This window comes from Agarivorans aestuarii (assembly GCF_019670125.1).
Taxonomy (GTDB): domain Bacteria; phylum Pseudomonadota; class Gammaproteobacteria; order Enterobacterales; family Celerinatantimonadaceae; genus Agarivorans; species Agarivorans aestuarii.
On the sequence record NZ_AP023033.1, the window covers coordinates 2,415,957 to 2,531,299 of the forward strand.

General features: G+C 43.0%; 103 protein-coding genes, 1 tRNA gene, 1 pseudogene and 1 riboswitch (2 of these 106 cut by a window edge). Of the genes and pseudogenes, 28 read left to right on the plus strand and 77 right to left on the minus strand.

What is annotated here, in order from left to right:
• The 3 genes in view from K5609_RS11305 to K5609_RS11315 are tightly spaced (at most 2 nt apart) and all read right to left on the minus strand, a layout consistent with a single transcriptional unit that may run on beyond the window.
• Window positions 1-264, minus strand: the start of a protein-coding gene (locus K5609_RS11305) for an efflux RND transporter permease subunit (RefSeq protein WP_221073745.1). 2,796 nt of this gene lie to the left of the window's left edge; 264 of the gene's 3,060 nt are visible here — the first part of the coding sequence; the start codon lies at window positions 262-264; its stop codon lies beyond the left edge, outside the window.
• A gap of 2 nt (window positions 265-266) precedes the next feature.
• On the minus strand, window positions 267-1,331 hold the full coding sequence (locus K5609_RS11310; RefSeq protein WP_221073746.1) for an efflux RND transporter periplasmic adaptor subunit: 1,065 nt from the start codon (window positions 1,329-1,331) through the stop codon (window positions 267-269).
• A 1-nt stretch (window position 1,332) separates the two neighbouring features.
• A complete protein-coding gene (locus tag K5609_RS11315; RefSeq protein ID WP_221073747.1) occupies window positions 1,333-2,412 on the minus strand; it encodes an efflux RND transporter periplasmic adaptor subunit in 1,080 nt (359 codons plus the stop codon).
• A 165-nt stretch (window positions 2,413-2,577) separates the two neighbouring features.
• Here K5609_RS11315 and K5609_RS11320 point away from each other — a divergent pair, with 165 nt between their 5' ends.
• The gene (locus K5609_RS11320) at window positions 2,578-3,312 is read left to right on the plus strand and encodes a TetR/AcrR family transcriptional regulator (protein WP_221073748.1); all 735 of its coding nucleotides are present in this window, start codon (window positions 2,578-2,580) and stop codon (window positions 3,310-3,312) included.
• Between the two features lie 11 nt (window positions 3,313-3,323).
• Here K5609_RS11320 and K5609_RS11325 read toward each other — a convergent pair whose 3' ends face one another.
• The 4 genes from K5609_RS11325 to K5609_RS11340 all read right to left on the minus strand — a co-directional run bounded on the left by K5609_RS11325 (window position 3,324) and on the right by K5609_RS11340 (window position 7,982).
• The gene (locus K5609_RS11325) at window positions 3,324-3,680 is read right to left on the minus strand and encodes a hypothetical protein (protein WP_221073749.1); all 357 of its coding nucleotides are present in this window, start codon (window positions 3,678-3,680) and stop codon (window positions 3,324-3,326) included.
• Window positions 3,681-5,039 carry a voltage-gated chloride channel family protein gene (locus K5609_RS11330; RefSeq protein WP_221073750.1) on the minus strand — a complete coding sequence of 453 codons (1,359 nt, stop codon included), beginning with the start codon at window positions 5,037-5,039 and terminating at the stop codon, window positions 3,681-3,683.
• 189 nt (window positions 5,040-5,228) lie between these two features.
• Window positions 5,229-6,509, minus strand: a complete 1,281-nt coding sequence (gabT, locus tag K5609_RS11335) for a 4-aminobutyrate--2-oxoglutarate transaminase (RefSeq protein ID WP_221073751.1) — start codon at window positions 6,507-6,509, stop codon at window positions 5,229-5,231.
• Between the two features lie 15 nt (window positions 6,510-6,524).
• Complete coding sequence (locus K5609_RS11340) at window positions 6,525-7,982, minus strand: NAD-dependent succinate-semialdehyde dehydrogenase (RefSeq protein WP_221073752.1); 1,458 nt, start codon at window positions 7,980-7,982, stop codon at window positions 6,525-6,527.
• Window positions 7,983-8,085: 103 nt separating this feature from the next.
• Here K5609_RS11340 and K5609_RS11345 point away from each other — a divergent pair, with 103 nt between their 5' ends.
• Window positions 8,086-9,015, plus strand: a complete 930-nt coding sequence (locus tag K5609_RS11345; protein ID WP_221073753.1) for a LysR family transcriptional regulator — start codon at window positions 8,086-8,088, stop codon at window positions 9,013-9,015.
• On the opposite strand, the gene K5609_RS11350 is transcribed toward K5609_RS11345, so the two are convergent.
• From K5609_RS11350 to cobO, 3 genes are all read right to left on the minus strand, one after another.
• Complete coding sequence (locus K5609_RS11350) at window positions 9,005-9,385, minus strand: hypothetical protein (protein WP_221073754.1); 381 nt, start codon at window positions 9,383-9,385, stop codon at window positions 9,005-9,007. The genes K5609_RS11345 and K5609_RS11350 overlap by 11 nt on opposite strands.
• A gap of 72 nt (window positions 9,386-9,457) precedes the next feature.
• Window positions 9,458-10,741, minus strand: a complete 1,284-nt coding sequence (locus K5609_RS11355; RefSeq protein WP_221073755.1) for an L-cysteine desulfidase family protein — start codon at window positions 10,739-10,741, stop codon at window positions 9,458-9,460.
• A gap of 180 nt (window positions 10,742-10,921) precedes the next feature.
• Window positions 10,922-11,518 (minus strand): cob(I)yrinic acid a,c-diamide adenosyltransferase, encoded by a 597-nt coding sequence (cobO, locus tag K5609_RS11360; RefSeq protein ID WP_221073756.1) that lies wholly within the window; start codon window positions 11,516-11,518, stop codon window positions 10,922-10,924.
• A 131-nt stretch (window positions 11,519-11,649) separates the two neighbouring features.
• Between cobO and K5609_RS11365 the strand changes: the two genes are divergently transcribed.
• Window positions 11,650-13,575, plus strand: a complete 1,926-nt coding sequence (locus K5609_RS11365; RefSeq protein WP_221073757.1) for an exoribonuclease II — start codon at window positions 11,650-11,652, stop codon at window positions 13,573-13,575.
• A 67-nt stretch (window positions 13,576-13,642) separates the two neighbouring features.
• On the opposite strand, the gene prc is transcribed toward K5609_RS11365, so the two are convergent.
• The 4 genes from prc to K5609_RS11385 form a co-directional block, all read right to left on the minus strand.
• Window positions 13,643-15,655, minus strand: coding sequence for a carboxy terminal-processing peptidase (gene prc, locus K5609_RS11370; protein WP_221073758.1), 2,013 nt, complete (start codon window positions 15,653-15,655; stop codon window positions 13,643-13,645).
• A 26-nt stretch (window positions 15,656-15,681) separates the two neighbouring features.
• Window positions 15,682-16,311 (minus strand): RNA chaperone ProQ, encoded by a 630-nt coding sequence (gene proQ / locus K5609_RS11375; protein ID WP_221073759.1) that lies wholly within the window; start codon window positions 16,309-16,311, stop codon window positions 15,682-15,684.
• Window positions 16,312-16,392: 81 nt separating this feature from the next.
• Window positions 16,393-16,872 carry a GAF domain-containing protein gene (locus K5609_RS11380; RefSeq protein ID WP_221073760.1) on the minus strand — a complete coding sequence of 160 codons (480 nt, stop codon included), beginning with the start codon at window positions 16,870-16,872 and terminating at the stop codon, window positions 16,393-16,395.
• A gap of 1 nt (window position 16,873) precedes the next feature.
• Entirely contained in the window at window positions 16,874-17,137 is a 264-nt protein-coding gene (locus tag K5609_RS11385; RefSeq protein ID WP_221073761.1) for a YebG family protein, read from the minus strand.
• 113 nt (window positions 17,138-17,250) lie between these two features.
• Here K5609_RS11385 and K5609_RS11390 point away from each other — a divergent pair, with 113 nt between their 5' ends.
• Genes K5609_RS11390 through rsmF form a run of 4 tightly spaced genes read left to right on the plus strand, consistent with a single transcriptional unit; the run spans window position 17,251 to window position 22,493 of the window.
• Window positions 17,251-17,871: a paraquat-inducible protein A gene (locus K5609_RS11390; RefSeq protein WP_221073762.1), complete on the plus strand. Its 621-nt coding sequence runs from the start codon at window positions 17,251-17,253 to the stop codon at window positions 17,869-17,871.
• Complete coding sequence (locus K5609_RS11395; RefSeq protein WP_221073763.1) at window positions 17,855-18,463, plus strand: paraquat-inducible protein A; 609 nt, start codon at window positions 17,855-17,857, stop codon at window positions 18,461-18,463. The genes K5609_RS11390 and K5609_RS11395 overlap by 17 nt, the downstream gene beginning before the upstream one ends.
• A complete protein-coding gene (locus K5609_RS11400; protein ID WP_221073764.1) occupies window positions 18,450-21,053 on the plus strand; it encodes an MlaD family protein in 2,604 nt (867 codons plus the stop codon). The genes K5609_RS11395 and K5609_RS11400 overlap by 14 nt, the downstream gene beginning before the upstream one ends.
• A gap of 12 nt (window positions 21,054-21,065) precedes the next feature.
• Window positions 21,066-22,493 carry a 16S rRNA (cytosine(1407)-C(5))-methyltransferase RsmF gene (rsmF, locus tag K5609_RS11405; protein WP_221073765.1) on the plus strand — a complete coding sequence of 476 codons (1,428 nt, stop codon included), beginning with the start codon at window positions 21,066-21,068 and terminating at the stop codon, window positions 22,491-22,493.
• 108 nt (window positions 22,494-22,601) lie between these two features.
• Here rsmF and K5609_RS11410 read toward each other — a convergent pair whose 3' ends face one another.
• The 13 genes from K5609_RS11410 to yceD form a co-directional block, all read right to left on the minus strand.
• Window positions 22,602-23,381, minus strand: coding sequence for a TatD family hydrolase (locus K5609_RS11410; RefSeq protein ID WP_221073766.1), 780 nt, complete (start codon window positions 23,379-23,381; stop codon window positions 22,602-22,604).
• Between the two features lie 5 nt (window positions 23,382-23,386).
• Window positions 23,387-24,310 (minus strand): hypothetical protein, encoded by a 924-nt coding sequence (locus K5609_RS11415; protein WP_221073767.1) that lies wholly within the window; start codon window positions 24,308-24,310, stop codon window positions 23,387-23,389.
• Between the two features lie 12 nt (window positions 24,311-24,322).
• Window positions 24,323-24,952, minus strand: coding sequence for a dTMP kinase (gene tmk, locus K5609_RS11420; protein WP_221073768.1), 630 nt, complete (start codon window positions 24,950-24,952; stop codon window positions 24,323-24,325).
• A 5-nt stretch (window positions 24,953-24,957) separates the two neighbouring features.
• Window positions 24,958-25,953, minus strand: coding sequence for an endolytic transglycosylase MltG (gene mltG / locus K5609_RS11425; protein WP_221073769.1), 996 nt, complete (start codon window positions 25,951-25,953; stop codon window positions 24,958-24,960).
• Window positions 25,943-26,734: an aminodeoxychorismate lyase gene (gene pabC, locus K5609_RS11430; protein ID WP_221073770.1), complete on the minus strand. Its 792-nt coding sequence runs from the start codon at window positions 26,732-26,734 to the stop codon at window positions 25,943-25,945. The genes mltG and pabC overlap by 11 nt, the downstream gene beginning before the upstream one ends.
• A 73-nt stretch (window positions 26,735-26,807) precedes the next feature.
• Window positions 26,808-28,052 (minus strand): beta-ketoacyl-ACP synthase II, encoded by a 1,245-nt coding sequence (gene fabF / locus K5609_RS11435; protein WP_221073771.1) that lies wholly within the window; start codon window positions 28,050-28,052, stop codon window positions 26,808-26,810.
• 75 nt (window positions 28,053-28,127) lie between these two features.
• Window positions 28,128-28,364 carry an acyl carrier protein gene (gene acpP / locus K5609_RS11440; RefSeq protein ID WP_016403339.1) on the minus strand — a complete coding sequence of 79 codons (237 nt, stop codon included), beginning with the start codon at window positions 28,362-28,364 and terminating at the stop codon, window positions 28,128-28,130.
• 165 nt (window positions 28,365-28,529) lie between these two features.
• Window positions 28,530-29,264 carry a 3-oxoacyl-ACP reductase FabG gene (fabG, locus tag K5609_RS11445; RefSeq protein ID WP_163134356.1) on the minus strand — a complete coding sequence of 245 codons (735 nt, stop codon included), beginning with the start codon at window positions 29,262-29,264 and terminating at the stop codon, window positions 28,530-28,532.
• A 13-nt stretch (window positions 29,265-29,277) separates the two neighbouring features.
• On the minus strand, window positions 29,278-30,210 hold the full coding sequence (gene fabD / locus K5609_RS11450) for an ACP S-malonyltransferase (RefSeq protein ID WP_221077249.1): 933 nt from the start codon (window positions 30,208-30,210) through the stop codon (window positions 29,278-29,280).
• Window positions 30,211-30,225: 15 nt separating this feature from the next.
• Complete coding sequence (locus K5609_RS11455; protein ID WP_221073772.1) at window positions 30,226-31,185, minus strand: beta-ketoacyl-ACP synthase III; 960 nt, start codon at window positions 31,183-31,185, stop codon at window positions 30,226-30,228.
• 7 nt (window positions 31,186-31,192) lie between these two features.
• Window positions 31,193-32,218, minus strand: a complete 1,026-nt coding sequence (plsX, locus tag K5609_RS11460) for a phosphate acyltransferase PlsX (RefSeq protein WP_221073773.1) — start codon at window positions 32,216-32,218, stop codon at window positions 31,193-31,195.
• An 11-nt stretch (window positions 32,219-32,229) separates the two neighbouring features.
• Window positions 32,230-32,403 (minus strand): 50S ribosomal protein L32, encoded by a 174-nt coding sequence (rpmF, locus tag K5609_RS11465; RefSeq protein WP_016403344.1) that lies wholly within the window; start codon window positions 32,401-32,403, stop codon window positions 32,230-32,232.
• Window positions 32,404-32,415: 12 nt separating this feature from the next.
• The gene (gene yceD / locus K5609_RS11470) at window positions 32,416-32,946 is read right to left on the minus strand and encodes a 23S rRNA accumulation protein YceD (protein ID WP_163134352.1); all 531 of its coding nucleotides are present in this window, start codon (window positions 32,944-32,946) and stop codon (window positions 32,416-32,418) included.
• Window positions 32,947-33,076: 130 nt separating this feature from the next.
• Between yceD and K5609_RS11475 the strand changes: the two genes are divergently transcribed.
• Complete coding sequence (locus tag K5609_RS11475) at window positions 33,077-33,661, plus strand: Maf family protein (protein ID WP_221073774.1); 585 nt, start codon at window positions 33,077-33,079, stop codon at window positions 33,659-33,661.
• A 42-nt stretch (window positions 33,662-33,703) separates the two neighbouring features.
• On the opposite strand, the gene rluC is transcribed toward K5609_RS11475, so the two are convergent.
• A complete protein-coding gene (gene rluC / locus K5609_RS11480) occupies window positions 33,704-34,654 on the minus strand; it encodes a 23S rRNA pseudouridine(955/2504/2580) synthase RluC (protein ID WP_221073775.1) in 951 nt (316 codons plus the stop codon).
• Window positions 34,655-35,067: 413 nt separating this feature from the next.
• Here rluC and rne point away from each other — a divergent pair, with 413 nt between their 5' ends.
• Window positions 35,068-38,037: a ribonuclease E gene (gene rne / locus K5609_RS11485; protein ID WP_221073776.1), complete on the plus strand. Its 2,970-nt coding sequence runs from the start codon at window positions 35,068-35,070 to the stop codon at window positions 38,035-38,037.
• Between the two features lie 76 nt (window positions 38,038-38,113).
• On the opposite strand, the gene K5609_RS11490 is transcribed toward rne, so the two are convergent.
• The 3 genes from K5609_RS11490 to udk all read right to left on the minus strand — a co-directional run bounded on the left by K5609_RS11490 (window position 38,114) and on the right by udk (window position 41,259).
• Window positions 38,114-38,587: a low molecular weight protein-tyrosine-phosphatase gene (locus K5609_RS11490; RefSeq protein ID WP_246611839.1), complete on the minus strand. Its 474-nt coding sequence runs from the start codon at window positions 38,585-38,587 to the stop codon at window positions 38,114-38,116.
• 43 nt (window positions 38,588-38,630) lie between these two features.
• Window positions 38,631-40,499, minus strand: a complete 1,869-nt coding sequence (locus K5609_RS11495; RefSeq protein WP_221073777.1) for an AsmA family protein — start codon at window positions 40,497-40,499, stop codon at window positions 38,631-38,633.
• 112 nt (window positions 40,500-40,611) lie between these two features.
• Window positions 40,612-41,259: a uridine kinase gene (udk, locus tag K5609_RS11500; protein ID WP_163133682.1), complete on the minus strand. Its 648-nt coding sequence runs from the start codon at window positions 41,257-41,259 to the stop codon at window positions 40,612-40,614.
• A gap of 203 nt (window positions 41,260-41,462) precedes the next feature.
• On the opposite strand from udk, the gene metG reads away from it, so the two are divergent.
• Window positions 41,463-43,514 carry a methionine--tRNA ligase gene (gene metG, locus K5609_RS11505; protein ID WP_221073778.1) on the plus strand — a complete coding sequence of 684 codons (2,052 nt, stop codon included), beginning with the start codon at window positions 41,463-41,465 and terminating at the stop codon, window positions 43,512-43,514.
• 35 nt (window positions 43,515-43,549) lie between these two features.
• Here metG and K5609_RS11510 read toward each other — a convergent pair whose 3' ends face one another.
• The gene (locus K5609_RS11510; RefSeq protein ID WP_221073779.1) at window positions 43,550-43,825 is read right to left on the minus strand and encodes an acylphosphatase; all 276 of its coding nucleotides are present in this window, start codon (window positions 43,823-43,825) and stop codon (window positions 43,550-43,552) included.
• Window positions 43,826-43,831: 6 nt separating this feature from the next.
• Window positions 43,832-44,431 carry a GNAT family N-acetyltransferase gene (locus K5609_RS11515; protein WP_221073780.1) on the minus strand — a complete coding sequence of 200 codons (600 nt, stop codon included), beginning with the start codon at window positions 44,429-44,431 and terminating at the stop codon, window positions 43,832-43,834.
• Window positions 44,432-44,765: 334 nt separating this feature from the next.
• Here K5609_RS11515 and moeA point away from each other — a divergent pair, with 334 nt between their 5' ends.
• On the plus strand, window positions 44,766-46,007 hold the full coding sequence (moeA, locus tag K5609_RS11520) for a molybdopterin molybdotransferase MoeA (RefSeq protein WP_221073781.1): 1,242 nt from the start codon (window positions 44,766-44,768) through the stop codon (window positions 46,005-46,007).
• Here moeA and K5609_RS11525 read toward each other — a convergent pair whose 3' ends face one another.
• From K5609_RS11525 to moaA, 15 genes are all read right to left on the minus strand, one after another.
• The gene (locus K5609_RS11525; protein ID WP_221073782.1) at window positions 46,008-47,045 is read right to left on the minus strand and encodes an ATP-binding cassette domain-containing protein; all 1,038 of its coding nucleotides are present in this window, start codon (window positions 47,043-47,045) and stop codon (window positions 46,008-46,010) included.
• Window positions 47,032-47,724: a molybdate ABC transporter permease subunit gene (gene modB / locus K5609_RS11530; protein WP_221073783.1), complete on the minus strand. Its 693-nt coding sequence runs from the start codon at window positions 47,722-47,724 to the stop codon at window positions 47,032-47,034. Before modB ends, K5609_RS11525 begins: the two co-directional genes overlap by 14 nt.
• Complete coding sequence (gene modA / locus K5609_RS11535; protein WP_221073784.1) at window positions 47,721-48,446, minus strand: molybdate ABC transporter substrate-binding protein; 726 nt, start codon at window positions 48,444-48,446, stop codon at window positions 47,721-47,723. Before modA ends, modB begins: the two co-directional genes overlap by 4 nt.
• Window positions 48,440-48,880, minus strand: a complete 441-nt coding sequence (gene moaE / locus K5609_RS11540; protein WP_221073785.1) for a molybdopterin synthase catalytic subunit MoaE — start codon at window positions 48,878-48,880, stop codon at window positions 48,440-48,442. Before moaE ends, modA begins: the two co-directional genes overlap by 7 nt.
• The gene (gene moaD / locus K5609_RS11545; protein ID WP_246611840.1) at window positions 48,881-49,129 is read right to left on the minus strand and encodes a molybdopterin converting factor subunit 1; all 249 of its coding nucleotides are present in this window, start codon (window positions 49,127-49,129) and stop codon (window positions 48,881-48,883) included.
• Between the two features lie 13 nt (window positions 49,130-49,142).
• Window positions 49,143-49,622, minus strand: a complete 480-nt coding sequence (gene moaC, locus K5609_RS11550) for a cyclic pyranopterin monophosphate synthase MoaC (protein WP_221073786.1) — start codon at window positions 49,620-49,622, stop codon at window positions 49,143-49,145.
• Window positions 49,619-50,137, minus strand: coding sequence for a molybdenum cofactor biosynthesis protein B (gene moaB, locus K5609_RS11555; protein ID WP_221073787.1), 519 nt, complete (start codon window positions 50,135-50,137; stop codon window positions 49,619-49,621). The genes moaC and moaB overlap by 4 nt, the downstream gene beginning before the upstream one ends.
• On the minus strand, window positions 50,137-50,721 hold the full coding sequence (gene mobA, locus K5609_RS11560; RefSeq protein WP_221073788.1) for a molybdenum cofactor guanylyltransferase: 585 nt from the start codon (window positions 50,719-50,721) through the stop codon (window positions 50,137-50,139). The genes moaB and mobA overlap by 1 nt, the downstream gene beginning before the upstream one ends.
• Window positions 50,722-50,798: 77 nt before the next feature.
• Complete coding sequence (locus K5609_RS11565; protein WP_016401813.1) at window positions 50,799-50,930, minus strand: TIGR02808 family protein; 132 nt, start codon at window positions 50,928-50,930, stop codon at window positions 50,799-50,801.
• A gap of 17 nt (window positions 50,931-50,947) precedes the next feature.
• Complete coding sequence (locus K5609_RS11570; RefSeq protein ID WP_016401814.1) at window positions 50,948-51,520, minus strand: NapC/NirT family cytochrome c; 573 nt, start codon at window positions 51,518-51,520, stop codon at window positions 50,948-50,950.
• Window positions 51,521-51,546: 26 nt separating this feature from the next.
• Complete coding sequence (locus tag K5609_RS11575; RefSeq protein WP_221077252.1) at window positions 51,547-51,996, minus strand: nitrate reductase cytochrome c-type subunit; 450 nt, start codon at window positions 51,994-51,996, stop codon at window positions 51,547-51,549.
• An 84-nt stretch (window positions 51,997-52,080) separates the two neighbouring features.
• On the minus strand, window positions 52,081-54,570 hold the full coding sequence (gene napA, locus K5609_RS11580) for a periplasmic nitrate reductase subunit alpha (protein WP_221073789.1): 2,490 nt from the start codon (window positions 54,568-54,570) through the stop codon (window positions 52,081-52,083).
• Window positions 54,567-54,827 (minus strand): chaperone NapD, encoded by a 261-nt coding sequence (locus K5609_RS11585; RefSeq protein ID WP_163133666.1) that lies wholly within the window; start codon window positions 54,825-54,827, stop codon window positions 54,567-54,569. The genes napA and K5609_RS11585 overlap by 4 nt, the downstream gene beginning before the upstream one ends.
• Entirely contained in the window at window positions 54,824-55,312 is a 489-nt protein-coding gene (gene napF / locus K5609_RS11590) for a ferredoxin-type protein NapF (protein ID WP_221073790.1), read from the minus strand. The genes K5609_RS11585 and napF overlap by 4 nt, the downstream gene beginning before the upstream one ends.
• Window positions 55,313-55,482: 170 nt before the next feature.
• Entirely contained in the window at window positions 55,483-56,457 is a 975-nt protein-coding gene (moaA, locus tag K5609_RS11595; RefSeq protein ID WP_221073791.1) for a GTP 3',8-cyclase MoaA, read from the minus strand.
• Window positions 56,447-56,585, minus strand: a riboswitch (molybdenum cofactor riboswitch). (Overlaps the previous gene by 11 nt.)
• Before the next feature lie 98 nt (window positions 56,586-56,683).
• Here moaA and K5609_RS11600 point away from each other — a divergent pair.
• Window positions 56,684-58,372 carry a type IV pili methyl-accepting chemotaxis transducer N-terminal domain-containing protein gene (locus K5609_RS11600; protein ID WP_221073792.1) on the plus strand — a complete coding sequence of 563 codons (1,689 nt, stop codon included), beginning with the start codon at window positions 56,684-56,686 and terminating at the stop codon, window positions 58,370-58,372.
• 14 nt (window positions 58,373-58,386) lie between these two features.
• Window positions 58,387-59,022, plus strand: coding sequence for a two-component system response regulator NarL (narL, locus tag K5609_RS11605; protein WP_221073793.1), 636 nt, complete (start codon window positions 58,387-58,389; stop codon window positions 59,020-59,022).
• A gap of 263 nt (window positions 59,023-59,285) precedes the next feature.
• On the opposite strand, the gene K5609_RS11610 is transcribed toward narL, so the two are convergent.
• The gene (locus K5609_RS11610) at window positions 59,286-61,424 is read right to left on the minus strand and encodes a YgiQ family radical SAM protein (protein WP_221073794.1); all 2,139 of its coding nucleotides are present in this window, start codon (window positions 61,422-61,424) and stop codon (window positions 59,286-59,288) included.
• A 165-nt stretch (window positions 61,425-61,589) separates the two neighbouring features.
• Between K5609_RS11610 and K5609_RS11615 the strand changes: the two genes are divergently transcribed.
• A complete protein-coding gene (locus tag K5609_RS11615) occupies window positions 61,590-63,149 on the plus strand; it encodes a phospholipase D family protein (RefSeq protein WP_221073795.1) in 1,560 nt (519 codons plus the stop codon).
• A 5-nt stretch (window positions 63,150-63,154) separates the two neighbouring features.
• Here the strand turns inward: K5609_RS11615 and K5609_RS11620 are convergent, their stop codons facing one another.
• Window positions 63,155-63,637: an FKBP-type peptidyl-prolyl cis-trans isomerase gene (locus K5609_RS11620; protein WP_221073796.1), complete on the minus strand. Its 483-nt coding sequence runs from the start codon at window positions 63,635-63,637 to the stop codon at window positions 63,155-63,157.
• 338 nt (window positions 63,638-63,975) lie between these two features.
• On the minus strand, window positions 63,976-65,250 hold the full coding sequence (locus K5609_RS11625) for an L-lactate MFS transporter (protein ID WP_221073797.1): 1,275 nt from the start codon (window positions 65,248-65,250) through the stop codon (window positions 63,976-63,978).
• A gap of 532 nt (window positions 65,251-65,782) precedes the next feature.
• Here K5609_RS11625 and K5609_RS11630 point away from each other — a divergent pair.
• The gene (locus tag K5609_RS11630; protein WP_221073798.1) at window positions 65,783-66,403 is read left to right on the plus strand and encodes a LysE family translocator; all 621 of its coding nucleotides are present in this window, start codon (window positions 65,783-65,785) and stop codon (window positions 66,401-66,403) included.
• 3 nt (window positions 66,404-66,406) lie between these two features.
• On the opposite strand, the gene K5609_RS11635 is transcribed toward K5609_RS11630, so the two are convergent.
• Window positions 66,407-67,597 carry a BamA/TamA family outer membrane protein gene (locus K5609_RS11635; RefSeq protein ID WP_221073799.1) on the minus strand — a complete coding sequence of 397 codons (1,191 nt, stop codon included), beginning with the start codon at window positions 67,595-67,597 and terminating at the stop codon, window positions 66,407-66,409.
• Between the two features lie 324 nt (window positions 67,598-67,921).
• On the opposite strand from K5609_RS11635, the gene K5609_RS11640 reads away from it, so the two are divergent.
• The gene (locus tag K5609_RS11640) at window positions 67,922-68,395 is read left to right on the plus strand and encodes an SRPBCC family protein (protein WP_221073800.1); all 474 of its coding nucleotides are present in this window, start codon (window positions 67,922-67,924) and stop codon (window positions 68,393-68,395) included.
• Window position 68,396: 1 nt separating this feature from the next.
• Here K5609_RS11640 and K5609_RS11645 read toward each other — a convergent pair whose 3' ends face one another.
• From K5609_RS11645 to K5609_RS11670, 6 genes are all read right to left on the minus strand, one after another.
• Entirely contained in the window at window positions 68,397-69,782 is a 1,386-nt protein-coding gene (locus tag K5609_RS11645; RefSeq protein WP_221073801.1) for a phospholipase D-like domain-containing protein, read from the minus strand.
• A 146-nt stretch (window positions 69,783-69,928) separates the two neighbouring features.
• Entirely contained in the window at window positions 69,929-71,557 is a 1,629-nt protein-coding gene (locus K5609_RS11650) for a hypothetical protein (RefSeq protein ID WP_221073802.1), read from the minus strand.
• A gap of 485 nt (window positions 71,558-72,042) precedes the next feature.
• Window positions 72,043-73,050: an FUSC family protein gene (locus K5609_RS11655; protein ID WP_221073803.1), complete on the minus strand. Its 1,008-nt coding sequence runs from the start codon at window positions 73,048-73,050 to the stop codon at window positions 72,043-72,045.
• Window positions 73,037-73,918, minus strand: coding sequence for an HlyD family secretion protein (locus K5609_RS11660; protein ID WP_221073804.1), 882 nt, complete (start codon window positions 73,916-73,918; stop codon window positions 73,037-73,039). The genes K5609_RS11655 and K5609_RS11660 overlap by 14 nt, the downstream gene beginning before the upstream one ends.
• A gap of 17 nt (window positions 73,919-73,935) precedes the next feature.
• Complete coding sequence (locus tag K5609_RS11665; RefSeq protein WP_221073805.1) at window positions 73,936-74,154, minus strand: DUF1656 domain-containing protein; 219 nt, start codon at window positions 74,152-74,154, stop codon at window positions 73,936-73,938.
• An 89-nt stretch (window positions 74,155-74,243) separates the two neighbouring features.
• On the minus strand, window positions 74,244-75,572 hold the full coding sequence (locus K5609_RS11670) for a serine hydrolase domain-containing protein (RefSeq protein WP_221073806.1): 1,329 nt from the start codon (window positions 75,570-75,572) through the stop codon (window positions 74,244-74,246).
• A 96-nt stretch (window positions 75,573-75,668) separates the two neighbouring features.
• Between K5609_RS11670 and K5609_RS11675 the strand changes: the two genes are divergently transcribed.
• Complete coding sequence (locus K5609_RS11675; RefSeq protein ID WP_221073807.1) at window positions 75,669-76,568, plus strand: LysR family transcriptional regulator; 900 nt, start codon at window positions 75,669-75,671, stop codon at window positions 76,566-76,568.
• 79 nt (window positions 76,569-76,647) lie between these two features.
• Here K5609_RS11675 and K5609_RS11680 read toward each other — a convergent pair whose 3' ends face one another.
• The 6 genes from K5609_RS11680 to K5609_RS11705 all read right to left on the minus strand — a co-directional run bounded on the left by K5609_RS11680 (window position 76,648) and on the right by K5609_RS11705 (window position 84,106).
• Window positions 76,648-77,820, minus strand: a complete 1,173-nt coding sequence (locus K5609_RS11680; RefSeq protein WP_246611841.1) for a patatin-like phospholipase family protein — start codon at window positions 77,818-77,820, stop codon at window positions 76,648-76,650.
• Between the two features lie 10 nt (window positions 77,821-77,830).
• Window positions 77,831-78,688, minus strand: coding sequence for a pyridoxal kinase PdxY (pdxY, locus tag K5609_RS11685; RefSeq protein ID WP_221073808.1), 858 nt, complete (start codon window positions 78,686-78,688; stop codon window positions 77,831-77,833).
• 62 nt (window positions 78,689-78,750) lie between these two features.
• A complete protein-coding gene (locus tag K5609_RS11690; protein WP_221073809.1) occupies window positions 78,751-80,337 on the minus strand; it encodes a bifunctional aspartate transaminase/aspartate 4-decarboxylase in 1,587 nt (528 codons plus the stop codon).
• A gap of 494 nt (window positions 80,338-80,831) precedes the next feature.
• Window positions 80,832-82,538: an aspartate-alanine antiporter gene (gene aspT / locus K5609_RS11695; protein ID WP_221073810.1), complete on the minus strand. Its 1,707-nt coding sequence runs from the start codon at window positions 82,536-82,538 to the stop codon at window positions 80,832-80,834.
• 341 nt (window positions 82,539-82,879) lie between these two features.
• Window positions 82,880-82,967: transfer RNA gene (locus tag K5609_RS11700), tRNA-Ser, on the minus strand.
• 173 nt (window positions 82,968-83,140) lie between these two features.
• The gene (locus tag K5609_RS11705; RefSeq protein WP_221073811.1) at window positions 83,141-84,106 is read right to left on the minus strand and encodes a glucokinase; all 966 of its coding nucleotides are present in this window, start codon (window positions 84,104-84,106) and stop codon (window positions 83,141-83,143) included.
• A gap of 328 nt (window positions 84,107-84,434) precedes the next feature.
• Between K5609_RS11705 and K5609_RS11710 the strand changes: the two genes are divergently transcribed.
• On the plus strand, window positions 84,435-85,283 hold the full coding sequence (locus tag K5609_RS11710; protein WP_221073812.1) for a MurR/RpiR family transcriptional regulator: 849 nt from the start codon (window positions 84,435-84,437) through the stop codon (window positions 85,281-85,283).
• A 196-nt stretch (window positions 85,284-85,479) separates the two neighbouring features.
• On the opposite strand, the gene K5609_RS11715 is transcribed toward K5609_RS11710, so the two are convergent.
• From K5609_RS11715 to K5609_RS11725, 3 genes are all read right to left on the minus strand, one after another.
• Entirely contained in the window at window positions 85,480-87,804 is a 2,325-nt protein-coding gene (locus K5609_RS11715; RefSeq protein ID WP_221073813.1) for an acyl-CoA dehydrogenase, read from the minus strand.
• Window positions 87,805-87,844: 40 nt separating this feature from the next.
• Window positions 87,845-88,471 carry a TetR family transcriptional repressor PsrA gene (psrA, locus tag K5609_RS11720; RefSeq protein WP_205472823.1) on the minus strand — a complete coding sequence of 209 codons (627 nt, stop codon included), beginning with the start codon at window positions 88,469-88,471 and terminating at the stop codon, window positions 87,845-87,847.
• 247 nt (window positions 88,472-88,718) lie between these two features.
• The gene (locus K5609_RS11725) at window positions 88,719-89,321 is read right to left on the minus strand and encodes a hypothetical protein (RefSeq protein WP_221073814.1); all 603 of its coding nucleotides are present in this window, start codon (window positions 89,319-89,321) and stop codon (window positions 88,719-88,721) included.
• Window positions 89,322-89,819: 498 nt separating this feature from the next.
• Between K5609_RS11725 and K5609_RS11730 the strand changes: the two genes are divergently transcribed.
• From K5609_RS11730 to K5609_RS11745, 4 genes are all read left to right on the plus strand, one after another.
• On the plus strand, window positions 89,820-90,074 hold the full coding sequence (locus tag K5609_RS11730) for a BufA1 family periplasmic bufferin-type metallophore (protein WP_221073815.1): 255 nt from the start codon (window positions 89,820-89,822) through the stop codon (window positions 90,072-90,074).
• 70 nt (window positions 90,075-90,144) lie between these two features.
• On the plus strand, window positions 90,145-90,987 hold the full coding sequence (bufB, locus tag K5609_RS11735; RefSeq protein ID WP_221073816.1) for an MNIO family bufferin maturase: 843 nt from the start codon (window positions 90,145-90,147) through the stop codon (window positions 90,985-90,987).
• Complete coding sequence (locus K5609_RS11740) at window positions 90,980-91,759, plus strand: HvfC/BufC N-terminal domain-containing protein (protein WP_221073817.1); 780 nt, start codon at window positions 90,980-90,982, stop codon at window positions 91,757-91,759. The genes bufB and K5609_RS11740 overlap by 8 nt, the downstream gene beginning before the upstream one ends.
• The gene (locus K5609_RS11745; RefSeq protein ID WP_152780827.1) at window positions 91,743-92,198 is read left to right on the plus strand and encodes a DoxX family protein; all 456 of its coding nucleotides are present in this window, start codon (window positions 91,743-91,745) and stop codon (window positions 92,196-92,198) included. The genes K5609_RS11740 and K5609_RS11745 overlap by 17 nt, the downstream gene beginning before the upstream one ends.
• A gap of 82 nt (window positions 92,199-92,280) precedes the next feature.
• Here the strand turns inward: K5609_RS11745 and K5609_RS11750 are convergent, their stop codons facing one another.
• Window positions 92,281-93,807, minus strand: a complete 1,527-nt coding sequence (locus K5609_RS11750) for a fumarate hydratase (protein ID WP_221073818.1) — start codon at window positions 93,805-93,807, stop codon at window positions 92,281-92,283.
• 206 nt (window positions 93,808-94,013) lie between these two features.
• Between K5609_RS11750 and pabB the strand changes: the two genes are divergently transcribed.
• The 5 genes from pabB to K5609_RS11775 all read left to right on the plus strand — a co-directional run bounded on the left by pabB (window position 94,014) and on the right by K5609_RS11775 (window position 100,901).
• Entirely contained in the window at window positions 94,014-95,384 is a 1,371-nt protein-coding gene (gene pabB, locus K5609_RS11755; protein WP_221073819.1) for an aminodeoxychorismate synthase component I, read from the plus strand.
• A gap of 20 nt (window positions 95,385-95,404) precedes the next feature.
• Window positions 95,405-95,977, plus strand: a complete 573-nt coding sequence (locus K5609_RS11760) for a CoA pyrophosphatase (RefSeq protein ID WP_221073820.1) — start codon at window positions 95,405-95,407, stop codon at window positions 95,975-95,977.
• Window positions 95,978-96,042: 65 nt separating this feature from the next.
• The gene (locus tag K5609_RS11765; protein ID WP_221073821.1) at window positions 96,043-97,401 is read left to right on the plus strand and encodes an L-serine ammonia-lyase; all 1,359 of its coding nucleotides are present in this window, start codon (window positions 96,043-96,045) and stop codon (window positions 97,399-97,401) included.
• Between the two features lie 154 nt (window positions 97,402-97,555).
• Entirely contained in the window at window positions 97,556-99,667 is a 2,112-nt protein-coding gene (locus K5609_RS11770; protein WP_246611842.1) for a di-heme-cytochrome C peroxidase, read from the plus strand.
• 1 nt (window position 99,668) lies between these two features.
• Complete coding sequence (locus K5609_RS11775) at window positions 99,669-100,901, plus strand: catalase (protein ID WP_221073822.1); 1,233 nt, start codon at window positions 99,669-99,671, stop codon at window positions 100,899-100,901.
• 51 nt (window positions 100,902-100,952) lie between these two features.
• On the opposite strand, the gene K5609_RS11780 is transcribed toward K5609_RS11775, so the two are convergent.
• The 5 genes from K5609_RS11780 to K5609_RS11800 form a co-directional block, all read right to left on the minus strand.
• A complete protein-coding gene (locus tag K5609_RS11780; protein ID WP_221073823.1) occupies window positions 100,953-102,065 on the minus strand; it encodes a DUF1835 domain-containing protein in 1,113 nt (370 codons plus the stop codon).
• 61 nt (window positions 102,066-102,126) lie between these two features.
• Window positions 102,127-104,967 (minus strand): ABC transporter substrate-binding protein, encoded by a 2,841-nt coding sequence (locus K5609_RS11785; RefSeq protein ID WP_221073824.1) that lies wholly within the window; start codon window positions 104,965-104,967, stop codon window positions 102,127-102,129.
• A gap of 20 nt (window positions 104,968-104,987) precedes the next feature.
• Window positions 104,988-106,025: an ABC transporter substrate-binding protein gene (locus K5609_RS11790; protein WP_221073825.1), complete on the minus strand. Its 1,038-nt coding sequence runs from the start codon at window positions 106,023-106,025 to the stop codon at window positions 104,988-104,990.
• Window positions 106,025-107,872 (minus strand): SLC13 family permease, encoded by a 1,848-nt coding sequence (locus tag K5609_RS11795; RefSeq protein WP_246611999.1) that lies wholly within the window; start codon window positions 107,870-107,872, stop codon window positions 106,025-106,027. The genes K5609_RS11790 and K5609_RS11795 overlap by 1 nt, the downstream gene beginning before the upstream one ends.
• Complete coding sequence (locus tag K5609_RS11800; RefSeq protein WP_221073827.1) at window positions 107,869-108,615, minus strand: hypothetical protein; 747 nt, start codon at window positions 108,613-108,615, stop codon at window positions 107,869-107,871. Before K5609_RS11800 ends, K5609_RS11795 begins: the two co-directional genes overlap by 4 nt.
• A gap of 343 nt (window positions 108,616-108,958) precedes the next feature.
• Between K5609_RS11800 and K5609_RS11805 the strand changes: the two genes are divergently transcribed.
• Entirely contained in the window at window positions 108,959-109,363 is a 405-nt protein-coding gene (locus tag K5609_RS11805; protein ID WP_221073828.1) for a GFA family protein, read from the plus strand.
• On the opposite strand, the pseudogene K5609_RS11810 reads toward K5609_RS11805, so the two are convergent.
• The 4 genes and pseudogenes from K5609_RS11810 to K5609_RS11825 form a co-directional block, all read right to left on the minus strand.
• Window positions 109,360-111,191 (minus strand): annotated as a pseudogene (locus K5609_RS11810) (sensor domain-containing diguanylate cyclase). The gene K5609_RS11805 and the pseudogene K5609_RS11810 sit on opposite strands and share 4 nt — an antisense overlap.
• Before the next feature lie 328 nt (window positions 111,192-111,519).
• Window positions 111,520-112,506 carry an HTH-type transcriptional regulator CysB gene (gene cysB / locus K5609_RS11815; RefSeq protein WP_221073829.1) on the minus strand — a complete coding sequence of 329 codons (987 nt, stop codon included), beginning with the start codon at window positions 112,504-112,506 and terminating at the stop codon, window positions 111,520-111,522.
• 138 nt (window positions 112,507-112,644) lie between these two features.
• Window positions 112,645-115,143 (minus strand): ABC transporter permease, encoded by a 2,499-nt coding sequence (locus tag K5609_RS11820; protein ID WP_221073830.1) that lies wholly within the window; start codon window positions 115,141-115,143, stop codon window positions 112,645-112,647.
• Between the two features lie 10 nt (window positions 115,144-115,153).
• Window positions 115,154-115,343, minus strand: partial view of an ABC transporter ATP-binding protein gene (locus tag K5609_RS11825; RefSeq protein ID WP_246611845.1) — the 3' portion only. Its footprint extends 509 nt past the window's final position; the window shows 190 of its 699 coding nt (coding positions 510-699); the start codon falls outside the window, past its right edge — the gene reads right to left on this strand; the stop codon is at window positions 115,154-115,156.

A 115,343-nucleotide genomic window follows, 5' to 3' on the forward strand; every position in this document is an offset into this window, starting at 1 on the left:
CAAACCAGCTGATGAGGTAGAAGTTACCTTATCTAAATAAGGTAACTGACGAATCGCCTTTTCTAGAGGATAGGTCAGCTCTTCTTCTACTTCTGTAGATGTAGCGCCAGGGTAAGAGGTAATAACCATGGCGTCTTTAACCGTAAAGGCAGGATCTTCCAAACGCCCAAGGTCTGCAAAAGACACTACGCCACCAACCGCCAGAATGACTAAAAACATCCAGCTTATAACTTTATTTTTTATAGAATATTCAGCAATAGTCACGCTTATTGCTCCTGAGATTTAGTGGTTACAGAAAGTCCATTTCTAAGCTTGGCTAAGCTTGAAATAATGATTTGGTCGCCTTGGCTTAAGCCTTCACTTACTAACACGCCTTTGGTATGTATTTGTGCTACTTGAACTTCAACCTTTTGGGCACGCCCTTCGGTCACTTTCCATACATAAAACTGTTGATCGTTATTGCCAGGATCTAATGCAGTCATAGGTAACAAGTATCCACTGCGCCCGACCAGGCCAGCCGCATCTAAATCAACATACATAGTGACAGAGGTTCCAGGCAAAATAGCTGGCTCGACTTGCGGCATGCTCATCCATACTTCAAAAGCCTGTGTTTCCGGATTAGGCTCTGAGGTATGTTCTAAAAATGTGATGGGATAAAGGGTATCGTTACCTGCGTATTTTGCTTTAGGTTGGTAATTATAGTTACGTTCCGTTGGGTCTATTTGAGCCAACAAATTATCAGGCAACTGTAAACGCACATACACCAAGTGATCTTGATAGATTGAAACCGCAGTTTCTCCCGGAGTTACATTTTCAAAAGATTGTTTTGGAACCTCTGCAATCAAGCCTTCAAAGGGAGCTCGCAGTTGGCTGTATTTAAGCTGAGCCTTAGCCAGTTGATAATCTACCCCCGCAAGCTGGTAATTAGCTTTAAGTACGTCGTACTCTTCTTGGGATAACAAACTTTTATCTACTAAGCCTTCAGCACGGTTTAACTGGCGTTCAGCAAGGCTAAAAGTTGCTTGTGCATCATCTACCTGCTGTTTCAACTTTCGATTATCCAGCTCTGCCAACAACTGGCCTTTTTGAACATGTTGACCTGGCTTGATTGACATATTGGTTAACTCACCGGCAATCCGAAAAGAAAGCGGCGTTAATTCAGCTGGCTCTACTCGTGCATTAAATTCTCGCTCTGGCTGAGCAGCTGATTCATTTATGTTAATGGTAAGCACAGACAAGGGTTTTTCGCTTACGGTCTCTGCTGGTTCACTACACGCGCTAAGCAAACTAGTAAGTGTTAAAGCTAGCAAGGTATGAGTTTTAAATAACATCTTAAATCCCTCCTTCACGTTGCCATGGTCGAATAATTTGACCGGCGCTTAAGGATTTAGCGCCTGCAACTACTATGCTATCTCCAGCTACTAATCCGCTGATAACCAGCCCTTGTTGATTAAGTTGAACATCCACAGCTTCTACTCGCATGGTTTCTGGAACAACTCGCCACACTTGGGCTTGCTGCTCATCAATTTGGATGAAAGCACCTTTAGGTAAGGCTAAACCATTATCGGTTTCAGACTCATTACGTACATAAACCGCGCCAGACATTCCAGGTAAGATGTTTAGGTGCTCTGGCCTTATGATGGTTAAGGTAACGGTATAACTATTGGTATCTGGATCAGGTTGAGTGGAGATTTCTTTAAAACGTGCAGGCAACTCTACACCCTTAAAGTTACCAAGGGTGACCCACAGTTTGGCTTCACGTAACTCAGCTAAGTTCAAACGTTCGGTTATGGTTACTGGTAAATTGAAGACCAAATCTAGCTGCTCATCCCCCAACAAACTTAATACTGGCTGCTTGGCACCAGCAAACTGGTATTGCTTAGCGTAAGTCAGTGATACAACCCCGGAGAATGGCGCATGAAGTTTGGTGTAGGCTAAATCAGTGGCCGCTTGGTCTAAATTAGCTTGTGCTTCTGTGTAGGCAGTAAGAACTTGATCGTAGTTATCCTCGGAAATCAGCTTCTTAGCAAATAACTGCTCCGATCTTGTACGACGAGCTTTTTCCAAATCAAATTGAGCTTTACGCGCATCAACAGCCAATTGAAAATCATGAGGATCAAGAGCGGCAAGTAAATCCCCTTTATTTACAAACTGCCCCATTCTTACGTTCAATTGCTGTATTTCACCTGATACTTGAAAGGCCAATTGAGCTCGGCTTGTTGCTTGAACCTGCGCTACGAAGTTGTAGTCAACAGCGTTGAACGTTTCTGGCACTTCCAATAACTTCACGGGTTTTACAATTTCAGTAACTGGCTCTGAATGAGCGGGTCCGCAAGCTTGCAATACCAGCATCATCAGGCCCACAAAACTAAGTCGCTGCCAAACGGCCTTGTTTGTTAAATTTGTTCTCATTAGTTGCTCCAGTTGAACAAACAGCCATATATACTTTCCTGGCGGAAAGTATATTGATCACTTGCTTGCCGATCAAGCTTTACTTTCCACATGGAAAGTAAAATTCATGATAGACTACGCTTAGTTTAAAAAGCACTGTAAATTCGAGTTAAGTAATTATAGAAGATGACTGAAAAACGCACCGGACGACAAAGCGCCAAAGTAGCAGAAGAAACCCGCACTAAGATTTTAATCGCAGCCGCAGATCTTTTTGCCAGTAAAGGCTATGCCGTTGTATCACTGCGCGCGATTAGTGAACAAGCTGGTGTGTCTCATACCCTCATCCGCCATCATTTCGGCTCTAAGCTACAGATTTGGCAGCATATATGTGACTGCATGCACCAGCAATTTTTAGCCTACGTAAACTTATTGGTTGCTGAGCAAGAACATGGCCTTTCTTGTCGTCATCAGTTGTTTGATTTGCTAATTAAGATCTTAGCTGCACTGCAAGTCGACCCTCAGCCGGTTAGGCTGCTTAACGATGCAGTAAATAACGAACAAGAATTGTTTGAGTATTTCTTAGAAGAAGATGATCAAGTAAGAAAGATTCTTGAAGACCTTGTGATTGAATGCCACAAGCAAGGATATGTAAAACACTTCAACATTGGCGAACTAAAATGGTTACTAACCATTTTTGCCACCTCCTCTTCAACCTTAGCGCCATTACTAGCTAAACCCTATCCGGGCGAAACCGAAGAGTTTTGCCAATTAAAAAGCTGGCAAATGTTTAGCCGCTTACTGGCTAGCCAACTCGATATTGATGAAAAAGATATACCAAAACCGGAGAGACTAAGTGATTTAGTCATTGATGGTTCACCCTGCCCATTTAAAGCTCAGCGACAAGCCATGGAAATGGCTTAAGATTACCAAGGCTAATCTGGAAAGATGACCTTATTCCACTCAGGAATGGGTGTGTTATAAGGGTTTAATCGCCAAGGCCTGGCTTTGGTTTTCTGCTCGATAATCTTGCAATACAAGCTAAGGTGATGAGTTTTATAGCCTTTGGCAAATTTAAAACTCTCTTGTTTATCTTGAATCTCCATCCACACAATATCTGGACCGGCTGAAAGCTGACAACGGATTGGCCGATCAGTGTTTGAGGTGACGGTTGCTTTTAACTCTTCACCTTCAAAATGGGTGGTCAAATTGCCAGGGTAAGCAAACGCTATACTTGGCCATAACAATATGGCCAATATTAATAAAGATGAGTGACGCGTTTTAGCTTGCATTTATTTGCTTCGTTTTTTCAACCAAGACACCAAACGGTTGTTGGCCGCCCTAATTTCACCCAAGGTTTTTTCGTGCGCCGCAAAATTTGTAGACTTTGGTACTGCTACCCGTTGTGCAGAATAAATACCAGTGTGACCACTAAAGTAATAGGCAACAAAGCAAGCTACAGCAAAATACAGTAAATGATCGGAGCCAAATAACTCAACACCCATAATGGTACAGGCTAAAGGCGTGTTGGTAGCTGCGGCAAACACTGCAATAAAACCGATTGCTGCAAACAAATCTACTGGTGCGCCCATTATCCACGCCAAAGTGTTACCTAAGGTAGCCCCGATGAAAAACAATGGAGTTACTTCACCGCCTTTGAACCCAGCAGCAAGAGTGATTGCCGTTAGTAATAACTTAAGCATCCAGCTGTACCACTCTGCACCTCCTTCGTTAAAGGCACTTATTATACTTACCCCGCCTTCTCTATAACTGTTAACTCCCAGACCGATGTAGTCTTGATTGCCAATTAAGCTCACAATGCCAATGACTATCAGTCCACCAATTACTGCTATCAAATAAGGATTCTTAAATACGTGTTTAAAGATATCTTTAAGTACAAACACCGTTTCGCCAAACAGGTAACCAGTTATACCAAACGCTACAGCGGCGATAAGCACCTTACCTAACATGATCAAATCAACATGAACCACATGCTCAAACAGCATCACGTGTTCCAGAAAATCGATTTTGTATTGGGTATGAGGCGTGCCCCAAGCAGAACACACTAAGTCAGCCAATATCGCTGCAAATAAAGCAGGGATAACTGAATCAAAACGAATTCGGCCAACGGCCAATACCTCAATAGCAAAAATAGTGGCCGCTAAGGGCGTGCTAAACAGTGCCGAGAAGCCGGCAGCTACACCGGCACTAAGCAGTATTTGATAGTCTCGACCACTTAGTTTAAATAACTTCCCATAAGCTGCACTGCACGCTCCACCTATTTGTACTGCGGTCCCCTCGCGACCGGCAGAACCACCAAACAAATGAGTTACCACGGTAGAGAAAAGTACTAACGGTGCCATGCGAGCAGGAATACCTGCACCAGGTTGATGGATCTCATCAATGATGAGATTGTTGCCTGATTCGGAGTTTTTTCCAAAACGGCGATAAATAAACACCACCACTACCCCAGCGAGTGGCAAAAAGTATAAGAGGTAGGGATTATCGACTCGTGTATGGCTAGCATAATCGAGCAAATACAAAAACAAAGCGTTTAACGAACCTACCACAAAGGCCAAGGGGATTAGCAATAACAGCCACCTTAGTAAAACAAGTAAAGTGCTCGGGCTATTTGGCAAAGGGTGCGGCATTTTATTTCCTATAAAACGTTAATTAATTAAGCAATTTGGAAAGCGAGGCTATCACAAAACATTGCTTTTAATCATGACCTTAGATAACAACATAGCTAAGCAGCAAGCGCTTGTATAGCTTTAAAACAACAAAAAAAGCAGCGCTTAGTGAGCACTGCTTAAAGTTAACTTGTTTGAATTTGCTTTGAATTAACCGGCTAAAGATTTAAATAAGCGACAAAACTGCTGCATGCCTTCATCAACTATCTCATCCTCAATAGTTAGTGCTGGTAGAAAGCGAATCACATTCCCATAAAAACCACAGGCTAATAGTACAAGGCCATAATTTGCGGCATTGACAATAAGCGCTTGAGTTAATGCAGTATTGGCGCGAGTTACATCGCCATCTTCGATGAGTTCCATGGCAATCATCGCCCCTGAGATCCGAATGTCGCCAATCAGGTCGGGAAATTGCTGCTGCAAGGAATGCAAGTATTCGCCAAACTGTTGGCCAATTTGATTAGCACGCACCACCAAATCTTGCTCTTCAATCACCTCTAATACTGCTAAAGCTGCACTACATGCCACCGGTGAACCACCGTAGGTTCCACCCAATCCACCGGGTAGTGGCGCGTCCATAATAGAAGCTTTGCCCACCACCGCAGATAAGGGGAATCCGCCAGCTATACCTTTAGCCATGGTTATTAAATCAGGCTCAACATCGGCGTATTCACAATTAAACATCTTACCGGTTCTGCCAAATCCAGTTTGAATCTCATCCATAATTAACACAATACCGTGCTGATCACAGAGCGCCCTGAGCGCCTGTAAAAACGCTTTTGACGCTGGATAAAAGCCACCTTCGCCTTGAATGGGCTCAACAATGATCGCTGCAACATCTTCAACAGAGATATCAACTTTAAAAATATTGTTCAGTGTTTGTAGGCTTTGTTCTGTGCTGATGCCATGCGCTTTCATGGGAAACGGAGCATGATAAATATCCCCAGCAAAAGGTCCAAACTGATGTTTATAAGGCGTTATCTTTCCAGTTAACGCCATAGTAAGATTTGTTCTACCATGGAAACCACCATTAAAGGCGATAACGCCGCGACGGCCTGTTGATGCGCGAGCGATCTTCACGGCATTTTCTACCGCTTCTGCACCGGTTGTAACAAACATGGCCTTTTTGTCACTGTCTCCAGGCGCCAACGCTACTAGCTTTTCGGCCAGCTCCACAGCGCTTTCATAGGGGTTAATCATTACACAGGTATGGCTAAACTTATCCAGTTGCTGTTTTGCTGCAGCCACAACTTTTGGGTGGCTATGGCCGGTATTACATACAGCAATACCAGTGGCAAAATCGATATAGCGCTTACCTTCTACGTCCCACAGCTCTGCGTTTAATGCTCGTTCAGCATAAACTGGATAAACATTGCCTTGGCCGCGTGCAATAACGCTTTGTTTTCTTTCTTGTAGTTGTTGGTTATTCATCCCTGTCTCCTATTGTTAGTTGTTTACGCCGCCCATACACAAATATTTAATCTCTGTGTAGTCATCTAAACCATAATGCGAGCCTTCTCGCCCATTACCTGATTGTTTAATCCCGCCAAATGGCGCTGCGGCATTGGAAATAATCCCTTCGTTTATCCCGACCATACCGTACTCTAGGGCTTCGCCTACTCGCCATACTCGACCAATATCTCGGGTATAACAATAAGCCGCTAGGCCATATTCTGTATCATTGGCTAGCTCTATCGCCTGCTGCTCATCTTCAAACATGATGAGTGGTGCAACGGGGCCAAATATTTCATTTTTTGCTATCGGCATATAATTGCTAACTTCTGTCATAATGGTGGGCTGATAAAACTGGTTCCCAGCCTCATGAGCTTGTCCACCGCACAATACTTTGGCTCCAGCATCTAAAGATTCTGTAACCAACTTGTGCACTGATTCTTTTGCCTGTTCGCTGATCATCGGCCCTATGTCTATGTCCGCCTGCATGCCGTCGCCAACTTTTAACTTGCTTAACGCTTCGGCAAGCTTCTCAGAAAATTGTTGATAGACGCCCTTTTGAACTAGAAATCTATTTGCGCATACACAGGTTTGCCCAGCGTTGCGGTATTTTGAAGCGATAGCGCCCTGCACTGCCGCATCAATGTCAGCATCATCAAATACTATGAAAGGCGCGTTTCCACCCAATTCCATTGATACTTTTTTAACCGTAGAGGCACATTGAGCAATCAGCTGTTTACCTACTGCGGTTGAACCAGTGAAAGTAAATTTAGCTACATCAGGGCTTTGTGTAAGTACTTTGCCCATGCCTTTAGCATCTTCGCCAACCACTACATTAAACACACCTGGCGGAATACCAGCTTCGTCTGCTAATTGTGCTAAGGCCAGTGCAGATACAGGTGTAAGTTGAGCAGGTCTCACCACAAAGCAACAGCCAGCAGCTAAAGCTGCAGCAGCTTTACGTGCAATCATTGCGTTAGGAAAGTTCCAAGGTGTAACCGCTGCGACTACGCCCACTGGCTGTTTTACTACAATTATTCGTTTATCGCCTGCTGGGGCTGGTATTACATCGCCGTAACAGCGCTTGCCTTCTTCAGCAAACCAATCTAAAAAAGCAGCGCCGTAGCCGATTTCGCCTTTTGCTTCTGCAAAGGGCTTACCCTGCTCTTGAGTAAGAATACTTGCGAGATCATCTTGGTGCTGCATAACGAGTTGATACCAAGCGCGCAGCAAACTGCCTCGCTCGTTAGCAGACTTAGTAGCCCAAGTTTTTTGCGCGGCTTTAGCGGCTTGGATAGCAAGCTCCACACCTTCTATTCCACAGTCTTCTATCTCTAACAAACCTTTTTGAGTAGCCGGATTGATTACCGAAAAGCGCTGACTAGAAGAGTGCCATTTACCATTTATGTAGGACTGGCTTTTGACTAAATTTGAGTATTGAATCGCTTCCATAGTTGATCTATTCCTTTAGCCGCATAATTATGTTCATTGAATACCAATCTAAAACGATGTTAAATATCAAACAATAAAACTTTAGTTTGGTGTTATTAAAACAATGTTAGACCCATTATCAGGAAAACAACTCAGCGAATATGACTTAAGGCTACTAAGGGTATTTAAGGCGGTTGTTGAGCATGGCGGCTTTGCTGCAGCAGAGCACAGTTTGGGGATCACTCGCTCAACCATTAGCGTGCATATGTCTAGCCTAGAAAGCAGAATGAACATTAAACTGTGTGTTAGAGGGAGAAGCGGATTTGCTCTTACTGAACGTGGCCAAACAGTATACCAAGCTTGTTTACAGCTATTTTCATCAATTCAAGAGTTCGCCTCGCTGGTTGATAATTTAGGCAAACCACTTACCGGTGAACTTGTAATTCTTTATTCCGATCTGCTTGATCACAAGAGCATAGCCAACATCGGTAAGGCTGTTGCCAGTATAAAGCAGCAAGCACCAAAGCTATGCATCTCTCTAAACATGGAGTCTGTCGCCAATATTGAGTCTGCCTTGATCAACAACCAAGCCCACGTAGGGTTTTACCCAGCCTACCGAAACATCGACGGTCTTGTTAGTGAAGTGGTATTTAGTGAGTCTATTTATTTGTGTGCTGGCAAGTCATCACCCCTGTATGACATTGACGACCTGCAAATAGACACCGAGCTATTGGCAAAACATGCAGCAGTTCATCCGGGAATCGAGCTCAACCCCAAAGGCCGAACGCAGCTTCAGCAATTGAATTTTGGGGCTAAGGGTTACCAGTTTGACAGCCGTATAGCGCTAATACTCTCAGGCGCTTACATAGGTTACCTGCCCATAAGCGAAGCAAAACCCTATATCGAGCAGAAGCTAGTGCGATTACTTAAGCCCGAGCAATATAGCTACCCCTTCGAGCTGAGTTTGGTGCACAAAATCAATCCCAATGAAAAGCAAAAGGTTTTACTAGCCATGGAGGCTTTTCAAGCTGAGTTTGCCCCCACTAAGAGTTAGCCAGAGCTACAAACCAAACTGCCCAGCTTAGGCTAAGCACTATGCTAGCCATGCTTGCTACAAACCAAAACAATGTGACACTTACGTTTGTTTGACGCAACGCCGTGAACATATTAAACAGTGGAAATAAGGGCGAAACTAACAGCATTAAGGGAGGCAGTAACTTTCCCATATTTGGGCCAAAGCTCACTATCATCAAGCCGCAAACAAAACCAGATAACAACAGAAACAGTAGCATTGGTTTACGAACTCTTTGATAACGAGTTGCAGCATAAATTAAGTATGCATAGCTAGGAATGAGCAGATACGGCAAATAAAGTATTTGCTCAAAGGCTAAGATCTTTGGTGGGAACAAGTGCCATAAATTCATAGTTACAGACTAGCAAAAAGAGCTTTCCTAAACTAAGAAAAAAAGCTCATTTATAAAAGGACATTCAGATACTTAGCTTGCCTGTTTATTCTGCATAGTTGCAATGATTGCTTCATCGGTAGACAGCATAGCGGTTTTAGACATTACCCCAAGTTGTAGGATGCTATCATCGGCAGACTCAAACACAATTCCCTGTTGTGCTGAAACACAATTACCGGCTACAGCTAATATAGCCGACTTAACGGCACTGCTAGCGCCTGTCGATACCTTCATCGCACATCCGGCTTTAGCACCATCGCAAAAAACGCCGGAAACATCTCCTACCATAGAGTTTATCGCGCGGTGAATCGCTGCTAGTTCGCCACTCATCAACCAAGTTAAGGCAGCACTCGCGCCCATCGCTGCTGTAGTTGCTGCGCATAATGCCGATAACTTATTTTGCTTAGACTTTACATAAATGGCTATCAAATGACTTAGCATTAACGCTCTCACAAAGGTGTCATTGTCTAAGTTTTTTATTTCTGCATAAGCTACCACTGGCATGGTCGCGGCTATTCCTTGGTTACCGCTGCCTGAGTTACTCATTGCAGCTTGCTGCGCCCCACCCATTCGAGCGTCTGATGCTGCAGCACCTAATCGCATCGAACGGTTGATAAGATCATCGGACAGCAGCCCTTGTTTAACCTGTGCTTGTAAGCTTGCCCCAAGTGCTAAGCCATAATCTCCACTTAAACCCGTCTCTGCTAGGGCTCTGTTTAAACTAGCAGCTCTTTTGATAAACTCGATTTGACTAATCGGGACCTGCTCAACAAAGTCTACAATTCCGTCTATCGATAATTCTAGGTGATTAGTTTCAGACGCTGGAGCACATTGCACAGCATCGGCTTGCTCTACCACTTCTCCATTCTTAACAATGTATTCAAAGCGAGTGTGAGATTTCGCGATACATACTTCAACTTTATCTTGATTACGGCTAGCATTAACCACGGTGTGCAGAACGTCTTCATTACTCACCATTGATACACTAACCTTACGTTGACTAAGCATCTGCTTCGCAATGTTTAAAGCATCATCAGAGATTGTCGCAAGTACTTCTAAACCTTTGCTTGCATCGCCAGCACTTGCGCCAACAGCTGCTGCAATAGGCAAACCGGCTTTACCGGTACCGGGAACAAATACCCCCATGCCATTTTTATACAGATTAGGGGTAACTTTTACTTGAATTGAATCAGGTAAACCGCCCAATAGTTCAGCAGCTTTTGCGCTCGCTAAGGCAACGGTCACCGGTTCGGTGCAACCTAACGCTGGTACAACTTCTGACTGAACTAAATCTATATATTGTTGCCACTGTTCCATGGTCTATCTCTGCTGTTTGCGATAGATTTAGTGTACAAATAAGCGATTGGAAAAATTTGGCGTATTTTTTTTAGACTGGTTGTAAATGGAATACATTTTCTAACATTTGGGGGTTAGTAGAAAATAATTCCTAAAAATGGATGTGGAGGAATAAAGTGGCTCTAAAGCCACCTTTCGGGTTTACCAATCTATGCCTTGACGAGCCTTAATTCCTGACTCAAATGCGTGCTTAACATTTTTCACCTCAGATATAGTGTCTGCAATGTCTAAAACCTTACGGTGACAAGCACGACCAGTGACTACCACACTCTGCTCAGCTGGGCGCTGTTGTATGGCTGCTACCACTTCTTCTACATCAAGATAGTCATAACTCAGCATGTAAGTAATTTCATCTAACAGCACCAGGTAAATTGAAGGATCGGCTAACCACTGTTTACAACGTTGCCATACTTCTTGTGCTGCTTGGGAATCAAGTTCTCGGTTTTGTGTTTCCCAAGTGAAACCGGTAGCCATAGTGGCAAACTCTACCCCATTACTTTGCAACAAATTGCGCTCACCACACTCCCAGCCACCCTTAATAAATTGAGCTACGGTTGCTTTATAACCATGTCCGGTAGCGCGAGCGACATTGCCAAAACCGGCAGTAGATTTACCTTTTCCGTTGCCAGTAATCACCAACAGCAACCCTTTCTCTAATTGCGCATCTTCTACTTTTGCATCAACACTAGCTTTCAACTTTTCCTGACGTTGTTGATGCTTTTCTTGATCTTTACTCATCCCTGCTCTTCATTGTTAGATATTTGTTTGCAAGTTTAGCTCGAGCTAAACCCAATAAACCAGTACTGTTTCGCTAGAATAGCGATAAACCTTTGGGTATAGTGCTTTCACTATAAAAAATGGAAGCCTTTATGCTTAAAGATAACCCTCTATTGGCTCAGCTGAAGCAGCAAATTAGAGAGACTATTCCTACCGTTGAAGGGGTAGTTAAAGCTACCGATAAAAACTTCGGTTTCCTTCAAACTGACAACAAAAAAAGCTACTTCATTGCTCCTCCAATGATGAAGAAGCTTATCCATGGTGACCGCATTAGCGCTGCTATTCGCGAAAACAACGGCAAAGAAGCCGCTGAACCAGAAGCCTTGGTAGAACCAGCCTTAGATACTTTTGTGGCTCGGATTAAATTTGTTGATAAACGCACTAAGCTGCAGGTTGATCACCCGCTAATTAACCAGCTTTTGAGTGCCAAAGTCATTAAAGATAGTGGCTTCACCATTAAACAAGGTGATTGGGTATTGGCTCGCTTGGTTAAGCATGCGCTTAACGAGCAGCACTTTCAGGCTGAAATCATCGAGTTTATTGCTGAGAGCGACGATAACTTCGCTCGTTGGAAAGCTACCACTAAAAAACATCAGCTAGCTTGGGACCAACCCGAGCTTACTGAAGACTTAGCTATTATCGATCAGCAAGTTGCTCGCCGCGATCTAAGTGATGAGCTTTTCTTCACCATTGATGGTGAAAACACCAAAGATATGGATGATGCCGTTTTTATTTCTCGAAAAGCTGATCATTGGAAACTAAAAGTTGCTATCGCCGACCCTAGCGCTTACATAAATAGTGGCAGTGAACTAGAAAAAGCGGCAAAACAACGTGCATTTACCTTGTACTTGCCCGCTCGCACTGTACCGATGATGCCTAGCAAACTCGCAAATGAACACTGTTCGCTAGTAGCAAACCAAATTCGCCCTGCTTTAGTTTGTGAAATGAAGGTAGGGTTTAATGGCGAGCTACAAGAGAATGCTGAGTTTTTCATAGCAACAGTCCAATCAAAACATCGACTTAGCTACAATCAGGTTTCTGACTTTATTGAACAAGCGTCTGAAGAACTCAACGCTGATGAAGAACTCTCTAAGGCTTTGCAAGAACTTCATTTGTTTAGTGAACAGCGTAATCACTGGCGAGCTGAAAATACCTCAGTATTTGGCGACCAAGCTGATTACGAGTTTGTATTAGATAATAAAGGTCAAGTGATCGACATTCTGCGTCAAACTCGTCGCAGCGCAAACCGGATGATTGAAGAAGCCATGGTAGCAGCCAATATTTGTGGTGGTAGCTTCCTGGACGAGAAACTTAGCTTTGGTGTATTTGCTTGCCACTCCGGTTTTAAAGAAGAAAAACTTGATGGCCTTGTAGAGCTGCTGGCTAAATTTGAATTGCAAGTTGAGCGAGATAAACTCAGCGATCTCGATTACTTTTGCCAACTAAGAAGAGACATCGCCGCTACCGGCAACAAATGTTTAGACCAACTTGTAAAACGCCACTTCAACTTTGGAATTTACAGTGACAAGTGTCTACCGCACTTTGGCTTAGGTGAAGCCAAGTACGCTACTTGGACCTCGCCCATTCGCAAATACAGTGATTTATTAAATCACCGTCTTATTAAGTCGGTAATAAATGGGGAGACACCCGAATCCCCATTATCCGAGGAATTGTCTGAACACCTTAGTGACAATCGCAAAAAGCAAAAGTTTGCCGAACGAGAAATGGCCAATTATCTGTATTGCGAATACTTTGCAGAACAAGATCCAAATACTTGTTTAAGTGCAGAGATAAGCAATGTAAACCGTGGCGGTTTAAACATACGTTTGCTAGACAGCGGCGCGTCTGCTTTTGTGCCTAAAACGAAACTTGCAGGCAAAGATGAAGAGCTCACCATCGATAGTGAGTTAGGTAGCTTGGCGACCACAGATAAACGCTACAGTGTAGGCGATACTATCTCGGTTAAGATAATCGAAGTGAAAAAATTACAGCAATCAATAGTTGCTGCACCTTGCTAAGCAATCTGCAATCAGAATAAAAAAGCCAGCGTTTAGCTGGCTTTTTCTTATCTATAGCAAGGCTAGCTTAGCTAGGATTACGAAGCTCTAGGTAATCTATGGCTATTTCTGCAGCCTCAGTTAAGAAGGCATCGTCTAAATCGATATCTTTAGGTGCGTCTTCTATGTCTTTAACCGGTTCTTCACCTAAGCGAGTTAAGCGTTCATTCAAGCGAGCAAGCTGCTTTTGCTCTTTTTCATCGCGCTGTGAGATCCTAGCTTTCTCGTTAAGACTTACGGACTTCATATCTTTGTCTTTGCGGTAATCGGCAATATCACTAATGATATATTGGAACTCTGGATCATTTGCGATTCGAGCTTGGTGCTTTTTATCAAGGGCTTCGATATAAGGGCTAACATCGCCAAGTAACTTGTAGTTAGCGGCTTTAATCTTATCCCAAGGTAAAGCGTTGTCTTCGACACTCTCTCCAGTTTCTTCAGGTAATAAGGCTGAAGGATAAGAGATGTCTGGAATCACACCGCGGTGCTGGGTACTACCACCGTTAATACGGTAAAACTTTGCGATGGTGTACTGCACATGGCCTAGCTCGTTTTCGTATAAATCGTAAATTCGACCTAAACCTCGGTGCTGTTGCACGGTACCTTTACCGTAACTCTGTTCACCTATAACAATCGCTCTGCCATAGTCTTGTAAGGCAGCCGCGAAGATCTCTGACGCAGAGGCGCTATAGCGATCAATTAAGATAACCATTGGGCCACTATAAGTTACCGAGTTACTGGTATCGTTATTTACTGTTATTCGCCCTAGCTGATCACGAACTTGAACAACTGGACCTTGTGGAATAAATAACCCCGTTAATGCAGTTGCTTCAGTAAGTGCGCCGCCGCCATTGCCGCGTAAATCTACGATCAGAGAACTAATGTTTTCTTCATCTAGTTTACGAAGTTCTTTGCTGGCATCTTCACTTAAATTCACATAGAAACTAGGAACATTAAGCACCCCTACTTTCTTGCCTCCAATTTCTAATACTTCACTTTTAGCTGCACGGTCTTCTAAGCGAACCTTATCGCGAATAATATCTACGATCTTGGTCTTACCATCCACTTTTCCGCCAGACGCTAGTATCTCTAATCTTACTGTAGTGCCTTTAGGCCCTTTAATCAGGTCAACAACATCATCTAAACGCCAGCCAATGATATCTACAATTTCATCTTCGCCTTGAGCAACACCGACAATTTTATCTTCTGGACCTAATTGATTACTTAAAGCAGCCGGTCCACCTGGGACCAAGCTACGAATTACCGTGTATTCGTCTTCACCTTGAAGCACAGCACCAATTCCTTCTAAGGAAAGGTTCATTTCCATTTTGAAACGTTCTGCTGTGCGAGGCGAAAGGTAACTAGTATGCGGTTCAATAGCGCGCGAATAGGCATTCATTGCAGTTTGGAAAACATCTTCACTGCCAGTTTGCACTAAACGTTTAATCGCACTGTTATATCGCTTGGCTAAAACTTCTACTATTTTGTCGTGTTCACGACCCGCTAGTTTTAAACTAAGCGCATCATATTTAACTTTTAAGCGCCAAAGCTCTTTAATCTCAGCCTGAGTTTTTGGCCAATCGGCTTCACTACGGTTGAATTGAAACTCTTCGTCTTTAGTAAAGTCCATTGGCTCGTCGAGTACTTGCAAAGAGTAAACTAATTGCTGATAGCGACGTTTAAGCGACAGGTCGAACATTGAATAAAGTGGTTCTAATCGTCCGGCTGGAATGTCTTGATCCAAACTGTAACGATAACGTTCAAACCTTAGGAAATCTTCTTCCAGGAACAAACTACGGTTGTAGTCTAGCTGTTGAATGAATTTATCGAAGATTTCACTAGATAGTTCATCGTCAAAGGGAACACTGCGGTAATGAGAGCGGGTATATAATGCGCTAATACGTTTTGCAGCGGTAGCATGTTGGCTTTGCTGGCTTAAAGTGGGTAGCGCATCTTGTCCTAATGTAGGCGTTTGAGCCAACAACAGAGTTGAGTAACTAAGCGTTAAAAAAAATAGCCACAGACGGCTCAAATATTTCATAGGCACCTATCTCACTACTAAATCAATTATGCAACGATATGTTCTGCTTTAACTTTAACTAACATACCGCTTTTAAGTGTAACAGCAATGCCATCTTTTGTTACTTCTGAGATCTGACCCGGCATTGGTGTTTTTCCAACCAATACACGAACTTCCTTCCCTGCAACCAAATCTTTACTGTCGATTTTTTCAATCGGCTTCTTGTCTACTGCTGGTTTGCTATCACTAGTTTTAGGTTTACTAGTACGTTTAAAATCAGCTTTCGGTTTACGCGCAGCAGCTTTGTTTTTGTCAGCTTTTTCGGCTTGAGCCTTTTTGTTAGCAAAGGCTTTATCTTTGCTTTCCTTTAAGGTCTTTTGTGCATGTTCTACATGCTCTTGTTCAATTTCTGCACCTTCAACACCGTCTAAGTCAACGCGTTTAGAGCCAACTTTTACGCCATGCAGGTAACGCCAGCTTGAGGTATATTGACGCAGAGCAGAACGTAATACAGTATTACTTACTTTTTCGTCTTCTTTTAGACGTTCAGCTAAGTCCTGAAAAATACCAATTTTAAGTGGTTTGGCTTCACCTTCTGTAGAAAAACAGTTTGGGAATTCTGTAGCCAAATATTGAATGACTTCTTTGCTATTTTTCAGTTTGTTAGTTTGTTCCATGATGACCTTTCTTATACATCTTTACTGGTACAGCGACAGGGCTGATTTCGGCTATTATAGTGAGCGTATATTGAAAAGCCATTAAAAATGCACATCACTTAGTTTATTTTCCAAGACCTTTACCAAATACTCGATGCCAATCTGATCGCTTGAATCAAAACGATTAAGACGTGGACTATCAATATCAATCACACCAAACAGCTCATTTTTAAGGTACAAGGGAACCACAATCTCTGATTCGCTAGCACTGTCACAAGCAATATGCCCGGGGAACTCGTGTACATTTTCAACCCGTAAAGTTTGTTGCTGCTCATAGGCTAAACCACACACACCTTTACCTACTAGGATGGTTGTACAAGCCGGTTTTCCTTGAAACGGGCCAAGAAATAACTGAGTTTTAGTTTGGTTGGCTAAATAGCAGCCCACCCAGTTAATCTCTTCCAGCTCAAGCCACAACAACGCGGAAAAGTTGGCTAGATTAGAAATATACGGTAATTCTTTGTCTAACAAAGCATCTAGTTGTTTACCTAATGTTAGATAACGAGAAGATACATCTGTCACTCTATTGTTCCTCTTCTTGGATCATCGTTGCATCAAACTCTTGGCCTTTAAGCACTTGCTGTAATGCATTGCGTTGTGACGAGAGATAGAAACCTAGGTTTTCAGCTTGTTGCTCGTTCATCTTAGGTTCTGCATGTTTAATCATTAATGTAAGCTGATCAGCTACGTCTAACATTTTGTCGTAATTGTCGGCTTCTTTTTTTGAACTAAAAGTCATTTTCTCTACACCGTTACGTTCGACGACATATTTGATAATTACAGCCACCGCTGCCTCCATTTACTGTTTTTATATACAGGTTAGTATGCACCATTCAGTTTTAAACTACTAGTGACAAATTTTTACAGCATAGTTGGTTTGACTTAGCTAATATGTACTTTATGAAATCTTGTGAGTTATCAAAGCTATCCATCTGCCCAAGTTGTGATTTGCTGGTCGACACTCAGGCTCATTGTAGAGCCGGAAATGTATTAATTTGCCCACGCTGCAAACACACTCTGGCGCGTGGTCGTAGAGCACGTTTCTCTAGTCAGTTTGCCTTAGCCTTAACCTGCCTGATAATGGTGACTCTAGCGAACACCTATCCACTGTTAAGCTTTACTTTTCTAGGGCTGCCAAGCTCCGCTAATATCTTGCGCGGTACAGTTTTATTATTAGAACACGGCTATTACCTTGTAGGCTTTAGTGTGGTGTTAGCCAGTTTTATCGCGCCTATCCTGCTGTTTAGTTTGATTTGCTATACCTCTTTATCTTTAAGCAAGGGGTGGAAAGCGCCCTTTCTCGCGACAGCTTTGCACTTTCAAGATGACCTGATTCACTGGAGTATGATTGAAGTCTACATCGTTAGCTTTTTAGTCGCCTTGGTTAAACTAGTTGAGTACGCTGATATTGATTTAGGCTATGGGCTGTGGTGTATCTGTATTACTTTGCTGCTTTCTACTCGCTTGATTCAACGGATTGAACCCGCTGAATATTGGGAGCGTTATGTACACATCCGCTAAACAGTTAGGCTTAAAGCAATGCAAGCATTGCAAGTTGTCTATGCCCAAAGAGCAAAGCCACTGTACGCGCTGCCATATGCGGGTGCATTCAAGAACACCGCAAAGCGTGCAAAAGTGCTGGGCTTTTATCATTGCCGCTACAGTTGGCCTTTTTCCTGCCAACCTTATGCCAATTACGGTATTAAGTACCCGCGGTGCTCCTCAATATGAAACCATCATGTCTGGGGTGATTAGCCTAATCAAAGACGACATGGTAGGAATTGCCATCGTGGTATTTGTCGCCAGTATCGTAGTTCCCGTAATGAAGCTAGTAGGTTTGGTGGTGATATTGTTAAGCCTGCAATTTAATTTGAACCTTAACAATCGACAACGAATTGTTATATATAGAATAATTGACATTATTGGTAAGTGGTCAATGCTCGACCTGTTTGTGCTTTCGATCATGATTGCAGTATTTGAGCGCAACAATTTGGTGGGTGTAGAAGCAGGCCCTGGCGCCACTGCCTTTGGGGCAGTTGTTTTATTAACGCTTTTTGCAGCAAAATCTTTCGATACAAGACTAATTTGGGATAAACAACTTGAACAACGCTAGTAAACCGGAACTTAAAAAAGAGAAGGTAATCTCCCCTATTTGGCTGTTGCCCATATTAGCTGTGCTACTCGGGGCGTGGCTATTGTTTAAAGCTTGGTCAGAAGCCGGCGTGAAAATAGACATTGTATTTGATAGTGCCAAAGGCATTACCGCTGGGCAAACCCAGCTGTTTTACCAAGGCTTAGATATTGGTGTTGTTAAAACTGTTGAACTGACACCCAAATTAGATGGTGTGATTGTTGTCGCTGAAGTAAAACGAGAAGCAGAGCAACTGTTAAAAGAAGATAGTCAATTTTGGCTCGTTACACCCAAAGCCTCTATTACCGAAATTAGCGGCTTAGACGCACTTGTATCTGGTAACTACATCGAATTAAACCCAGGTAAGGGTAAATCGGCTGACAAATTTATAGCACTTAATGAACCACCTAACATCATTAGAGGTAACGGCCTTAATATTCGCCTTACCTCAAGTGACTTAGGCTCTCTAAATATTGGTTCGCCAGTTTACTTTAAGAAAATAAAGGTGGGTGAAGTTCAACGCTATCAGCTAAATGATCAGCACCAAGTTGAATTCGACATTCAAATTAAACCGCAGTTTTCCCACTTAGTGAAATTAGATACACGATTTTGGAATGTTAGTGGCTTTGAAGCAGATATTTCTCTTGATGGTATGCAAATATCCAGCGAAAGTTTAGCTAGCGTGATTTCCGGAGGAGTAAGTTTTGACAGCCCGCTTCAATCGGCCAAAGCAGACAAAGGGCAAAGCTTTACCCTGTATAGCAATTTAAAGGATTCTCAGCGAGGCAAAGCAATACAAATTACTATGCAGCAACAGCATGGTTTGGTCGCTGACCGCAGTAAACTTATCTACCGTGGTGCAGTAATAGGATTTATCAATGATATTCAAAATACCGGTAGCCACGACCACTTTTTAGCCAAAGCATTAGTCGAACCTAAATACGAGGATCTGTTTAACGATACCACCCAATTGGTCCTCATAAAGCCCGAAATAGGACTAAGCGGGGTTAAAAATCTTGGTGCATTAATCGGTGCTAAACAAATAGAAGTGATCGCAGAACAAGGCGAGCTTCAAACAGAGTTTGCTCTCAACATATCGGCCAAACCTCCTTTTGGAAGTAAAGCCTTAAGCCTTACCAGCGATAACGTAAAAGGCTTAAGCCCTAACAGTCCCATCGTATACAACGGACTAAACATCGGCAGATTAACCGAGATAAACTTAGTTGATAGAAGCTTCGAGTTAACAGCCTATATTCAAGCCGAATATACAAAGCTGCTCACCCAAGGTAGCCGCTTTTACAATCAAAGCCCTTTAGCCCTAGAGGCTGACCTTAATGGCATTAGTATAGAGAGCAGCGGGCTTAGTGGTTTTATTAGTTCACCTATCATTTTGATGCCCGGTCATAGCAATAAGCAAAGTACACAAAGTCAGTTTGCTCTACATCAAAATAAACAAGCCGCTTTGTTATCTAAATCCAAGATAGAAAAGCCACTAAAACTTCGTTTAAACACCCAGTATTTGGGCTCTTTAGCAGAAGGGGCGCCAGTTTTGTTTAGACGAGTACCTGTAGGTGTAGTTGAACACTACACATTACTAAAAGATGGCAGTATTGACCTTAGGCTAAACATTCATGGCAACTATCGACACCTTGTTACCGACAATAGTCGATTCTGGCACGCCTCCGGTCTTGAGATAAAAGCCAGCTTCGATGGCTTATCGGTAAACAGTGAGTCACTTAAGTCTTTGGTTATGGGCGGCATTAGTTTTGATCACTTTGACGACTTAGCAAAAGAAAGTGTTCGCACCATTCATAAATCCAAAGAAGATGCGACGAAGCGTCATCTTGCTATACAACTGTCTACTAATGATAGTCATGGCCTGTACAAAAACATGCCGATTAAATATCAGGGTCAACAAATTGGTAAGGTTACAGGTTTACGTTTTAATGATGACCTTTCAAGGCTGCAAGCCGATGCCGAATTGGACTTCCCTTACTATCGTAATTTCGCGCGTAGTGGCAGCTTATATTGGCAAGAAACGGCTTCAATTAGCTTATCTGAAGTTAAAAACTTAGATACCTTGGTAAAAGGTGACTTTATCAACGCCCTACCTGGCAAAGGCAAGCCCTCTCAGCAATTTTCTTTACATAAACAGGCTCCTAATACCGACTCTGAAGCCTTGCATATTTGGTTGAGTAGTAGTCATTTTGGCTCTCTGAAGGTTGGCAGCCCAGTACTGTATAAACAATACCCAGTGGGTTACGTTGATGATGCCAAACTGGCCATGGATGGTTCTAAAATCATGGCACGCTTGAATATTGATTCAGCTTATCGCCACCTAGTGCGCGAAAACAGTGTATTTTGGAATGCCTCTGGTGTCGACGTAAAGCTCGGCTTAGGCGGCGCGAATATCCGTCTTGACTCAATGGAAACCTTATTAACCGGAGGTATTGCATTTGCGACTCCCGAGGAAGAGCCGCTTGCCAAACCCGCTAATGATCAAGATAAGTTCGATCTGCAGCCCATTTACGATGAAAAGTGGTTACAATGGAGTCCTTCCATTGACCCATAGAACTTCTGCATTGTGACTAAACCAATTAATTTCCCAGCCAAGTTTATTGAACGCATCGAGAAGGATCTCCCCGATGATTTGAGCTTGGCTAGCTTCAAAGAGATTTGCCTCCAAGAGATGCGTAAAAGCATCAGAGTGAACACTCTAAAAATAAGCGTTGAAGAGTTTTTGCAGTTAGCCAATACCAATCAATGGCAACTGGAACCTATACCATGGTGCTCTACCGGGTATTGGATCACCCGAGAGGATGAATCACTCTCTCTAGGCAACACCGCCGAGCACCAAGCCGGCTTGTTTTACATTCAAGAAGCCAGTTCTATGTTGCCAGTGAGCGCGCTATTTCATTGTTTTCAAGCAGATGAAAACAGCTTATTGCTTGATGCTGCCGCGGCACCAGGTTCAAAAACCACGCAAATTGCTGCTGAGCTTCAAGGTAAAGGCGCAATAGTTGCTAATGAATATTCTGCAAGTCGTGTGAAGATACTTAGCGCCAATTTATTGCGCTGCGGGGTAAGCAATGCAGCTGTTACCCACTTTAGCGCTGAAGTATTTGGTACATGGATGAGTGAGCAATTCGATGCTATTTTGCTCGACGCCCCCTGCTCTGGCGAAGGAACGTTACGAAAAGATCCTCAAGCTTTAGACAACTGGAGTGAGCAACATGTTGACGAAATTTCGCAACTTCAAACCGACTTACTAGAAAGTGCACTGCAAGCTTTAAAGCCCGAAGGCTTGCTTATCTATTCGACCTGTACCTTAAATCAACAAGAAAACCAGCAAGTCATCAACAATATTGCCCACAAATACCCAGATAGCTTTTCTACGCTCAGCCTGGAAGGGCTTTTTGAACATAGTAACAAAGCACTTACTGCAGAAGGCTATTTACATGTTTGGCCACAATACTATGACAGTGAAGGTTTTTTTGTGGCCGCACTTCGCAAAAATGCTGTAAGTATAGAAACTCCAACTATTAACAAGCGTATTAAGCCTTTTGCCTACCAACCAGCAAATAAAAAGCAGCAAGCCTCAATAGCACAGCACTTTAGCTCCCTGTTTGGGATTACTTTTCCTGAAAACTATAGTGTATTTATAAAGGCTAATGATTACTGGTTACTTCCCGATAGTTTTTTACGAGTGAAGGATGAGATGCGATTTGAGCGAGTTGGGCTTAAGCTGGCTGAAGAGTTTAAACTCGGCTTCAGAACAAGCCACTATGCCATCACTGCGCTTGGAGATTTAGTCTCAAAGAACAGAGTGGAACTAAATACAGAACAAGCTCATCACTTTTATCAAGGTAAAGACATTGCTTATCCAAATACCAACAAGGGCGAAGTAGCCTTAAGTTATCAAGGCTATGTTATTGGCTTGGGTAAATGGGTAAGAAACAAAGTTAAAAACTCTTACCCAAGAGAGCTGGTGAAAGACAAAGGCCTAGCGTGAACTTGCAAAGCCGACAGCTAGGTCTACACTTAGTAGACTATTAGCGCAAGGCTCTACACAGAGCCATTCCCCTACGCTCCGCTCAAGGACTAGAGTGGAGCTGTTTTTTTAAGGCTTAGCCAAGCTAAACAAATCAAAAAAGTTTTGGGTGGTTTGCTCCGCCACTTCTTCTAAACTAATCCCTTTTATTTTGGCTAAACACTCAGCCACCTGACGCGTATAGGCAGGTTGATTTTCTTCACCTCTAAAAGGGATTGGCGCTAAATACGGGCTGTCGGTTTCTACTAAAATCCTATCTAGAGGAATTTGTTTAAAGGTTTGTTGTAACTCTTTTGCAGAGTTAAAACTAATAATCCCAGAAGCTGATATATAAAAACCCATCTCAATGGCTGCTTCAGCCATTTCTAAACTCTCAGTAAAACAGTGAAGAACGCCCTTACATTGCTCTGCTTTGTGTTCCTTAAGCAATCGTAAGGTATCTTCTCTGGCGTCGCGGGTATGAATAATTAAGGGTTTATTGTGTTTAACCGCTAGCTTGATTTGCTCAATAAAAACTCGCTGCTGTAACTCTTTATGTTCTTTAGCATAAAAGTAATCTAAGCCAGTTTCACCAACAGCAACCACTTTTGGATGGGATAAATAGGCTTCCATTTTATCGAGTTCAAAGTCTTGGTCCTGAACGTAAAGTGGGTGCATACCGCAAGAAGCAAAGACTTGCTCGAAGTCTTGCACTTTTTCCATCATGCTTGGGAATTTTTCTGGTGAGATAGCCACAGCAAGGCAGTAATCCACGCCAGCATCTTTTGCTTTAGCTAAAGCATCCGCTACGTTTACATGCTTACCTTGATAATCAAGTCTGTCTAAATGGCAATGTGAATCTACTAACACGTCCTTTAATCCTTAAATCGAGCGAACAGCGGGTATAGCTGTTGGCCAACATTTAGGCCTGGGTACTCTTCTGTCTGTTTAACTAAGTTAAGCCAATCTTGATAAGCTAAGTCAATGGTTTTATCTGTTGTATTAGTCACCGCAAACTGAGGAAAGTCTCCTTCAGCGGCTAAGCCCTTAGTCAGGCTAAAAGACAGAGTTAGGCAGTGACCTAACCATTGTAAGCAACTAGCTTGTTTGTGGATCAAATCGGCAAGTTTATTGGGTTTTGCATCAACCATTAGTTGGTACTGATGAATAAACTGCTCTAATTGAGAAAACTGCTGCTCACGATAAAATTCTTTAACTTGAATCGGTGAACCATTACAAAAACGATAAATGAGCGCGAAGTTTTCATCTACCCTCACCTTTTGTTTTACTAACCATTGTTTAACCCAGTTCTGCTCTGGAGTACTAAGACTTAACACCTGACAGCGGCTCAAGATGGTTGGCATCGCTTTAAACGGTAAATGATTAATTAAAATGAAATGGGTTGATGCTACCGGTTCTTCTAAGGTTTTTAACAAGGCATTATTTGAAGCGCTGTTTAGCAAACTAATGTCACTGATAATGGCAACCTTTGAAGAGCCAAAACTGCTGGTTTGGTTAGCCCATAGGCTCAATGCACGAATATCATCTACTTTAGGCTTTTCCTGCTCTAGCAAAAATAAGCTGCCGTGGGCACCTGATCTCACCAACTGACAACTATGACATTGATTACAAGCTTGATGCTTTTGCTCACTGCACAAAATTGTTTTAGCGACAAACTTTGCTAACTGTAATTTTCCTAAGCCTTTTTCCCCACGAAGTAAAAGGCTTTGTGGAAAGCTATCTTCATTCAACTGATGTGATAGCTGTTTCCATGCCTGACTTAACCAAGGTGAACTCATGTTATCAACCGTTTACAGTGCGACTAGATAGTTATTAAGAGCATTATGAATGTCTGCTGCTACTTTCTCTATACTTTGGCTAGCATCAATCTTAAGGATGTTGTCTTTTGATTCCGCCTGCCTAAGATAAACTGCACGGCTGCGTTCAAAAAAGCTCAAGGCTTGCTGCTCAATTCTATCTAACTCACCACGGCTTCTGGCCCGGCTTAGTCCCAAACTAGGTTCAATATCGAGATATAAAGTTAAGTCTGGCTCAAAGTCACCAATAGCAATCTGCTTAATGGCGTTAAGCTTGGCAACACCTAGCTCTCTACCACCGCCTTGATAAGCTTGTGAGCTCAAATCATGGCGATCGCCAACTACCCACTTTCCAGCCTCTAAGGCGGGTTTAATGCGGGTTTCTACCAATTGAGCACGAGCAGCATACATTAGTAACAGCTCAGTACTGTCGCACACCTGCTCACCGTCAACGCCCTGCTTAACAATTGTGCGTAAAGATTCAGCAATAGGAGTACCGCCGGGCTCACGGGTATTAATAAACTCTATACCCTGTTGTGTTAACAAAGCTTGAATCGCTGCTACAGCGGTGCTTTTACCTGCACCTTCTAAGCCTTCAATTACTACAAATTGTCCACGCGTCATAATAGTTATTTCTTTAGTATGTATTTTCTAACTGCGCGATTGTGCTCAGCTAAGTTTTTAGAAAAATAATGTTCGCCACCACCCTTAGCGACAAAATAATAATAATTAGATTGCTCAGGGTTTAGCGCAGCGATAATGGCATCTTCACTAGCCATAGCGATGGGTGTTGGCGGAAGAGCTCGAATAACATAAGTATTGTAAGGCGTTGCTTCGCGTAAATCTTTACGGCGAATATTTCCATCATACCGCTCTCCCATACCGTAAATTACAGTAGGGTCAGTTTGCAGACGCATCCCCTTATTAAGGCGATTTACAAATACCGAAGCGATCCGAGGTCGTTCAAACTTAGCACCGGTTTCTTTTTCGATTATTGATGCGAGAATTAGCGCTTCATATGGTGTTTTGAGTGGAACAGCTTGATTACGTTTATTCCATTGTTCGGCAACTACTTTATCTAATGCTAGCTTGGCGCGCTTGATGATGCTTTCTGCAGCCGTATTGTGAACAAAAAAGTAAGTTTCTGGTAACAACAGTCCTTCTAACTTACTTTGCTCAATTTCAAGCCATTCAATTAACTCTTGTTCATTCTTAGTGCTAGGTTTAATCCCTTCAGTTTGGTTAAGCTTTTGCCAAAACTGGGCAAAGGTCTCACCTTCAATTAGGCTAACTTTAAACTGAACGACTTTTCCGCTCGCCAATATTTGGCTTAGCTGGGCATAACTAAGCTGCTCATCTAACTGATATAAGCCCTTTTTAATTTGACTGTGGTGAGGATGAAGTTTGAACCAAACTCGCAACCACCATGCATCTTGGTCTGCGTTAGCAAATACCTGGTTGGCAACACGATAAATGTTAGTTCCCGAGCCTACCGACACTTGTTGAACTTCGGTTGCACGTGGCAATTGCCATTGTTCAACTAAGTAATTATCAAACCACTTATATGAAAGGAAACCAGCAATTAAACAAAAACCAATAAGACCGAGTATTACTTTACGAAGCATTTTTCACCAAATTTTGGAACCAACGACAAACAGGAAAGCGCTCGTAATTGCGCTCATTAAAAGTATTAACGGGTGCAAACTGCAATACCGAGTTACTTACAAATATTTCATCAGCAGCGACTACATCTTCAATTTTAAACTTACCTAATTGGATCTGATAAGGAGAATGCTTCACGTTGTCTAGCAAAAACTGGCGTTGCACACCGGCAACCCCAGCACCATCTAGATCACTTGTATAAATCACTTTATCCTTTACCCAGAACAAGTTAGACGCAACCCCCTCAACCACTCGATCAAAAATATCACAACAAACCAAATCGGAAAGCTCTGCTAGATCGGCTTCTCTTTTTAATTGCACTTGTTCTAAACGATTAAGCGTTTTTATGGTAGAAAATGCGCTACCGCTAGCTAAACGCTGCTTGGCAATACCGAGAGTAATCCCTTTGTCTCTAAGGCTCAAATAACTTTCTGGAAAGTCGGACAAGGTCATCAAAATATTCGGTTGTACGAGTTCAGGTAGTCCGTAGCCCCTTCCGCCTTCACCTCGAGTTACCACTATTTTTAATACAGCATGATTTTTGTCACTGGCAAGCCTATCAGCTTGTTGTTTAATCTGAACAAAATCGAGGTGAGGAAAAGCAAGCTGCTGCTGGGCACCTTGTAAACGTTGTTGGTGATAGTCCCACAGTTTTACTTCACCAGACTGTACCAGCATAGTAGTGAAAAAACCGTCACCATAGTTCAAGCCACGGTCAAACTTTGACAAAGAAGCGTCTGACAAACTCAACAATCCTAGATATAAAAAAGCCCGATGATAACATCAGGCTTTCATTTGCTATAGCGCTGTAAGTTGATTAGGCATCAATTTTCTTGAATACCAATGAACCATTAGTGCCACCAAAACCAAAAGAATTAGACAGAGCGTATTCGATTTTGGTTTCGCGTGCTTTACCTACGACATAATCCAAGTCACAACCTTCACTTGGGTTTTCCAAGTTAATGGTTGGAGGAGCAATTTGGTCGCGAATAGCCAAGATAGACACAATGGCTTCAACCGCGCCAGCAGCCCCCAATAAGTGACCAGTCATCGATTTAGTAGAGCTTACCAATACTTCTTTAGCATGCTCGCCAAATACTGACTTAACAGCTTGAGTCTCGGCTACATCACCGGCTGGTGTTGAAGTACCGTGAGCATTGATATAATCAATTTCTGAAGCCTCGATGCCTGCATCTTTAATTGCAGCAGCCATAGAGCGAGCAGCGCCATCACCGTCTGCTGGAGGCGATGTCATGTGGTAAGCATCACCACTCATACCAAACCCAACTAGTTCGGCGTAAATTTTTGCACCACGTGCTTTAGCCGCTTCGTATTCTTCTAGAACAACAACACCTGCGCCATCGCCTAATACAAAACCATCACGGTCTTGATCCCAAGGTCGGCTAGCTTTTGTTGGGTCATCGTTACGAGTAGACAAGGCTTTTGCTGCGCCAAAGCCACCCATACCAAGATGAGTAGAAGCTTTTTCTGCACCGCCAGCTAGCATTACACTAGCATCGCCATAGGCAATCATACGCGCAGCAAGACCAATCGCGTGAGCACCGGTAGTACAAGCGGTTGTCACTGCGATATTAGGGCCTTTTAGACCTTTCATAATTGAAAGGTGACCTGCAACCATATTGATAATGGTTGAAGGAACAAAAAACGGACTGATCTTACGAGGTCCATTTTTTAAGTAATTTTCATGATTTTGCTCAATTAAACCAAGGCCACCAATGCCAGATCCAATTGATACCCCAATGCTGTCTGCATTTTCCTCGGTAACTTCAATACCTGCATCATCGAACGCCATTAGGCCTGCTGCAACTCCGTATTGAATAAACGCATCCATTTTGCGCGCGTCTTTTTTACTCATGAACTCTTCAACGTTGAAGTCTTTAACTAAACCAGCAAAGCGAGTTGGGAAAGATTCTGTATCAAAATGTTCGATAGGGCCAATGCCACTTTGGCCAGCTTTAAGGGCTTGCCAAGTTAATTCAGCGGTATTACCTACTGGTGATAGTGCACCAATACCAGTAACAACGACTCTACGCTTAGTCACTGAAATGCCTCCAAGGGGGGATTTACTTATCTTAGGGGGATGCAAAATGGGCGACTGATGCCGCCCACTTTTTTATTAATCTTGATTATTTAGAACGTAATCAATTGCAGCTTGAACAGTTGTGATCTTTTCAGCTTCTTCATCAGGAATTTCAGTATCGAATTCTTCTTCTAAAGCCATAACCAATTCAACAGTATCCAAAGAGTCAGCGCCTAAATCGTCAACGAATGAAGCTTCGTTTTTAACTTCGTCTTCGCTTACACCTAGTTGCTCGATGATGATTTTTTTAACACGTTCTTCAATTGCACTCATGACAATATTTTTCCTTAGTAAATACGCTTCTGCGTTGTTGCGATAGTGTATTCAAACCGAATTACTTTGCAAGTCTAACCGTAGTGGTCTAACCACGTTTTTCGTAGTTATTTTTATAAAAAACTTGCGATCTATCAATTTTTTGCACATTTTTTAAGCCACTGCTTAAACCATGTACATCCCGCCATTAACGTGAATAGTTTCACCAGTAATATAGGCAGCATCGTCGCTTGCTAAAAAAGCAACCGTTTTGGCGATTTCTTCAGCATCACCTAAACGCGCCATAGGCACCTGCGACAAGATAGCACCACGTTGATTCTCGTCAAGTGCTCTGGTCATATCTGTTTCAATAAAACCTGGAGCAATTGCATTTACTGTGATCCCACGAGAAGCCACTTCGCGCGCTAACGAGCGAGTGAAACCCAATACACCGGCTTTAGCTGCTGAATAGTTAGCTTGGCCAGCGTTACCCATGGTGCCAACAACTGAACCAATGCTAATGATACGGCCATTGCGTTTTTTCATCATTGCACGTAACACCGCCTTACTTAGACGGAAAATAGAAGTTAAGTTGGTAGAAATAATATCTTCCCACTCATCATCTTTCATACGCATTAATAAGTTGTCGCGGGTAATACCAGCATTGTTCACTAGAATATCGATATCGCCATATTTTGCTTTGATATCAGCAAATAGTTGGGCAATAGAGTCGCTTGATGTTACGTCTAAGGCTAAACCAGTGCCATTCTCGCCTAGGTAGGCAGCAATTGCTTCGGCACCTTTCTCTGAAGTAGCAGTTCCTATAACTGTTGCGCCACGAGCAACCAGCGTTTCAGCGGTTGCTCGACCAATACCACGGCTTGCGCCAGTTACTAAGGCAACTTTACCTTGTAGAGACATTGAATATTCCTCGTTACTTATTATCTAAAGCAGTTTTTATAGAAGTTACATCATTAATTGCTGCAGCAACTAATGGCTTGTGGATCCGTTTAACCAAACCACTAAGGACTTTTCCTGGGCCACACTCGTAAACAGTTTCAATTCCACGCGCAGCCATTGCTTCTACAGTTTCGGTCCAGCGAACTGGGCTGTATAGTTGTTTGATCAGCGCTAGCTTTATTGCTTTTGCGTCTCGCTCTATCGCCACATCTACGTTATTAATCACGTCAAATTTTGGCTCAGAGAATGAAATCCCTTCAATATATCCAGCTAACTCATCTGCAGCGGGTTGCATTAGTGCACAATGCGATGGCACGCTTACAGGTAGCGGTAATGCTCGCTTAGCGCCAGCTTCCTTACATAATACATTGGCACGATCTACCGCTTCTTTATGCCCAGCAATAACCACTTGGCCAGGAGAATTGAAGTTAACCGCAGTGACCACTTGGTCCTCAGCGGCTTTCTCACAGGCGTCAATAATCTCTTGATTGCCTAAACCAATGATGGCAGACATGGCACCAACGCCAGCAGGTACAGCTTTTTGCATCAACTGGCCTCGATATTCAACTAGTTTAAGGGCGTCAGTAAAGTCTAGTACACCGGCACAAGCTAGCGCAGAATACTCACCTAAGCTATGGCCAGCTAAAACCGCCGGTTTAGTGCCACCTAGCTCGTTCCATAAACGCCATAAGGCGACAGAAGCGGTTAGCAAAGCTGGTTGAGTACGACTGGTGTCGTTTAAATCTTCTGCAGGGCCATTGGCGATTAATCCTGCTAAATCATAACCAAGCACGTCTGATGCTTGTTTAAAGGTATCAGCAACTACCGGATACTCACTAATAAGCTCGGCTAACATGCCAACGCTTTGTGAGCCTTGTCCTGGAAATACAAATGCTAATTTACTCATCATCTATCCTAATAATTAAAATCTAACTAGGGCACTGCCCCACGCAAAACCACCACCAAAGGCTTCTAGTAATACTAGCTGGCCTCGTTGAATACGCCCGTCGGTTACTGCTTCATCTAAAGCAATGGGTACGGAGGCCGCTGATGTATTGCCATGTCTATCTAAAGTAAGCACCACTTTATCTAATGGCATAGCAAGTTTTTTGGCGGTAGCTTTAATAATTCTGAAATTGGCCTGATGTGGCACCAACCAATCTAATTCGGCTTTTTCTATGCCGTTGGCAGCAAGCGTTTCTGTCACAATCTCGCTTAAGCGAGTTACCGCGACTTTGAAGACTTCGTTGCCACTCATTGTCATGTACGACTCCATTTCGGTGCCGGACATACCACGTTGCGGATGTGGAAGTTTTAGCAAATCGCCGTAACGGCCATCTGCATGAATATGCGTAGACAATAGCCCTGGCTCTTCACTTGCGCCAAGTAACACTGCTCCGGCACCATCTCCAAATAAAATAATGGTAGAACGGTCGTCGGGATTACACATGTGCGACAACTTGTCGGCACCAATAACTAGTGCTTTTTTCACCAAACCACTTTTTATGTACTGGTCGGCAACACTTAAGGCATAAGTAAATCCTGCACATGCAGCAGCAATATCAAAAGCGGGTACACCTGGTAGCTCTAGCTTTGCTTGAACTTCACAAGCTGCTGCGGGAAATGCGTTCTCGCTTGAGGTAGTGGCAAGAATAATAAGTCCGATGTCTTTCTTATCTATATCGGCTCTTTCAATGGCTAATTCTGCTGCGAATGCGCCCATATCGGCAACTGACTCATTATTACCAGCAATTCGGCGTTCTTTAATACCGGTGCGGTCAGTAATCCATTGATCACTGGTTTCTACCATTTGCTCAAGATCTGAGTTAGTTCTTACATTCGTTGGCAGATAACTACCTGTAGATAATATTTTTGAGTACATAAAAGACTTAATGCTTATCAATTAATAAAGATTCAAGTTTGTCGGTTATACGGCTTGGAACTTGCTGTTGTATTTCGGCGACGGCTTGGTGAATAGCTTGCAAAAATGCCTTTTCATCGGCATGCCCATGACTCTTAATTACAATGCCGCGCAATCCTAACAGACTCGCTCCATTATACTGGTCGGGGTTCAGCTGTTTTAATTGAGATTTTAAGCTCGGTAAAAACAACTTGAGTATAAACCTCGCAAACCAGTTTACATCAAATTGTTTCTTTAATTTAGCCAGTATTAGTTGGGAAACACCTTCAGCTGTTTTAAGCGCAATATTGCCCACAAAACCATCACAAACGATTACGTCTGCTTTACCACTAAATATTTGATTCCCCTCAACAAAGCCAATGTAATTAATCGCGCTTGAGTTTTCAAGAAGTTGCGCGGTTTGTTTTACAACGTCATTGCCCTTAATTTGCTCTTCACCAATATTTAACAAAGCGACTCGTGGTTTAGGGAGGCCCCAAACACTTTCCGCTAATGATGCTCCCATTACGGCAAATTGCATTAATACTTCTGAATCACAACTTGAGTTAGCGCCTAAATCTAATAACAGGCTGCCTTGGCCGTTCTCTTCTGGTAGATGAGTCACTAAGGCTGGTCGCTCTATACCAGGTAACAATTTAAGGACTACTTTGGCCATTGCCATTAACGCACCTGTATTACCAGCGCTAACGCAGGCATCAGCTTGCTGTTGATGAACTAAATCAAGGGCTAAGCGCATTGAAGATTGGCGTCTAGAACGCAATGCAGTAATAGGTTTATCGTTAGCGGAAACAACTTGGCTGGAATGAACAAACTCTAAGCGAGGGTGCTGAGATATTTGCTGCTCTATTAACAGGGAGTTAATAAAGTGCTTGTCGCCTATTAAGGTAACATGCAAATGAGGGTAATAGTTAAGTGCCTGCGCAACGGCAGGCACTGTAACATGGGGGCCAACATCGCCCCCCATTGCATCAACTGCAATAGTAAGTTTTTGCAAAATGCAAAAATTTACTTGTTGATTACCTTGTTACCGCGGTAGTAACCGTCAGCAGTAACATGGTGACGACGGTGAAGCTCACCTGAAGTAGCGTCAGTTGTTAATGCAACATTGTTTTCGATCGCATCGTGTGAACGACGCATGCCACGTCTTGAACGTGTAACTTTACTTTTCTGAACAGCCATTGACCCAGTCTCCTAGTCTTTCTTTTTTAAACTTTGTAACACTGCAAACGGATTTGGTTTAGATTCTTCCTCTACAACGTCAATTTCACCAAATACTTGTTCGTTTTGCTGTACCTTGCAATCCTCTATCGGATGTTTAGGAATGATTGGCAACGCTAATAACAACTCGTCTTCAATCAATTCAGCCACTAAAAAGTAGTTGTCTTCATTTAATTGTAGTGGTTCGTAATCTTCTGGTAACTCTTCCACTTGCGATTCATCGCAGACTGGCGAGTAAGTAAACTCAACGTCAATAGCGTAACTAAAAGTTTCACTACAACGTTGGCACTCTAACTCAACCTCAGCTAACGCTTTGCCTTGAACGACAACCAAACCTTGCGGATCAGTTCCAAAGCGCAACCAGACGTCTACATCACTATTCACTTTCAAGGTTGCATCGCTAAAACGAGGCAATCGTTTGATTTCGAGGAAGCCCTCATAATCTAACTTTCGCTTAGCCGTCTTAAACGGGTCAATCTCTACTGGTAATTTCACTTTTTGCATAAGGCGCGCATAATATAGTTACACTCAGTGATAGTCAAAACAATTTGTGCTTTTTTCCTGCCTTTAAAGCATCGCTATCGCTAAAGATTGCGTTTAAAATCAGCAGACTGTTAATTTTGGTTAAAAAACGATGGATAATCGATTAATTCTTGCCTCAAGCTCTGCTTACAGAAAACAACTCTTACAAAAAGTTTGCCCTACATTTGATTGCTTCAATCCTGATATCGATGAATCGCCGAAGCATGGCGAAACACCTGAGCAATTAGTTTTACGTTTAGCTGAGCAAAAAGCACTTGCTGGGCAAACACTCTTTCCCAAGCATCTGATTATAGGCTCTGATCAAGTTTGCTGCATTAATGGTGAAATAGTAGGTAAACCTGGCAACCATCAAAAGGCGGTCGAACAATTAAAAGCAGCCAGTGGCCAAGTTATCACTTTTTATACTGGCTTAGCACTCTATAATAGCGATGCTCAGCAAATGCAAAGCCTAGCGGATACCTTTGAAGTAGGCTTTAGAGAACTCTCCGACAGCCTCATAGAGCATTACTTAAACGTAGAGCAACCCTATAACTGTGCCGGAAGCTTTAAAAGTGAAGGAGCTGGAATCGTGTTATTCAAGCATTTAAGAGGAGACGACCCGAATACGTTAATTGGCCTTCCTTTAATCAAGCTTTGTAGTTTATTAGAAAGCCAAGGTTTTAGATTACTAGCTTAGTGAAAGGATAAAGGAGATAAGCTCCTTTATCCTTAAATCCCACTACAAAGGATCAAGCTGATCACAAAAGCGCTTTAGGCTTGGCTCTAAGGCCGCGGTTAAATGCATTTCTTTTTGGGTAGCTGGGTGCTCAAAGCGAATTTGCCAGGCGTGCAAAAACAAACGATTTAGCCCTTTAGCCTCTGTCGCGGCGAGCAAAGCCTTATCAGTATACTTATCGTCTCCGGCAATGCTATGCCCTTCATATAAGCTGTGCACTCGTATTTGATGCGTTCTGCCAGTCACCGGGCTTGCTTTCATGAGAGTCATATCGGTAAACCTGCGTTCAATACGATAGCGAGTAAGCGAAGGCTTTCCTTCCGCTTGATCAACAATAACAATTCGCTCACCCGATGCCACTGCGTTTTTACGTAATGGAGCATCTACTGTTCTTACTGACTTTGGCCACTGACCATGCACTAAGGTGAGATAGTCTTTTTGAACAACCTTCTCTCTTAACTGGCGGTGCATCTCGCGAAGGGCGCTACGTTTTTTGGCAATGACTAGTAAACCAGAAGTATCACGGTCTATTCGATGAACCAGCTCTAAATAGCGACAATCTTGGCGCAATGAGCGTAAAGCTTCGATAACCCCGAAGCTTAAACCACTGCCACCATGTACAGCCATTCCAGAAGGCTTATTAAGTACCAGTAAACTGTCATCTTCATAAACAATTTGTTGTTCAAGCTGAACAACCTGATTGAGCTTGTTAGATGGTAGGCCTGTTTCCTCAGAAACACGGATAGGCGGAATTCTGACAATATCTTCTGCCACTATCTTATATTCGGGTTTAACGCGTTTTTTGTTAACCCGAACCTCCCCTTTGCGCAAAATGCGATAAATACGACTTTTAGGTACCCCTTTTAGCCGTTTTAATAGGAAGTTATCTATTCTTTGTCCAGCCTCGTCGTCACTAACCGTGACCATCTGAACTGCTTTATTTTCGGTATTCATAGCAAAAATTGTAACATGCTCATAAATAATTTGATGGAAAAATATAGCTTTGCTATATTTGTAAGGCTTAAAGTGCCCGTTTTTAAAGGTTTTCCTTATTTGGCACCGTATTCGAAGCGCATTATTTTGTAAATAATGACGCTGTCGAAACTAAGAATTTTCATAGCAACCTGATAGGCAATCACAATTATTTGCCTTAAATCAAAGCTATATAGAATAGATTGTAAAGTTCGGCAAGCTAAGCTTGCGGGACTCATATTTATAAAAGCGCCAAAATGCGCCCTAAGGACTAGAGAAGCTAACCGGGAGGTTACCTATACGCTCTTACATTAAACACAGGGTCTGGCCATTTAAGGCAGGTTAATTGCTGTCCATGAGGTTGTTTTAATCAAACAAACCCCAAGGCAACATAAATGAAAAGAATGTTAATTAATGCAATGCAGCTAGAAGAGATGCGCGTTGCATTGGTCGATGGCCAACGGCTATACGATCTAGACATAGAAAGTCCTGGTCACGAACAGAAAAAAGCGAATATTTACAAAGGCAAAATTACCCGCGTAGAGCCAAGTTTAGAAGCTGCATTTGTTGACTACGGCGCAGAGCGCCATGGTTTCCTTCCAATGAAGGAAATTGCTCGCGAATACTTCCCAGAAGGCTACGTCTATCAAGGACGCCCAAGCATCAAGGAAGTAGTTAAAGAAGGCCAAGAAGTCATCGTTCAAATCGATAAAGAAGAACGTGGCAACAAAGGCGCAGCTTTAACTACTTTTATCAGCTTAGCTGGAAGCTACTTGGTATTAATGCCAAATAACCCTCGTGCAGGTGGTATTTCTCGCCGTATCGAAGGTGACGAACGCACTCAGCTTAAAGAAGCAATGAATGGTCTTGAATTACCAAATGGCATGGGACTTATCGTTCGTACTGCTGGCGTTGGTAAGTCTGCTGAAGAGCTTCAATGGGATCTAAAAGTACTGCTTAATCACTGGGGCGCTATTACAGATGCTTCAGAGTCTAAGTCAGCTCCTTTCCTTATTCACCAAGAAAGCAATGTAATTGTTCGCGCAATCCGTGATTACTTACGTCGTGATGTTGGCGAAATTCTCATCGATAATAAAACCATCTTTGAGCAAGCTAAAAAGCACATCGAATTGGTTCGCCCAGATTTCGTAAGCCGTGTAAAACGTTACGAAGGCGAAGTACCAATGTTCAATCATTACCAGATTGAATCGCAAATCGAATCAGCTTTCCAACGCGAAGTGCGCCTTCCATCAGGCGGCTCGATTGTCATTGATCCAACTGAAGCCTTAACCTCAATTGATATTAACTCTGCTCGTGCAACTAAGGGCGGAGATATTGAAGAAACAGCACTGCAAACCAACTTGGAAGCATCAGACGAAATTGCTCGCCAACTGCGCTTGCGTGACTTAGGCGGTCTAGTCGTTATCGACTTCATCGATATGACGCCGGTTAAAAACCAACGTGAAGTAGAAAATCGCTTCCGTGAAGCAGTACGCCAAGACCGAGCTCGTGTTCAAGTTGGTCGTATTTCACGCTTCGGTTTATTAGAAATGTCACGCCAACGTCTACGTCCATCACTAGGTGAATCAAGCACCCACATTTGTCCTCGCTGTAACGGCCAAGGAACAATTCGAGACAACGAGTCTTTAGCATTATCTATTCTTCGTTTGTTCGAAGAAGAAGCGCTGAAAGAGAATACTTCAGAAGTACATGCTCAAGTACCAGTGCCTGTAGCGGCTTACTTGCTTAACGAAAAACGCGTTGCCATTAACAAGCTTGAAAAACGCCATAACGTTCGATTAGTGATTATTCCTAATCAACATATGGAAACGCCTCACTACGACGTAACGCGAGTTCGTTCTGGTGAAGAAACTCAAGAGACTAGTTATCAGCTTACCGCTGAAAACCCATCTCCTGTTTATCAACCAAACCAAGTAGCTAAAGAGAAAATTGAGGCCGAACAGCCAGTGCTGCAAGGTTTTAGTTCACCAGCGGCACCAAGTGCTCCTGCCAAAACTAGCAAACCAGCTAATAAAGCTGCAGAGCCTTCGTTGTTAACCCGCATCATCGCATTCTTTAGTGCCATGTTTGCAAGCGAAGAGAAGCCTGCTCCAAAGAAACAAACTCGTAGCAAAAATACCCAACGAGATACACGCAATAATCGTCGCAACAATCAACGTGGTGATAAGCGTAATAACAAAAATCAAGAACGTCCTGAGCGCAAAGAGCGTAGCGAGCGAAACGAAGGTTCAAACAGTAACCGCCGTCGTAAAGATCAACGCAATAAACCTGCTAGAGACAAGGCCGAAAGCGAAACTCCGCAAGAAGCTAAACCTACTAAGCAACAAGCGCCAAAAGAGCAGAAAGAGCAAAAAGAAAGACAGGTTAAAGAACGCCGTGAGCGTCGTAACTTGCGTAAAAAAGTTCGCGTAAAGGCAGAAAAGCCAAACAATGAAGCTAGTGAGCAAAAAGCTGATCAAGCAATTGTGGAAAAGCCAGTGGCTAAGAAAGCAGAGCAAACTTCACCTAAAGCTGAAGCTCCTGCAGCGCAAACTAACGACAATGCTGAAGTGCCGAAGCCTAAGCGCCGTCGTCGCTCTTCAAGCAGTGCTGGTCGTAAACGTTTTAATGACTTACCAAAAGCAGAGACTAGTGCACAAGAATCAGCTGTTGATACACGTTACCCAGAAAACGAAGCCAGTAGTGCGCCAGTTGTAGAAGCTAAAGCCGAAGCACCTGCTGTTGACGCGAAAGCCGAAGCTCCTGTAGTCGAAGCAAAAGCTGAAGCGCCTGTGGTTGAAGCAAAAGCTGAAGCACCTGTAGTTGAAGCAAAAGCTGAAGCACCTGTAGTTGAAGCAAAAGCTGAAGCACCTGTAGTTGAAGCAAAAGCTGAAGCACCTGTAGTTGAAGCAAAAGCTGAAGCACCTGTAGTTGAAGCAAAAGCTGAAGCACCTGCGGTTGAAGCAAAAGCTGAAGCACCTGCGGTTGAAGCAAAAGCTGAAGCGCCTGCAGTTGAAGCAAAAGCTGAAGCACCTGCAGTTGAAGCAAAAGCCGAAGCGCCTGCAGTTGAAGCAAAAGCCGAAGCGCCTGCAGTTGAAGCAAAAGCGGATGCAATTAAAGCTGAAGTTAAGCCAAAACGTAGCAATCGAGGCAAATTAAAGCCTAGCAAAGTAGAAGGTAAAGGTAACGCTTCTGCAGTAATGGCAAAACCTGCAGCTGTAGTGCCAGCAGCTAAGCCAGAACAGACTGAAGAAGTAGTTAAGAAGCCTTATGTACGTAAACCAATTACTGTTGGTTCTCGCCGCGTTCAGTCAAGTAGCTCAAGTACTTCAGCGCAAAGTCCTATGAGTAAACCAAACGAATAGACCTTTGACAGATAAGTAACTAAAAAGGCCAGCAACATGCTGGCCTTTTTTAATGCTCTTTTTAATCAAAAATTAACTAGGTCTTTATCCGCTCAACAATGCCATCACTGGCTTGCTCTATCATTGCTAATACCTGTTTAAAACCTTGCACGCTACCGTAGTAAGGATCGGGCACTTCCTCTAACTCCACTCCACCAAAAGGCAGAATCAAGGCTATTTTGTGAAGATATTGTTCAGGGCAGTGTTTTTGTAAGTAACTTAGGTTTTTCTTATCGGATGCTAAGATCAAGTCAAACTTCGCAAAGTCTTTTTCCACCACTTTTCGTGAGCGAATGCCCTTAAAGCTATAGCCTTTCTCCTCGGCAATTCTTACTGCACGAGGATCTGGTTTGTCCCCTCGGTGATAATCCGTAGTTCCTGCTGAGTCGACTTTCACTTTGAGTTTGTGTTGTTTTAGCTTGGTTCGTAGCACGGCCTCTGCTGTGGTAGAGCGACAAATATTCCCCATGCATATCACCAACACCGATTTAACACCGATAAGTTTATTCACATATATCCCTTATAAAAAAGGCACCTAAAGTGCCTTTTACCATCTAGTTAAAGAAGCCGCCTAGGCTGTCGAGTATCTTTTTGCTGTCTTCGTTATCACCTAAGGCTTTCTTGAGCTCTTTGTTAACTGCTTCCTTAGCCTGGCCTTCAAACAGTTTTTTCATATCTAAATTAACTTTAGGTTCAGCCCAACTGCCTTTCACGTTAATTGGGATATCTAAGCCAGCCAAGTCGTTTTTAGAGCCTTGCCCCTCTAAACTTGCCACCACCTTTGTGATGAACTCAAAATTTAGACTTTCTTTAATTAAATGGGTTTGCCCTTTGCCATCAATGCGTAACAATGGCGAAGACATTTGCATTTTATTCACCTTAGCTAAAGAGTTACCCAAGCTTGAATTAATCACTAATTCACTGAAGTCAGTTTTTTGTTCCTGCTGTGCTTGAGACTTGTCACCGCCTTTAATAGCCGCTTTGGCTGAGCGAATCATTTGTGGAATATTAACTCCATAAATAGCTCCATCAGTAAACGTGGCATTTATAGGGCCTGATATTTTCTTCTTAATAGCAGTAGGTGTTAATCCATTGCCTTTTAGCTTGAGATCTACGTTTAAACCGCCAGCAACAAAATCAAAATCAGCAGCATCACTTAGCAATGGTCGAGCTTGAACACCAAGCAGCTTAGCGCTAGTCGAATAACTTGCTACCGGCTTTTGCCCATTAATCACTGCATTGCTTTCTAGACGTCCACCATAAAGATTTGCACTCAGTTCTTTTAAACGCAAAATGCCATCTTTAATTTGCACTTGCTGCTTAATATCTTCGATGTGAAGTTTTTGGTGTTGTAATTTGTCGATGCTTAGCGTGCCATCTAGGTTTAAGGTTTTTAGCACCGTTAAATCAGGCTCTTGTTCTTCAATAGGTGCAGTTGTTGATGTATTTCCCTCATCATTAGACTCAGCACTCGCTGTTGATTCACCAACAAAATTAGCGGTATCTAATAACGGAATATTAAAGTCAAACTTAATGCTTGGTATGTCGCTAAGCACAACACTACTACTACCTACAATTTGCGTTTTACCGTCGATGTCTATCGCTAGTTTAGAAAGCTCAGCGGTTTTACTATGCATCGTGTAAGACAAAGCTAACTCAGCTTGAACATCCATTGCGCCATTAGGTATTGCACTACCTTGCAAGTTCAAGCCATTGCTAACATCCGTTAAGGCAATCTTGCTAAAGTCTTCAGCGATGAATATCAAACCGCTTGCTTGTTGTTCCACTAAGATTTCACCATCATCAAATTTTAGCGAGAGACTAAAACCGTTATCTTTACCAAGCTCTAGGCCATCTAATCTAAAGTTAACAGGGCCTAACTTTTGGGTTTTATTTAAGGCTAAATCAATCAGTTCAACATTGGCGTCAACGATTTCTATGCCTGCCAAACTAACATTCCAGCCAGCTGGCGCAGAACTAGAAGACTCTTCGTCACTTGCAGGCTCACTTGGCGCAGATTGGCTTTCATTAGTTTGAGTTAAATCATCAAGGCTAGTACTTCCATCAGCTTTGGTTTGATGGCGTAAGGTTAAACCCCGAACAGAGATATCCCCTACTTCGATACTTTTGCTAAACAAAGGCATTAAGGCTACTGACATTTCGGCACCGGCAATACTAATGGTATCACCGTCACCAAATTCAGGGTTGTCGCGAAGCCTTAAGCTCCCTAACTCAAAACCAATACTAGGAAAAAAACGCCAGCCTAGATCGCCTTCAATAACTAATTCTCTGCCGGTTGTCTCCTTGGTTTTTTCGACCAAAAGCTTTTTAATATCATCGGTGTTCACCGTTGATACAGCGACAACAACACCAATAACCAGTAGTACAACCAGGGCCGCTACAACATAGAGCAACTTTTTCATAATCTTCCCTATTTACAAAGCTGTTGAATAAGTATGTGCTTAAATTCTAAAAAGTAATTCAGTATTTACATTATTATCGGTTTATCTAGTTCGTTAGATTTTTATCAAAAACTTAGTTTGAAGCCAATAAGTCGCGAATCTTGGCATTAATAATATCGATAGCAATGCGGTTTTTCCCACCGCGTGGAATGATCACATCGGCATATTGCTTAGAAGGCTCAACAAACTGAAGGAACATAGGGCGAACGGTATTGTGATATTGAGACAATACCGAATCTAAAGTTCTGCCACGCTCTTTTACATCACGCTGAATTCTTCGCGCTAAACAAATATCTAAGGGTGTATCCACAAAAATACTGATGTCCAACTGTTCTCGAATAGCTGGATCGGTAAAAAGTAAAATGCCCTCTAGTACAATGATTTTTGTTGGTTTCACTGTTCTTGTTTCAGCCATACGGTTATTTACTTTGTAACTGTATTGAGGCTGCTCGATGGGCTCTCCACCCTTTAGTTGTTTTAAGTGCTCAACTAACAAATCATGATCCATAGCCTTGGGATGGTCATAGTTAGTTTGTTTGCGTTGCTCTGGCGTAATGTGGCTTTGGTCTTTGTAATAGCTGTCTTCATTAATTACTACGATGCAGCTATCACCTAGCTCGGTGCGAATATCGTTAACGATGGTTTGAGAGAACAAACTTTTACCTGAAGCAGACGCTCCAGAGATCCCAATTACTACGATATTATGATCTTGATTTTGCATAGAAATAACCTAGTTCTTTTGGCGCAATTATAGGTGCAATATAACTATTAGTCATTACGCGAATGGGGTGCAGATAAATATTTCAACTTAAATAACTATAAGTTATCCCGGTAGGCATTAGGATACTAGGCATCACCTGCCGCATAAGGTAATATTGGCAGCCTTGAATTACCCGTTAATTGACTGAGCTTACAGTAGATCACATGACAAACGAACAACGTAAAATTCTGGTTACCAGCGCCTTACCTTATGCCAATGGCCCTATTCACTTAGGCCACTTACTCGAATACATACAAACAGACATTTGGGTTCGTTTCCAAAAACTACGCGGCAATACTTGTACTTACGTATGTGCCGATGATGCGCACGGTACACCTATTATGCTAAAAGCTCAGCAAATGGGAATTACACCTGAGGAAATGATTAACCAGGTACACGTTGAACACAGTGCAGACTTTAATGAATTCCACATCGAGTTTGATAACTACCACTCTACGCATAGCCCAGAAAACCAAGCTTTATCTGAAGAGATATACAATAAGCTTAATCAAGCTGGTCACATTAAAACACGTACCATCTCTCAGCTATTCGACCCTGAGAAAAACATGTTTTTGCCAGACCGATTTGTAAAAGGTACTTGCCCTAAATGTCATAGTGAAGATCAAAACGGTGATAACTGTGATAACTGTGGCGCTACCTACAGCCCAACAGATTTGCTATCACCTAAATCAGTGATTTCTGGGGCCGAGCCAATACTTAAAGACTCAGAGCACTACTTCTTCGATTTGCCGGCCTTTCAAAAGATGCTGAAAGACTGGACAATTTCAGGTTCGCTGCAAGAAGAAATGTCTAACAAGCTAAACGAGTGGTTTGAACAAGGTTTACAACAATGGGACATTAGCCGCGACGCGCCCTACTTCGGGTTTAAGATCCCAGGAACCGAAGACAAATATTTTTATGTTTGGCTAGATGCCCCAATTGGTTACATGGGCAGCTTTAAGAACCTATGTGACAAACGCGGCGACTTAAACTTTGACGAATACTGGAATAAAGACTCAGACGCTGAGGTTTATCACTTTATCGGTAAAGACATTATTTACTTCCACAGTTTGTTTTGGCCAGCCATGTTAGAAGGTGCAGGTTTCCGCAAGCCTACTAGCGTTTATGCTCATGGCTATGTAACGGTAAACGGCGCCAAAATGTCTAAGTCTCGCGGCACATTTATTAAGGCGCGAACCTATCTTGATCACTTAGACCCTGAGTACTTGCGTTACTATTACGCCGCTAAGCTAAATAATAGAATTGATGACCTAGATTTAAACTTAGAAGATTTTGCACAACGGGTTAACTCAGACTTAGTAGGTAAAGTGATTAACATTGCTAGCCGTACAGCTGGGTTTATTAGTAAACGCTTTAATGCAACCTTATCTCCTGTAGTAAGCAACCAAGCCTTGCTAGATGAGTTTGTCGCTGCCGAAGCTAGCATTGCTGCTCTGTACGAAGGTCGTGAGTTTGGCAAAGCCATGCGCGAGATTATGGCCTTAGCCGATAAAGCTAACCAGTACATTGCTGAAGAAGCCCCTTGGCAGTTGGCTAAAAGTGAAGATACATTAGAACGTGCTCACCAAGTGTGCTCTATGGGTATTCACTTGTTCCGTGTACTTATTACTTACTTAAAGCCTGTATTACCAAAACTCGCTGAAAAAGTTGAGCAATTCTTAAATATTGAACTTAAGTGGGCCGACATAAATAACACCCTAGTTAGTCATGAAATCCAAAGCTTCAAAGCATTAATGCAACGCATTGATATGAAGCATGTTGAAGCAATGGTTGATGCATCTAAAGATAACTTGGTGGCGACTACTGCTGCTAAAAAAGGTGATAAAAAGCCTGCAGAAAAAACCAAAAGTGACATTGAGCCCATAGCCGACACAATCAGTTTTGATGAATTCGCTAAAATCGACTTACGCATTGCTAAAATCGTAAAAGCCTCGCATGTAGAAAAGGCAGAGAAACTGCTACGCCTCGAATTAGATATTGGTACTGAAACTCGCCAAGTATTTGCGGGTATTAAGTCAGCTTATGCGCCTGAAGACTTAGAAGGCAAACTTACCGTTATGGTGGCGAATCTAGCACCGCGTAAGATGCGCTTTGGTGAATCTCAAGGAATGGTGCTTGCTGCTGGACCAGGTGGAAAAGATCTTTGGATTTTGAGCCCAGGAGATGGTGCGCAGCCTGGAATGCGAGTAATGTAAAACAGAAAGGCGCCAATAGGCGCCTTTTTTAATTGTTAGTAAGCGTTAAAACCTGAAAAACTGTATTGCTCTATGGCTAACATTTCGAGTGTTTCAACTTCTTTTACTACTGCATAAGGTGATGCATGATGAAGGAATGAAAGCAGTTCAAGTAATTGTGCTTCTTCACCTTCTGCTAGTACTTCTACATCACCAGAGCTCAAGTTCTTCGCATAACCCACAAGATCTAAGCGTAGTGCTTTAACTTGGGTATGGTATCGATAACCAACACTCTGCACTTTACCTTTGGCTAAGGCTTTTAAACGAAACACGATGGTTCATCCCATCACCGGTTTAACTTCATTAAGGCCGGTAAATTCGAAACCAAGATTTTCTACAGGTACGTTTTCAAGAGGCACACTGCAACGGTCAAGATCCAAGCAAAAATAACGTTGCAGTTGATATTGGGCATTAAGTTGTTCAACTTCGTTGAAACCAAACTGACTAAGCGTCCAACGTAAACGCTCATCTCTACAATTACAAATTAGGCTAAGCAAGGTAAAGCCTTGATTAAGGGCGTAACACCTTGCCCAATCTACCATTAACTTGGCTAAACCTTTGCCTGCAAAGTCTCTATTAACCGTGAGTTTGTGCATGAATAAGCTTTCACGTCTTACTTCAGGTTCGACTTCTATCGCCCCACTGCGATTATTTAGAATCATAGCTGCTACGGGTTTACCCGCGATATATCCCATGTACATTTCATCTAAGCGATGATTTGCAAGTAAGGAATGTGGGGTAATTTGATGAAATTTCCAAAGCGGTTCGCCTCTTGATTCGAACCAACTTGCCGCTTCCATTAGTAATTCACAGAACTGATAAAGCTCAATACTAGATATAGAACGAACCACCAAATTAGGTGTCGCTTCGCTTGACATATCAACTCCCTTGATAAGTACTAAAACTGTGACCGATAACCAGTTGTGAATAACATGTTACACACAATAACTATAAGTTAAAAGCATTGTTCACAGAAACAAGCGCCTTATTTTCACCCCACAAGGTATTGCTTACAGCATAAAAAACACTAACGCACCAAACAAACAAAGTTAATCACTAGGTTGGCCTTAACTTGCTGACAAATCCATACAATACTTAAGCTTTATTAAGGAACTTTCGCTACCAGCAAAAATTGCGGGTAATCACTGATAATCAAACACATAAATGCGATAATCAAAGGTAATATTAAACTCAATACACTATAGGGAAACCATGGACTGCTGTAGTCAACCTGGCTTAATGCCTATCGAGCAAGCTAAATCTTTATTACGCGATAGCACAGAGCTAAAAACCAAAATACAGACTGTGAGTTTAAATGAAGCTCTTAATAGAGTGTTAGCCGAAGATGTTGTATCGCCCATTAATATCCCTCCTTTTGATAATAGTGCGATGGACGGCTACGCCATTTGTGCAGAGCAAATGCCAAATAACAATACCCTTCCGCTTAGCCATAAAGTATTTGCCGGGGATACCCAGCAAATAGCTTTAGAAGCCGGTCACTGTGTGAGAATTATGACTGGCGCTCCCTTGCCTCCAGGTTGTGATGCGGTAGAAATGCAAGAAAATACAGAGGCTAGTGAAGATAAAGAACAACAAATTACTTTTAAGAAGCCAATTAATAAAGGCAAGAACGTTCGCTTAAAAGGTGAAGATGTTAAACAAGGTCAAGTTGTTATCCCTGCCAACACCAGACTTAACTCTAGCCACATTGGTTTACTCGCCACACTTGGTATTAACACGATAGCAGTGCAAAGTTTATTGAAGGTGGCGCTGTTTTCCAGCGGCGACGAATTAATCCAACCAGGCAAACCTTTAAAGCACGGGCAAATCTACGACAGCAACCGTTTTGCCATACGCGCCCTTCTAGCTAAGTTACCCGTGGAGATTATTGACTTAGGCGTTATAGCAGACGACAAGCAACTGGTTACCGACGCTTTCGTTAAGGCAGATAAAATGGCCGACATAGTGATATGCAGTGGTGGAGTATCAGTGGGTGAAGCGGATTACACTAAACTTGTCTTAGACGAAATTGGTAATATCAACTTTTGGAAGTTAGCCATTAAGCCAGGAAAGCCTTTTGCTTTTGGTCAGCTACCTAACTCCTACTTTATTGGCTTGCCCGGTAATCCCGTTTCTGCTTATGTCACATTCTACAAATTGGCAATGCTAGTCATCAGCAAAGCCTGTGGATGGGCTTATGACGAGCCACTACAGGTGCAAGCCATATCACTACAGGACTTCAAGAAATCGCCAGGTAGAACAGATTACCAACGCGGCCTAGCTAGCATAAACCAAAGTGGTCAACTTCAAGTAAGCTCAACGGGCGCGCAAGGTAGTGCGATATTTACAAGCCTAACTCAGGCAAACTGTTTTGTAGTGCTTGAACAAGACAGAGGTCGGGTAAGCGCAGGTGAAATGGTCACAATTGAAATGTTTGCAGATCCCATTCTATAGTTAAAATTGGTTATGTAATTTCACGGCTTTGTGCATTAAAAATACGCTTTCGCCGGTTTTTAATGCCAAAGCTTGCTGAGCTTGTGGTGAGATTGGCACCTTAACAACTTCTCCTTCTAAGCTCACCGCAACATAACATGTTCCCGCTAAATGATTTACCGATAACACCTCAGCCTTCCACTGGTTTTGAGCGCTGCAGTGCTCTACAAAATGTTTAGACAAAACAATGTTACTGGGAGAAATACTCACTAGATGTACGCCCTCATCTAAGGCTTCTGGGCTTTCTGCCAACAAATATTGCTCACCAAATTCAAACCAGCGCCAGCCCTTGTCGGCTTGACGGTCACTTAGTTCAACGCTCAACACCATCGCTTGTTTAGACTTGCCGTTGTACTGGTTGATTAGCTCGAGGCTATTACCTAGCTCAGCCTGCTGACTGTCTTCTATAAGTAGCACTTTGTCGCTAAAAAATACTAAATCTTCTGGGTTATGTGAAATCAGCAAAGTGTAAATTGCGTGTTCGTTCAGCCATTTTTTAAGCACTTTTAGCAAGTGAGTCGCCGCTTGGCGGTCTAAGGCCGAAAAGGCCTCATCAAGTAACAATACCTTTGGCTCGGTAGCCAAGGCTCTAACTAAAGCCACTCGCTGAGCTTGACCACCTGAAAGATCTTGAGCGTTTTTGTTTAGTAGCTCCTTAATGCCAAAACTTTCTATTAATGATGCTAGTTCTTGATCATCTAAGCGTTGTGACAACTTAATGTTTTGCGCCACGCTAAGATGAGGAAACAGGTGACTGCCTTGAATGACAAAGGCTAAAGGCCGCTGAAAAGAAGCTAAGTGCGTTTTATCATCAAACCAAACTTGTTGCTGAAATTGAATGCTTCCAGATAAGGGCGTTTCTAACCCGGCTAGTAGCCGAAGCAAGCTAGTTTTACCTATCCCAGAAGGTCCGAATACGCCGGTTAGCAAGGGTAAAGTGAGTGGCTTTACGTTTAATATAAAGTCTTCTCTTTGGTAATGTAGATTAAAACTTAACACCCACACCCCCTACTCGCCTTTTAGCTCCAGAAACGCCATAAGTAAGCAATAAAGCAACAAAAGAGAAACCCAACAAAACCAGAGCTAAACGGTGTGCTGCGGCAAAGTTTAGGCTTTCGACATGATCAAACAACGCTATTGCAATCACTTGGGTTTCACCCGGAATATTACCGCCGATCATTAACACCACACCAAACTCTCCTAAGGTGTGGGCGAAACCAAGCACCATAGCAACGATAAAGCCACTTTTTGCTAATGGCAGTTCAATAAACAGAAGTTGTTTCCATCTTGGCATTCTTAGCACTTTCGCAGCATCCAAAATGCCAGGCTCAATTTGTTTAAAAGCACTTTGGATAGGTTGAATGACAAAAGGTAAAGAATACAAACAAGAAGCAAACACCAAACCCGAAAAACTAAAAGCCAGTTGGCTGCCAGTAATGGCTAGCCACCACTGACCTAAAAAGCTGTTAGGTGCAAAACCAATCAATAAATAAAAGCCTAAAACGGTGGGTGGAAGCACTATAGGTAATGCAACAACCGCTTCTACAATATGTTTAATTTTTGAGTGGCTGCGGGCTAACCACCACGCTAATGGCGTACCCAGCGCCAACAAAATTAAGCAACTTAAACTTGCCAATTTTATAGAAAGTAATATTGCTTGGTATTCAGCATCAGTCATGTTTGAGGTAACAAATATCCATTTTCAGTGATAATAGTTTGCGCACTAATACTTAACAAGTACTTATAGAATTCAATAGCTTGGACTTGGTCACTCAATAAAGCAACGTGTTGAACCACGCCATCGTGCAGACCTTGCGGCACTAACCAATAAGAGCCTTCAAAATTGGTTTGAATGGAGCGAGCCACAAAACCAGCAGCTATGTTGCCAGTGCTAACAAACTGAAAGACTTGCGAGACATTATTAGCCACCACTACTTTAGCAACACTATCTTTTTGTTCTGCTAATTGCTGAGCTGCGAAACCATAGGGAGCAAGTTTGGGGTTTGCATAGGCATACATTATGTCCCAGTTTTCCCATAGCGCACGATCTGTAACTTTTTGGCCTTTCGTGTCTACATAATTGGGAGCCCAAAATACCAACTGCCCTACTGCATAAGCCATTTCTTGCTTAGCTACCCCTGCATCCAAAAGCTGCTTGGGTCTAATGTCATCAGCGGAAAAAAACAAATCAAAAGGCGCTCCATGAGTGATCTGGTTATATAAGATCCCGGTAGAAGCACTGGCAATTCGGTAGTTAAATTGAGAGTTTAGGCGTTTATAATCTTCAGCCAATAGCTCGAGTGTGCTCTTAAAGTTGGCGGCAACGGCTATGGTTACAGGCTTGGAAAAGGTTAAACAGCTAGCAAATACAGCAAGTAAGCAAACTAAGCGAGCTACCATTTATTCTTCGCTTTAAGATCGGATTCACGTGCGTCAAGCCATACGTCACCTTCTAAGGTACGTTCTTTTTTCCAAAAAGTAGCTTTGGTTTTTAGGTAATCCATTATGAAATGGCAGGCTTCAAAGGAAGCTTCTCTGTGAGCGCTATTTACCCCAACAAACACTATCTGATCGCTAACATCAAGGTCACCAACTCTATGCACAATGCTCGCATCTTGTATCGGCCAGCGACTTTTTGCTTTTTCGATAATTTCTTTAAGCTGCGTTTCGGTCATTCCAGGATAGTGTTCAAGCGACAGACCTTTAACCTGTTGGTTTAAATTCATGTCTCTCACTAAACCCACAAAAAAGACAATAGCGCCAGCGCTTGCACGATTGCGCAACTGTTGGTACTCCTCTCCAACATCAAAGTCTTCTTGTTGTACTCTAATCATCTAACCACCTGTAACTGGTGGGAAAAAAGCAACTTCGTCGCCATCACTCAACATTGCAGTTTGGCTAAGGTGTTGTTGATTAAGTGCCATTAAAATTGCTTCATCATTTAGTACTTTCCATTGCTCACCTTTGGCAAGCAACAGCTGCTTAAGCACATTAGTATCACTGTCTGCAGGCAGCTCTACACTCATAGTATTTTCGCCTAACTGCTCTTTTAAACGAGCGAAAAATAGTACTTTAATTATCATCTAAACATCCTGATTATTCGGCACTAAACGAACCCGATTTTCCGCCATGCTTTTCTAGTAACTTTACATCTTTAATAATGATGTCTTTTTGAATCGCTTTACACATATCATAAATGGTTAGCGCAGCTACGCTAGCCGCCGTTAGCGCTTCCATCTCTACGCCCGTTTGGCCTTTAAGCTTGGCGGTGCTAATTACCGTAATAAGGCCTGAAGTTTCATCTAAGCTAAGCTCAATAGTTACCTTACTTAACATTAAAGGGTGGCATAAAGGGATCAACTCAGAGGTTTTCTTAGCTGCTTGAATCCCAGCTATGCGCGCACAAGCAAATACATCGCCTTTATGTTGTTCACCATTTACCAAACTTTCTACGGTTTGCTGATTAACTTGCACCAAAGCCTGCGCCTTAGCGACACGACTAGTCTCGGTCTTTTCTGAGACGTCCACCATAATTGCTTCACCAGAAGCATTAATATGCGTAAAGTCACTCATCATTTTTGACCTATATGAGGCACAAAATTACAGGGTTTGTGGGTGCTATTTAGTTGCTCCAGCAAAATTTTCTGCCATGCAGTTTTACAGGCGTTGGTTGAGCCAGGAACACAAAAGATCACTGTTTTATTGGCAAACCCGCCTAATGCCCGACTTTGCACCGTAGACGTTCCAATCTCGGTATAAGAAATATGGCGGAACAATTCTCCAAAACCTTCAATGTCTTTATCAAACAATACACTTACTGCTTCTGGAGTATTATCTCGTGCGGTAAAACCGGTGCCTCCGGTAGAAATAACACAGTCTATTGACGGGTCAGCAATCCAGTTACTTAATATGGCTCTAATTTGATAAACATCGTCAATAACAATTTGTTTATCAGCAAGTTTGTGACCGGCTTCTGTTAGTGCTTCAGCCAAATAACGCCCTGAAGTATCAGTATCTTCATCGCGTGTATCGGAAACGGTTAATACCGCGATGTTTAAGAAGGTTTGCGTATCGTTGGCCAGATGGCTCATTATGATTCTCCAACTTTATCTTGTATATGTTGCCACTGCTCGGGAGTATTGGTATTTACCATTGCAGATGCTAATTGTTTTGGTATTTCAATTTCAGTGGCTTGAATAAGGTTTAAAAAAGCTTTTATTGACCTTTGCTTTGCCACTGGCAAAGACAAAACATCATCTAAACAGGACAAATTCTTGGCATTAGCTTCAACAATTATAGGGAAAACACTATTTGAGAAATAGTAATTACCAGGTTCAGTTTGGTGTTGATTTATAATCACATCAAGAACTTGCATATTGAGTAAGGGCATATCAACAGGGATAAACAGGCAAAACTGTTGGTTAAGGGTTTGAAGGCATGAAAGTATGCCGGACAGTGGTCCTTTCGATTCACTAGAATCTTTGATATGACGAAACTCAGGATAGTTGCCGCTCACATAACATTCGTTATTTAATGTCTCTTCAAGCAAACTAAGCCTAGATTTAAGTAAACTACTCCCCTGCCACTGTAGCGCTGCTTTATCGCTTCCCATTCTCTGAGATTTGCCGCCAGCGAGAACAACTCCTGTTAACTTTACTAGGGAATTTGAATGCATTTGATTACAAGCTTGAACGACTTAGTAGGCTAATAATGCCTACTAAGCGTTTAGATGAAAAGATTTATCGTGCTAACTTATTGGTCTTTATCCCATTTGGACAAAACCGCTAAAGAAACCACTGCTACACCAATGAATCCCATTACAAAAATGGTTGGCATGGCTGCATAGCCCAAAACATGCCAAAAAACTGATTCCAAAGTACTCATGTGTTTTCCTTATTTTACTACCAGCCTTCAACACCACTCATATCCGGTAACCGGTGAGCAATGCCTTTGTGACAATCAACACAGGTCTTTTCCCCGCTAGCTAACGCATCTGAGTGTTGCGCAACACTGCGAGGACGCTGCTCTGAGAAATCCATAAATTCAAACTCGTGACAATTTCTACACTCTTGAGAATCATTTTGGCTCATACGATGCCATTCGCGCTCTGCTAAATACTTCCGGCGCTCTTCAAATTTCTCTTGAGTGTTAATCGTACCCATAGCAAAGGCTACCAGCTCTTTACTTGCCTGAACCTTACGTACAATTTTGTCAGTCCAGTTATGTGGAACGTGGCAATCCGAACAAATAGCACGCACACCTGAACGGTTTGAATAGTGAATAGTTTCTTGTATCTCAGCTACGATTGGCGCGTGACAACCAGAACAGAACGCTTCGGTATTAGTTGCTTCCATACCAGTGTTAAACGCACCCCAGAATAGAATACCGCCTGTAAAACCAAGCGCTAGCACAACACCCACAGCAGCTTTGCTGGGAGTACTGAGTTTGCGCCAAAATGCCTTCAATAACTTCATAATTTAGCCTCTGGTTAAACTAATGCTTAGCGTAAAGACTCTACGCGTTCGTATTCGTTTTCAATCAACGGGGCCGCTTCATTTTGAGGCACGTGGCATTGCAAACAGAAGTAACGGCGAGGAGACACATCCGCCAATACTTGCCCGTCGCGCGCTTCATAGTGAGTTACACTAATTTTAGTTGCCCCACTTTCTCGGGCATTTTTCCAGCTATGACAAGATAAACACTTATTAGCGTTAAGGCTCATCTCGTAATGACGAATCTGGTGTGGGATCAACGGTGGTTGAAACACATAATCGGCATCATAGGGTTTGTCTTGTTCAACCACTGACTTTAAGCCAGCTGCTGAGCTTTGGGTATTTAGCTCGGTGTCGCCCCTCAGTGAAGCTACACCACCATTACTTACGTAGTCATTTGCGACTACTACTCCGCAAAGCAGTAAACTGCTTAATAGACCAGATAATAAAACTCGCATTTTCATAATACTCTCTCCGCCACCTTGGCAAATATTTCTTAGCGAAGCATTGAAAGCGAGGGGCTTTCAATGCTTTTAATAGCGTTAAACCTTAGCTAACTTAACAGCACACTTCTTAAAGTCGGTTTCTTTAGAAAGCGGATCTGTTGCATCTAGGGTCAATTTGTTGGTGAGCTGCTTGGCATCAAACCAAGGCATGTACACTAAACCCTTAGGTGGACGGTTACGGCCACGAGTTTCAATTCGTGATTTAACTTCACCGCGGCGTGATTGAATCATCACTTCATCACCACGTTTAAAACCACGTTGTTTTGCATCTTCTGGGTGGATAAACAATACCGCATCAGGGAACGCTCGATATAGCTCTGGAACTCGGCGCGTCATAGAACCTGAGTGCCAATGTTCTAATACGCGACCAGTGCTTAACCACAGATCGTATTCTTCATCTGGAGACTCAGCCGCAGGTTCGTAAGGCGTAGCAATAATTAGTGCCTTGCCATCGGGTTTACCGTAAAAGTTAACCTCTTCACCAGCTTTTACATAAGGGTCAGAGCCTTCACGGAAACGCCAACGTGTTTCTTCGCCATTAACCACAGGCCAGCGTAAACCACGTACTTCATGGTAAGTATCAAATGGTGCTAGATCGTGGCCGTGATCGCGACCAAACTCAGCGTATTCTTCAAATAAACCTTTTTGAACGTAGAAACCAAAATCTTTTGCTTCGTCATTGAGCTCGGCGTTTACTTGTTCAACAGGGAATTGATCAACTACGCCGTTACGGAACAAAATGTCGTATAAGGTTTTCCCTTTATATTCAGGTTTTTTAGCTATTAACTCTGCAGGCCACACTTCTTCAACCTTAAAGCGCTTAGAAAATTCAACCAATTGCCATAAGTCTGATTTAGCTTCACCCGGTGCAGATACTTGCTGGTGCCAGAATTGGGTACGACGCTCAGCGTTACCGTAAGCGCCCTCTTTTTCTACCCACATTGCTGTTGGTAAAATAAGGTCGGCTGCTTGGGCAGTAACTGTTGGGTAAGGGTCGGATACCACGATAAAGTTTTCAGGATTGCGGTAACCAGGCAAACCCTCTTCATTTATATTTGGCGCGGCTTGCATGTTGTTATTACACATAACCCAGTAAGCGTTCAGCTTGCCGTCTTTAAGCATACGGTTCTGCAATACAGCGTGGTAACCAGGTTTAGGCGGAATGGTTCCTTCTGGTAGCTTCCAAATGTCTTCTGCAATTTTGCGGTGTTTTGGATTAGCCACTACCATATCAGCTGGCAAGCGATGCGAGAAAGTACCCACTTCACGGGCGGTACCACATGCAGATGGCTGGCCAGTTAGTGAGAATGGGCTGTTGCCAGGCTCTGAGATTTTACCGGTTAACAAGTGAATGTTGTACACCGAGTTGTTTGCCCATACCCCACGAGTATGTTGGTTAAAGCCCATGGTCCAGTACGAAGTGACTTTAACATTTGGATCGGCATAATCTTTCGCTAGCGCTTCCAATTTCTCGGCAGGTACGCCAGAAAGCTTCGCCACCGCTTCGACATTATAATCTTGCAAAAATTCGCGATATTCGTCGAAACTCATATCGGTCATTTTTCCTGAATCAGGGTTAGCCGCAGCTTTTTGTAATGGATGCTCTGGACGTAGTCCGTAGCCAATATCTGTTTCACCGCGTTTGAAGTGAGTATGTTTGTTTACAAAGTCCCAATTAACTTTGTCATTCTCGATGATGTAGTGCGCGATGTAGTTAAGAATTGCCAAATCGGTTTGTGGCGTAAACACCATGCCGTTATCAGCTAATTCAAAGCTGCGATGTTCAAAGGTAGACAGTACGTGAACTTTAACGTGTGGCGCAGACAAGCGGCGATCGGTTAAGCGAGACCACAAAATTGGATGCATTTCAGCCATGTTTGAGCCCCAAAGCACAAACGAATCTGCAGCTTCAAGGTCATCGTAACAGCCCATAGGCTCATCAATACCGAAGGTGCGCATAAAACCACCAACAGCCGAAGCCATACAGTGACGCGCATTAGGGTCGATGTTGTTAGTTAAAAAACCGGCTTTATGAAGTTTAGCAGCAGCGTAACCTTCCCAAACGGTCCATTGGCCAGAGCCAAACATACCTACTGAAGTTGGCCCCTTATCGGCAAGTGCTTTTTTCCACTTCTCAGCCATAATATCGAAGGCTTGATCCCAAGATACTGGAGCAAATTCGCCATTTTTATCAAACTTGCCGTCTTTCATCCGTAACAAGGGCGTTGTTAAGCGGTCTTTGCCGTACATGATCTTAGAAAGGAAGTAACCCTTAATACAGTTAAGGCCTTTGTTCACTGGAGATTCTGGGTCACCTTGGGTGGCAACCACTTTGCCGTTTTGAGACCCCACTAATACGCTACAGCCAGTACCACAAAAACGACAAGGAGCTTTATCCCATTTCACTTTTGTTTCTTCTGACGAAGTAATTAAGTTGGTGGCACTTGCTGGCAAACTAATACCGGCAACGGTGGCTGCGGCACTTACCGCATTCGCTTTAACAAACTGTCGGCGAGTCCATTTCATGATACTTCCTCATTAGCTGGTTCAAATTGGTGAAATACTAGGTTGCTGCTTAGTACTGCTTCCAATTTTCCGATGTCTTCTAGGGTGGTGACGATGTTATTGCGTGTCTGACTTTCGATAGAAACAACGATTTTCCCCTCGGGGTTAAAACCGTGTACTTCTAGTCCTTCCAGATCGCTAATTTGGTCGATGACTTCTTTAATACGGTCTGGTTGGCACAACACCACCGCACTACTAATATGGTACTCTTCGTTCATCCAACTTCCTTTATTTCAATGGCTTGGCTTGGACATACTGAAATACAAGCACCGCAACTGTTGCAGTGCTCAGAATTAATTTTTACCTCTGCTTTTCCCGCTAGTAATGGCTTAATGCTAATGGCCCTTTGCTCACAGGAATCACTACACGTTCGGCAATAAACACCGTTTTGTGCCAGACACTTAGAGGCATTAACGTCAACAGAATTAGACCAAGCAGGTTGCTGCTTCGGGTGAAACAAAGACTCGGGGCAAGACGTTGCACAGTCGTAACAAAATGTGCACTCACCTTTGGTGAAATCAACTGCTGGAAAACCGCCATTACCCTTAACAATAATCTGTTCAGGGCATGCTTTGACGCATTCTCCACATTGCGTACAACCAGACTCTATTGTCTTCTGTAACCAAGGTAGAGAGTGATGTTGTTTACTGCGAAGCGCTTTGTTAGTACTAAACATACGACGTTTAGACAGGTCTACAGACATCAGTTTTCCTTACGAAATCAGGCTTTAACATTACTGGTAAAACCACCCTAAATTTCTTGGGGTTAAGCGTAAATTTTATTAACAATCAAAAACATACCCCTTAAGGGGTGTTTGCTCAAATGATTGATTTAGATCAAGTATAGTGCGTGATTTCTATCACGCACTAAAACTTATCCGCCTATTGATGCGAGATGTGGAGTAGCGCCGGTATTACCGTCGTGAAGGAAATGACTAACTTTTTTAGTTTGTAATGCATCTTCAATACGCTTACTTAATACGTCTATTTGAGATGGGTTTTGCAGTAAGTCGCGGAGCTCTACTCCCTCTTCCCCAAATAAACACAAATGCAGTTTACCTTGAGAAGAAATGCGTAGGCGATTACAGGTAGCACAAAAATCCTTGGAATAAGGCATGATAAGGCCAATTTTGCCGGCGTAATCAGGGTGCTGAAAGACTTGAGCAGGCCCAGCGTTATGCGCTCGAATTTGCTGCTCCCAACCTTCGTTGAGTAGCAGTTGTTTAAATCCAGAGCCAGCAACATGATGTTTGTGGAAATAATCGGGCTGATCACCCATTTGCATTAACTCAATGAAACGGACTTCAACCGGGCGGTCTTTAATCCACTCCAAATACTTTCGAAAGTTTTGCTGGGCCATCTGCTTTATGAGCACAGCATTGAGTTTTACCGCAGTAAAGTCTTGCTCTAGTGCTGCATCAATTCCGGCCATCACTTTAGTGAAAGTTTTGGTACCGGTGATTAACTCAAACTGACGTGGATCTAAACTATCAACACTTACATTTACATGAGTAAGCCCCGCATTACGCCAGCGCTTAGCGTTATTCGCCAGTTTAAAGCCGTTGGTAGTCATCGCAAGTTGCTGAATGCCGGTAGTATTTGCGCATACTTCCATGATCTCGACTAAATCTTTTCTTAGGCTTGGTTCTCCGCCGGTAAGACGAATTTTGTTTGTGCCTAATTTAGCGAAGCATTCAGCAAGCTGAGCTATCTCAGATAAATTGAGATTACTATGGGGCGTTTCGCAATGATAACCATCAGGTAAGCAATAGTTACATTTGAAGTTACATTCGTCGGTAAGCGACAAACGCAAATAGAAAAATTTTCGGGAAAATGAATCCGATAACATAAATCAACCTTTCCAAATGCGGGAGGCAAAGCCATTTCTGAACTCTACCCTGCTTAGTCGATGCTAAGGGCCTAAACGCCATATCATTGTGACTTAGGTCGATTTAGACTTCGGTGATACTTTAATGCTATGCAATAAATCTTAATTTGTTAAGTGCTTTCTTAAACGGTTACACTTGCTTTGTGATATTAGTTGGATAAGCTTGTTGAATTAAAAGGACTTATTTTTGAAACGTTTTTTTGGTAAACGCTCGATTGGCACAGCGGTAATCCGCTTGTTAAGTGTGATGATGTTTCTATTTGCCCTAGTGGCGATTGGCTCCTTAACCACATTAGTAAACAGTCTAAATGATGCAGAAGCGATAAATATTGCTGGGTCTTTGCGTATGCAGAGTTATCGAATGGCACACGCCTTAAACGTTTACGACAAACAAGTAGAACGAAAAATGCAGCAGTTTGAGACCTCACTAAACAGTGATGCATTAACTAAGGCTGCAAAACACAACGATGTGATCGCGCAGCGTTACCTCGAAGTAAAACAACGTTGGGTACAGCTTAAACCTTTTGTTATCGAAAAGAACATTGATGAATTTGACCACGAGATCGTGGGATTTGTCGACCTAATCGACCAATTTGTAGCAGAAACTCAGTATAACTCCGAATCCAAAGTCTTCTCTCTTACCCTGCTTCAATTAATCGCTTTTGCCATCATTACATTTATCGCTGTTTATACCCTTTGTTACATTCAACGAAATATTTCAAAACCCATTTACCGATTGGTAGAAGCGGCCAAACAAGTGCAACAGGGTGATTTTAAAATATCAGTCCCAACTACCTATGCCAGTATTGAAATGGAAACCTTGGCCAAGGGCATAATGTCTATGTCGCAAGACTTAGATCACTCTTACCAAACCCTTGAAAACCAGGTTAAAGCTAAAACCAAAGAACTACGCCGTGCCAACCGCGATTTAAACTTCTTATATAACCTAGAGCAAACTCTGTTTAACAGTACCCTAAATGAAGAGCATTTAGAGCAGTCGCTAAAGTTACTTTGCGAAACTCTAGGAATAGAGGGTGCCAAACTATACATCGACAAGTTAGACATAGAGGTAGAGTTACAGCACCAAAATGTGCAATTTGAAGAACCAATATCTTTACAACTTAACCAAGAGCAATACGGCTCTTTACAGTTGCCAACGGTCCCTCAAGACAGAGCGGCGATTGTTACCAGTTACTGCCGCACCGTGACAAAAGTTCTGCGTTTTGAACAAAGCTTGTTACAAAAACAAAAATTGTTGCTAATGGAAGAACGCGCCACTATTGCTCGAGAGTTACACGACTCCTTGGCTCAAACCTTATCTTACTTAAAAATTCAAACTAGCTTATTACAACGCCAACTTAAGCAAACTCCCTGCGATTGCCAACAAAGCATGGAGATTAGTGAAGAAATACAATCGGTACTAAGTGCGGCATACATCCAACTGAGAGAGTTACTTTCTACCTTCCGCTTAACCATTAAAAGTGCCCTGTTAGTTGAATCACTACAAGTATTAGTAGAAGAGTTAAACACCCAGAACTCTCAAGTCATTGAACTTGAGACAAATATATCAAACGATATGGTTGAAGCTGATAAGCAAATTCACATAATACAAATTGTTCGAGAAGCGATCATAAACGCTTTAAAACATGCTGACTGTGATAAAATTTGGGTTAAATGTGTTGGCGACTCTGAGCTTATTTCTGTTGAAGTAGCAGATAACGGCTTACAGGGCGGCAAACTAAAACAAGTTAACGACCATTACGGACTGCAAATTATGCAAGAACGTGCTCAGCGTTTAGATGGAGATATTCGTTTTGAGCAATCGTTGTCCGGTGGTGTTTCGGTAAAACTCACCTTTCCTAGAAAGAGTAATTAAGGATCTTGCAAGCTATGAGCGACCCAATCAACATTCTTGTTGTAGATGACCACCCGTTAATGCGTAAAGGCATTGTGCAGTTTTTGAGCATCGAACCTGAGTTTAACGTTGTTGCTGAAGCAGGCAGCGGTGCTCTGGCCGTAGAACTTTGCAGCGAGCTAGAACCCGACGTGGTGCTATTAGACTTGAACATGAAGGGCTTATCAGGCTTAGATACTTTAAAACTGCTTCGTGAAAAACAGGTTAGCTCTACCATCATTATTCTCACCGTGTCAGATTCAAAGCAAGACGTTATTAATCTAATTAACGCTGGGGCCGACGGCTACTTGCTTAAGGATATGGAACCTGAGCAGTTGCACGAACAACTAAAACAAGCTGCAGCCGGTAAACAAGTTTTAAGTGAAGAGCTAATGCCCTTCCTTAGCTGTTTGCACGAAACTGACGAATTTGCCGAGAAACTAGAATCCGTTACCAAACGTGAACTACAAACGCTTAACGAGATTGCTAAAGGCGCTAGTAACCGCGAAGTAGCATCAACGCTGAAAATTACCGAAGGAACGGTGAAAGTGCATGTGAAAAGTCTATTACGCAAGCTTAATGCAAAATCACGAGTAGAACTCACCGTGATGTATCTTGAGCATATAGCTTAATTATTATGATTAACGCGCTACTTATAAGCGAAGCCGCTTGCCTTTTTTTGGCGATGAGCTTCGCATTAAGGGCGATGTTTTTGCACGCAAAACGCCATCAAGACTGGTTAAACCCTTTAAGAATGTTTTTTAAACCGGTTAACCATCTAAACGCTGACGAATATTCTCTGATCAGATGGGCAGTCTACGCCCTAGTAAGCTGCGTAGCTTTAGACGTACTTAGACACTTGAAATAAAAAAAGCGGCTTACGCCGCTTTTTTTATTAACGCGTTTGCTTGAACTGTTTGTTAGTAAAACGTGTTGCAGCAAAGTTGCTGTTTTTCGCCCCTTTGTAACCACGATTACCAGCACCACGACCACCGCGCTTATTATCTGCAGGCACTAAATGATGCAAGCCGCTGCCAATAAGCTTAGTTAAGCCCATATTGGTTAAGCCTTCTCGAATAATTGGCCAGTTTTTTTCATCATGATAACGCAGTAAGGCTTTATGCAAGCGACGCTGACGGCCCTTCTTGGCTACCGATACACGCTCGCTAGTATGACTCACCTTATGCAGCGGATTACGCTCGGTGTGATACATAGTTGTAGCGTTAGCAAGCGGTGATGGATAGAAGTTCTGTACCTGATCAAGTCGAAATTTGTTCTTCTTCAACCACAATGCCAGTGTCACCATGTCTTCATCTTTAGTGCCAGGATGCGCCGAGATAAAATAAGGGATCAAGTACTGCTTTTTACCGGCCTCTTTCGAGTATTTATCAAACAGCTCTTTAAACTTATGATAAGTGCCCATACCCGGTTTCATCATCTTAGATAACGGGCCTTCCTCAGTATGCTCTGGCGCAATTTTTAGGTAGCCACCAACGTGGTGTAACGCGAGTTCCTTAACGTAACGAGGGTCTTCAATGGCAAGGTCGTAACGCACACCAGAAGCAATAAGAATCTTTTTGATCCCTTCCACCTTTCGAGCCCTACGATACAGGTCGATAGTTGGTGTATGGTCGGTATCCATGTGATGACAAATAGTCGGATAAACACAAGACAAGCGGCGACAAGTTTCTTCGGCTTTTGGGCTTTTACAATTTAGTCGATACATATTGGCCGTTGGGCCACCTAAATCAGAAATAACGCCTGTAAATCCAGGAACTTGATCTCTGATCTGCTCGATCTCGTTGATGATGGAATCTTCTGAGCGGCTTTGAATAATTCGCCCTTCGTGCTCGGTAATTGAACAGAAAGTACAACCACCATAACAACCACGCATGATGTTAATTGAAAACTTAATCATGTCGTAGGCAGGGATCTTAGCTTTGCCGTAACTTGGGTGCGGCACACGCTGATAAGGCAAACCAAACACGCCATCCATATCTTCAGTGCTTAACGGCAACGCAGGAGGGTTAAGCCAAACAATTCTATCGCCATGGCGCTGAGCTAATGCTCGGGCACAGCCTGGGTTAGTTTCTAAGTGGAAAATCCGAGAAGCATGGGCGTAAAGCACTTGGTTAACTTTAACTTGCTCAAACGCCGGCAAATTAATATATACGTTTTCCCAAGGGCGTTTCTTTTCCAATTGCACAACAATCGGTTTAGCTTGCTCGGCTTCTTTGGGGTCAACTGTCTCGGCCTCTTTACTCGAACAGCTTTCCTCTATTTCGGCATACGGGCTAGGAATAGGGTCAATTTTTCCAGGCTTATCTAGATGGCTTGAATCTAAGCCACTCCAACCGGGCAACGCTTCTTTACGAATAATCGCCGTTCCACGAACATCATTTAGTTCGCTAATTGCCTCACCTTGGCTAAGGCGGTGTGCGACTTCGACCAAAGGACGCTCAGCATTCCCGTAGATAAGCAGCTCTGCTTTTGCATCAAACAGTACCGAGCGACGCACTTTATCAGACCAGTAATCATAGTGGGCAATACGGCGTAAGCTTGCTTCTATTCCGCCAAGTACCACTGGCACATCTTTGTAGGCTTCTTTACAGCGTTGCGAATATACAATTACGGCGCGATCGGGGCGTTTCCCCCCTTCATTATTTGGCGTATAAGCATCGTCATGACGTAGCTTTCTGTCTGCCGTGTAGCGGTTGATCATCGAATCCATGTTGCCAGCAGTTACCCCAAAAAATAAATTGGGCTTGCCTAGTTTCATAAAGGCATCTTTGCTGGTCCATTCTGGCTGAGCAATAATCCCAACCCTGAAGCCTTTAGCCTCTAACATACGGCCAATAACTGCCATGCCAAAGCTGGGGTGATCAACGTAAGCGTCACCGGTTACCAAAATAATGTCACAGCTATCCCAACCTAAGGTTTTCATTTCCTTACGTGACATAGGTAAGAATGGCGCAGCAGCACGCTGACGATTCACGCAAGTTTCAGGTTTAAATAGAGTTGGCGCAGTTTGCATAAAAATTGGTCTCGTAAAATCAAGCGCGACATTATATACGTTATTTTAGTTGCTAGGAAACGGATTAACAGCAAGTTAACAATTACACGCTCTAGCTCTGTCAACTCGCTAGCTAAATGATCACAAATAACCTAAAATTTCTTTTAATATTTAGCGAGTTACTTATTGAAGAAGCATATGGAATTGCAGCGGCCTAGCGCTCACCTACTTTTAATATTTTTTGTCAGCCAACTGCTTTTTGCCTGTGCCCAGCGCCCATCTGACGAGCTAATTCAACAATATAAGCAGCCAAGCTACACCATTAAGCCCGGTGTCGAGTCCGAAAATCAATTCAAAGTAAATCAAATTACCCAATATCAACCAGGTAAAAATGGCATTGCGGTTCTGTCTGATGGCATAAGTGCCTTCGCCGCTAGAATTGCATTAATTGAAGAAGCGCAACTAAGCATTGATGCGCAGTATTACATGATTAAAGAAGACATGACGGGAGCCATTTTCCTCGGCAACTTAATTGGGGCTGCTGACCGAGGAGTACGGGTTCGCCTGCTAATTGACGACATTAATACCTCCAATTACGACGATGTTCTCAAAGCCATGGCCTTGCATGACAATATCGAAGTAAGGGTCTTCAACCCATTTTACGACCGCACCTTTAGAGCAACAAACATGGTGGGTGACTTTGAACGTTTAAATAGCCGCATGCACAATAAATCGCTAACTATCGATGGCCTAATTACCGTAGTAGGCGGACGCAATATTGGCGATGAATACTTTAGCGCTAAAGATGATCTAGAGTTCTCTGACATCGATGCCATTGCCCTAGGGCCGATAGTCGATGAAGTAAACCAAGCCTTTGATCTCTATTGGAATAACATTCGAAGCTATCCTATTGAATCCTTAAATACCAAGCCAATAGACATACAAGCTCAATATCGCCGTTTAGAACAACAGATTTTTAAAAACAGTGTTAAATCTTTTGTTGTTGCCCATTTGCGTTACGCTAAACTAATTGAAGATAAAACCTTTCGCGATTATCTATATTGGTGTGACGGCAGTCTACTAGTTGATCATCCCAATAAAGATGAGGACTTTGCTAGCGATGTATCAACAAATTTAGCCAGTGTACTTGAGCAGTCAGAGCAAAGTATTTTACTTAGCTCGCCTTATTTTGTGCCCGGCGAAGAAGGTACCTCCGGTTTAATAGAACTTGCCCACAAAGGCATAGACGTAAGTGTGATTACCAATTCTCTTGCAGCAACCGATGTCGCAGCCGTTCACTCTGGTTACAAAAAGTATCGCAAACGCTTGGTAGAAGGGAATGTATTTCTTTATGAAGTAAAACCAGATGCAAAGCAAAAACAACGCTTAGCTTTTTTTGGTAAAGGTGCATCTAGGGCAAGTTTGCATAGCAAAGTTTTTGTAATTGATGAAGAAAAGCTCTTTATAGGTTCTTTTAATTGGGATCCACGCTCTATCAATCTAAATACCGAGATGGGCTTGTTACTCACCTGCCCCAATTTAGCATACCTTGTGTTTAACGGGGTGCATGACGAATTGCCATTTAAAAGTTATTTGTTAGAGCTAGATGACAAGCGGCAATTGGAGTGGGTAGAAACATTTAGGGAGCAAGCTGAAATACGCTACGATAGTGAGCCTAAAGCCAGTGCATGGCGAAAGTTTCAAGCTTGGATAGTTGGTCTTCTACCAATAGAAGACCAACTCTAGCAGGCTTAGTGGTGGTGACCACAGCCACCAGCAGCGTGAACATGGCCGTGAGCTAACTCTTCTTCAGTCGCTTTACGAACTTCGGTCACTTCAATTGAGAAAGCCAAATCGATTCCGGCTAATGGGTGGTTGCCATCAACAATTACTTCGCCTTCTTCCATACCGATAATAATTACCGATTGCTCACCTTCGTCGGTAGTAGCGCGAAACTGCATGCCTACTTCCACTTCAACATCACCAAACATAGTCTTTGGCACAGCTTGAACAAGGTTATCGTTACGCTCTCCATAAGCATCTTCGGCAGCAATATCTGCATCAAACTTGTCGCCAACCTGCTTGCCAACTAGCGCTTGCTCTAAGCCAGGTACTAACTGACCATGACCAACAATAATTGCCAAAGGCTCTTTGCCTTCGGAAGTATCAAGTTGTTCGCCATTAGCGGTTACAGTGTATTCAAAAACGGCAACGTCGTCTTTTGCAATGATCATTCAAGATTCCTTGGTTAAAAATAATGCAGAACTCTGCTAACAGGCCAATTCTAAAGCTTCAGAAACAAAATTACTATCTAGGATTCATTTAACAAAATAGTGCTAACTGGCAATTTTCGGCTCTTTGAAACCTTGTAAATGTGTTCAGTTTGATAAGAAACAAGCTATCGGGAATACCCACTAAAGATACGAATTCATGCCACTTACCAAACACAGCCATGAAGTTATAGACTCAAGAGCACCCAATCTGAAAAAGCTCTTTGTCTAATGGCGACCACACTCTTTAGTGACTAAAAAAGGGGCTCACAGCCCCTTTTTTATAGTTACCGCAACATTTCTTAGGCGTGAGCCGTTTGCGCTGCCACATCCATTTCAGCACGCGCGCGTGTCATGTAAGACTTCATCAGCAAAGACGCTATTAAAGCGATAACAAATACACCAGCAAAAATGTAGAGGGTCATCTCGTAGCTTCCAGTTGTTGTTTTAACATAAGCTGCGATCTGTGGGCCAGCCAAACCAGCCAGCGCCCAAGCGGTAAGCACGTAGCCATGAATCGCACTCAGCTCCTTAGTACCGAATAAATCTCCAATAAAGGCAGGCAGCGTTGCAAAGCCACCACCGTAGCAAGTTAGAATGGTGTATAGGACAACCTGGAACAAAATGATGCTGGTAATGTTTGGCAGTAAACAGAAGGCAACAATTTGAATTAAGAAGAAAATCATATAGGTATTTGGGCGACCAAGTACATCAGATAGCGAAGCCCAAGAAATTCGACCGAGTCCATTAAACAGCGACATTAGACCAACCACACCAGCAGCTTCCGCCGGGCTTAATCCAATGCTCTCTTGAGCCAAGGGAGAGGCCGCGTAAATAACTGCAATGCCGCAGGAAATGTTAATAAACATCATCACCCACAAGCCATAAAAGGGACCAGTTTTAACCGCTTCGTTGGCCGTTAGTTGGGTTAAATCCTCTACAACTTTCTTTTCACCTGACTCAACCGCAGCCTTCATTGCATCTGGCATCCAACCCTGTGGTGGCCGCTCTAAATAAGACGCAGACGCAAACATGATAACTAGATATACAACTCCGGTGATCCACCAAGTGTAAGCAATACCATTGCCCTCAACAGTAAAGGTTTCAATAATAAAGTTAAACACCGGGCCTGCTACCATAGCGCCAAAGCCAAAGCCCATAATCGCTAAGCCAGTGGCGAGACCACGCCGATCAGGGAACCACTTAACTAACGTAGATACGGGAGTAATATATCCAATCCCTAAACCTATACCGCCTAGCACACCATAGCCGAGCCAGATCAAATAAAGGTTTTGAATATAGGCGCCAAAACCCGCAATTAATAAGCCACCGCCGAAAAATGTAGCTGCGAGCATACCGGCTTTGCGCGGACCATTCTTCTCAACGAAGTGACCCATAATCGCTGCAGATAAGCCGAGAAAGAAAATCGCAAAACTAAAGGTCCAAGCAATTTCATTGTTGGTCGCTGACTCCAACAGCTGACCTAGGGGTTTCTTGAATACACTGAACGCGTATACCGAACCGATAGAGGCATGTAGCCCAACGGCAGATGCTGCGATAAGCCAACGGTTTTTCATTACCTACTCCTTGTAAGAACATTAAATCCATTTATTGTCCTTATACTGTAGAACGCTAGATCTGAAGAATTTTTGACCTAAATCAGTTCAATTTACAGTCAAGTGCTTATTAAAGTCAGCTTAGTGACACAGTTCAAAAAACAGCCCATGACAAATGATAATATTACCAACAAGATCAACCAAACCCCACAGCAAGAATAAAAACCTTTATTCAACCAAAACCACGAAATAAACACGCGCCACAGTTAGTGGTTAATCATGCGAGTAAATGGCGTAGTTTTCTCTCCTTAATCTTGGCTAACTATTTGTTCTTTTGATAATTCTATCTAGTCTTCCACTGGGGAGAAAAAGCAGAGTTGGAACTATTTTTATGGTATCTAGACCAAAGCAAACCGCATTTAACTGGCCTTTATCTGCACCGCCAAATTTTGTAGCCATACAACTAACCAAAGACAACGAATAGTTCTGGCAACTTTTATCTAAGAATAAAAAGAGTACACTGTAGCCTTTGAAAAATGCTGTTGGTTACTCCATGGATCTGTCTACCCTACTCATCTTTATCCCTACCTTCTTCTTCGTTTCTATTACACCTGGCATGTGTATGACGCTAGCGATGACCTTAGGCATGACCATTGGGCTGCGCCGCACCTTTTGGATGATGCTAGGTGAAATGATAGGAGTAGGCATAGTTGCGGTGCTAGCTGTACTTGGTGTTGCTGCAATTATGCTGCGTTACCCAGATGTGTTTACATTGCTAAAATGGCTTGGCGGCAGCTACCTTGGTTACTTAGGGATCCAAATGTGGCGCTCTCGCGGAAAGATGGCCATACCCGAAAAAATCGAACAGCAAGCACAAGTTAGCCCTTGGCAATTAGCCACTCAGGGGCTGGTAACAGCAATAGCGAATCCTAAAGGTTGGGCCTTTATGATTTCACTGTTACCGCCTTTCATCCAAGCGGACAAAGCCCTTCCCCTGCAACTGAGTATATTGGTGGGCATAATTCTAATTTCTGAGTTTGTATGTATGACTCTTTATGCAACCGGTGGAAAAACCTTACGGCTATTCTTAAACAAAAGCGGCAATGTACGCTTGTTAAACCGCATCTCCGGAACGCTCATGATTGGAGTGGGAATTTGGTTAGTATCCACCTAGGGTTTAAAAACCACTCCCTACTTGGAAATACACAGCGCTTTCGTCGCCGCTGTAGGCAAAATCCATCCCTAGGCGCAGTCCATATCTTCGCGCGATTTGATAACGAAAGCCTGCGCCCACAGACTGTACGCTTTCATTTGTAGCTAAATCACTTTCCTGTAGAGCTTGTCCAGCACCATAAAAAGCCGAGATCGTCCAACGGTGATCAATCGAGTAAGTAAGTTGCGATTGTATTGTATGAATCTCGTCACCTTGATAACGATAGGCGGATACCCCTCGCAAGCCTACATAGGGTCGCGCTGTGGGTGATAAAAACAATTCATCAGAACTGAATAGCTGATAATTGCCAGCAAAAGCTAGGTTCCATTTTCGACCTAATGGAAGATACACCTCTCCATCCACATTCAAATTTTGGTAGTCCCAATCGCTGCCCAGTTTTTTATCGTAAATCATGTAATCTGCGTTTAGTTTATAACCCCTAGTTGGGTAAAAAATGTTATCTCTGGTGTCGTATTCGGCAATAAAACCTAGACCAGAAGTGAAAGACTCATCCCCCCACACCTTACCTAACAAACCATTTAGCAACTTATCCGCGTTAGAGTTACCAGTATCGAACGTTACCTTGCTTACACCTACAATTTGCTTAGCCCCCAACATCAGAGGAGTATCAGCGATACGAAACTGTAGCTTTTGCAGAGCTAAAGCCCCCTCGGTTTTAGTACCAATTTGCATGCTTTTAGTAAAATCACCTAAAGACAGATCTTTATAAATGTTCAGATTAGCTTTCCCTAAGCCCATTCCGCCGGTATAACGGATTGAATCCTTCATCCATGAATGTCGATGCCCGGCAAAAGCAAACCAAGTACCATTCTCGGTGCCTGCTGCTCCCACTAAAGTAATTGCCGAGGGTATCAACTGCGCACCACCATCTAGGGAAGACATCGCTAGCTTCTTACGGGCTATTTTTTCTTCTTCGGTTTCATGAAGAAATAGCCCCATAGCACCGCCACCAACGCCAACAGCAGGTTCAGTTATTAGAATAGGAATAGGCAAAAAGCCATAGGCATTCTCTGCAAGGTGATGGCCCAAATCAAACTGTCCATCAACTTCGTCAAAATATGAGGCAGTGCTATCGGTTGAATAAATGCTAATAGACAAAGCCGACAGCGCCATCGCCGCCCATGTAGTTTTCATTAGTAGCCTTTGTTTAATTACTTAGTTGTTTGTTTAACTCTAAAACTGACACATTCAGCTTTGGAAGGAATTACGCTACTTTAAACTTACTTTGGCGTAGTGCTAAATCTTGTTTGTAGGACTAAATCCGTCAAAGTTGTATCGATATAACTTATTGGATAGGCGCACTTTTTATGCTTAGTTGGAGAAAGTTGCTTCACTCGTTAACATAGTTAAAACGCAATATATGCGAACCAAACAAAAGCAATTACACCCTGCGCTACAATATATAAATGTAAGCTCTTTTATGTCGATATTGCTTGTTGACTCATTATGGTGAAGCGAATGCTCAAGGAAACAAAGATTAACTGGCCAGATTACTATCATCCTCGAAACGCGCAAATTCATGTTAAAAATGCTGTGCCTAACAAAGTCCCTGCAGAGCGAGTTTGGGCATGTTTGATTAAGGCGCCGTGTTGGCCAACCTGGAAGAATAAAGCGACCTCTGTGCAGCTGTTAAACGGTAACGGCTTAGAGTTAGAAAAAGGCACGGTCTTTCTTTGGAAAACTAAAAAGCTTCAATTTGAATGTACAGTGGTCGAATTTGTGCCTAACAAAAAAATCGCTTGGAAAGGCAAATCTGGCAGTATAGATATGTACCATGCTTGGAAGTTAGGCTGCCAAGCAGACGGCTGTTCAATTATTACTGAAACAACCCAACGTAATGGAATAAGCTGGCTCACCAAGTTTTTTCTTCCCAAGCAAATTAATAGCTATCACAAACATTGGCTTGAAGAACTGCAACAACAAGCCCGTTAACTTAGAGATCGTAAACTAAACCCAGCGAGCGATATATCGCATCGCTTATTTTGCTCCCTGACGCCTTAATGCGCTGTTGTTTTCCTTGCAGCCAAATAGTCTCTCCTTTCTCGCTCAATCCAAGTTGCCACAAATGGGTATCGCGATCTTGGAACAAATAGTCTTCTAACTGTTCTGCAAAGTCTTCTCCGCATAGGTATAAACCAAACTCGAGATTAAGATGATCGGAGCGCGGATCAAAATTAGAGGACCCAACATAACTGCACTGCTTATTCACAACCATCGCTTTTACGTGGTAATAATGCTTAGCGTGTCCTTTCTCTTTGTCTGGAGCAAACTCATAGATTTTAACGTCTTGTTGTAATAACTGTTTACGATAGGGTGAGTAATACGCTCCAACAAACGCTGAATCACTGCCCGTTTTACCAGCAGTAATTGCTGTTACCTCTGCACCAGATTGCTTGAATCTTTGTATATCACTTTCTCCAACGGCTTTAGGCAATAAATACGGTGTAGATATAACTAGCTGGTCAATCTGCTTATGCTTCTGCTGCATAGTTTTAGCCAAACGCTCTCGATGATAAGGTTGTTTGTCTTCAAGTTTATTAAGTGAATCAAACAAAGCGGTCGCTTCAACAGAAGTGTATTCGGGTTCAGCGATAGCTAATACACTGGCCGCAATCGCAGCTAGCTGCAATGGGTATTTGTTGGCAAGCTTGGTAAAACCCGCTAAAAAATTGTCGCGCTCTTCTGCCCTTGGTTTCCCCACTAAGATCTGAACATCAACCGCACTCTCACTCTGAAACAACTGATTAAAGTTTTTCTCAAAGGCCGCTAACACAGCTCCTTTTACCAACAAGTCCAAATCGAAAAAGTTTGCTTTTTTACTGTATTCAAAATAACTATCACCGATATTACGTCCACCAGTAATCATTAAATCACCATCCACTAGTAGTAGCTTTTCATGTAAGCGATGATTACGTTTGTTTTTATGGATCTGAAAGTCAAACATGCGGCTAAACCAGCCCAGCTGACGCGCTTCAAAAGGATTAAAAATGCGTATTTCAATGTTTTGGTGAGCGGCCAATGTTCTTAACCACATATCATTAAATTCAAGTAGGTCATCAAGAACTAACTTTACTTTTACACCTCTGTCGGCGGCCATTCTCAGTTCTCTGTATAAGTAGGCACCACTTAGGTCATGGTCCCAAGTAAAATACTCCAGCAATACGTAAGACTTAGCGTTTCGAACAGCCGCTATGCGATTAGCTAACGCCTCTTTCCCATTTGGTATTAAATAGACTTGAGCAGGCACAGTCTCGGGCTGCCAGTTGCTAGTTAAGTCTTCAGCTATTGGCGGTGGTGCACTTGAGCACCCCGTTAACATACAAAACAATCCTAGTACCACCAACGACCTAATTTGCCAAAAGTTAGAAACTAGATTGGCTACACATTGATTAATAGAGTGCATAAGGAACCTAAATTTGAACGTGAAGATAGAGAACTTAAACGAGCATCCTTGCTCAACAATACTTAGAAACGGTAACCAACATTTAAGGTTGCTGCAGTGCGATCTTTACCTATGTTAACAATGCCAGTGATATTGAAGTTTTTGTCTAGCTCTTTATTAAAGCCAATGAGGCCAGCCCAACGTTGACTGCGAATACCTACGTTATAGTCCATTTCAATACCTTGGAAACGTACAGTACCTGTCATGTAGTCATCGTATCCTTGATATTCAGCACCAATAAACACTTGAGCTCGTTGTTGCTGAAACTGGTAACCAAGCATCGGTTGCGCGGTAAAAATACTGCCACCCCAATCATCTGCACCATTCATTTTGGTTTTGGTCACAGTGCCAGTTAGCGAGGCGAATAAGTTTTTATATCCGATAGACAAGGTGGTGCCTGCACCAAGTAAGTCATATTGAAGGTGAATTGGAACATTAAAATCACCCGACGGAACGTAAATGTGTTCACCTAAACACTTGTCTCCAACCACCAAACCAATACACTGGTCGATGCCTTTAAAATGGGCTTGTACATCGGCATCTACGTTTAGCTTTCCTACCAAGCCAAATACATTCCAAAATGGCAAGATGTAGGCGTCTCCACGAAGGGTAAAGCTCTCGGTATTTACTACCGCATGAGTTTTTTCTGGGTCAAAGAAAGTTTCTAAAAGTGCTGGGCTTAAACCAAAAACACTAAAGCTGGTAAAATCGAAGTTAGTTTCTTGGCCACGGTAAGCCATAGAAAACCCATAAGGTTTTGGCAAGTCGATGCCCTTTCTACGTAACGTATCGCCAAAAAATGGAAGAACATTCTCTAATTTTACGTTTTCTTCACGCACTCGAGGATCTGACATCTCTGAAAGTAACTGCTGATCCTTAATAATGGCTCCCGCAGCGTTGTCGTAAAACGCGACCGGTTTGATTTCCATGTCTAATTCGCAGGCATGGCCTTTACATATACCTGTTGCGTTTACCTCTTTGTGTTTAATAACGTACTCACCGGTATCTAACACTTCCAGTTTAAGTACCTGGCGATACTTGTTTACTTTTCCTAGATCGTGTTTGAACGGTTGATTATTGGTAATAACCATTTCTTTCACTAAACCGTTTCTTACCGTCATTTTCACTTGCATAAATCGGAAGAATGCTAAGTCTTGGGGCAAAGCAAACTTTGAATAGTTAAAACTAACCGTCGCACTACCATCGTTATTCTGGTCAACCTGCAAAGAGCTTTTGTCGTAGGTACTCGCGTATTGGCGCAACTTGTATTCTGTCATCGCCAGCTTCTCGATTTCTTTTAATAAGCCCTTTCTGTGTTTTAGGCTTTCTTCTTTGTAACGAATGTTCAGATTCATGCGGCCTTTAAGGTCGGTACTATGGACCAAAAAGTACTCTGTTGTTTCGGTACCATGCTTTCCTGTAAAGCTTTTAGTTACGTGCTCAACAAAGTGCTCAGTTTGTCCTAGATCACTTAAGGCCAGGCCTGGAAGATGTTCAGGAATATTTAAATCTCGCAACTCGCTAAATTCATTTGCATTCTCTAAGTTAGAGGTGTCTTCGTGTTCCGCAAATGCGGTTGCAGAAAACATGAAACTAGATAGTAATGCTGCTTTTATCCAAGAGCTTGAAGTTGTGTTGTAAAGTGTTGTCATTACAGTTCCAAATTGAAAAACTCAAAAGGTTTATCAACGAAACGTATAAGCAAACGTCCCTATCTAACTATTACGTTAGGTCAACGAATAAATAGAGCGGGCAACGAATCCCCGCTCTGCTGATGGACGTAGAATAAAAGAGGTAAGATTAAGGCGTTAATCAGTGATGATGGATCGAATCCTCAGTTTAATTATTAACCTTATCCAATACCTGGCTAACTGAAAAACTTGTAGGTTTTAACAAAAGAGATAACGCCGCATAGGTAACTAGATAAAGACAAGCTCACCCAACATCCTTGTTCGGATTAGATACTCAAAAGAGCTTCGATGAAGGCTGCAAAGACAGCACCACAAAAACGCAACCTAATAAGATTAATGCTAGCTAAGGGCCCTTTGCAGAATAGTGGTAATGAATAGAAGGTTATCGCTATACAACGCGTTTACCAAGAGCAGAAAGTGCATGCCAATTAACAATTGTTTTCGGCTCACTTGGCCTCAGCCAACATGTTTGTGCTAAAAAATGTATCTACAAAGTGAATAACAAAACGAACGATAATTAAAATTAGGCTCAGGAATAACAGCATCTGCAATGAGGCATTTATATCAAATACCGGCCTTAAGTGCTGAGCGTTCATCGTTAGCAATACTAGAAACTGGCCGCCAAGGATCCTCATGGGTACTTGATTATCCTTTGGAAACAAACGCCAAACGGCAAATGTATTCACAAAGTAAAATGTCCCAAGCTGCCATGCATTGTCTAAAAGTGGTAACACAAACACATACTGAGTAAGCACAACAAAAGCCCAAACATAGACTAATCCTAATATCTTGTTGAGGTAGTGGTAAGGAAATTCGATAATACTAAGGCCCATAGTCGCAGCAATGAGTGGAAACATAAATCCACCGGGCATAGGCAGATATATCCATAACATCCAACTTACTAGGGTAACGACAACAAACTTAAGTGCACGTAAACGCCCCTCTGCTTGGCTAAGAAGGACTTGCTTCGGCAGTGTTTTAGGATCTTTCTCCTCTGGCCACAACAAGCTAAAAACTAGTGAATAAACAACTACTCCTAACAACGTTTCTTGCACTCTAAGCACTGCGATGTTGAAACTTAGCGATTGGCTTAAACCACTTGCTAACGAGACGATCACTGCCACTATAAACGCCATCTTATAAACATAAGCGTATTTCGAGCGGGCAGACATATAAGCGGCAGTGCCCCCCAATAAAAGCTCGCTTAACAAAAACAGTTCCCGCTGCTGGCCGAATAAAGCCAATAATGCAAACCCCAGCACTACACCACTGGCTGTGCCAATCACTCGCTGTCTTGCCTTATGTAGGGCATGGCTATAACTCTCTGTTGTAGCCATTATTATTACAGCAATGGCTCCCCAGTATGGTTTCTCCCAACCAAAGCTCAATGCAAGAACAATGGTTAAACTTAGACTAACAGCTACCTTTATAGCTTTTATACTAGCTGCGTTCATTAGCACTGACCTGTTTGTTGATCATAACGGAAGCAGTGGTTCCTACTCTTAGTTGTACATTAGCGGGTAACTCTGTCACGGTTATCTTAACTGGCAAACGCTGAGCAAGGCGTATCCATTCAAAATTTGGATTCACGCTTGGTAACATATGCGTACTAGTTGCGCCATCAGCCTGAGCAATACCATAACCTATGCTAGTTACTTGGCCTGTTAGCGGAGTATCGGGGTAACTCATTAAGGTTATAAGCGCGAGGTTACCCTTATGCATTTCTTCTATGTCGGTTTCTTTAAAAAAGCCTTCTATCCAAAAACTGGTTTCATCAATTAAAGCAACAACCGGTTGATTAGCGACTACATGTGCCCCCTCAGCTAAATTGAAGTTGGTAATGTAACCATCCTTGCTGGCATACACTTTTGTAAAACTTAGGTTAAGCTCAGCCCCCTTTAGAGCAGCAGACGCAGCCTTAACATTTGCTTGAGCGGATAGAACATCATTTTGCAAATTGTTTAATGTGATTACCGGTACCGAGCCTGGAGTGCGTTTTTCTAGGGCGCTCATTCTCTGTTGTTCGTTATTAGCCCTGGCTAAAACTGCTTTTGCTTGGGCTAAATTTGCATTTGCTTGCTGGCTTGCCGTTAGATAGACGCTATCATCAATTTCAAACAACAACTCACCGCTTCTTACTCGCTGGTTATCCGAAATATAAATGGCAACAACCGGCCCAGTAACACGAGGAGTAATCTCTACGATATTGGCTCTCACCAACGCATCACGAGTCCAAGGGTTAGCAAGATAATGCTGGTACTTTAATCCTGCCAACGTAGCGGCAACAACCACTAGCAATACAGTTAATATTTTAGTTTTCATTTAAATTCCCTAGTGTTTTAGGCAGGAAAAACGTAGCGACTGAGAGCTACCGTGTAAATCACTAATAGTGACAACTCCACGAGCACTGGCGCATATAAGTACTTCCATCCTCCAATACGCCGAATTAAAGCCATAGTGAAGTTTGCAGCTAAATACGCGACACCAAACGCAATCAGTAGTGGTGGAAAGTAAATCTCTCCAAGCACTATTTCTTTAGGTAAATATTCTTGAAACATTGTTTAGTCTTCGTGTTGATGGACTTGCGGAGATTTTAAAACTAGCCACTTTAAAGCGTTAATCGCGAATGAAGGATCACATCCTCAAACTAATAAAACTGATTTGCAGCCGCGCGTAAATACTCCATCATCTTTGAAGGGCAGCCCAAAGGTTCAAAAGCTTGGGACGAAAAATACACCGCAACATAATCGCGCTTAGTATCGATATACATGCCTTGCCCAAAATAGCCTTGAAGGCAACGCGCCCCATCGCCATAAACCTTGTCAAAATTAAATGCATGCGACGCGCTGTTTCGCGCTAAGCCAGTTCGTTTTCTCATGTCATGCATAAGCTTGGCAGGCAATACCAGGGTATTGGTAATAGTTGGCCAACTAGGACAAAGTAACATTCCTACGCGAGCTGCATCTTCTATCGAAGACAATATAAAGTCATGACTTAAAGCGGTACCATCTGGCGCTAAGGTCACCACCATCGGCGCCTCTGCTTTAATATTTCCCCAAATTCTGTTTTCAAAAATTTGTGTCCAAGGCAGCTGTTCAATTTCTTCGGCTATATAAGCTAAAACGGCTCGTGTTATAGGGCCAACCCCTTGTTCACTGGCAGCTGCCCCCCCTCTTTCTCTTTTAATTTGTTTTACAATGTCGAGCCAGTTTTCTTGATAACCGGTGTATGCATTTGGCCGGCCAAATTGAGCCGCTAAGAAACGAGACATATAGGAATTTGGGTCAAACATTGTCTGTTGAGTAGGAGTAATGTTTAAACCACTCGTACCATTAATCGCTTGACGAATGCTCACCCTGTCCCACTCGGTATTGCGAAACTCCGGAAGGTATACGCTTATAGATCTATCTATATCAATCTTCCCTTCATCAATAAACTGAGCAAACACCATACTAATTGCTAAACTCGACAGCCCCATCCATACATGGTTTTGCTCGGCTTTCATTCCTGGATAGAGCTCGAATACCACCTGACCTGCCTGAACAATAATTAAGCCTTGCACTCGGCTTTCCGGTAAAGAAACATAGTCGTTTAAACTACAAGTTTGGTTTTTACCTATTACCTCGCCAATTAATGGGTTAATCGACCGATCAAGTCGATGGTTAGATTCCGCTGGATTCACTAACGAGGACGGCAAAAAACGATTTAAATACGAGTTATAAATAAGTGCATCGTTGCCCCCCATAACAAATTGATTAGGGCTAAAGTTTTTGTGCGCATGACGAATTTGCTCAAGTGAAAATCCCTGCAAGCTAGCAGATACAGGTAACAAAGGTTCTGCACCTTGATTAAGTATTTGCGCATACTTCTGTTCAATGTACCGAGCATCCGGTTGTTCAGCGATACGGATCGACGCTGCCACTGCGCCAACGTTTGCCATTAAGGTGCCACGGGCAAGGCTCTGTTTAGTTTTCATGGGATAGCTCTTTAAAACGATAAGGTGTTTATATTGCTACCTAGAATAGTGCTATGCTTTGCTCAGTGATAATCGGACTTGAAGGATCAAATCCACATGCATTTTAGTCTGGAACAGCTTGCAGCATTTGTAGCGGTTTATGAAAAGGGCTCATTTAGTGAAGCAGCGGTTAAACTAAACAAACACAGAACCACCATTGGCCAAGTGATAACCAATCTAGAAGACCAGCTGGCAGTAGAACTGTTTGAGCGAATTGGCAGAAGCGCTAAACCCACTAGTGAAGGGCAACTTTTATATAGCTACGCCAAGGTAACAATAGAGCAAGCTAAATCCTTTAACAAAATGGCACTTAGCCTGTCTTATGGGCAATTAGAGTGCCTAAATATTGCCTATACAAGTCTAATTCCCAGTGATGTGTTGGTTAGTATTCGCCAGCTTTTATTAGAAAAATACCCCGCTATGAAGGTTAACTTTCTAATTAAAACCAAGGAAGAGGTTAAAGCAGGGATCGAAGATGATTCAATACAACTGGGCTTTGTAAATGTAGATCAACGCACCCCTATCACGAGTTTCGATATTACTTTCCTTTGTTACCTTACTTTCGGTCTTTACACAGCTAAAAATAGCCCTCTGGCAGAGTTACCAAACGACCAAATATTTGGTGCTTTGAAAACCAGTAAACAGCTGATACTAAAAGCTTATTTAGATGATGAGATCTCTCAAAAAATTTTATTGTCATCTAATTACGAAGTTATCGAAGATTTCTCGCTATTGCTTAGCTTAGTTCAGCAAGGTGTAGGATGGTCATTATTGCCAAGGGTCACAATTGAAGACCTGGGCGATTTATTACAACTACAAAAGCTTAACTTGAACGAAGTGAGAGATGATTTTCAGTTTCCCATTGCGCTTTGGGCACCGCGCTCTAAAGCGATAATGGAAATAAAGAAAGATGTAGAATCACTGGTTGTTGCGTACATTAACCAACGAAGAGCTTAATAACGAGAACAAGTTATCAGGTGACAAGGGCGAAACAAGATGAACTTGTCTTCGCCTCATATTAACTAAGCGAGCACTATTAGGGTAACTCTGTGTGCCACTGTTGCTGGTTAATTGCTTTCGTAAAACCGTAATTATAAAGCGCCAACATATAGTCTTCATCAAACATTTTTTTACCCTTTTTCTTCTCAGTAAAGTTTGCAGTAACGTAGGTGAATTTGGTGTTAAAGTTATGCTTTTCACTAAAATATAAGATTCGATATAGATCACCACGATTTTGATTTAGGGTTAAGCTTTGAACGCTACGCCCAAGCAACTCTACACCTCTGTCCTTCAAATGTTGATAAGGTAGATCTAGTCTGCCATTACGCACCACATATATATTTGGTGAGCTATCAATGCCTAATGCCTGGGCTATGTTGTTGTAATCAAACCCGGCTGGGTCGGCAAACATTTGTGCACTAAGACCGCCATCTACATGCATCTCTTCTAAGCTTTCGCCACTAGCGTTTACTTCAATAAACTGCGGAGGAAAAATGCCGGGTATAGATGAGCTAGCACTTAGCACTTGATGAATCAGCTGATCCTTATTGGGATGATCACTTGCCGCAATTTGACCTAAGTTCCAAACAACTTGTCTACCAGAATCAAAATGCGTTGTGCCTATAAACAAGCGCTTACCACTGTTATGTGTAGCAGCAATTTTAGCGATCATTTGCTCATCAAACGTTGCAGCAATAAACTCGTTTAAGCCTTGCCCATTACTAACCCCATCTTTAAATAAGGCATTTAAATAATTGCGCTTCGACAAAATGCGCTTATCGCTAATACCTAACATGATGTTTTTCATAGTGACAATGTCGTCGCCACCTACAAAGACAAATGGCGCAATAAGAGCGCCAGCACTTACACCTGTGACCACAGCAAAATCAGGTAAGTTGCCGCTTTCATACATCCCATTAATAATGCCAGCACCATAGGCACCGTTTGCTCCCCCGCCAGATAAGGCAAGAATATTTAGCGAACTGGATGAGGTACGTAATACTGTAGTATGAGTGTCTTTGTTATATAGGAAATTTGGTGCCTCATTGCCCCAAAAGCGCAACGGTTCACTCAATGATTGCTCGGCTATTAACGCTACTTGTTGATAGTTCTTTTCGGTTACGCGTTTGTCTAGCTCATGATGCGAACTACAAGCACTTAATACTAACGTAGCCAAAACAATCTGCACTAAGGTTTTTGTATTAAACATCGTCTCTACCTCAAGCCACTTTAGAAGCAGCAAAGCTGTGGCGAGGCTCGCTTAGCTGATCTTGTGCAAAAACAGTTTGCAGCTCCCACTCACCACATTGCCGAGTAGCCTCTAATACACCAAAACTCGCGTTGTTAGCATGCTCTAAAGCCATAATGGGTGGCCAACCTTTCAATAAACCTCCGGTAAATAGCGCCGAAATCAGATCGCCCACGCCCACAGGGGCTTTATCAAACTCTAAATTAGGGCGTTTAACCAAATAGCAGCCACTTGAATCAGCCATCATCATGCAAAACTGCTGCTTTGATAAACTATGTAGATGTTTAACCAACACCACCTTTGGCCCTTTAGTTAAAGCCATCTGGCACGCCGCGATAGCTTCATCTAAGTTAGTTATTTCCATCCCTACAAAGCGGCTTAATTCAAATTGATTAGGCACTATCACATCTGCTTTTGGCATAAGATATTCAACCAAATACTCGCTAATACCTTCTGCTAAAATACAGCCTTTATCAGGGTCACCCATAACAGGATCGCAAACGTATATCGCCCTTGGATTAACTTGTTTAACCATGTCTACGGCGGCAATTAATGAGGTTGCCTGAGCTGCATCGCCCAAATAACCAGATACAATAGCTTGGCATTGCTGTAACTGCCCTATTGCATCAATTCCCTTCACTAAATCAGAGATGGCATCTGCCGGAAAGCATTGGCCAGTCCACCCTTGAGCATATTGCGTATGATTAGAAAACTGCACCGTATGAACGGGCCAAACTTCAAAACCCATACGTTGCAGTGGAAACACCGCCGAGCTGTTTCCAGCATGGCCATAAACAACATGTGATTGAACAGAAATAATGCCTTTCATGATGCGACTTCTCTACTTGATTAAATAAGTAGAGGCGCGATATCGCGCCTCGTTAGCAGGGCTTATTGCGCTTTAAATTCAGCGTAATGCTCGTCTAGTACTTTGCGAGTTTCACGACCAATTAACTCGTACTCATGATGAGTTAGGTTAGCCAATGAAACACGTACAGAAGCGTGCACAGTGTCGAAGCCTTTACCTGGAAGTAAAATTACTCCGGTAGACTGGGCTAAACGGAAGAGGAAGTATTGGCCTTTACCACTTTCTTTAAACCAGCGAACAAATTCGTCGCCATAAAGCTTGCCACCAATAGTGTCTAGCTCTAGCAATGTGTAGTAATCAACACGGTCTTTATCTTCTTCAACAGCTACACCCATTGCGCCGTATAAAGTTTGGTAACGCTCGCGGATAATGCGCTTACAAGCCGCTTTGTAGTTGTCTTCCATATCCATTAAACAAGTTAATGAAAATAGCGCCATCTGTACTTGTTGAGGCAAGGCTAAACCTGCAGTGTGGTTAAGAGCTACTGCACGGCTGTCAGCTACGATACGGTCAATAAATTTAATATCACGTGGAGTGGGCGTTAGCGTTTTGTAACGATCATCTAGAGCGAGTTGGTGCTGCTCTGGTAGTGCGCGCATCGCATCGTCAAATACATTTGATTCGTGAATACCGATAGTGCCTAAGCGCCAGCCAGTTGCACCAAAGTATTTAGAGAATGAGTATACACACAAGGTGTTGTAAGGCAGTGTTGCGAATAACGATACAAAGTCATCAGCAAATGTGCCGTATACGTCATCTGTAATAATAAACAGATCTTTACGTTGGCTATTAACAAAGTTAGATAGCAAGGTTAGCGTTTCATCAGACATTTTAACTGATGCAGGGTTAGCTGGGTTAACTACACAAAGCAATTTAATGTCGGTATCGGCTAACTTGTTAATCTCAGACTCAGGAAGCTGCCAGGTAGTTTCATCTAGGCGTAGCTCAACAATTTCAAGTTCGTATTCAGCAAGCTCTGGAATCTCTAAGTAAGGGGTGAAAATAGGTGTGATAAGCGCAACTTTGTCACCTTTTTTCAATAAACCATTATTAAACATTGTGGCGAAGGTGTAAGTCATTGATGCAGTACCACCTTCTGTGGCAAACAAATCAAAGTTGGTGGTCATTGGCATCGCGCCGTACATTTCTTCGCCAATGTATTGCTTAACTACTTTTTCAATGTTTCTTAGCATGCGAGAAGGTACTGGGTAGTTACAACCCAAGAACGCCAATACTAGCTCGTTAAGAAAATCGTGTTTTTCAATGCCTAAGCGATCTTTAGCGTAGCTTAGTGCTTTTTGAATAAACTGAACGCCCTCTTTATCACCATATTGTTTTGCAAAGGTATCAAAACGCTCAACAATGCCTTCTCCATTTGGAATGCCACCAAAACCCCCATCTAGGTAAGCGTAGTTACGCTCTGCTTCTTCTACAGAGAAGTCACCTAAACGCAAAAATGCTTTACGTGGAAGAGTTGCTAAAAAGTTTGGGTTACCACGGCCTGCATCTAGCAATGCACGATCTGGAACGGTGTTAGCAAGATCGATCAATTTGTCTTTTAATTCAAATGGGCTTAAGTCTGCAAATTGAGAGAAATCGATGTTTAACATGTTTTATATACCTTCTGATTAAGTGTTTACTTTTCGTCCGCTAGGCAACTGCCTTGGCGATGGAGGTATATTAAGTAACAGAGAAAAATCGAGTTAATCGCCTATGAAGGATCAGGTCCATCAACACTACAAAACTAGGTTTATTCTAGTCTGTAAGCTCTAAATAAGCTTAAACATTAGATAGCTAAAACATTGATTAAATTAGCATTTAAAACAAAAGGGGAAAGACGAACGCCTTCTGGATAAGTGCTTGGCTATTAGGCGCTAAACCGCACCTGGTTAGTCGCTGGTAACTTTATATTAGAATCACACAAGCATTGTTTTCAGCCCAAAAAACTAACCGCCAATGCAAGCACTGCATAATGATTAGCGGCTAAAACGCAAAAGCAGCAAGCTCCGTGAGAAACTTGCTGCTGGGTTATTTATTAAGGGCAGTCTACTTGCCGCATCAAAGAGGCAAACATGAGTGAGCCCCTTTAATTAGCGTTAGCTTATTAGCCAACGTTAGTAGTAATTATCCCGATGATGATTGGGCCCCACAATGTAAGCAATACGTTTGCAATTGCGTAGGTAACCGTGAACGAGAATACTGGAGTCGCGTTGCCTGCTTTTTCTAACAAGGCGGCAAATGCTGGGTTAGCACTTCTACCACCGGCTATAGCACCTAGCGCCTCAATAGGGTTTCTTACTCGCAATACATAATAAGAGAAGAAGAAAGCCACAATTTGCGGAATTAAGGTAACACCTACACCTAGCATAAGTAAGGTTAAGCCGTGCTCACGGATGGCGTCAATTGCTTGAGGACCAGCCTGTAGGCCAACAATGCCCACGAACACTGCCAAACCAAAGTCGCGAATAAAGTTTGATGCACCCATTGGGAAGGAAGCAACTTTAGGGTTTTTACTGCGTAACCAGCCAACCATTAGACCCGAAATCAAACAGCCTGCGCCAGAACCAATAGTTACGGGAATCCCAGCAATTTTGAAGTTGATTAAACCAATAAGTAAACCAACAACCATACCAAGACCAAACAATACAAAGTCTGTCACATAAGCTGAACCTAAACGTTGGCCAATATTATTTGCAACACGGTTTAAGTCTGCCGCTTTACCGGTAATTTGCACAATATCGTGTTTTTTAATGACTAGATCAGCATTGACCGCTAAGCTAGTTCCGCCACGATTTACATCAGTGATGTATACGCCACGAGTTAACGACTTTTGCGCTAGTTGTTTTATTTGTCCAAGAGTTTTACCGATTAGCTTAGAGTTAGTAGCAATAAGTTGGCGATTTTCTTCAACTAATTCTACCGAACTAGGAATATCAATTTCTTCACCTAACAAGCTTGCCTGTTGCTTAACTGCAGAGCGTCGACCTGTCACTACTACTACATCATTCTCTCTAAAAGTGACCTCATTTGAAGCTAGCGCCTCACCTTCGCGTTGCACTAACTCGATTGCTGTATCAATCAAGCTATCGTTAGCTTGGGCGATGGTTTTATGTAATAGCGCGCTATTACCATCGATACGATAAGCACGTGAGTCTAAGGCTGTAATTGCGTTAAATTCACCATCAGATAACTCGGTTTTACCATCGTTTTGTTTCTCGGCAAGTTCAATAGCTTCTTTACGAATGTCCCACTTCATCAGTGTTGGGATAATCCATGTCACCATCAAAATTGGACCAAGCGAACCAAAGATATAAGTTACCGCATAACCTACAGCCACGTTAGTTTGCATTAAGGCTTTGGCTTCTTCAGTAATACCACCTAATTTGCCAATGGCATCGCCAGCGGTACCAATAATGGCAGATTGGGTTAAACCACCAGCTGCTAAACCAGCTGCAGTTCCGCGGTCAAGATCAAACATCCAAGCAGCACCTAACACCACAAATAAACCAACGCTTGTCATAACAACGGCTGACAAAATAACGTTAACGGTTTTGCGGTTTAACGCGCCAAAGAACTGAGGACCACCTTGAAAACCAACAGCATAAATAAACAATGCAAAGAAAATGCTTTTAACACCAGGGTCAATATCAACACCAAGTTGACCAACGACTACACCCATTAATAAGGTACCGGCGACGCCGCCTAGTACAAACCGACCAATGGTGATCTTACCTATCAAATAGCCAAGTGCCAAAGTGATGAACAAAGCAATATACGGAGAGCTTTGGATTAATTGTTGGGCGATGCTCATAGCGCACCTCCCGTGTTTTTACTTAAACAAGCAAGTGTTGCAGATACGCAAACTTGCTGTCCAAATTGAATTAATAATTGAAACATACCTACCTCTAGTTGATATCGCCCTGTTGCGATGCAGGCATATTAATCAAGAGGATTTGACAGCGTTACTCACCATTGATGGATCGAATCCATCATGAACTTTCTAAGGCGCTGTCTGCTTACTCTGCGGCCTTAAGTTAAGCGGGCAGCAAAGGGGTTACAGATTGAAATAACCAATATAAGCAAGGCAAGTAATGTTGGTAATTTATTTCAGAAAAGAAAAAAGACGCCCTTGGACGTCTTTGAACTTGAAGATGGCGGTGACGGAGAGATTCGAACTCTCGAAGGGTTGCCCCTTACACACTTTCCAGGCGTGCTCCTTCAGCCACTCGGACACGTCACCTTTTTTTGATTTATTGCGCTTAGCAATAATGAGGCGCTAGATTACGGATCACTTATGTTTGGGTCAATAACTTTTTAGCCAAATACTGGCAACTGCCGAGTTCTTAAACAATTTTTGCTGACTCAAACAAAAAAAGAAGCCGAAGCTTCTTTTTCATTAAACAGCTATTAGACCTAGATACGGTAGCCGTTACTTTGACGTAAGTAAGCAGCCGCACCCTGCAAGCCTGGTTGTTCTTCAGTAATGATGTAAACAGGCACTTTAGCCACAAAATCTACAAAGCGACCTTTATCTTCAAAACGCTTGCGGAAATCACTGTTATTGAAGAAATCCATAAAGCGAGTAATGATGCCACCGGCAATATATACGCCGCCAAAGGTAGACATGTTAAGCGCTAGGTTACCACCAAACGAGCCTAAAGCACGGCAAAATACTTCCATTGCTTCAACACAAACTGGGCAGCTGCCGTCAAGTCCACGAGACGTTACATCTGAAGGTTCAAAGCTTTCTGCGGTTTTACCGTGCATGTCCATTAAGCCTTCGTAAATGTTTACTAAGCCAGGGCCTGACAACAAACGCTCTGCCGACACATGACCTAAACGTTTTTGTAAGAAGGCCAATACATGGGCTTCTTTTTCGTCGTTAGCGGCAAACTCTACATGGCCGCCCTCGCCCGGAATACATACATACTCGCTGTCGTGATGGATTAAGTGAGCGACACCTAAACCAGTTCCTGGGCCGTATACCGCAATTGGCGCGCCTGTTTTAGCTTCGCCACCGCCAACTTGAATCTTTTGCTCGTCGGTCAACGTTGGGATAGACATCGCGATGCCAGTATAATCGTTAATTACATGGAAACCTTCGAAGCCTAATTGTTCTTGTACTTCTTTCTTAGAGAATGCCCAGCTGTGATTGGTCATTGCGATCCAATCTTTATCAGTAGGACATGCAATGGCGACACAAGCTTGGGTTACAGTTTCTTGTTGTTCTTTTAGGTACAGGGAAATAACATCAGCGATGCTTGGGTAGTCAGCACATAAATACTTTTTTAAACGCCCTATTTCACCTGTTTTAAGTTCAACTAGAGCTAAACGAATATTTGTACCACCTACGTCGGCGATTAAACCAAAACCGGCCATTTTGTTTTCCTTCATACCAAGTTCAAAAAATAGAAAAATATTATTACGCATCCTAACAAACTGTGATTAAGATGGCTGTACTATATTTATGTCGTCGAATTTTACCGCTTTTGTTCTAGAATTTCGTTAGTAAATTACTAATTGCTTACTCATTTTCAAAGATATTAGACCTAGCTCAAACTATAAAATCCCTCCCTGGTCTATGATTGCACATAATTCAGCTTGTTTTACTAAAGTGTCTGTGTAATTGTATGACATATAATTTTGTTGAAAAAATATTACATTTGACAACGTCGACATAACAAATGCGCTAAAAATAACGGATATTATGAATACGCTTGAAAAAATAACTAAAAATTTAGAAAACTTCAGCAAATCAGAACGTAAGGTTGCTGAGGTTATTATCGCCTCCCCTCAAACGGCGATTCATTCAAGTATTGCTGCATTAGCAAAACTGGCTGACGTAAGTGAACCGACAGTAAACCGCTTTTGTCGGCGCTTAGACACCAAAGGTTTCCCAGACTTTAAATTACACTTAGCGCAAAGCTTAGCCAACGGCACGCCCTACGTTAACCGCCATGTTGACGAAGAAGATGGCCCAGAAGCCTATACTTCTAAGATTTTTGAATCCTCTATGGCGAGCTTAGAAGCAGCAAAAAACAGTTTAGACCCTAATGCGGTAAACCGCGCTGTAGATTTATTGACCCAAGCCAAGAAAATCTCTTTCTTTGGTTTAGGTGCTTCAGCTTCGGTTGCTCAAGATGCCTTAAACAAGTTCTTCCGCTTTAATGTGCCAGTGAGTTACTTTGACGATGTAGTAATGATGCGCATGAGTTGTATTGTGGCTACCGAAGAAGATGTGATCATTTTGATTTCACATACCGGCCGCACTAAAGCAATGATTGATATTGCAGTGCTAGCTCAACAAAACGATTCAACGGTGATTGGTATTACCAGTAAAGACTCTCCGCTAGCTAAGGAATGTAACTTAGTATTGTCGATGGACGTGCCAGAGGATACCGACGTATATATGCCAATGGCCTCTCGAATTGCACAAATGGCATTGATTGACGTACTAGCTACCGGCTTTACCCTACGCCGAGGCGAGAAGTTCCGCGAGAATCTACGTAAAGTTAAACAAAGCCTTAAAGACTCGCGTACCGATAAGGCACTGTAACAACAATCTTCAAAGCCAGCGAACGCTGGCTTTTTTATTGCACTCTCCCACTATTATTTACCCCTTCTTCAGTCCACCAACAAAACTCTAGTGTTGCACTATCGCTATTTCTAGGTGTGTAGCATCTAACTTAGGGCCAATAACGGGCAATAAAAAAGGATGCCTTAAGCATCCTTTTTACTAAGTAAGTGAGTGACTAAGCGACGTTCACTTCAGATTCTATTGGAGCATTTTTTGCTTCTAATACCCCAGGTTCAAAGTGGTCAACTTGAATAGCTTGGTAACGCAACTTATCTGCTTCTAGCAAGTTACTTGCTTCTTCTTTAGAAAGAATGTCTTGCGCTAGAGCTAGGTCTACAATCCCATCTAAGGCAACTTTACGCGGTAACTGGCCTGCTTTTTGCGCCTTAGCAATTTTGCGCTCTAATGGACGAACCTTATACATAGCTAAGAATGCTTGCTCAATAATCGCTACTGCGTCACCTTCGCCGCCAGTGGTTACACACAAGTGGCTTAAGCGTTCGCGTGCAGCTCCTGGCGTCATCATGGTTTCACAAATCTGATGACTTACTTTATCTTCTGCTAACTTAAAGCGGTTTCCAAATGGGAACACTACGGTTTTTAGCACACGGGCAACAACGCGGTTTGAGAAGTTTTGGAAGAAGCCTTCAAAGGCAATACCGATTTCATGCAGGTTACGCTCTACCGCCCATTTAACAAAGGGTAAGTCTTCAGCTGGTCGGCCTTGGTCTTCATAGTGCTTCAAGGTGGCAGAAGCTAAGTAAAGATTACTTAACACATCACCTAAACGCGCTGAGATACGCTCTTTACGTTTAAGATCACCACCTAGAATTAGCATCGACATATCGGCACAAAGAGCTAATCCACGGCTCATGCGGGTTAACTGACGATAGTAAACTGCAGTGTCACCAGATACTGGGCTAGAGTTAAACGCCGCACCAGTTAAACCTTGGAACAAACTGCCCGCAAAGTTACCTACGCCAAAACCAATATGCTTAATTAGTAAGCTATCAAATTCGGCTAAACCTGCCTCTTCGTCTGGGTTGGCTGCTGCTTGTAGCTCTTTGAGTACATATGGGTGACAACGAGTTGCGCCTTGACCAAAGATCATCAGGTTACGGGTTAGAATATTTGCCCCTTCTACCGTAATAGCTACTGGTACGCCGTTGTAGGCGTGGCCTAGATAGTTCATGGCACCAAGCTGAATTGCTCGACCAGAGTGAATATCCATGGCGTCATCTAACACCGTACGCGCCATTTCCGTCATATGGTATTTTGCAATAGCTGTAACGATGGCTGGGCTTTGGTCTAAATCTAAAGCGCCTGCAGTTAAACGACGAGCCGCTTCTAGCTGGTAAGTCATGCCACCTATTCGAGCAAGCGCCTCTTCGACCCCTTCAAAACGACCAATTGATAAGCCAAATTGCTTACGAACGTATGCATATGCGCTGGTTGTACGCGAGCTCATATGGCCCACAGCGGTGCCTAGAGCTGGCAATGAAATACCTCGACCAGCTGATAAACACTCAACTAACATACGCCAGCCTTTACCTGCGTAATCAGCACCACCAATAATCCAATCTAGAGGAATAAATACATCTTCACCAAAGGTTGGACCATTCATAAAGGCTAAACCAAGCGGGAAGTGGCGATCGCCAGTGCGCACACCTGGATGGTCTGTTGGGATTAGGGCACAAGTAATGCCTAATTCTTCTTGCTCGCCCAGCAAACCTTCTGGATCGTAAAGCTTAAAGGCTAAACCCAATACCGTAGCTACAGGAGCTAAGGTAATGTAGCGTTTGTTCCAGTTTAAGCGAATACCAACCACTTCTTCGCCGTTAAACTCACCTTTACAAATAATGCCTTTATCTGGAATAGCACCAGCATCTGAACCCGCTTCTGGGCCAGTTAAGGCAAAACATGGCACATGTGTACCGTCTGCCAAGCCTGGTAACCAGTGATCTTTTTGCTCTTGGGTACCATAGTGAAGCAGTAGCTCACCTGGCCCTAAAGAGTTCGGAACCATCACAGTTACCGCTGCAGATAAGCTGCGGGTTGCAATAGTACTTACAATGGTGGAGTTAGCGATGGCCGAGAATTCTCTACCGCCATAGGCTTTAGGGATAATAAGTGCAAAAAAGCCTTCTGCTTTTAAGTAATCCCATACTTGTTTAGGAAGGTCACGTTGATTTTGCACAATATCAAAATCATCAAGCATGTCTAATAGCGTAGCAACTTGAACATCCATAAAGGCTTGCTCGTCTTCGCTTAAGGTAGCTTTTGGGTAACTGTGAAGTTTATTCCAATCTGGCTTACCACCAAATAGCTCACCGTCCCACCAAACTGAACCAGCTTCCATTGCCTCTTTCTCGGTTTGAGACAGGGGCGGAAGAATTTTCTTAAACACTCTAAAAGCAGGTCGCGTTACCAGCTTTTTGCGCGTATCGGGTATGCATAACAGCACCACCGCCGCGGTCACTAACATCAACAAAATAGTCATGGTCAATTCCTTATTTCACGTACTTTATAGTTTTTATTGTTTAAGTTGGCGCACCCACACCGGCTGCCAAATAGGGGATCACTTTTCTGATCAATCCTTCGGTATTTAAATCTTCATTAAAGTCGGCACTGGCAATATCTTTAAGAGCAGTGCTAGATGCCATGGTGAACACCACTGTTCCTAAGGTGAAGTGCAAGCGCCAAAATATATCGCTGTCTGATAACTCGGGATAAGCCAATCTCACCGCATCTTGAAAACGGCTGAGCACCTCTCCAAAGTGATGAGTAATAAATTTACGCAGGTGCCCTTGACTATCGGTATATCCTCGTCCTAATAATAGTAGGAACATCGCAGTACCGTGTTTCTTCACTTGGTTCATTTCAAGCAAAGGGTCAATAAACGAAGAGAACACTTGGTCGAGGTTAGGCGGTGTGTCGCCTTCGATGTGTTCCAACATCGCTTTGTCTACTAAAGGCATGAACTGCTCTAGGTAGCGCATAAGAACAGCTTGGATAAGTTCCTTCTTGGAACCAAAGTGGTAATTTACCGAGGCAAGATTAACCTCAGCATGAGAAGTAATTAACCTCAACGAGGTATCGGCAAATCCTCGTTCAGCGAATAAACGTTCAGCTGCATCGAGGATCTTACTTTTAGTTCCTTGTCTCACTATGACACCTTAAAAATAAAACACCTGTTTAAAATCTACGTTTAAGGCCTTCAGATGTCAATCATTCGCTAGGCATAATTTGCGGGTGAAACTAAAAACGAGAACTGAACTCGGATTTTTTTAAGAAAAAAAAGAAGATTTTTGAAACTTTCTCGAAATCGCCGGGTCTTAATCTATGCCACTGCAATTAAATACTTAAATTGAACGCCCAGCGCCCCCTGTAGCTGGGCTTTTTTTTGCCTGCGATTTACGACGCGTCTTTCACATTCAAATAAGCAAATACGCGATTCACTGCGTACTCTACCCCTTCTGGCTTAATGGCTATTTGGCGGCGCCCCATTTCATCAGTTTCTACTTGGGCAAAGGCTTGCAGGCTTACTTGCCACATTTTGTAATTAGACTGCGCGGTATACAAACTCATCATTAAGGTGGCACGTTGAAAGTCTTGGTTGCCGTCATCAGCCAAGCCAGGCGATACCCCAAACAAGGTCATCAATTGGTCATCACTCAATTTTTGACTGGTGGGCAAAGCAAAGGCCATCCAGTAATCGCAGCTATCGTCGGCTTGAGATAAGTAGTGAATACCTAAGTCTTCAAACTTTTTTTCAAAGGCTTTATGAAACGCATCATAAGCTTGCACATCTGAGCGTTGTGGGTTTCGCAAGGATTCTTCTAATAGCGGATGACCGCAAACTGTTTGTTGTTTAAACACTGTAAATCCAGGCTCTGCACTCACAATAATGGTATCGCGATATTGTTGTTCTTTGCGCTGAGTTTGCTCTTCTTCAAAAACTGTTGTGCAGGCGCTAGCCAATAGTGTCAAGGCACTAGCCAAGATAACTTGTTTCATAAATTAAACCTGTTTAAACAATGTATTAATATGATTAACCAATTAGTATGAAAAAGCACGTAATTGTAACAAGTCCTTTCTAGACAAGTTTTCAAAGAACAAGTTTCCCAGTTCAGCTATTACTCTACTTTTTTAGCACTGTTTAAAACGCCTAGTGGTAATCCCATTGCTCTAAACAGCAAAAAAGTACCAGCATTTTCTTAAAACACATTAAGCCTCACTTGTTCGAGCAAGCATTTACATTTCGCCAACATACAACTTCACTAAAAAAATCAAAAAAATAAACAACTTTTTTAAAGCTAACAAAATCAAGGCTGAAGCCGCGCCATGCCTAGCACTAACAAAAAGCCACTTAATATAAAATTGTAAAAACCTTTGCTCTATTGTTGATATTTTTTCACAACTTGCGAAATTTTTTCTTTAGTAATGCGGTTTCCTTAGCTACAACTAAGTGAACAAGTTGTACTTAACACGACACAATTTGATAAAGGAAATATTATGAAAGGTTCAAACATTGCAATCGCTACAGCAGTAACTGGTTTAATCGCATTGGGTACTCTTACCGCCACTCCAGCTGTTGCTGCAGGTAAAGAGAAATGTTACGGCGTAGCCAAAGCGGGCAAGAATGACTGTGCTACCAAAAATAGCTCATGTGCCGGCACAGCGACAGCTGACAACCAATCAGACGCTTTTATTGTATTACCAAAAGGCTTATGTGACAAACTAGCTGGTGGTAGCAAACAATCTAGCTAATTTGTAACTGCCGAACCAGCTAAACTTGGTTCGGCAGCCTCCCTACTCCCTCGCTTAAACGAACACCACTATGACAAAAAAACAATACGGGCTTGGTTTGCGCTCAGCTTATGCAGAACAGTTGCTAAACAAACACCAGCAATTGGATTGGCTAGAGATACACGCTGAGAACTACTTCAACCCACACTCATACGATTATCATCTACTTAAACAAATCGCTGAGCACAGCCCAATTAGTGTGCACGGGGTTGGTTTGTCGCTAGGGTCCTTTGATGCATTAAGCAAAACACATTTAGAGAAACTAAAAGCATTAATTGATGATGTTAATCCTTTTATCGTCTCTGAGCATTTAAGTTGGAGCAGCATTAACGGCCGCTTTTACAACGACCTACTGCCCTTACCTTACACTGAAGAATGCTTAAAAGTTTTTATCGAACACGTTAACCAAGCACAAGATTTTTTGGAGCGACAACTGCTTATCGAAAATCCTTCGGCGTATTTGGCCTATCATGAAAGCCACATTCATGAGCCAGAGTTTTTGAACCGATTAGTTGAAGCCACTGGCTGCGGTTTGCTGTTAGACATTAACAATGTTTATGTCAGCGGACATAACCTAGGTTGGGATAACCAAGAATACTTAGAGACACTAAATTTGGATGCTGTAAAAGAAATCCACTTAGCCGGTTATACCGAGAAGCAACTCGACAATAAAACGGTGCTAATTGACAGCCACAACCAAAAGGTGAGCGAGCCAGTTTGGCAGTTGTATAGAAAATTCCAACAGTATTATGCCAACAACATCCCCACTCTTATTGAATGGGACAGTGACTTTCCTAGCTTAGACGTGCTGGTAGAAGAAGTCTTGCAAGCCAAACACATCGACTTAGAAACAAGCGAGGTGAGCTGTGCTTAAACAATTGCAACAGGAGTTCTCAGACTCGTTAGATCAAACGAATACGAATGTGGAAGCACGTTTGGCCAGCAACGCGCTTAGCCCTGACGAGTCAATGCAAATCTACCAAAACAATTACCTAATAAGCTTAAGCGAGGCCTTAAGCGCCACTTACCCCACTGTGCAGAAGTTGGTAGGTGAAGACTATTTTAAGTTTGCCGCCAGAAGTTTCATTTTGCAGCATGGTCATAATCAAGGTGATCTTAACTTGTTTGGTCATGGCTTTAATCAATTTGTGCAGCAACAAGATGCCTTAGCTCAACTGCCTTATTTGGCAGATATCGCTCAGCTAGATTGGCAAATTGAACAAACCGCTGGTCAAGCCATGCCAAGCCACTATTTCACTGTAGAAACTCTACAATCGATACCTCCAGAGCAACTGGGTGATGTAGTACTGCATTTGGCCTCACATCAGTCTTTGTTAGCCAGCCAATACCCGGTTTTTTCTATCTACCAAATGGTTCAAGCAAACCAAGTTGAAGCGATCGAGTTAGATGAACAAGATTTTGTACTATTTACTAAGCAAGCTGATTTTGAAGTTCAGCTAGAGCAAATATCCCCGCTTAGTCATGCATTTCTGAATCATTGCCATCAATTACGTCCATTAGGTGAGCTGCCTCAACACTGTTTGGCTGAATTAGAATCCCTCCTTGGCGAATCTATTCAATTACAACGTTTATCCCATTTTAGTTTTGCATCAGAGAGAGGAGAATTCCATGATGCCACTTTATAATATCTACCTAAAAGCCGTAGAGATGATGCAGTTTCTGCTTATCCCTCTATTACTCACGTTTACTCGAATATGGGTAGCCATTGTATTTTTCCGCTCAGGTTATTTAAAACTTACCAGCTGGGATTCAACGCTTTATCTATTTGAACTTGAGTACCAAGTGCCAATTTTGCCTTGGGAGTTAGCAGCCTATCTAGGAACTGCAGCCGAGCTAATTTTGCCGGTATTTCTGGTACTTGGCTTGTTTACCCGTATTTTTGCTTTGAAGTTGTTCTTGTTTAATATCATCGCTGTAGTGTCTTACCCAGTGCTTTGGCCCGGTGGTTTTTACGACCACCAGCTATGGGGTTTAATGATACTAATTAATGTGATTTGGGGAGCGGGCCCATTTTCTGCCGATTACCTGTTAAACAAAAAAATGGCACAAAAAAAAGCGGCCTAAGCCGCTTTCATTAAGGTCTGTTGATCTTTCGAGCTGATTATTGCAGCGATAAATCAACAGACCCTTAGCAAAACCAAATATATTACTTGCTTAGTTTTGCATCTAGTTCTTCAATTTTAGCCTTCCAAATTGCTGGTCCCTGCTGGTGAGCAGAGTTACCGTCGGCATCAACTGCTACAGTAACCGGCATATCCTCTACTTCAAACTCATAGATAGCTTCCATACCTAAATCTTCGAAAGCCACTACTTTGGCATTCTTAATCGCTTTAGATACTAAGTAAGCAGCACCGCCTACCGCCATTAAATAAACCGACTGATGTTTGGCAATAGAATCCACCGTTGCAGGGCCACGTTCCGCTTTACCAATCATGCCCATCAAACCCGTTTCTTCGAGCATCATGTCTGTGAACTTGTCCATACGAGTAGACGTTGTGGGCCCCGCTGGACCAACTGCTTCATCTCGTACCGCATCTACCGGACCTACGTAGTAAATAAAGCGGCCATTAAAATCGACGCCATTAGGGAATGCTTTGCCTTGCTCCAAGTATTCTTTAATACGCTTGTGCGCAGCATCACGACCAGTAAGGATTTTGCCGTTAAGCAATACCGTTTCACCCATTTTCCAGGTGGCTACTTCTTCTTTGGTCACCTTGTTTACATCTACACGGCGAACATTATCGCCAACATCCCAGGTAATCTCTGGCCAGTCTTCTAATTTTGGTGGGGTAAGCACTGCAGGGCCACTACCATCTAAATGGAAGTGTGCGTGGCGGGTTGCCGCACAGTTCGGGATCATCACTACTGGTTTAGACGCAGCATGGGTTGGGCAAGACTTAACTTTTACATCAAGTACCGTTGTTAGGCCACCTAAACCTTGAGCGCCTATGCCTAGTTTATTAATGCCGTCCATCAACTCTAAACGTAGTTCTTCGTCGGAATTTTCTGCGCCTTTAGCTATGAGGTCTTGAATATCAACCGGATCCATTAGCGATTCTTTGGCCATTACTGCAGCTTTTTCGGCGGTGCCGCCAATACCAATGCCAACCATTCCTGGTGGGCACCAACCAGCACCCATGGTAGGCAAGGTTTTTAATACCCACTCGGCTACAGAGTCTGATGGGTTAAGCATCACCATCTTCGATTTGTTTTCACTGCCGCCGCCTTTAGCAGCAACCATGATTTCTACTTTGTCACCAGCCACTAGGTCAATATGAACAACCGCAGGCGTATTATCTTTAGTATTTTTACGCGCACCATTTGGGTCGGCAACAATAGAAGCACGTAAAGGGTTATCTGGATTGGTATAAGCGCGACGAACCCCTTCATCGACCATTTCTTGAACCGTGAGATCACTGTCCCATTGAACATTCATCCCTACTTTTACAAACGCAGTGATAATGCCGGTATCCTGACAGATAGGACGCAAACCTTGGGCACACATGCGAGAGTTAATTAAGATTTGGGCGATGGCATCTTTGGCTGCAATGCTTTGCTCTTTTTCGTAGGCTTCGGCCATTGCAGTAACAAAATCGATGGGATGGTAGTAAGAAATGAATTGCAGCGATTCTGCGACACTGTCAATAAAGTCCTGTTTACGGATGATGGTCATAAAGTCTCCACGTTTCCTTATTATTGCCTTTAATTATCAACAGCTTTTATAGTGGCTGTTTAATCGGCTGTTAGGGTTGTTGTCGTTATCCTTCAGCGCCTATGATACCCTTGCGTCACAAAGCCTGCTATAACCTAAAGCTAAGTTTTTACAATTTATCTACATCTTCAATTCTGAATAGTGAATGGTCACGCAAAACTACCTATATGATTGTTAGTAAAACTTTTTCTATTTCTCCAGTACAACTCTTCGAGCGACTAGCACAGCAAGACTGGTGTTGTTTTTTACAATCGGCTGCCGACTCTCACGAGAATAACCAGTTTGATATTTTAGTCGCCGATCCCATTGCCACTGTTAGTTACAGCGAGCAAACGGCAGATGTAACCGTGGGCGAAGAACATTACCACAGCCAACAGGCACCTTTTGAATTACTCGAGTCACTGCGCGCACAACTTTTCCCAAACGCTCAAGGCAACACTTCACACTTTCCCTTTGAAGGTGGCGCGCTGGGCCTGTGGTCTTACGACTTAGGCAGAAGCCTTGAAGTATTGCCCGAAGAATTAAGTAGGGATTTAAACACCCCAGATATGGCAGTAGGCTTTTACGACTGGGCGCTAATTTATGACCACCACAGCAAGCAGACAACGCTTATTCAATGGCATCAGATAGGCGAAGAAGCAGCTGGGCTAGAACAATTAGAACAACGAGTGCTTTGGCTGACTATACAAAGCACTCAACAAATCGAAGCGTTTAAACTTACCAGTGAATGGCAAAGTAACATGAGCCAAGCAAGCTACACTGAGAAGTTTAAGCAAGTTCAAGAATACTTGCTCAGCGGAGATTGCTATCAAATCAATCTCGCTCAACGCTTTGAGGCAAGCTATCAGGGTAACGAAGCCGAGGCTTATCAGCGTTTGATCGCAGCAAACCAAGCCCCCTTTTCTGCTTTTATGCGCTTACCAAGCAGCTGTATACTTAGCGTATCACCGGAGCGTTTCATTAGCCTTAAGCAAGGTGAGATTGAAACTAAGCCGATTAAAGGCACTCGCCCAAGAAGCAGCGATGAACACATAGATCAGCAATTAGCTAACGAGCTACTTAAGGCTGAAAAAGACCAAGCCGAAAACTTGATGATTGTAGACTTGCTGCGCAATGACATTGGCAGAGTAGCCAGTCCGGGCACGGTTGAGGTGCCTAAGTTATTTGCTATCGAGTCTTTCCCAGCCGTACACCACTTGGTGAGCACAATTCGAGCAAGCTTAGCTCCGCAATATTCTGCTGAGCAACTGTTGGCAGCGTGTTTCCCAGGAGGCTCAATCACTGGCGCCCCCAAAATACGAGCAATGCAAATTATTGAAGAGCTTGAAGAGAGCCGTCGCAGCGCTTATTGTGGAGCTATAGGCTATATCTCGAGTAACGGCGATATGGATACCAACATCACCATTCGCACCCTTGTTTGTGAAGATCAAAAAATTTACAGCTGGGCAGGTGGCGGTGTGGTCACAGATTCCAAAGTAGCTGCAGAATACCAAGAAACTTTTGACAAACTCAGCCGCATTTTACCTGTTCTTGAATAATACTTCGTAGGAGGAAAAGTTTGCCCAACAAAGAAACCACGCATTACTTGCAACGCTTTCTCCTGCAACTCGCTAAACATGACTCACCTCGCACCGCAAAACATGCCGCTGCTGTGCTACTGCCAATCATCGCAAAGCCCGGTGAAGCAGAACAAATTGTGCTCACCCAACGCAGTGCTCATCTGCGTCATCACCCATCTCAAATTAGCTTACCCGGCGGTAAACATGACCCAGAAGATATTGACCTAAGCCATACAGCTTTAAGAGAAACTTATGAAGAAATTGGCATTCACCCCAGCGTTTTTACCATACATGGGCAATTACCCAAGCAAACTACGGTAAGTAACTTTTCGGTACGGCCGTTTATCGCTACCACCAGCGACTCGCTGTCATTTAAACTCAACTATGATGAAGTTGCCCAAGTGATGGTATTGCCACTGCTGCCTTTTTTGCAGCTAGATAATTACCATGCTTATCAGTTCAAACGCAGAGGAAAACTCGAAGAAGTCTACTTTATAGAAGTAGAAAAACATGTAATATGGGGAGCCACCGCTAAAATATTGCGTGATTTCGCTTCTCATTGTTGCAGATAACTAAATATACTTATAATCTCAGAATTAACAACTTAGTGGCTTTCACGCTTTAGCTAGGAATAAAAATGGTAAGTATATTTGACCTATTCTCAATAGGTATCGGGCCTTCCAGCTCTCACACCGTAGGACCGATGAAAGCAGCTAAGCTTTTTGCCGAGCGTTTAGACAACAATGCTGAGCTCAATCGGGTTGATCATATTAAAGTGGAATTATTCGGTTCTCTGGGCGCTACGGGTAAAGGCCACGGCACCGGAAAGGCTGTGATACTGGGCTTGTTGGGAGAGTCGCCCGAGTCGGTAGACGTTGATAGCGTTGATCAAATGCTGCTAAAAGTAGAGCAAACTCAAGAGCTGGCTTTACTGGCAAAAAAAACCGTTAACTTCCCAAAGACTGGTGCCATTGTATTTCATCGTCGCAAACAACTGCCAGTTCATAGTAACGCTTTAAGCTTCCATGCACATTTAGATAACGGCAAGTGTATCTCTGCCACTTATTACTCAATTGGCGGCGGTTACATTATTGAAGACGGCCAAACTAACGAAACAGTAAGCCACAATTACCCCTACCCCTTTGAAAACGCCGAAAGCTTATTACAGCGCTGTAAAGAAAGTGGAAAAAGTATTGCCGCTGTGGTGTCGGCCAATGAACAAGTGCATTGTTCTACTCGCACTATTAGCCAATACACCCAACAAATTTGGCAGACAATGCAAGCCTGTGTAAGCCGTGGCATAAGTGAAGAAGGTATTTTACCCGGCGGCTTAAAACTGGCTAGGCGCGCGCCTACTTTGAAGCGACAGTTATCTTCCCAAAGTAACCTCAGCTCTGACCCACTAAATGTTATGGATTGGGTAAACCTGTATGCACTTGCCGTTAGCGAAGAAAATGCCGGCGGTGGTCGTGTAGTAACCGCGCCAACTAACGGCGCAGCCGGAATTATTCCAGCTGTATTGCACTACTACCATCACCACGTGCAGGCGCTTGACCAAGATTCAATTAATCAATTCTTTCTCACCGCTACTGCAATTGGTTCTTTATATAAAACCAACGCGTCAATTTCTGGCGCCGAAGTAGGCTGCCAAGGAGAGGTAGGCGTAGCCTGTTCTATGGCTGCTGCGGGTTTGGTTGCGGTATTTGGTGGCAATCCTGAGCAAATTGAGAACGCCGCTGAAATTGGCATTGAACACAACCTTGGCTTAACTTGCGATCCTATCGGTGGTTTAGTTCAAGTCCCCTGCATTGAGCGCAATGCCATGGGCGCACTCAAGGCGATTAACGCCGCGCGACTAGCGCTTAGAGGCAGTGGTGAGCATAAAGTATCCTTAGACAAGGCAATCAAAACCATGTGGGAAACAGGCTGCGATATGAAAAGTAAATATAAAGAAACCGCCCGCGGTGGCTTAGCAGTAAACATTATCGAATGTTAAACGATTGCTAAGTGTAAATGTGCGGTTACTAGAGCTATCTCTTTGTTTTAGTAATAGTTAAGTGCAATTCTCTTTAAATGCCTATAACATTTAAACAACATTAACGGCCTGCAACACGCAGGCCGATTGCATTCTTACAAATGGATTTGAAACTATGCTAAAACAGCTCCTCTCTGGGCTACTTTTGCTCGTCTTAAAACTCGTCTTGCTGCCATTTAAACTACTGATTAAAGCGACTAGCCGTTTGCTTAATTGGATATGGGGTTTAATCAAAGCAGTTTGGCAAGTTTGGTTAGCACTAGGTCCTCGTTGGTTACGTTACTCCTTCCTTGGAATAGCCCTGCTCACCGCCGGCTATCTAGGCTTAAAATCCTTCCTTAAGCCAAACTTAACCATCGAAACCGTCAATCAAGTCCACTACCTCAATAAGGGCTGGACAGACGAACAGCGCGAGCGCTTTTATTTCACGCCTCAAGGTACCGAGCTGCTTGGCTTAGAATACGACTGGTTTATTAATCTCGAACTACCACTTTCTAAAGATTTATTAACTAGCCCCGACAACATGCGCGGCTGGGGTTTTATCGTAACCCCAGGCCAGCAAGCTAGCACCTTAAATCCTGGCAATCTGCCAGTAGGTTTGGGCCGACACATTAACCCTAAGTCGGGTAAAGAACGCTTAGATTTAACTTGTGCAATGTGTCACACCGGCGAGCTTCACTACCAAGGCAATGCACTGCGCATTGATGGCGGCCAAGCGGTACAAAGTATATCTAACGCAAAACGTGGCGAGTTCATTACTACGTTGGCAGCCTCAGTAGTCGCCACCTTGGTGAATCCAAGTAAGTGGAGCCGATTTGCTGACCGCGTAGCAGGTCAAGATCCTGCTAAACGTAAAGAACTGCGCAAACAGATTTGGGGCTTTCTAGGCAATATTAAGCAGTTTGTATCCGGTGCGGGTGCGCCCAAATACTATCCTGTTGAAGAGGGCCGAGGCCGTACCGATGCAGTTGGCCGTATCGCCAATGTAGTATTTGGATACGATCTTGACGAGCCAGCTAACTACCGCGTTGCCGATGCACCGGTAAGTTATCCCTTCCTGTGGGATATTTGGCGTTTCGACTGGGTGCAATATACCGGGTTTACTAACCAAGCAATGGCTCGAAATGTAGGTGAAAGCTTGGGAGTACTTGCGCCAATTAAGTTAGTGAATGAAGACGGTAAATTATTAACAACTGAGGAGTTTGGCGAGTCAGTCATCGACTTAGCTGGCATGCATTGTGTTGAAGGCACTTTGCGCTCGCTGGAGCCCCCTCGTTGGCCAGAAGCAATTTTAGGTGAGATAAACTTACCACTTGCTACCCAAGGTAAAGATTTATTCCTAGACCAATGCCAAGCCTGTCATGGTCCACATCAAGTTAAACCTTATCAATGGAAAGTAGCCAGTAAAGCTGGTGAAAACCCAGACAATCAAATTGATGTTAACTGGCAATGGGATATGGATGGCGACATCAGCTTTGTGGGTCAACAAGCGGTACGTGAAGATTGGCGCGAAGTGATTTGGGCAATGCCTTGGGTTAAAACCTCGGTGATTGGCACCGACCCAACCGCAGCAGACAACTTTATGGATCACCGTTACGACGGTAGTAAAATTATCCCAGGCTCAGCCCCAGTAAACGCAGGTGATGGTTTGCAAATTCTGCTAAACCGTTTGGTGCCTAAGCTTTATCAAGATAACAATATCGACAAAGCCTTAATCGCTGATTACGATGGTTTAAATGTACCTTTTAGAATCGCCAATATGCGCGCTTATAAACCACGTCCACTGCATGGCGTTTGGGCGACACCGCCATTTTTACACAATGGTTCTGTACCAAACTTGTATGCGCTGCTGTCGCCACTACGTGAACGTCCTAAACAGTTTTATGTTGGTAACCGTGAGTACAATCCAGAGCGCTTAGGTTTTATTACCGAGCAGCGCCCTGGCAGCTTTAAACACGACACCAGCATTAAAGGTAATGGTAACCAAGGTCACCTATTTACCGATGTAGATATGCCGGGTCGAATTGGCCGTTTACTCAGTGTAGAAGAACGCGCAGCCCTGCTCGAGTACCTAAAAGTAATGGGCAATCCAGAGTTTACTAAAAAACTTGGCGGCGACCCGTTGGATTGGTCTCAATATACTCAAGCGCCGCAGTTTGGCTCTGAGCAGCAAGCCTGTTTAGATAGCTTTGATACCGCTAAACGTAATCCAGCAAAGGTGCACTAAGATGAAAAACGTACTGATTAAATCACCTTTAGTCGCTTGCTTGTTTGGTTTAAGCATAAACGCCGCTAATGCCAACGACTTGTATAAGGAAATGGGCATCACTAAGCCCGAGCAAGAAGCGATTATGTCGGCGATAAACTCAGCTCGAGAAATTTCCAAGCGTGCTGAACAATATAATGGTTTACCCTATCGCCGTGATGCACACGCCAAAGCAACCGGCTGTGCTCGCGCTACCTTTTCGGTAAACCCCGGTATACCTGAGCGCTTTAAAGCTGGATTGTTTGCTCAAGATAATCACCAGTACCAAGCGTGGATCCGTTTCTCAAACGGTGACATGTTGGTACAGGCTGATAGCAAGGGTGATGCTCGAGGCATGGCGGTTAAAGTGATGAATGTGCCAGGTAAAGCCATAGCGCCAGAGTTAGGCGAAAGTCATAACCAAGATTTTATTATGACCAATACCCCCGCCTTCTTTAATCGCAATATATTCGATTACGCAGACGACATGACCTATCTGGCTAAATTTCAGCGTACCAAGTGGTTCATTAGTTTATTCCCACCGAGGCTGCACCCGAAACAGTTCTACCGGGCGATTCAAACTGTATCCTCAGTTATTGATACGCCTCTAGAAGCGCAATATTTTTCAATGCTGCCTTACCGCTTAGGTCATAACACCATTAAGTTTTCCACCAAGCCTTGTGCTGGAATGACTTTTCCTAAAAACGTTGATAAATCAAACCCCGACTACTTAAGTACCCAACTAGAGACTCAGTTGGCAAATGGTGGTGCTTGTTTTGAATTTATGGTGCAAGAAAAGCTTCCGGGCTATTACATGCCGGTAGATGACGCAACAGCGATTTGGTCAGAAAAGGCCTCACCGTTTATCACCATTGCCACCATTAATATTCCACCGCAACATTTGTACAGCGAACAGCAGCAACAGTTTTGTGAAAACATCTCTATGAACCCTTGGCGCGCAGTGGAGGGCTGGGAGCCGATAAGCAGTTTAAATAAAGCCCGACGAGTGGTTTATCAAGCGGTTTCTAAATACCGTCATCAGCAAAACAAAGCTGCCACTCCAGAGCCTAACTCTTGGTGCTTAGCTGAAGACGGTGAAAGCTGCGATCCTCAGCAAGGTTTGGTAGTAAGCAAACCAACCTGGCCTCTGCCTCGCTGTTTTGACCGATATGCCGAACCGATTGATGGCGAAAGCTTAAACAGCAACTGTAAGTAACACTATAAAAACCACGCTAAGCGTGGTTTTTTATTGCCGCTCTTTACCTAGCTATTGCTGCATCACTATCTGGCCTTGCTTGAGGTCCCAGCACCAGTAATTATCTTGGCTAATGTTAACTCCACCTCGCCAAAAACCTAACTGAGAAGAAAGCTCTTTTACTATTGCGCCCTCAAGCGCCTTAAGCCCAGCATCGGTGATAGTGTAACTAGCATCCATGCTCCAGTGTTTGTCATCCTTGTTGTCAATTTTTACACAAGGAGGAGTTAACTGAGACAAACAGTAAAGCTCTTTGCTTAACCACGCATCCCCAAGAAAAGGCGCATCTTCTAAGGTTTGCAAGTTTACAAACAGTCGCCCTAGTTTTATCTCAGAGTTTCCCATAATTTGTTGATAACGCTGATCCGCAACGAACTCTTCTTCATCCTGATATTTAGCTTGCTGACGAAGATTACTCTGCAAAATAGGCAACTCTTGCATTGGTTTAGCCAAAGACTCAAGAATGTGCAATTGCGTAAGGCTTAGCCCCTTACCTAGCCAAGGGTACTCCTGAGCAAAACGCATTAAAGCATTCGCCATAAATGGTAGTGCAGTTAAAGGTTTGGAAAGTAGCTGATTGAGTTGTTCTGGTGTATTAGCCGCGATGGCCTGCCACACGGTTTTGCCTAAGTCGAGTTGCTCAATACTAAGCCTTTTGCGTTGCGGGTATAAAGCCTCTAGTTGGCTAATCGAAAGGTTTCCTAGGCCATGGAAATAGTCAAGCTCGGGATGCTCACCAATACAAATTATTCGAAATTGCTTGGTAAGTTCGGGATGTTTGGCTAAATGAAATAAACATTCAGCCAACTGCAATTGATCGTAGAGATCGTGTTCAAACCACAACACAATCTCTTTATATTGGCTTAGCTTATCTAAAACAGCTTGGCGCTGAACAAAATCATCCAAGATCTGCTGTTCACTAATATCCATTGCAGGCAAAGGGCTGGGCAAACTTATTGTTTCATGAATGAAACTAGCTCGAGCTTTTAGATAAGCTTGCCCTTCTGCAGCTACAATTGGCCCGTCATGCAATACGTCTCGCCAACACAGTATCTCACCTTGGACAATACTTGATTGCTTAAGCATCTCTCCCACGCTATCGCCGTTGGTAATGTGTAATTGCATCGACTGTTCCCTCGTTGAGTTTGCCCCAGCTTAACAAACTTCTATAAGGGAACAAACGCCACTAAGCATCATTAAGTAACGGGGTTTCCAACTCTGGTTCTATTACCTCAAGCTCCTGCTTAATCTCAGCATCCAAGCGCCAGATAGCCTGCCAAACTAAATCAGTAGTTGTAGCGGTATCATCTACCCCATGCACCAGCTTAATTTGATAGTCCACGTTATCAGAACCTATGCTATCTACATCGATATAAACCCGATTAACCGCTTCAATGGCCATAAGTGCAGCTTCTAAGCGCGGGATCACCTGTAATGGCTCTAGCTGCTTATTCACAGAGGCAGAAAAGCCCCCGGTAACAATTTGGCCACTGCTGCTTACATTGTTTAAGTTAGCGTTTGCTAGAGTATTGTTGGGGATGGAATACAAAGTATTATCGGCAGTTTTTACCTTGGTGGTACGCCAGTTCATATCGATTACTTCACCAACAATCGGCCCACCATAGCTACTTAAGCTAATCCAATCGCCAAGTTTAAAGGGCTTTTCTAAGCTAATGGCAATGCCCGAGAAAATGTTCACAAGGTTTGATTGCAAGGCTAAGCCCAGGATCATTGCCACTAAGCCAGACGTTGCTAACAGGCTGGTTAGCTCTCGTTGGTATACAAAAGACAGAATCGCAAATATCGCTCCAATGTATGCCAAGCCGCGGGTTAAGTGGCGCATAATTCGTGGAACTTGCCGGCCGCTGCGTTTTTCTATGGGGTCCCAAAGTATTACATCAATTAATAAAGCTAATGTTGAAGCAAACAGTAGCCACCACAATACGTCGAAACAATTGCTGGCATACAGTTGATTAGTATTTGGATAGGCTTGCGCTAACCAATCTAAAAACAAAGGCTCAGCAGAAGCTATAAATAAGGCATATAAAAATTTGTTGCCTAGTCCGTAAGCTCTAGATAGCTGCCCGAGTAGCTTAAAGTCCAATACCAAAGCATATAGCAACCAAGCAAGTACACTGCTATAAAAGATAATCTGCTGCCACTGCGCAGGAATACGCCCTCTTAGACTTAGTACATTTTCTTGCACCGGCGTTAGAGAATTAAACCGAGAGAACTCAACAGCTTGTCTGTCTGAATGTAAATACTTGGGATCGCCTAGGCTGCGCTTGCGCAAAGTGTCTTGAAACGACAAAGTGCTACCTTGACGCCACTGGCTCGTATCAAACTGCACTTTATGCTGATTAGCTTGGTTTTTATGTAAGCTGGTTTGGCCGAGCCCAACAATATCTGATACATAAATCAGCTCACTTCTGGGCAGTGTTTTATGCCTAAAACTTACGCCCAGTTGATATTCACCAAAAGCTGCTCTACCGGGTTTTGCATCTGCTAAAAAGGTGCCCTCTACCTGATAAAGCTGATAAGTGCTTTGGCTAGTAAAATTTGACTCTATTGGTTCCTGTAAACTTAAATCACCCACCGAGTTTAAAAACACGATGTCTTCTGCTTTTACCCCAGGGGTGCTTCTAAACCAAAGGTTAAACTTGGCTTTAAAGGTCATATCTAGAGTGGAGAATTCACTAATGTTTTGCATTTCAATACCGGTATACACCACATCGGTACGACGCATTAGATTATCATCGCTAACATCTTGTAGTTGGATCGGTGCTGAAACAAAGGCTCCGCCACTAAACAAGCCTACTTGCATAGGACGTAATACGTTACCTTGCGAATCAAAATACATAGAGTGGGTTAAACCCTGAACAGCATTATTGGGGGAATTAAAACTAGCTAAATGGTTTTTAACAGCCGCCCTTTGGCTAGCAACATTAAGTTGGCTAAACTCATCAGCCCCACCTACCTCGCCGCTTGCTGCATCTATCGCAGCTGATACGATAGTTGCTGCATCATAATAGGCCGCTGAAACGCCACTGGGTTCATAAGCAAAGCCTTTATAAAAGCTTTGATAAAACAGTTGAGTTGATTCACTGGCTACATCAAACAAGATAGGACTAACCGCGAACACCCCATTGGTGTAATAACCAGACACTTCTCGCTCTTGGCTTCGATGTTTAAAACGCTCAGGAAAGCTTTGTTTACCAATAGATGAACTGCCAATAAACAGCCAGTTTGGGTGTTGCTGCTTCAGATGGCTAACCAGTGTTTCGCCTTCAACATCGTGCACTGCTAAGAATACCGCTCCAGTGTGGCCAAAATCACTAATTTCTTTGCTTATTTGCTCTGCTTGTTTAGCGATGTCTTTCTTTAAATCCACCCCTAAACTCAATGATTGAATCGCTAATACTTCAGCTCGGTTAAGAAAAGAATCAGCTAATGACTCTCCAAATTTATCTTGGCTATAGATTAATACCGCTTTGCCTTTAGCCAAGCTCGCAACGTAGTCAGCAACAAACTTACCTTGTAGTTGGTTATCTGGAATAACCCTAAATGCCCAGTCATTATTCTGTGTGATCTCGGTTGCGGTGGCTGAGCCACCAACCATTGGTAAGCCTGCACGTTGATAAATACTGGCGGCCTTGATTGAGGTAGCCGATGCTCGGTGCCCTAATACGGCAACTACATTGTTAGTTGCAGCTAACTGCTTCGCAATTAGCTGTGCTTTGCTTTTGTCATTAGCATCATCGTATTGCTGAACAACAATGGCTACTTGATTATCTTGGCGTTGGCTATTATGTAAATCAGCGTAAAGTTGTGCGCCGTGAACCATTGATAGTCCTTTATCAGCTTCTTTACCCGACATTGGCCCAACCACAGCCAGTATTAAACTATTTGTTCCACTGTCGTTTATCCACCGCTGCAAGTGCTCAAAACTGGTTACTAAGGCGCTTGCGACAACACATAAACAAGCAAGCGCAAGTATGCGTCTACGTAAATTCCATTTAATGGCCAAAACAGTCTTCCTTAACGGTTTTATTCAAAATAGTTATTGGTGGCGCGGGCAAAAGCTTCTAATACTTTTGGCACGCGAATATCGCGATTTTCTAAAGCTTGATGGCGCAGAGCTACCACGTATTGTTTCGATATCGCCACCGGCATCTGTGACAAACTCGTGGGATCTTCGACTAAGCGAATAGCTCGCTCGAAAGCTATCTCTCCCTGCTCAAAGGGTGAGGCGCCAATTGATAACATCACTCCGTCTTCAGAGTTAAACGCATTAATGCCAACAATCGCCAAAGTTGAATTTGCTTCAGTCCATTGCGCCACTTCTTCGGCAGAGACAAAGCTTTCGCTATCTTCACTAAATAGTTTACGGTAGCCGCCAACTAGCAAAAATTGGTACTGACCGTTAAGCCTATTAACTTCTTGCTTCCATTGCTCAAAGCTTTTAACCCCAACGTGCCCCTGGTAATCGAGTGGTGCCCACTCTTGCCTAGCTAGGTAATCAGCATCTAGCTTGGCCGAGGTAGAACTATCGGAGAGATAAACAACACTCCCTTTCAGGCTACCAAGTCGAGGCTGACTTTCTACCAACAATCTTAGTACTTCTATAATTGCCGACACTGATTTACGTTCGAGTATGCCGGTCACATTATCGGCATCCTGATAACCATAGGCTTCAAGCTCAGCATTTACCCCGGCAAAAACAATCTGAATCGCTTCGTTGCCAATATAGTCGGTGGCAACTAAGCGCTGTGCATCGTCATCAATAACCAACAACACATTGGGTTGGTAACTATCAACCACCCGTTTAGCAACTGTAGCTGCACGTTTTTTGGCAGCTTCGCTAGACTGATTTTTGGTATTCATATAGTGATAACGAATATCAATATTCATGTGGGAGCGCTTGGCTCTATCTATGCCTTGGTTAACTGTCCGGGTCCATGCATAGTCAGTTTCGTAGCTATGCAGAATCAGAATTCTCGGCCTTGAGGCCCCCTCCACCACTATCACGCCGATAGTGGCAACTAAAAAGCTCAACATAATGACGCTTAACAATAACTTTTTCATTAGATAAGCCCCATGCTTTGCCAATAAGGAATGCTGATATAAACCGCTACTAGTTTGAACAGGTATATCAGTACATTCATTTTCATCAACTTAGCTTCATCGTTACTCACAATGCCGGTGGTTAAGCTCAAAAACTGCATGTAATAAGAGGCCTGAAATGGCCAAAAGAAGCTTTCTGAAAGGAACAGGATTAGGAAACCAATCACCCAAGGGTTCACCCCCACTTCTATGGAAGCCGGGATAAGCAAGGTGGCTAGAATGATCACCGTTGCATTAATCGGCAATATTAAACGAATAAGGCTCACAATCACCGCTAACAACACCACAAACAGCGGCAAGCTTTGTTGCATGTAAGCAGCCAGCCAATAGATTTTTCCTGTAAGCCAAGTATCTAGCTCTACTTGATGGATAATATCGACCACACCAATCAAAGAGCCTAGGAATACTAAAAAGCTCCAATCAATTTTGGTTCTAAACTGGTTGGGATCCAAAAAGCCAAACATCATTAAATAAAACAGAATAGCTAAGGCAACCCAAGCAACTTCGATACGGTGGATATTGGCAAATAGCAGGGCCGATATAAGCACTATTAGGCCTAGTATTGACGACCATTCGGCCGGGTTTAGCGACCCGAGGGTTTTAAGTTGCTGTAAACTTGTGGTTTTTGGCAGCTTTAAACTTTGTTTATTGCGATAAACCCAACACAGAGAAACTGCGTACAACGCTAATAACACCATGCCACACACTAATGCGGCAAGTAGCCAATCTAGCCATTGAAAATACTGTTGCACTTGCTGTGGCAACATACCAAGAACGATAAAGTTAACCGACTTACTACTAACAAATATTGGCGACAGTAAGCTTGCGCCAAATAGTAGACTCGCCTTTAACCTAGGGCCTTCTTGCTCACGCGCTTCTTTACTTGCACCACTCAACAAATCTTTTAAGAACGGCGCTACAATGGTTACCCTACCATTAACGGTAGGTACAACCGGTGTAAGCAGTGCGCCAACACTAAAGAAGCTGATGTTGTACCAAATTTTGGAAGCTGGACCAATTAACAATAGATGCAACAACATCCGATAGCTTAAACCCGATGAGCGGATTACTGCGCTCAAACCAAGTATGCTCAAAGCCATAAAAAAGCTGTTGCTCGAGAAGCCAGAAAAAGCCGACTCGCTGGTGGTTATCCCTAACAATACTGCGCTTAATACCGCAAATAACCCGGGCACATAGTCTGGGAGCAAGCGAAAGATCCACATCACCGAACAAATACCAAGAATTGAGGCAAAGTAGATTGCATCTTGATGCAGTGGTTGCTGGCTAAGTATTAAACCCCAATAAATCATTAAAGGAGTGATTATCGCAAACAACCAGCCAATGATCTGGCGATAGCCTACTTCAACCTCGCGTTTAGGGCTTAAATCGACTTCAATATGCGTTTGTCCAGCCAGGCGAGAATGGAAACTGTCGAGCAGTGACTGTTTGAAACTGCTGTAAGCTTCAAGAGTAACAATCGCTTCTAGCGGTAATACCACCAGCTCGGCGCTCTCCACCACTTCAATATCGTAGATATAACTGCGCATACCGAGTGCCGACTCTTCACCAAAAAAACCACTGATAGGCCCTTTAATCTGATCTTTATTGGTGGTTTGCAACTCACCTTCCAGCAAGTAGTAAAGATTGTTAGCGTCTTCACCCGAGCGACAAACAACCTCACCAGGCGCTAGCTTTACAACAGAAATATTTGCCAATAACCTCGCTAAATCTTCTTTCTGGCAGCCCGAAAAAGCAGGATTACTTTTTAAAAACTGACTTAAAACTTGTAGCTTTTCCGGCATAATCATCGGCAATACTGCTCCGTTGGGATAACAGCATGTACCTGATACTCTGCCCCCGGCGCAATAATGTATTCACTAGCGCCTTGTTTAGATTGAAGGTTTCCCCAATCGTAGGTGTAACCTAAGCCTGTCCATGGAACACCTGCAGACTCTCGAAAACTCTTGAAGTATAAAGCTTGATAGAAGCCCGGATAATCGTTAATCCCCTTCACCTCATTGGCTATTTGGCTGGCATCTAGCTTACAACTCTGGTCGTCAATTTCAGGGTCGACACAAGGCCTAAATAGATCTTCTGGCGCAACATACAACTCTACAAAAGCATCGTAATTCCAGCTTGGGTCTAAACCTAGGTATTGTTTTAAACGCAACTCAAGATTGTTTTGAGAAACGGTTTTATTATCAGACAGGTACTGACTGCAAAACTGCTGAAGTTGCGGAGCAAGGCTCACCCATATGGGATAATTTGGATTGGTAGAACTATGGGTATTCGGCAAGATAAATTTGTCAATGGCACCCTGGCTTTTCCACGTGAGTACCAACAACTTGTCGCCTTGTTGATTCCATTGCAGTAGTTCGTTGTTAGCATTTACGGCAAACAAATCAGTGCTAACATCCTGCTCTTGAGGAAAAGCTGCATGTTTAACTGCCTGCTGGTAAGCGGATTCAGTTTGGCTAAGCTGCTGGCTACAACCGGCAATCATGTATACAGGCAAAACATAGCCAAATACGCGGTAAGTGAATTGATTCAATTTGTGTCCTTACTTAAAAACGGCAAATCCTTTGCCTTATAACTAAAAGAAAGAGTGCGCTTAAAGAGGCTCTTGTAGCTCTTGAATATTGCTATATAGTTGTTAACAGCAACGGTTTAGGTTTGGTAAGTTAGCACTGCTAATATGAATATCACAAACACAGATAAATTACTGCTTTGACGCTACATTTTGCTTAACAATCGCTGTATAAAGATGTGAACAGCAAAAACAAAAATTAGCACATTGTTAACATTTCATCATATCGACATCCAACTGGTTATACCATTGCGATATAAAAAACTAAGCACGCGATAAATTGGCTAACAACAAAGAGGCTGGGAAAATGACGATCATTAAGGGCAGTTGTTTATGCAACAAGGTTCAATTTGAGGCCGAGGACAAGTTTCAGCAGTTTCACCTTTGCCATTGCAACCAATGTAAAAAAATGTCGGGCAGCGCGCATGTATCAAATTTGTTCATCAAACCTGAGCATTTTAATTGGTTAGCAGGTGAAGAGTTAGTTAGCCGATACGATGTACCAGAACGAAGTATTTCTAATGCTTTTTGTCGGCAATGTGGTAGTGCCGCGCCCTATTTGTCGAGCACTAAAAAATGGGTAATTGTGCCTGCCGGCGCCTTAAACAGCAGCCCAAGTTTAAAGCCACAAGATCATATATTCACAAAAGAAACAGCCGAATGGTACCGAGATATCGACAAACTAAAACAGTATCCCGGCTTTCCGGATTAAGCTACATTAGCCACAACAGCTTTATTACGTCCACTGTCTTTGGCTTCGTATAATGCTTGATCGGCTAAACTCATCAGCTGCTCTATATTTTCTTCTGTCTGCATTAAGGCAATACCAATACTGGTGGTAAATCGGATTTGTACCACACCGGTATTCACAAAAATACCTTCAACTGCAGAACGTAAACGCTCTGCGGTATGTTTTGCAGTTTCCAAGTCCGCATATAAGGCTAAGCCAAATTCTTCGCCGCCAAGCGTCCTAACACGTCACCGTCGCGAATCTCGTCCTCAAGGGTAACAGCGAACTTCTTCAAAGCTTTATCACCTGCAGCATGACCATAGCTATCGTTAATTTTCTTAAAGTGGTCGATATCAAACATCAAGATGGTCATTGGATGAGAGCGATTTCGACAACTGTCGAACATAGCCTCTGCCTTCGCCATAAAACTACGTCGATTGTTTATTCCAGTAAGAGGGTCAGTTCGGGCTTCTTTTTCAGCTTCTGATTTAGCAAGCTCTAATGCATGAGTTCGCTCTGAAACCAGAATTTCTAGTTCTTGTTTGGCGCGCTCAAGTTGGCTACGGTAGCGCAACTCTGCTTGCTCTTTTAAGCGGCGCAGTCTAAACAAGTGAATACCCATAGCGACCATAATCACCATCATCTCACTGTATGAGGCAACCACCGGCCAGTAATAAGTTACAAAGGTATGCTCTACTAAACCTAAGTCACGCAATGCTTGGCTAAACAAACCTATAATTAACACTGTCCAACCTAAGGTGTAAACGGCTGACTCTCGGGAACCTTGGTACCAGCGAATCAAACTGGCTATCGCTAACACGGGATAAAGCAACAAGGCGATAGTAATTAAAACCACTGAAAATACGGTTTCTCTGGTTAACGCCGCAACAGCAAGTAAGGCTGCATTTAAGATCATGAAGCGCAAAACATAATCTAAGCGGGGCGTATTCACTTTGGTTTGTAAGAAAATACGGGCAAAGATTACCCCGGTCATTATCGACATAGCCCCGGTTAAAGACATGTAACTCCAATGGAAGTCTTCACGAATAAAGAACATATGGGTGAAACCTAATATGGTTGGCCAAGTGGCTAACTTAGTAGCCGCATAGACAAAATAGGCGTAATAGGTTTTATCATTGGTAGCAATCCCTGTTACTAAGGAGATGATCGACATTAGGGCCAGACCGCCCACTAAAAAGGCGATGCTGCCTAGTTCGATGCTCTGCACATAGTGCATTTTGTCGGGCTGCCAAATCCTTAAATCTGGAAACACAAAGCCCTTTTCGTCGGAGCCAAAGCGAAAGTAAAATTGATGGGTTTCACCCGCCGCTATCTCTACTGGCACGACAAATCGTTGGTGACTCACTAAGCGCTCTGAAAAAGAATTATTTAAGGCGAGGTCGGCAATTTCTAGAAAACTAGGATCGTTGGTATTGCGTTGATAAGCATTTAAATAGATGAGTTGATGGTCGACGTATTCTAGATTTAGGGTAATTGGTTTATCGCTATCATTGTGCAGATAAAATACGCTCCAAAAAGCTCCCGGTTGTAACCCAGTTGAGCCTTTACTTGGTAACTTGGAGAACTTATCTAAACGATAGGCAGCGATAGCATCAGCCAGATCAGCCTTGCCTTCTAAATCGTGCCATACCTGAAAATGTTCACCCAGCCTTAAACCATCTTCTAAACCATTTACGTGCAACGCACTTAAGCTCTCAGCTTGAGCAACCGAGATGGTACAAACAGAAAACAAAACCAAGGCCAAAGCGAGTTGAGTTTTGCCTAAACAGCGTAAAAAATAACTAATCATGATGGTTTTACGTAGGCCGCCTTTCCTTGCGATATCGGAGTCGTTTTTACTTCTAATGTTCGTACAGCCCTGTAACAAAACATTAACCTCTTAGTTAGAAGCTTAAAGATAATCGCTAAGGAAGTCTACGAATCAGCTTCTAATTAGCGAATTATCATCAAGTTGAGTACTAATTGTTACAATTTATCTGGCATTGCTAAGCAACAGCACTACTAACTAAATTCACACCAGAAGGGCTAGTAAATTACAATTATAGTTAACTTTGTTAACAATGAAGGAGGGAGCAGCAAACTAAAAAAGCAGCCAGATGGCTGCCTTGGGAGGGAAACTACATAAGCGGTAAGTCAATATTTTTGAATAGCTCTTCCACTTCATCTAAAGACTTAGCTTGCACTGCTCTATCGACAATATCTCGCGTTAAATGTGGCGCAAATCGTTCAATAAAATCGTACATGTAAGTACGTAGGAAAGTGCCTTTTCTAAAACAAATCTTAGTGGTACTTGCTCTAAATAAATGGCTAGCATCAATGGCTACTAAATCTTGGTCTTGTTGCTTGTCGATAGCCATACTCGCCAATACACCCACACCAATTCCCATTCGAACATAAGTTTTGATAACGTCAGCATCGGTTGCGGTAAAGACAATTTTAGGCACCTTACCAGCACGTCCAAAAGCGTCATCCAAATCTGAGCGACCGGTAAAGCCAAAGATATAAGTAACAATGGAATGCTTAGCTAGATCGTTAATGGTAACAACTTCACCGTTTAAGTGCTTTTTCGCCAGCTCATGTTCTTTAGGAACCAAAATGCTGCGATTCCAATGGTAACAAGGCAGCATCACTAAATCGGAAAAAATGTGCAGCGCTTCGGTCGCAATGGCAAAGTCGGCACTGCCCTTAGCCACTGCTTCATTAATTTGGTTAGGCGTTCCTTGGTGCATATTTAGTGAAACATTAGGGTAGCGATGTATAAAACCTTGAATCACCTCAGGCAACGCATAACGTGCTTGAGTATGCGTAGTCGAAATATTAAGCGAGCCTTGATCTGGATGAGTGTGCTGATTGGCCACCGCTTTAATGCTTTCTACCTTAGCCATGATTTCATTACTTATACGAATGATTTCTTTGCCAGCTGGTGTAACTTGGCTAAGGTGCTTACCGCTACGCTTAAATATCTGAACGCCTAACTCATCCTCCAGTAAACGTATTTGCTTACTAATGCCGGGCTGCGAAGTATATAAACTCTCCGCAGTAGCCGACACATTGAGGTTGTTGTTTACTACTTCGACGATATAACGTAACTGCTGCAATTTCATGTAGTTGAGTTCTCTGGCGCGAAAAAACTATAGCGCTAACTATCCTGTTAGCGAGTTCTTATTACATTTTTTCATAAGTATATAATCAATGATAGAGATAATGAAACGTCTTTATCGTAGATATTTACTAAGCGCCGATCAGTTCAAATTTCTTACCAACTGTGCAGAGTTTTGTTTTAACAAACGCAGAGTTGCCCCAGCGCCCATCAAGGCAACCAGTAAAGTACCAAGCAATGGCCCAAGCAGCCATAAACCGATATTGATAGACGCGCTAATATCGAAAACAAAGACCTGCAGCAAAACTAAAATGGTTTGCGCTGCACTGGCCGCGATAAAGCCGGCTAAAAAGCCCAATATTACAAACTCGTAAATAACTGCATTGCGCAGTAGCTTTGCGCTAGCGCCTAAAGTTCTCAGTATCACCGTTTGCCGTCTACGTTCTTCCAAAGAGCTTTGTACTTGTGCATACAACACTAGACTGCTGGCCAACAACACCACGATTAATACTAACCTCAACGCCAAAGCTACTTGATCAACCACCTGCGACAGTTGCTCAATCAAGGCTTTCACGTTAATCAGCACCAAGGTAGGAAAGCTGGCCATTGTTTGCGCCATCCAAGCAGCTTTATCCTCAGGCAAATTAAAGGAAGTTAAATAGCCGGTTGGGAAATCTTGCAAAATATCTGGGCTGAGTAATACGTAAAAGTTAGGCTGCATAGTATTCCAATCAATACTACGTAAACTTGTTACCGTAACTTCAAATCGACTGGCGCCAATCATAAATTCAAGGGTGTCGTTAAGCTTAATGTCTAATCTTTCGGCAAACTCTTCGTCTACCGATGCCTCACCCTTACTATTAGCAGTAAGCCACTCTCCGGCCACCAACTCATTTCGATAAGGTAGCTCTAATACACTGCTTAAATTTAGCTCGCGACCCGCACCTCTGCGCCGAGAAGATGTTTTCTCCGAATACTCCCCTTCTCGCTCTTGGCTAACGGCTTCTTGGTTAATCGCCACCAAGCGACCACGTAACATAGGAAACATGGTGGTAAGCTCAAGCTGTTCATCAGTAAAACGTGCAGCTAACTCAGGCTTTTGCTGCTCAGAAATATTGTACATAAAGTGGTTAGGCGCGCCTTCTGGCAGTTGTTGTTGCCATTCGCTAATTAAATCCTGCTGAATAACCCATACAACTAAGGCCAGCTTAATTGCTACGGTAAAACCAATCAGCTGAACCCGATTCTGTTTAGCACGCTTGTACAGAGATGAAATGGCGATTTTTAAACTAAGGCTTTTAAGTTTCTCGGCTTGTTTTTTACTGCCCCACAGCAGCAGTTGGCTTACTACTAGCAAAACAGCTACAGCCGCTAAACCCACACCTAGCAAAATAACGCTTAGTGTTAGTGAGCCGCTATATAGAAGCAACAAAGCAAATACGCTAACTAACATCCATAATGCTATCCACACTGGGTTAACCACCGCATCATCGCTGTTACGACGAATAACACGCATCGGCGCGATATTAAATAGTTGAGCTAAAGTAGGTAGCGTAAAGGCGATTCCGCAAATCAGGCCGCTGCCTGCGGCCATCAAATAAGGCGCTGCCCCAGCACTTGGCAGGTCAATATTAAGTAGTTGTTCCACGTAGTGACTAACCGGCCATTGCACAAACATGGCAACCAAAATACCAATAACAATAGACACCAGCACAACTGTAAACAAATGCCCCAAATAAATGGTGCGGATCTGCGGTTTACTGGCGCCAAGCACCTTGAACATTGCCACAGTGTCGTAGTGACGCTGGCAATAAAGTCTACTGGCAACAGCGATTGCCGCACTAGCCAGCAATATGCCAATCAATCCTGCTAGCAACAAAAACTGTTGCGCCCGCTCTAAAGCGCCCGCTAAGGGAGAATTACCACTGCGCACGGTGACCAAGCGCTGGTTATCTGCAAGTTTTGGCTTCACCCAGCGTTCCAGTGCGTCTAACTGATTTTTCTCTCCAGCAAACATGTAGCGATAGCCTAAACGACTGCCCGGCTGCACCACTTCTGTTGTTTCTACATCATCAATATGAATAATCACCCGAGGAGCTGTCATAAACACACTAAAGGGGGCATCAGGCTCGGTCACAATGCGTCCGGTAACCTTGAACTCTGCTTCACCGATTTCAATTAAATCGCCAATATCAATATCTAGCTGATAGAACAAACGCTCTGCTATCCAAGCCTCTCCTTGCGGAATGCCTTTAGCGGATTCTGCGGTTATCCCTGTTTTATCAGGGCTTATTCTAAGAGCGCCTTTAAGCGGATAGTCTTGCGACACCGATTTAACACTAGCCAGTACCAGGTTTTCGTTGCCATACACCATTGAAGGAAATAACAACTGCTCGGCATAGGCAAGTTGTAAGGACTCAGCTTGAGCCGCTAAAGGCAAATCAACCGGATGGGCACTGCGCACTACACGGTCAGCGGCAATAAAATCGCCACTTTTATTAAAAATGGCCTGCTCCATGCGATCGGTAATGCTGGTAAATAACCACACCGAACTTACCGCCAACACAATAGCAGCGGAAATAATGGTTAACTCACCACGCTTTAGCTCAGCCTTGAATAAACGCCAAATTAAACTCTTCATCCTTGGCTCCTTAAGACTGAATGATGCGACCAGCTTGCAATGTAATTTGCCTTAAACAGCGCGCGGCCAATTTTTGTTCATGAGTCACCAATACCAAGGTTGTGCCCGATTGTTGGTTAAGTTCAAATAATAAATCTTCAATAATTTGGCCGTTGTTGTTGTCGAGGTTTGCCGATGGTTCATCAGCAAACAGCACCTTA

Bases quoted from the DNA above. Each gene is read 5' to 3' on its own strand.
- fabG (WP_163134356.1), bottom strand. From the start codon at position 29,264: ATGTCTCTACAAGGTAAAGTTGCCTTAGTAACTGGCGCAAGCCGTGGT.
- K5609_RS11765 (WP_221073821.1), top strand. From the start codon at position 96,043: ATGGTAAGTATATTTGACCTATTCTCAATAGGTATCGGGCCTTCCAGC.
- K5609_RS11395 (WP_221073763.1), top strand. From the start codon at position 17,855: ATGTACACATCCGCTAAACAGTTAGGCTTAAAGCAATGCAAGCATTGC.
- K5609_RS11325 (WP_221073749.1), bottom strand. From the start codon at position 3,680: ATGCAAGCTAAAACGCGTCACTCATCTTTATTAATATTGGCCATATTG.
- K5609_RS11495 (WP_221073777.1), bottom strand. From the start codon at position 40,499: ATGAAAAAGTTGCTCTATGTTGTAGCGGCCCTGGTTGTACTACTGGTT.
- K5609_RS11770 (WP_246611842.1), top strand. From the start codon at position 97,556: ATGCTAAAACAGCTCCTCTCTGGGCTACTTTTGCTCGTCTTAAAACTC.
- rne (WP_221073776.1), top strand. From the start codon at position 35,068: ATGAAAAGAATGTTAATTAATGCAATGCAGCTAGAAGAGATGCGCGTT.
- K5609_RS11805 (WP_221073828.1), top strand. From the start codon at position 108,959: ATGACGATCATTAAGGGCAGTTGTTTATGCAACAAGGTTCAATTTGAG.
- pdxY (WP_221073808.1), bottom strand. From the start codon at position 78,688: ATGAAAGGCATTATTTCTGTTCAATCACATGTTGTTTATGGCCATGCT.
- K5609_RS11415 (WP_221073767.1), bottom strand. From the start codon at position 24,310: ATGAGTTCACCTTGGTTAAGTCAGGCATGGAAACAGCTATCACATCAG.
- K5609_RS11310 (WP_221073746.1), bottom strand. From the start codon at position 1,331: ATGTTATTTAAAACTCATACCTTGCTAGCTTTAACACTTACTAGTTTG.
- K5609_RS11680 (WP_246611841.1), bottom strand. From the start codon at position 77,820: ATGTTTAATACAAAAACCTTAGTGCAGATTGTTTTGGCTACGTTAGTA.
- metG (WP_221073778.1), top strand. From the start codon at position 41,463: ATGACAAACGAACAACGTAAAATTCTGGTTACCAGCGCCTTACCTTAT.
- napF (WP_221073790.1), bottom strand. From the start codon at position 55,312: ATGTCTGTAGACCTGTCTAAACGTCGTATGTTTAGTACTAACAAAGCG.
- yceD (WP_163134352.1), bottom strand. From the start codon at position 32,946: ATGCAAAAAGTGAAATTACCAGTAGAGATTGACCCGTTTAAGACGGCT.
- K5609_RS11790 (WP_221073825.1), bottom strand. From the start codon at position 106,025: ATGAAAAAGTTATTGTTAAGCGTCATTATGTTGAGCTTTTTAGTTGCC.
- K5609_RS11340 (WP_221073752.1), bottom strand. From the start codon at position 7,982: ATGGAAGCGATTCAATACTCAAATTTAGTCAAAAGCCAGTCCTACATA.
- K5609_RS11745 (WP_152780827.1), top strand. From the start codon at position 91,743: ATGATGCCACTTTATAATATCTACCTAAAAGCCGTAGAGATGATGCAG.
- K5609_RS11365 (WP_221073757.1), top strand. From the start codon at position 11,650: ATGCTTAAAGATAACCCTCTATTGGCTCAGCTGAAGCAGCAAATTAGA.
- cysB (WP_221073829.1), bottom strand. From the start codon at position 112,506: ATGAAATTGCAGCAGTTACGTTATATCGTCGAAGTAGTAAACAACAAC.
- K5609_RS11515 (WP_221073780.1), bottom strand. From the start codon at position 44,431: ATGTCAAGCGAAGCGACACCTAATTTGGTGGTTCGTTCTATATCTAGT.
- K5609_RS11660 (WP_221073804.1), bottom strand. From the start codon at position 73,918: ATGAAAACTAAAATATTAACTGTATTGCTAGTGGTTGTTGCCGCTACG.
- proQ (WP_221073759.1), bottom strand. From the start codon at position 16,311: ATGGAACAAACTAACAAACTGAAAAATAGCAAAGAAGTCATTCAATAT.
- tmk (WP_221073768.1), bottom strand. From the start codon at position 24,952: ATGACGCGTGGACAATTTGTAGTAATTGAAGGCTTAGAAGGTGCAGGT.
- K5609_RS11610 (WP_221073794.1), bottom strand. From the start codon at position 61,424: ATGCAAACTGCGCCAACTCTATTTAAACCTGAAACTTGCGTGAATCGT.
- K5609_RS11630 (WP_221073798.1), top strand. From the start codon at position 65,783: ATGGATCTGTCTACCCTACTCATCTTTATCCCTACCTTCTTCTTCGTT.
- K5609_RS11675 (WP_221073807.1), top strand. From the start codon at position 75,669: ATGCATTTTAGTCTGGAACAGCTTGCAGCATTTGTAGCGGTTTATGAA.
- K5609_RS11575 (WP_221077252.1), bottom strand. From the start codon at position 51,996: ATGCGAGTTTTATTATCTGGTCTATTAAGCAGTTTACTGCTTTGCGGA.
- narL (WP_221073793.1), top strand. From the start codon at position 58,387: ATGAGCGACCCAATCAACATTCTTGTTGTAGATGACCACCCGTTAATG.
- K5609_RS11820 (WP_221073830.1), bottom strand. From the start codon at position 115,143: ATGAAGAGTTTAATTTGGCGTTTATTCAAGGCTGAGCTAAAGCGTGGT.
- K5609_RS11345 (WP_221073753.1), top strand. From the start codon at position 8,086: ATGTTAGACCCATTATCAGGAAAACAACTCAGCGAATATGACTTAAGG.
- acpP (WP_016403339.1), bottom strand. From the start codon at position 28,364: ATGAGTGCAATTGAAGAACGTGTTAAAAAAATCATCATCGAGCAACTA.
- cobO (WP_221073756.1), bottom strand. From the start codon at position 11,518: ATGAGTAAAGATCAAGAAAAGCATCAACAACGTCAGGAAAAGTTGAAA.
- K5609_RS11390 (WP_221073762.1), top strand. From the start codon at position 17,251: ATGAAATCTTGTGAGTTATCAAAGCTATCCATCTGCCCAAGTTGTGAT.
- moaA (WP_221073791.1), bottom strand. From the start codon at position 56,457: ATGTTATCGGATTCATTTTCCCGAAAATTTTTCTATTTGCGTTTGTCG.
- K5609_RS11780 (WP_221073823.1), bottom strand. From the start codon at position 102,065: ATGCAATTACACATTACCAACGGCGATAGCGTGGGAGAGATGCTTAAG.
- K5609_RS11710 (WP_221073812.1), top strand. From the start codon at position 84,435: ATGAATACGCTTGAAAAAATAACTAAAAATTTAGAAAACTTCAGCAAA.
- moaE (WP_221073785.1), bottom strand. From the start codon at position 48,880: ATGATTAGAGTACAACAAGAAGACTTTGATGTTGGAGAGGAGTACCAA.
- K5609_RS11725 (WP_221073814.1), bottom strand. From the start codon at position 89,321: ATGAAACAAGTTATCTTGGCTAGTGCCTTGACACTATTGGCTAGCGCC.
- K5609_RS11315 (WP_221073747.1), bottom strand. From the start codon at position 2,412: ATGAGAACAAATTTAACAAACAAGGCCGTTTGGCAGCGACTTAGTTTT.
- moaC (WP_221073786.1), bottom strand. From the start codon at position 49,622: ATGATGAGTGACTTTACGCATATTAATGCTTCTGGTGAAGCAATTATG.
- prc (WP_221073758.1), bottom strand. From the start codon at position 15,655: ATGAAATATTTGAGCCGTCTGTGGCTATTTTTTTTAACGCTTAGTTAC.
- K5609_RS11750 (WP_221073818.1), bottom strand. From the start codon at position 93,807: ATGACCATCATCCGTAAACAGGACTTTATTGACAGTGTCGCAGAATCG.
- moaB (WP_221073787.1), bottom strand. From the start codon at position 50,137: ATGAGCCATCTGGCCAACGATACGCAAACCTTCTTAAACATCGCGGTA.
- mltG (WP_221073769.1), bottom strand. From the start codon at position 25,953: ATGCTTCGTAAAGTAATACTCGGTCTTATTGGTTTTTGTTTAATTGCT.
- K5609_RS11570 (WP_016401814.1), bottom strand. From the start codon at position 51,520: ATGAAGTTATTGAAGGCATTTTGGCGCAAACTCAGTACTCCCAGCAAA.
- K5609_RS11455 (WP_221073772.1), bottom strand. From the start codon at position 31,185: ATGTACTCAAAAATATTATCTACAGGTAGTTATCTGCCAACGAATGTA.
- aspT (WP_221073810.1), bottom strand. From the start codon at position 82,538: ATGAGCATCGCCCAACAATTAATCCAAAGCTCTCCGTATATTGCTTTG.
- rluC (WP_221073775.1), bottom strand. From the start codon at position 34,654: ATGAATACCGAAAATAAAGCAGTTCAGATGGTCACGGTTAGTGACGAC.
- K5609_RS11715 (WP_221073813.1), bottom strand. From the start codon at position 87,804: ATGACTATTTTGTTGATGTTAGTGACCGCGGCGGTGGTGCTGTTATGC.
- K5609_RS11320 (WP_221073748.1), top strand. From the start codon at position 2,578: ATGACTGAAAAACGCACCGGACGACAAAGCGCCAAAGTAGCAGAAGAA.
- K5609_RS11475 (WP_221073774.1), top strand. From the start codon at position 33,077: ATGGATAATCGATTAATTCTTGCCTCAAGCTCTGCTTACAGAAAACAA.
- K5609_RS11775 (WP_221073822.1), top strand. From the start codon at position 99,669: ATGAAAAACGTACTGATTAAATCACCTTTAGTCGCTTGCTTGTTTGGT.
- K5609_RS11665 (WP_221073805.1), bottom strand. From the start codon at position 74,154: ATGTTTCAAGAATATTTACCTAAAGAAATAGTGCTTGGAGAGATTTAC.
- K5609_RS11585 (WP_163133666.1), bottom strand. From the start codon at position 54,827: ATGAACGAAGAGTACCATATTAGTAGTGCGGTGGTGTTGTGCCAACCA.
- K5609_RS11640 (WP_221073800.1), top strand. From the start codon at position 67,922: ATGCTCAAGGAAACAAAGATTAACTGGCCAGATTACTATCATCCTCGA.
- K5609_RS11645 (WP_221073801.1), bottom strand. From the start codon at position 69,782: ATGTTAACGGGGTGCTCAAGTGCACCACCGCCAATAGCTGAAGACTTA.
- K5609_RS11330 (WP_221073750.1), bottom strand. From the start codon at position 5,039: ATGCCGCACCCTTTGCCAAATAGCCCGAGCACTTTACTTGTTTTACTA.
- modA (WP_221073784.1), bottom strand. From the start codon at position 48,446: ATGGTAGCTCGCTTAGTTTGCTTACTTGCTGTATTTGCTAGCTGTTTA.
- napA (WP_221073789.1), bottom strand. From the start codon at position 54,570: ATGAAATGGACTCGCCGACAGTTTGTTAAAGCGAATGCGGTAAGTGCC.
- K5609_RS11625 (WP_221073797.1), bottom strand. From the start codon at position 65,250: ATGAAAAACCGTTGGCTTATCGCAGCATCTGCCGTTGGGCTACATGCC.
- K5609_RS11730 (WP_221073815.1), top strand. From the start codon at position 89,820: ATGAAAGGTTCAAACATTGCAATCGCTACAGCAGTAACTGGTTTAATC.
- K5609_RS11650 (WP_221073802.1), bottom strand. From the start codon at position 71,557: ATGACAACACTTTACAACACAACTTCAAGCTCTTGGATAAAAGCAGCA.
- K5609_RS11670 (WP_221073806.1), bottom strand. From the start codon at position 75,572: ATGAAAACTAAACAGAGCCTTGCCCGTGGCACCTTAATGGCAAACGTT.
- K5609_RS11620 (WP_221073796.1), bottom strand. From the start codon at position 63,637: ATGATCATTGCAAAAGACGACGTTGCCGTTTTTGAATACACTGTAACC.
- gabT (WP_221073751.1), bottom strand. From the start codon at position 6,509: ATGAATAACCAACAACTACAAGAAAGAAAACAAAGCGTTATTGCACGC.
- mobA (WP_221073788.1), bottom strand. From the start codon at position 50,721: ATGCATTCAAATTCCCTAGTAAAGTTAACAGGAGTTGTTCTCGCTGGC.
- pabB (WP_221073819.1), top strand. From the start codon at position 94,014: ATGATTGTTAGTAAAACTTTTTCTATTTCTCCAGTACAACTCTTCGAG.
- bufB (WP_221073816.1), top strand. From the start codon at position 90,145: ATGACAAAAAAACAATACGGGCTTGGTTTGCGCTCAGCTTATGCAGAA.
- moaD (WP_246611840.1), bottom strand. From the start codon at position 49,129: ATGATAATTAAAGTACTATTTTTCGCTCGTTTAAAAGAGCAGTTAGGC.
- K5609_RS11350 (WP_221073754.1), bottom strand. From the start codon at position 9,385: ATGAATTTATGGCACTTGTTCCCACCAAAGATCTTAGCCTTTGAGCAA.
- rpmF (WP_016403344.1), bottom strand. From the start codon at position 32,403: ATGGCTGTTCAGAAAAGTAAAGTTACACGTTCAAGACGTGGCATGCGT.
- K5609_RS11655 (WP_221073803.1), bottom strand. From the start codon at position 73,050: ATGAACGCAGCTAGTATAAAAGCTATAAAGGTAGCTGTTAGTCTAAGT.
- K5609_RS11705 (WP_221073811.1), bottom strand. From the start codon at position 84,106: ATGGCCGGTTTTGGTTTAATCGCCGACGTAGGTGGTACAAATATTCGT.
- K5609_RS11690 (WP_221073809.1), bottom strand. From the start codon at position 80,337: ATGTTAAACATCGATTTCTCTCAATTTGCAGACTTAAGCCCATTTGAA.
- K5609_RS11355 (WP_221073755.1), bottom strand. From the start codon at position 10,741: ATGGAACAGTGGCAACAATATATAGATTTAGTTCAGTCAGAAGTTGTA.
- modB (WP_221073783.1), bottom strand. From the start codon at position 47,724: ATGACTGATGCTGAATACCAAGCAATATTACTTTCTATAAAATTGGCA.
- K5609_RS11795 (WP_246611999.1), bottom strand. From the start codon at position 107,872: ATGATTATGCCGGAAAAGCTACAAGTTTTAAGTCAGTTTTTAAAAAGT.
- K5609_RS11635 (WP_221073799.1), bottom strand. From the start codon at position 67,597: ATGAAAACTACATGGGCGGCGATGGCGCTGTCGGCTTTGTCTATTAGC.
- K5609_RS11565 (WP_016401813.1), bottom strand. From the start codon at position 50,930: ATGAGTACTTTGGAATCAGTTTTTTGGCATGTTTTGGGCTATGCAGCC.
- udk (WP_163133682.1), bottom strand. From the start codon at position 41,259: ATGCAAAATCAAGATCATAATATCGTAGTAATTGGGATCTCTGGAGCG.
- moeA (WP_221073781.1), top strand. From the start codon at position 44,766: ATGGACTGCTGTAGTCAACCTGGCTTAATGCCTATCGAGCAAGCTAAA.
- fabD (WP_221077249.1), bottom strand. From the start codon at position 30,210: ATGAGTAAATTAGCATTTGTATTTCCAGGACAAGGCTCACAAAGCGTT.